This is a genomic window from Streptomyces sparsogenes, assembly GCF_001704635.1.
Classification (GTDB): domain Bacteria; phylum Actinomycetota; class Actinomycetes; order Streptomycetales; family Streptomycetaceae; genus Streptomyces; species Streptomyces sparsogenes.
In genome coordinates, this window is the sequence record NZ_MAXF01000095.1 from 55770 (window position 1) to 169930 (window position 114161).

Annotated in this window: 102 protein-coding genes, 2 tRNA genes, 3 pseudogenes and 1 riboswitch (2 of these 108 cut by a window edge); of the genes and pseudogenes, 57 read left to right on the plus strand and 50 right to left on the minus strand. The window is 72.4% G+C overall.

What is annotated here, in order from left to right; all coding sequences use genetic code 11:
* Positions 1-314: the final stretch of an SDR family oxidoreductase gene (locus BBH68_RS19380; RefSeq protein ID WP_065964168.1), read on the plus strand. 658 nt of this gene lie to the left of the window's left edge; the window shows 314 of its 972 coding nt (coding positions 659-972); the start codon falls outside the window, past its left edge; its stop codon occupies positions 312-314.
* A 153-nt stretch (positions 315-467) separates the two neighbouring features.
* Positions 468-1646, plus strand: coding sequence for an adenylyltransferase/sulfurtransferase MoeZ (gene moeZ, locus BBH68_RS19385; protein WP_065964170.1), 1179 nt, complete (start codon positions 468-470; stop codon positions 1644-1646).
* 100 nt (positions 1647-1746) lie between these two features.
* On the opposite strand, the gene BBH68_RS19390 is transcribed toward moeZ, so the two are convergent.
* The 3 genes from BBH68_RS19390 to BBH68_RS19400 form a co-directional block, all read right to left on the minus strand.
* A complete protein-coding gene (locus BBH68_RS19390; RefSeq protein WP_065964172.1) occupies positions 1747-3372 on the minus strand; it encodes an alpha/beta hydrolase in 1626 nt (541 codons plus the stop codon).
* Between the two features lie 121 nt (positions 3373-3493).
* On the minus strand, positions 3494-4999 hold the full coding sequence (locus BBH68_RS19395; RefSeq protein ID WP_065964174.1) for an alpha/beta hydrolase: 1506 nt from the start codon (positions 4997-4999) through the stop codon (positions 3494-3496).
* A 238-nt stretch (positions 5000-5237) separates the two neighbouring features.
* Positions 5238-8219 carry a lysylphosphatidylglycerol synthase transmembrane domain-containing protein gene (locus tag BBH68_RS19400; RefSeq protein WP_065964176.1) on the minus strand — a complete coding sequence of 994 codons (2982 nt, stop codon included), beginning with the start codon at positions 8217-8219 and terminating at the stop codon, positions 5238-5240.
* A 185-nt stretch (positions 8220-8404) separates the two neighbouring features.
* On the opposite strand from BBH68_RS19400, the gene BBH68_RS19405 reads away from it, so the two are divergent.
* The 5 genes and pseudogenes from BBH68_RS19405 to nudC all read left to right on the plus strand — a co-directional run bounded on the left by BBH68_RS19405 (position 8405) and on the right by nudC (position 19024).
* On the plus strand, positions 8405-8833 hold the full coding sequence (locus tag BBH68_RS19405) for an MGMT family protein (RefSeq protein WP_065964178.1): 429 nt from the start codon (positions 8405-8407) through the stop codon (positions 8831-8833).
* A 369-nt stretch (positions 8834-9202) separates the two neighbouring features.
* Positions 9203-12647, plus strand: a pseudogene (locus tag BBH68_RS44510) (ATP-dependent helicase).
* Positions 12648-12734: 87 nt separating this feature from the next.
* Positions 12735-16541 (plus strand): ATP-dependent helicase, encoded by a 3807-nt coding sequence (locus BBH68_RS19415; protein WP_065964180.1) that lies wholly within the window; start codon positions 12735-12737, stop codon positions 16539-16541.
* Between the two features lie 91 nt (positions 16542-16632).
* Positions 16633-18036 carry a dipeptidase gene (locus BBH68_RS19420; protein ID WP_065964183.1) on the plus strand — a complete coding sequence of 468 codons (1404 nt, stop codon included), beginning with the start codon at positions 16633-16635 and terminating at the stop codon, positions 18034-18036.
* Positions 18037-18088: 52 nt separating this feature from the next.
* Positions 18089-19024, plus strand: coding sequence for an NAD(+) diphosphatase (gene nudC / locus BBH68_RS19425; RefSeq protein WP_065964184.1), 936 nt, complete (start codon positions 18089-18091; stop codon positions 19022-19024).
* Positions 19025-19061: 37 nt separating this feature from the next.
* On the opposite strand, the gene BBH68_RS19430 is transcribed toward nudC, so the two are convergent.
* A complete protein-coding gene (locus tag BBH68_RS19430; RefSeq protein ID WP_065964186.1) occupies positions 19062-19304 on the minus strand; it encodes a mycoredoxin in 243 nt (80 codons plus the stop codon).
* Positions 19305-19511: 207 nt separating this feature from the next.
* On the opposite strand from BBH68_RS19430, the gene BBH68_RS19435 reads away from it, so the two are divergent.
* The 4 genes from BBH68_RS19435 (at position 19512) to BBH68_RS19450 (ending at position 22994) form a co-directional block, all read left to right on the plus strand.
* Positions 19512-21797: an ATP-dependent DNA helicase UvrD2 gene (locus BBH68_RS19435; RefSeq protein WP_065964192.1), complete on the plus strand. Its 2286-nt coding sequence runs from the start codon at positions 19512-19514 to the stop codon at positions 21795-21797.
* A gap of 141 nt (positions 21798-21938) precedes the next feature.
* The gene (locus BBH68_RS19440) at positions 21939-22208 is read left to right on the plus strand and encodes a hypothetical protein (RefSeq protein WP_065964193.1); all 270 of its coding nucleotides are present in this window, start codon (positions 21939-21941) and stop codon (positions 22206-22208) included.
* 115 nt (positions 22209-22323) lie between these two features.
* Positions 22324-22686: a WhiB family transcriptional regulator gene (locus BBH68_RS19445; protein WP_065964194.1), complete on the plus strand. Its 363-nt coding sequence runs from the start codon at positions 22324-22326 to the stop codon at positions 22684-22686.
* A complete protein-coding gene (locus tag BBH68_RS19450) occupies positions 22683-22994 on the plus strand; it encodes a hypothetical protein (RefSeq protein WP_065964195.1) in 312 nt (103 codons plus the stop codon). Before BBH68_RS19445 ends, BBH68_RS19450 begins: the two co-directional genes overlap by 4 nt.
* 164 nt (positions 22995-23158) lie before the next feature.
* Here the strand turns inward: BBH68_RS19450 and BBH68_RS19455 are convergent, their stop codons facing one another.
* Entirely contained in the window at positions 23159-24610 is a 1452-nt protein-coding gene (locus tag BBH68_RS19455; RefSeq protein WP_065964199.1) for an ABC1 kinase family protein, read from the minus strand.
* A gap of 75 nt (positions 24611-24685) precedes the next feature.
* The gene (locus tag BBH68_RS19460; protein WP_065964397.1) at positions 24686-25894 is read right to left on the minus strand and encodes a ThiF family adenylyltransferase; all 1209 of its coding nucleotides are present in this window, start codon (positions 25892-25894) and stop codon (positions 24686-24688) included.
* A 275-nt stretch (positions 25895-26169) separates the two neighbouring features.
* On the opposite strand from BBH68_RS19460, the gene BBH68_RS19465 reads away from it, so the two are divergent.
* The 4 genes from BBH68_RS19465 to BBH68_RS19480 all read left to right on the plus strand — a co-directional run bounded on the left by BBH68_RS19465 (position 26170) and on the right by BBH68_RS19480 (position 30153).
* Positions 26170-26808, plus strand: coding sequence for a M48 metallopeptidase family protein (locus BBH68_RS19465; RefSeq protein ID WP_065964200.1), 639 nt, complete (start codon positions 26170-26172; stop codon positions 26806-26808).
* Between the two features lie 195 nt (positions 26809-27003).
* Complete coding sequence (locus BBH68_RS19470) at positions 27004-28683, plus strand: TerD family protein (RefSeq protein ID WP_065964201.1); 1680 nt, start codon at positions 27004-27006, stop codon at positions 28681-28683.
* A 10-nt stretch (positions 28684-28693) separates the two neighbouring features.
* Entirely contained in the window at positions 28694-29377 is a 684-nt protein-coding gene (locus tag BBH68_RS19475) for an AIM24 family protein (protein WP_065964202.1), read from the plus strand.
* Between the two features lie 17 nt (positions 29378-29394).
* Complete coding sequence (locus BBH68_RS19480; RefSeq protein ID WP_065964206.1) at positions 29395-30153, plus strand: AIM24 family protein; 759 nt, start codon at positions 29395-29397, stop codon at positions 30151-30153.
* Positions 30154-30216: 63 nt separating this feature from the next.
* Here BBH68_RS19480 and BBH68_RS19485 read toward each other — a convergent pair whose 3' ends face one another.
* Both BBH68_RS19485 and BBH68_RS19490 read right to left on the minus strand, forming a co-directional pair.
* On the minus strand, positions 30217-30744 hold the full coding sequence (locus BBH68_RS19485; protein ID WP_065964208.1) for an NUDIX hydrolase: 528 nt from the start codon (positions 30742-30744) through the stop codon (positions 30217-30219).
* Positions 30741-32183 (minus strand): zinc-dependent metalloprotease, encoded by a 1443-nt coding sequence (locus BBH68_RS19490; RefSeq protein ID WP_065964210.1) that lies wholly within the window; start codon positions 32181-32183, stop codon positions 30741-30743. The genes BBH68_RS19485 and BBH68_RS19490 overlap by 4 nt, the downstream gene beginning before the upstream one ends.
* A gap of 191 nt (positions 32184-32374) precedes the next feature.
* On the opposite strand from BBH68_RS19490, the gene BBH68_RS19495 reads away from it, so the two are divergent.
* From BBH68_RS19495 to BBH68_RS19505, 4 genes are all read left to right on the plus strand, one after another.
* Entirely contained in the window at positions 32375-33484 is a 1110-nt protein-coding gene (locus BBH68_RS19495) for an SDR family oxidoreductase (protein WP_065964212.1), read from the plus strand.
* 64 nt (positions 33485-33548) lie between these two features.
* Positions 33549-34007, plus strand: coding sequence for a molybdenum cofactor biosynthesis protein MoaE (locus BBH68_RS19500; protein WP_065964214.1), 459 nt, complete (start codon positions 33549-33551; stop codon positions 34005-34007).
* 202 nt (positions 34008-34209) lie between these two features.
* Positions 34210-34380: a hypothetical protein gene (locus BBH68_RS42020; RefSeq protein ID WP_170066578.1), complete on the plus strand. Its 171-nt coding sequence runs from the start codon at positions 34210-34212 to the stop codon at positions 34378-34380.
* A 65-nt stretch (positions 34381-34445) separates the two neighbouring features.
* On the plus strand, positions 34446-35534 hold the full coding sequence (locus BBH68_RS19505; RefSeq protein WP_076970772.1) for a YlbL family protein: 1089 nt from the start codon (positions 34446-34448) through the stop codon (positions 35532-35534).
* 120 nt (positions 35535-35654) lie between these two features.
* Here BBH68_RS19505 and BBH68_RS19510 read toward each other — a convergent pair whose 3' ends face one another.
* A complete protein-coding gene (locus BBH68_RS19510; RefSeq protein WP_065964221.1) occupies positions 35655-36221 on the minus strand; it encodes a PPA1309 family protein in 567 nt (188 codons plus the stop codon).
* 134 nt (positions 36222-36355) lie between these two features.
* Here BBH68_RS19510 and BBH68_RS19515 point away from each other — a divergent pair, with 134 nt between their 5' ends.
* The 4 genes from BBH68_RS19515 (at position 36356) to BBH68_RS19525 (ending at position 41710) form a co-directional block, all read left to right on the plus strand.
* Positions 36356-39367 (plus strand): UPF0182 family membrane protein, encoded by a 3012-nt coding sequence (locus BBH68_RS19515; protein ID WP_245738139.1) that lies wholly within the window; start codon positions 36356-36358, stop codon positions 39365-39367.
* Between the two features lie 93 nt (positions 39368-39460).
* Positions 39461-39529: transfer RNA gene (locus BBH68_RS42025), tRNA-OTHER, on the plus strand.
* A 184-nt stretch (positions 39530-39713) separates the two neighbouring features.
* Complete coding sequence (locus tag BBH68_RS19520) at positions 39714-41504, plus strand: tetratricopeptide repeat protein (protein WP_079151086.1); 1791 nt, start codon at positions 39714-39716, stop codon at positions 41502-41504.
* Positions 41505-41633: 129 nt separating this feature from the next.
* Positions 41634-41710: transfer RNA gene (locus tag BBH68_RS19525), tRNA-Met, on the plus strand.
* 113 nt (positions 41711-41823) lie between these two features.
* On the opposite strand, the gene BBH68_RS19530 is transcribed toward BBH68_RS19525, so the two are convergent.
* The 3 genes from BBH68_RS19530 to hisN all read right to left on the minus strand — a co-directional run bounded on the left by BBH68_RS19530 (position 41824) and on the right by hisN (position 44015).
* Positions 41824-42240 (minus strand): Fur family transcriptional regulator, encoded by a 417-nt coding sequence (locus BBH68_RS19530; protein WP_065964225.1) that lies wholly within the window; start codon positions 42238-42240, stop codon positions 41824-41826.
* Between the two features lie 129 nt (positions 42241-42369).
* Positions 42370-42771 (minus strand): CBS domain-containing protein, encoded by a 402-nt coding sequence (locus BBH68_RS19535; protein WP_065964399.1) that lies wholly within the window; start codon positions 42769-42771, stop codon positions 42370-42372.
* Positions 42772-43220: 449 nt separating this feature from the next.
* The gene (hisN, locus tag BBH68_RS19540; RefSeq protein WP_065964226.1) at positions 43221-44015 is read right to left on the minus strand and encodes a histidinol-phosphatase; all 795 of its coding nucleotides are present in this window, start codon (positions 44013-44015) and stop codon (positions 43221-43223) included.
* A 156-nt stretch (positions 44016-44171) separates the two neighbouring features.
* On the opposite strand from hisN, the gene BBH68_RS19545 reads away from it, so the two are divergent.
* Positions 44172-44771: a TetR/AcrR family transcriptional regulator gene (locus tag BBH68_RS19545; RefSeq protein WP_065964401.1), complete on the plus strand. Its 600-nt coding sequence runs from the start codon at positions 44172-44174 to the stop codon at positions 44769-44771.
* A gap of 41 nt (positions 44772-44812) precedes the next feature.
* Here the strand turns inward: BBH68_RS19545 and BBH68_RS19550 are convergent, their stop codons facing one another.
* The 4 genes from BBH68_RS19550 to BBH68_RS19565 all read right to left on the minus strand — a co-directional run bounded on the left by BBH68_RS19550 (position 44813) and on the right by BBH68_RS19565 (position 48453).
* Positions 44813-45136 carry a DMT family transporter gene (locus BBH68_RS19550; RefSeq protein WP_065964228.1) on the minus strand — a complete coding sequence of 108 codons (324 nt, stop codon included), beginning with the start codon at positions 45134-45136 and terminating at the stop codon, positions 44813-44815.
* Between the two features lie 121 nt (positions 45137-45257).
* The gene (rsgA, locus tag BBH68_RS19555; RefSeq protein ID WP_065964230.1) at positions 45258-46265 is read right to left on the minus strand and encodes a ribosome small subunit-dependent GTPase A; all 1008 of its coding nucleotides are present in this window, start codon (positions 46263-46265) and stop codon (positions 45258-45260) included.
* A 12-nt stretch (positions 46266-46277) separates the two neighbouring features.
* On the minus strand, positions 46278-47663 hold the full coding sequence (gene aroA / locus BBH68_RS19560; protein ID WP_065964233.1) for a 3-phosphoshikimate 1-carboxyvinyltransferase: 1386 nt from the start codon (positions 47661-47663) through the stop codon (positions 46278-46280).
* Positions 47664-47739: 76 nt separating this feature from the next.
* On the minus strand, positions 47740-48453 hold the full coding sequence (locus tag BBH68_RS19565) for a M50 family metallopeptidase (RefSeq protein WP_065964235.1): 714 nt from the start codon (positions 48451-48453) through the stop codon (positions 47740-47742).
* 154 nt (positions 48454-48607) lie between these two features.
* On the opposite strand from BBH68_RS19565, the gene BBH68_RS19570 reads away from it, so the two are divergent.
* The 8 genes from BBH68_RS19570 to def all read left to right on the plus strand — a co-directional run bounded on the left by BBH68_RS19570 (position 48608) and on the right by def (position 57050).
* Positions 48608-49441: an SOS response-associated peptidase gene (locus tag BBH68_RS19570; RefSeq protein WP_065964237.1), complete on the plus strand. Its 834-nt coding sequence runs from the start codon at positions 48608-48610 to the stop codon at positions 49439-49441.
* 143 nt (positions 49442-49584) lie between these two features.
* Positions 49585-50208: an alpha/beta hydrolase family protein gene (locus BBH68_RS19575; protein ID WP_065964403.1), complete on the plus strand. Its 624-nt coding sequence runs from the start codon at positions 49585-49587 to the stop codon at positions 50206-50208.
* A gap of 305 nt (positions 50209-50513) precedes the next feature.
* Positions 50514-51203, plus strand: a complete 690-nt coding sequence (locus BBH68_RS19580; protein ID WP_065964238.1) for a sigma-70 family RNA polymerase sigma factor — start codon at positions 50514-50516, stop codon at positions 51201-51203.
* The gene (gene rsrA / locus BBH68_RS19585; RefSeq protein WP_065964240.1) at positions 51200-51520 is read left to right on the plus strand and encodes a mycothiol system anti-sigma-R factor; all 321 of its coding nucleotides are present in this window, start codon (positions 51200-51202) and stop codon (positions 51518-51520) included. Before BBH68_RS19580 ends, rsrA begins: the two co-directional genes overlap by 4 nt.
* A 221-nt stretch (positions 51521-51741) precedes the next feature.
* A complete protein-coding gene (locus BBH68_RS19590) occupies positions 51742-53343 on the plus strand; it encodes an HD-GYP domain-containing protein (RefSeq protein ID WP_065964241.1) in 1602 nt (533 codons plus the stop codon).
* Positions 53340-55055: an HD domain-containing protein gene (locus BBH68_RS44275; RefSeq protein ID WP_065964242.1), complete on the plus strand. Its 1716-nt coding sequence runs from the start codon at positions 53340-53342 to the stop codon at positions 55053-55055. Before BBH68_RS19590 ends, BBH68_RS44275 begins: the two co-directional genes overlap by 4 nt.
* Before the next feature lie 233 nt (positions 55056-55288).
* Complete coding sequence (locus tag BBH68_RS19600; RefSeq protein ID WP_065964243.1) at positions 55289-56275, plus strand: tetratricopeptide repeat protein; 987 nt, start codon at positions 55289-55291, stop codon at positions 56273-56275.
* Between the two features lie 145 nt (positions 56276-56420).
* Positions 56421-57050, plus strand: coding sequence for a peptide deformylase (gene def / locus BBH68_RS19605; protein ID WP_065964245.1), 630 nt, complete (start codon positions 56421-56423; stop codon positions 57048-57050).
* An 85-nt stretch (positions 57051-57135) separates the two neighbouring features.
* On the opposite strand, the gene BBH68_RS19610 is transcribed toward def, so the two are convergent.
* From BBH68_RS19610 to BBH68_RS19625, 4 genes and pseudogenes are all read right to left on the minus strand, one after another.
* The gene (locus BBH68_RS19610) at positions 57136-58158 is read right to left on the minus strand and encodes a ribonucleotide-diphosphate reductase subunit beta (protein WP_065964247.1); all 1023 of its coding nucleotides are present in this window, start codon (positions 58156-58158) and stop codon (positions 57136-57138) included.
* A complete protein-coding gene (locus tag BBH68_RS19615; RefSeq protein ID WP_065964249.1) occupies positions 58158-60551 on the minus strand; it encodes a ribonucleoside-diphosphate reductase subunit alpha in 2394 nt (797 codons plus the stop codon). Before BBH68_RS19615 ends, BBH68_RS19610 begins: the two co-directional genes overlap by 1 nt.
* Positions 60552-60674: 123 nt before the next feature.
* A riboswitch (cobalamin riboswitch) is annotated at positions 60675-60797 on the minus strand.
* A gap of 219 nt (positions 60798-61016) precedes the next feature.
* Positions 61017-62489, minus strand: a complete 1473-nt coding sequence (locus BBH68_RS19620) for an FGGY-family carbohydrate kinase (RefSeq protein ID WP_065964405.1) — start codon at positions 62487-62489, stop codon at positions 61017-61019.
* Between the two features lie 153 nt (positions 62490-62642).
* Positions 62643-63671 (minus strand): annotated as a pseudogene (locus BBH68_RS19625) (2-hydroxyacid dehydrogenase); the annotation flags it as partial.
* Positions 63672-63849: 178 nt separating this feature from the next.
* On the opposite strand from BBH68_RS19625, the gene BBH68_RS19630 reads away from it, so the two are divergent.
* From BBH68_RS19630 to BBH68_RS19645, 4 genes are all read left to right on the plus strand, one after another.
* Positions 63850-64524 (plus strand): histidine phosphatase family protein, encoded by a 675-nt coding sequence (locus BBH68_RS19630; RefSeq protein WP_065964251.1) that lies wholly within the window; start codon positions 63850-63852, stop codon positions 64522-64524.
* Positions 64521-65330: a DeoR/GlpR family DNA-binding transcription regulator gene (locus BBH68_RS19635; protein ID WP_065964253.1), complete on the plus strand. Its 810-nt coding sequence runs from the start codon at positions 64521-64523 to the stop codon at positions 65328-65330. The genes BBH68_RS19630 and BBH68_RS19635 overlap by 4 nt, the downstream gene beginning before the upstream one ends.
* Before the next feature lie 211 nt (positions 65331-65541).
* On the plus strand, positions 65542-67044 hold the full coding sequence (locus BBH68_RS19640) for an FGGY-family carbohydrate kinase (RefSeq protein ID WP_065964256.1): 1503 nt from the start codon (positions 65542-65544) through the stop codon (positions 67042-67044).
* A 171-nt stretch (positions 67045-67215) separates the two neighbouring features.
* A complete protein-coding gene (locus BBH68_RS19645) occupies positions 67216-68421 on the plus strand; it encodes an alginate lyase family protein (protein ID WP_065964258.1) in 1206 nt (401 codons plus the stop codon).
* A gap of 19 nt (positions 68422-68440) precedes the next feature.
* On the opposite strand, the gene BBH68_RS19650 is transcribed toward BBH68_RS19645, so the two are convergent.
* The 4 genes from BBH68_RS19650 to BBH68_RS19665 form a co-directional block, all read right to left on the minus strand.
* Positions 68441-69004, minus strand: a complete 564-nt coding sequence (locus BBH68_RS19650) for a hypothetical protein (protein WP_065964260.1) — start codon at positions 69002-69004, stop codon at positions 68441-68443.
* A gap of 98 nt (positions 69005-69102) precedes the next feature.
* Positions 69103-69672: a GNAT family N-acetyltransferase gene (locus tag BBH68_RS19655; RefSeq protein WP_079151088.1), complete on the minus strand. Its 570-nt coding sequence runs from the start codon at positions 69670-69672 to the stop codon at positions 69103-69105.
* A 35-nt stretch (positions 69673-69707) separates the two neighbouring features.
* Positions 69708-69908, minus strand: a complete 201-nt coding sequence (locus BBH68_RS19660) for a DUF397 domain-containing protein (protein WP_065964263.1) — start codon at positions 69906-69908, stop codon at positions 69708-69710.
* A gap of 10 nt (positions 69909-69918) precedes the next feature.
* Positions 69919-70770 (minus strand): helix-turn-helix domain-containing protein, encoded by an 852-nt coding sequence (locus BBH68_RS19665; protein WP_065964265.1) that lies wholly within the window; start codon positions 70768-70770, stop codon positions 69919-69921.
* Between the two features lie 150 nt (positions 70771-70920).
* Between BBH68_RS19665 and BBH68_RS19670 the strand changes: the two genes are divergently transcribed.
* Complete coding sequence (locus BBH68_RS19670) at positions 70921-71415, plus strand: ATP-binding protein (RefSeq protein WP_065964407.1); 495 nt, start codon at positions 70921-70923, stop codon at positions 71413-71415.
* An 11-nt stretch (positions 71416-71426) separates the two neighbouring features.
* Here BBH68_RS19670 and BBH68_RS19675 read toward each other — a convergent pair whose 3' ends face one another.
* Entirely contained in the window at positions 71427-72368 is a 942-nt protein-coding gene (locus tag BBH68_RS19675) for a sigma-70 family RNA polymerase sigma factor (protein WP_065964267.1), read from the minus strand.
* A 69-nt stretch (positions 72369-72437) separates the two neighbouring features.
* On the opposite strand from BBH68_RS19675, the gene BBH68_RS19680 reads away from it, so the two are divergent.
* Positions 72438-73109, plus strand: coding sequence for a nitroreductase (locus tag BBH68_RS19680; RefSeq protein WP_065964268.1), 672 nt, complete (start codon positions 72438-72440; stop codon positions 73107-73109).
* A gap of 10 nt (positions 73110-73119) precedes the next feature.
* On the opposite strand, the gene BBH68_RS19685 is transcribed toward BBH68_RS19680, so the two are convergent.
* A complete protein-coding gene (locus tag BBH68_RS19685; RefSeq protein ID WP_141713025.1) occupies positions 73120-73785 on the minus strand; it encodes a hypothetical protein in 666 nt (221 codons plus the stop codon).
* A gap of 224 nt (positions 73786-74009) precedes the next feature.
* Here BBH68_RS19685 and BBH68_RS19690 point away from each other — a divergent pair, with 224 nt between their 5' ends.
* The gene (locus tag BBH68_RS19690; RefSeq protein WP_065964274.1) at positions 74010-74660 is read left to right on the plus strand and encodes a hypothetical protein; all 651 of its coding nucleotides are present in this window, start codon (positions 74010-74012) and stop codon (positions 74658-74660) included.
* A gap of 107 nt (positions 74661-74767) precedes the next feature.
* Here the strand turns inward: BBH68_RS19690 and mctP are convergent, their stop codons facing one another.
* The 3 genes from mctP to BBH68_RS19705 form a co-directional block, all read right to left on the minus strand.
* On the minus strand, positions 74768-76396 hold the full coding sequence (gene mctP / locus BBH68_RS19695) for a monocarboxylate uptake permease MctP (RefSeq protein ID WP_065964275.1): 1629 nt from the start codon (positions 76394-76396) through the stop codon (positions 74768-74770).
* Positions 76396-76683, minus strand: coding sequence for a DUF3311 domain-containing protein (locus BBH68_RS19700; protein WP_065964276.1), 288 nt, complete (start codon positions 76681-76683; stop codon positions 76396-76398). The genes mctP and BBH68_RS19700 overlap by 1 nt, the downstream gene beginning before the upstream one ends.
* A gap of 215 nt (positions 76684-76898) precedes the next feature.
* Positions 76899-77687, minus strand: a complete 789-nt coding sequence (locus tag BBH68_RS19705; RefSeq protein WP_065964281.1) for a GntR family transcriptional regulator — start codon at positions 77685-77687, stop codon at positions 76899-76901.
* A gap of 242 nt (positions 77688-77929) precedes the next feature.
* On the opposite strand from BBH68_RS19705, the gene BBH68_RS19710 reads away from it, so the two are divergent.
* The 6 genes from BBH68_RS19710 (at position 77930) to BBH68_RS19735 (ending at position 85861) form a co-directional block, all read left to right on the plus strand.
* A complete protein-coding gene (locus tag BBH68_RS19710) occupies positions 77930-79201 on the plus strand; it encodes an extracellular solute-binding protein (protein ID WP_065964286.1) in 1272 nt (423 codons plus the stop codon).
* 4 nt (positions 79202-79205) lie between these two features.
* The gene (locus tag BBH68_RS19715) at positions 79206-80204 is read left to right on the plus strand and encodes a carbohydrate ABC transporter permease (RefSeq protein ID WP_065964288.1); all 999 of its coding nucleotides are present in this window, start codon (positions 79206-79208) and stop codon (positions 80202-80204) included.
* Positions 80201-81031 (plus strand): carbohydrate ABC transporter permease, encoded by an 831-nt coding sequence (locus tag BBH68_RS19720; protein ID WP_065964290.1) that lies wholly within the window; start codon positions 80201-80203, stop codon positions 81029-81031. Before BBH68_RS19715 ends, BBH68_RS19720 begins: the two co-directional genes overlap by 4 nt.
* Positions 81032-81041: 10 nt before the next feature.
* The gene (locus tag BBH68_RS19725) at positions 81042-82646 is read left to right on the plus strand and encodes a glycoside hydrolase family 3 protein (RefSeq protein WP_065964292.1); all 1605 of its coding nucleotides are present in this window, start codon (positions 81042-81044) and stop codon (positions 82644-82646) included.
* Positions 82647-82711: 65 nt separating this feature from the next.
* A complete protein-coding gene (locus BBH68_RS19730) occupies positions 82712-83782 on the plus strand; it encodes an SIS domain-containing protein (protein ID WP_065964294.1) in 1071 nt (356 codons plus the stop codon).
* A 606-nt stretch (positions 83783-84388) separates the two neighbouring features.
* Complete coding sequence (locus BBH68_RS19735; RefSeq protein ID WP_065964298.1) at positions 84389-85861, plus strand: PAS domain-containing sensor histidine kinase; 1473 nt, start codon at positions 84389-84391, stop codon at positions 85859-85861.
* Positions 85862-86176: 315 nt separating this feature from the next.
* Here the strand turns inward: BBH68_RS19735 and BBH68_RS19740 are convergent, their stop codons facing one another.
* Entirely contained in the window at positions 86177-86434 is a 258-nt protein-coding gene (locus BBH68_RS19740) for a WhiB family transcriptional regulator (protein WP_003953983.1), read from the minus strand.
* 318 nt (positions 86435-86752) lie between these two features.
* Entirely contained in the window at positions 86753-87721 is a 969-nt protein-coding gene (locus BBH68_RS19745) for a diacylglycerol/lipid kinase family protein (RefSeq protein WP_065964300.1), read from the minus strand.
* A 270-nt stretch (positions 87722-87991) separates the two neighbouring features.
* On the opposite strand from BBH68_RS19745, the gene BBH68_RS19750 reads away from it, so the two are divergent.
* On the plus strand, positions 87992-88462 hold the full coding sequence (locus BBH68_RS19750; protein ID WP_065964408.1) for a hypothetical protein: 471 nt from the start codon (positions 87992-87994) through the stop codon (positions 88460-88462).
* Positions 88463-88500: 38 nt separating this feature from the next.
* Here BBH68_RS19750 and BBH68_RS19755 read toward each other — a convergent pair whose 3' ends face one another.
* The 3 genes from BBH68_RS19755 to BBH68_RS19765 form a co-directional block, all read right to left on the minus strand.
* Complete coding sequence (locus BBH68_RS19755) at positions 88501-89409, minus strand: RNA polymerase sigma factor SigF (protein ID WP_076970766.1); 909 nt, start codon at positions 89407-89409, stop codon at positions 88501-88503.
* Positions 89410-89425: 16 nt separating this feature from the next.
* Positions 89426-89839: an ATP-binding protein gene (locus BBH68_RS19760; RefSeq protein WP_014176550.1), complete on the minus strand. Its 414-nt coding sequence runs from the start codon at positions 89837-89839 to the stop codon at positions 89426-89428.
* 383 nt (positions 89840-90222) lie between these two features.
* Positions 90223-90483: a UBP-type zinc finger domain-containing protein gene (locus BBH68_RS19765; protein ID WP_065964304.1), complete on the minus strand. Its 261-nt coding sequence runs from the start codon at positions 90481-90483 to the stop codon at positions 90223-90225.
* Positions 90484-90531: 48 nt separating this feature from the next.
* On the opposite strand from BBH68_RS19765, the gene BBH68_RS19770 reads away from it, so the two are divergent.
* A complete protein-coding gene (locus tag BBH68_RS19770) occupies positions 90532-92136 on the plus strand; it encodes a Na+/H+ antiporter (RefSeq protein ID WP_065964306.1) in 1605 nt (534 codons plus the stop codon).
* Between the two features lie 10 nt (positions 92137-92146).
* Here BBH68_RS19770 and BBH68_RS19775 read toward each other — a convergent pair whose 3' ends face one another.
* Positions 92147-92737, minus strand: a complete 591-nt coding sequence (locus tag BBH68_RS19775) for an N-acetylmuramoyl-L-alanine amidase (protein WP_174589055.1) — start codon at positions 92735-92737, stop codon at positions 92147-92149.
* Positions 92738-92903: 166 nt separating this feature from the next.
* Between BBH68_RS19775 and BBH68_RS19780 the strand changes: the two genes are divergently transcribed.
* The 3 genes from BBH68_RS19780 (at position 92904) to BBH68_RS19790 (ending at position 94931) form a co-directional block, all read left to right on the plus strand.
* Positions 92904-93815 (plus strand): glutaminase, encoded by a 912-nt coding sequence (locus BBH68_RS19780; protein WP_065964409.1) that lies wholly within the window; start codon positions 92904-92906, stop codon positions 93813-93815.
* 91 nt (positions 93816-93906) lie between these two features.
* Positions 93907-94131, plus strand: coding sequence for a hypothetical protein (locus BBH68_RS19785; RefSeq protein ID WP_065964411.1), 225 nt, complete (start codon positions 93907-93909; stop codon positions 94129-94131).
* Between the two features lie 5 nt (positions 94132-94136).
* Positions 94137-94931: a helix-turn-helix domain-containing protein gene (locus tag BBH68_RS19790; RefSeq protein ID WP_425428825.1), complete on the plus strand. Its 795-nt coding sequence runs from the start codon at positions 94137-94139 to the stop codon at positions 94929-94931.
* A gap of 59 nt (positions 94932-94990) precedes the next feature.
* Here BBH68_RS19790 and BBH68_RS19795 read toward each other — a convergent pair whose 3' ends face one another.
* Together BBH68_RS19795 and BBH68_RS19800 are read right to left on the minus strand one after the other, a co-directional pair.
* Positions 94991-95389: a VOC family protein gene (locus tag BBH68_RS19795; protein WP_065964311.1), complete on the minus strand. Its 399-nt coding sequence runs from the start codon at positions 95387-95389 to the stop codon at positions 94991-94993.
* Positions 95390-95533: 144 nt separating this feature from the next.
* Positions 95534-96490, minus strand: a complete 957-nt coding sequence (locus BBH68_RS19800) for a beta-ketoacyl-ACP synthase III (RefSeq protein WP_065964313.1) — start codon at positions 96488-96490, stop codon at positions 95534-95536.
* A gap of 343 nt (positions 96491-96833) precedes the next feature.
* Here BBH68_RS19800 and BBH68_RS19805 point away from each other — a divergent pair, with 343 nt between their 5' ends.
* Both BBH68_RS19805 and BBH68_RS19810 read left to right on the plus strand, forming a co-directional pair.
* Positions 96834-97226 carry an STAS domain-containing protein gene (locus BBH68_RS19805; RefSeq protein WP_065964316.1) on the plus strand — a complete coding sequence of 131 codons (393 nt, stop codon included), beginning with the start codon at positions 96834-96836 and terminating at the stop codon, positions 97224-97226.
* Positions 97227-97454: 228 nt separating this feature from the next.
* Positions 97455-97874, plus strand: a complete 420-nt coding sequence (locus BBH68_RS19810) for an anti-sigma factor antagonist (protein WP_079151089.1) — start codon at positions 97455-97457, stop codon at positions 97872-97874.
* Between the two features lie 78 nt (positions 97875-97952).
* Here the strand turns inward: BBH68_RS19810 and BBH68_RS19815 are convergent, their stop codons facing one another.
* Complete coding sequence (locus tag BBH68_RS19815; RefSeq protein ID WP_065964416.1) at positions 97953-98165, minus strand: hypothetical protein; 213 nt, start codon at positions 98163-98165, stop codon at positions 97953-97955.
* Between the two features lie 204 nt (positions 98166-98369).
* Positions 98370-99032 (minus strand): snapalysin, encoded by a 663-nt coding sequence (gene snpA / locus BBH68_RS19820; protein ID WP_065964318.1) that lies wholly within the window; start codon positions 99030-99032, stop codon positions 98370-98372.
* Positions 99033-99300: 268 nt separating this feature from the next.
* On the opposite strand from snpA, the gene BBH68_RS19825 reads away from it, so the two are divergent.
* A complete protein-coding gene (locus BBH68_RS19825; RefSeq protein WP_065964320.1) occupies positions 99301-100296 on the plus strand; it encodes a LysR family transcriptional regulator in 996 nt (331 codons plus the stop codon).
* 31 nt (positions 100297-100327) lie between these two features.
* Here the strand turns inward: BBH68_RS19825 and BBH68_RS19830 are convergent, their stop codons facing one another.
* Positions 100328-100525, minus strand: coding sequence for a DUF397 domain-containing protein (locus BBH68_RS19830; protein WP_065964322.1), 198 nt, complete (start codon positions 100523-100525; stop codon positions 100328-100330).
* Positions 100526-100539: 14 nt separating this feature from the next.
* Positions 100540-101427, minus strand: coding sequence for a helix-turn-helix domain-containing protein (locus BBH68_RS19835; RefSeq protein WP_065964323.1), 888 nt, complete (start codon positions 101425-101427; stop codon positions 100540-100542).
* 173 nt (positions 101428-101600) lie between these two features.
* Between BBH68_RS19835 and BBH68_RS19840 the strand changes: the two genes are divergently transcribed.
* Complete coding sequence (locus BBH68_RS19840) at positions 101601-102035, plus strand: ATP-binding protein (RefSeq protein ID WP_065964327.1); 435 nt, start codon at positions 101601-101603, stop codon at positions 102033-102035.
* A gap of 18 nt (positions 102036-102053) precedes the next feature.
* Here the strand turns inward: BBH68_RS19840 and BBH68_RS42030 are convergent, their stop codons facing one another.
* The 4 genes from BBH68_RS42030 to BBH68_RS19855 form a co-directional block, all read right to left on the minus strand.
* The gene (locus BBH68_RS42030) at positions 102054-102197 is read right to left on the minus strand and encodes a hypothetical protein (protein WP_158080300.1); all 144 of its coding nucleotides are present in this window, start codon (positions 102195-102197) and stop codon (positions 102054-102056) included.
* A gap of 195 nt (positions 102198-102392) precedes the next feature.
* Positions 102393-103592 (minus strand): ATP-grasp peptide maturase system methyltransferase, encoded by a 1200-nt coding sequence (tgmC, locus tag BBH68_RS19845; protein ID WP_065964329.1) that lies wholly within the window; start codon positions 103590-103592, stop codon positions 102393-102395.
* Positions 103570-104568: an ATP-grasp ribosomal peptide maturase gene (gene tgmB / locus BBH68_RS19850; protein WP_065964330.1), complete on the minus strand. Its 999-nt coding sequence runs from the start codon at positions 104566-104568 to the stop codon at positions 103570-103572. Before tgmB ends, tgmC begins: the two co-directional genes overlap by 23 nt.
* A gap of 3 nt (positions 104569-104571) precedes the next feature.
* The gene (locus BBH68_RS19855; protein ID WP_245738129.1) at positions 104572-104838 is read right to left on the minus strand and encodes a putative ATP-grasp-modified RiPP; all 267 of its coding nucleotides are present in this window, start codon (positions 104836-104838) and stop codon (positions 104572-104574) included.
* Between the two features lie 289 nt (positions 104839-105127).
* Between BBH68_RS19855 and BBH68_RS19860 the strand changes: the two genes are divergently transcribed.
* Positions 105128-105892: a GNAT family N-acetyltransferase gene (locus BBH68_RS19860; RefSeq protein WP_065964335.1), complete on the plus strand. Its 765-nt coding sequence runs from the start codon at positions 105128-105130 to the stop codon at positions 105890-105892.
* Positions 105893-105940: 48 nt separating this feature from the next.
* Here the strand turns inward: BBH68_RS19860 and BBH68_RS44515 are convergent.
* Positions 105941-106323, minus strand: a pseudogene (locus BBH68_RS44515) (transposase family protein); the annotation flags it as partial.
* Positions 106324-106403: 80 nt separating this feature from the next.
* Between BBH68_RS44515 and BBH68_RS44060 the strand changes: the two are divergent.
* Complete coding sequence (locus tag BBH68_RS44060; RefSeq protein ID WP_076970763.1) at positions 106404-106697, plus strand: DUF6087 family protein; 294 nt, start codon at positions 106404-106406, stop codon at positions 106695-106697.
* Positions 106698-106870: 173 nt separating this feature from the next.
* On the opposite strand, the gene BBH68_RS44065 is transcribed toward BBH68_RS44060, so the two are convergent.
* The 4 genes from BBH68_RS44065 to BBH68_RS19875 all read right to left on the minus strand — a co-directional run bounded on the left by BBH68_RS44065 (position 106871) and on the right by BBH68_RS19875 (position 113723).
* Positions 106871-107005 carry a hypothetical protein gene (locus BBH68_RS44065; RefSeq protein ID WP_281182486.1) on the minus strand — a complete coding sequence of 45 codons (135 nt, stop codon included), beginning with the start codon at positions 107003-107005 and terminating at the stop codon, positions 106871-106873.
* Positions 107006-107134: 129 nt separating this feature from the next.
* A complete protein-coding gene (locus BBH68_RS19865) occupies positions 107135-110227 on the minus strand; it encodes an AfsR/SARP family transcriptional regulator (RefSeq protein WP_065964340.1) in 3093 nt (1030 codons plus the stop codon).
* A 44-nt stretch (positions 110228-110271) separates the two neighbouring features.
* Positions 110272-110865: a hypothetical protein gene (locus BBH68_RS41525; RefSeq protein ID WP_141713027.1), complete on the minus strand. Its 594-nt coding sequence runs from the start codon at positions 110863-110865 to the stop codon at positions 110272-110274.
* 254 nt (positions 110866-111119) lie between these two features.
* Positions 111120-113723: a SpoIIE family protein phosphatase gene (locus BBH68_RS19875; RefSeq protein WP_079151090.1), complete on the minus strand. Its 2604-nt coding sequence runs from the start codon at positions 113721-113723 to the stop codon at positions 111120-111122.
* 232 nt (positions 113724-113955) lie between these two features.
* Here BBH68_RS19875 and BBH68_RS19880 point away from each other — a divergent pair, with 232 nt between their 5' ends.
* Positions 113956-114161: the 5' end (the start) of a pyridoxal phosphate-dependent decarboxylase family protein gene (locus BBH68_RS19880; protein WP_065964344.1), read on the plus strand. It continues 1186 nt past the right edge of the window; the window shows 206 of its 1392 coding nt (coding positions 1-206); it begins with the start codon at positions 113956-113958; its stop codon lies off the right edge, out of view.

The following is a 114161-nucleotide window of genomic DNA, read 5'->3' on the forward strand; positions in this document are numbered from 1 at the left end:
ACATCGGCAGCGGCCGCGCCGTACGGCTGCGCGACGCGGCCGCCGTGCTGGCCCGGGTGGCCGGTTTCGGCGGCACGCTGCACGAGGTGGACACCCCGCCGGGGCGCGGGCCGCACCACGCGGTGGTGCCGGGCCCGGCCGGGCCGCCGGTCGAGCACGTGGCCGGCGCCGCCGGGTATCCGTATCCGGACGGCTGCGGCAGCTGGCAGCAGGCGGATGTGCGGACCGCCCGGGACCGGCTCGGCTGGCGCTCCAGGATCGCGCTGGAGGAGTCGCTGGCCGACATCTGGATGGAGGCGGCGTGCCGTATCTGAGGAGCGGGCCGGCGGCGGGGCCGGGGGCCGGGGGCGCTGCCCGGGTGATGGGACGGTTCTGTCTCGCTGGCCGGACCGCCCGTCTCGGAATGAGATGGGCCATGGCAGTGTTACCAGGAGAAGAACCCTGCTCCCACCCACTACGGAGTCCCCGTGTCGCTGCCACCCCTGGTCGAGCCGGCCGCCGAGCTCACCGTCGACGAGGTCCGCAGGTATTCACGCCATCTGATCATCCCTGATGTGGGGATGGACGGCCAGAAGCGGCTGAAGAACGCCAAGGTGCTGTGCGTCGGCGCGGGCGGTCTCGGCTCGCCCGCGCTGATGTACCTCGCCGCGGCCGGTGTCGGCACCCTCGGCATCGTCGAGTTCGACGAGGTCGACGAGTCCAACCTGCAGCGCCAGATCATCCACAGCCAGTCGGACGTCGGCCGCTCCAAGGCGGAGTCCGCCCGCGACTCGGTGCTCGGCATCAACCCGTATGTCAACGTCGTGCTGCACGAGGAGCGCCTCGAAGCGGACAACGTGATGGAGATCTTCTCCCAGTACGACCTGATCGTGGACGGCACGGACAACTTCGCCACCCGCTATCTGGTCAACGACGCGTGCGTGCTGCTGAACAAGCCGTACGTGTGGGGGTCGATCTACCGCTTCGACGGCCAGGCCTCGGTCTTCTGGTCGGAGCACGGTCCCTGCTACCGCTGCCTGTACCCGGAGCCCCCGCCGCCCGGCATGGTCCCCTCCTGCGCCGAGGGCGGCGTGCTCGGCGTGCTGTGCGCCTCCATCGGGTCGATCCAGGTCACCGAGGCCATCAAGGTGCTCACCGGCACCGGCGAGCCGCTGGTCGGCCGCCTGATGATCTACGACGCCCTGGAGATGACCTACCGCCAGGTCAAGGTCCGCAAGGACCCCGACTGCGCGGTCTGCGGCGAGAACCCCACCGTCACCGAGCTGATCGACTACGAGGCCTTCTGCGGCGTCGTGTCGGAGGAGGCCCAGGAGGCGGCGGCCGGTTCGACGATCACTCCCAAGCAGCTCAAGGAGTGGATCGACGACGGCGAGAACATCGACATCATCGATGTCCGCGAGCCCAACGAGTACGAGATCGTCTCGATCCCGGGCGCCCGGCTGATCCCGAAGAACGAGTTCCTGATGGGCACCGCCCTCCAGGACCTTCCGCAGGACAAGAAGATCGTCTTGCATTGCAAGACGGGTGTCCGGTCCGCGGAAGTCCTCGCCGTCCTGAAGTCCGCGGGCTTCGCGGACGCGGTCCACGTGGGCGGCGGTGTCATCGGCTGGGTCAACCAGATCGAGCCGGAGAAGCCCGTCTACTGACGCGTTCCCCGGCGCTGACGCGGGAGCGTCGAGGGCCCCGGGACCGTTCCTCCGATCGGAGCGGTCCCGGGGCCCTCGCGCTATGCCGGGCGGGGGAGGGTTACGAGCAGACCTTGCCGTCCGCCGGCACCTTCCCCCTCAGCAGGTAGTCGTCCACGGTCTTCGTGGTGCAGTCGTTGCCGCCGTTGTACGCGCCGTGGCCCTCACCCTTGTTGGTGAGCTCCACCCCGACGCTCTTGCCCAGCGCCTTGACCATCTTCCGGGCGCCCTCGTACGGCGTGGCCGGGTCACCGGTGTTGCCCACGACCAGGATCGGCGCCGAGCCGGGGGCGCTGACCTCGGGGTGGTCGGTCCTGCCCGCCACCGGCCAGTCGGTGCACGCGAGCATGCCCCAGGCCAGGAACTCGCCGAAGACGGGGGACGCCTTGCGGTACTCGGGCAACTTCGCCTTCACGTCGGCGACCGTGTAGCGCTGCTTGTCGTCCACACAGTTGATCGCGACGCTGGCGGGTCCCTGGTTGCTGTAGTGGCCGTTCCGGTCGCGGCCGGACAAGGAGTCCGCCAGCAGGAGCAGCAGATTGCCGCGCCCCGCGTGCAGGGCCTCCGTCAGCCCCATCGTCAGGTACTGCCAGGTGTCCTTGCTGTACAGCGCGGCGGCGATGCCGCTGACGGCCTGGTCCTGGGTGAGTTCGCGGCCGCTCTTGGTGGGCAGCGGCTGCTTGTCGAGCTTCTTCAGCAGCGAGACGATCTTCTGTTCGGCCTTGTCGGGGTCGCTGCCGAGCGGGCAGGTCAGCGCGTTCGCGGTGCAGTCCTTGAGGTAGTTGTCGAGGGCGAGCTGGAAGCCCTTCGCCTGGCCGAGGTTGCCCCGCTCCGGGTCCTCGGTCGGGTCGACGACGGCGTCGAGCACGACGCGCCCCACGTTCTTGGGGTACAGGTGGGCGTAGACGCCGCCCAGTTCGGTGCCGTACGAGATGCCGAAGTAGTACAGCTTCTTGTCGCCGAGGACGCCGCGCATGAGATCCATGTCACGGGCGGCGCTGACGGTGTCCACGTGCGGGAGCACCTTGCCGGAGTTCTTCTCGCAGGCGGCGACGAAGTTCTTCTGGTCCGCCGTCGCGGCCGCGAGCTCGGCGGCGTCGTCGGGCGAGCCGTCCACGGAGTCGGACGCGTCGAGTTCCTTGTCGCTCTGGCACTTCACGCCCGCGCTCTCGCCGACCCCGCGCGGATCGAAGCTCACCAGGTCGTAGCGGGCGCGCAGCCGCTGGTAGTCCGAGCCGAAGGCGGGGAGGGTGGACACGCCGGAGCCGCCCGGGCCGCCGAAGTTGAAGATGAGCGAGCCGATCCGCTTGCTGGGCTCGGTGGCCTTGGAGCGGATCAGGGCGAGGTCGATCGTCTCGCCGTCCGGCTTGGCGTAGTCCAGCGGGACGCGCATCGTCGTGCACTGCCACGCGCTGCCCGGGGCCTTGCCGTCGCCGCCCTGCAGCGTGCTGGGCGCCGGGCAGGACTTCCAGCTCAGCTTCTGCCCGGTGAGCGAGCCGGGCAGGCCGGAGTCCGACGGCGCGCCGGAGTCCGACGGCGCGCCGGGGGCCGACGAGGAGGGGGACTCCTTGCCCTTGCCCTCCGAGCCGCCGTTGTCGTCGTTACAACCGGCGACGCCGGTGAGTGCGACCACGACGGCCGCGGAGACCAGCGCCCTGGCTCGTTTGGTGCGTATGGAGCTCGACATAGCCGGTGATCCTAAGTGCACGCTATGAGCGGGAACGTTCAGGACTCTTCTCAGTTCGGTCACAAATGTCGCAACGTGGACGGTGGGTTTCGTGCGGGAGGCTCCCCCTGGTCGCGGTTCGCTAGCCGCAGACCTTGCCCGACGCGGGCACCTTGCCCCGTAGCAGGTAGTCGTTGACCGTACGGCGCACACAGGCGTCCCCGCTGTCGTACGCGCCGTGCCCCTCGCCCTTGTACGTCAGCTCCACCCCGACGCCCGGGCCCAGCTCCTGCGCCATCTTCCGGGCGCCCGCGTACGGGGTGGCCGGGTCGCCGGTGTTGCCGACGACCAGGATCGGCGCGGCGCCCGGCGCGCTGACGTCCGGGGTGCGCCAGGCGCCGCCCACCGGCCAGTCGGTGCACTGGGTGAGGCTCCAGGCCAGCATGTCGCCGAAGACCGGGGACGCCTTGCGGAACTCGGGCAGCTTCTTCTCGATGTCGGGGACCGTGTAGCGCTGCTTGAAGTCGGCGCACGTGATGGCGGTGAGGGAGGCCTGGAGCGTGCTGTAGCGGCCGTCCGGGGCGCGGCCGTTCATGGCGTCGCCGAGGGCCAGGAGGATCTTCCCGTCGCCCTGTTGGGCGTCCGAGACGCCCTGGGTGAGGTACTGCCAGAAGTCCCGCGAGTACAGGGACTGCGCGATGCCCCCGCCGGCCAGCGACTCGGTCAGCCGGCGCGCGCCGATGCCGGGCAGCGGGCGCCGGTCGAGCTTCTTCAGCAGCGCGCGGATCTCCGCCTGGGTGGGGCAGCTGTAGCCGTTGCCGCCGCCGCACGCCTTCATGTAGTCGCCCAGCGCCAGCTGAAAGCCCTTCGCCTGGGCGAGGGCGCCCTGCTCCGGGTCCTGTGCCGGGTCGACGACGCCGTCGAAGAGCGCCCGTCCAACCTTCTGGGGGAACAGATGGGCGTAGACGCCGCCGAGTTCGGTGCCGTAGGAGACGCCGAAGTAGTGGAGCTTGTCGTCGCCGAGGACGCCGCGCATCAGATCCATGTCGCGGGCGGCGTTGGCGGTGCCGACATAGGGAAGTACCTTTCCGGAGTTCTTCTCACAGGCGGCGGCGTACTGCTTGACGCGGCCCACCAGGGCCTTCACTTCGGCGCTGTCGTCCGGGGTCGAGTCGGCCGCGTAGTAGGCGTCGAGCTGCTTGTCGCCCAGGCAGCGCACCCCGCTGCTGCGGCCGACCCCGCGCGGGTCGAAGCTGACCAGGTCGTAGCGGGTGCGCAGCTCCTTATAGCTGGCCGCGAGGGCGGGCAGGGTCGCCACGCCCGAGCCGCCGGGGCCGCCGAAGTTGAAGATGAGCGAGCCGATGCGGTGGCGCCGGTCGGTGGCCTTGGCGCGGATCATGGCGATGCCGAGGGTCTCCCCGTGCGGCCGGCGGTAGTCCAGCGGGACGTGGAGCGTCGCGCACTCCCACTGCTTGCCGGGGGCCGTGGTGGCCCCGTCCTGGCTGGCGTCGGGGGCGGGGCAGGCGGACCACTTCAGCTTCTGGTGGGCCGAGGTGTCCGGCCGCCCGCCGCCCCCGCCGCAGCCCACGGCGGCGGCCAGCAGCAGGGCGACGGCGGCCGACGCACCGGCGCGTACGGGTCGGGACACGGCGGCTCTCCGGGAGGTGGGGGCGTACTGCCATCCTGCGGGGCGCGCGGTCCCGGCGCGCGCGGTGCGGGCGTACGGGTGAGGCGAGCGCCAGGGCGTACGAAGGCGGACCGCGGGCGTACGAAGGTGAGCTCCGGGCGTACGGGTGAGGCGAGCGCCAGGGCGTACGAAGGCGGACCGCGGGCGTACGAAGGTGAGCTCCGGGCGTACGGGTGAGGCGAGCGCCTTACGGGCGCCCCTAAAGGGCCTCTTTGCGGGTGAGGTGGGTGAAGGCCAGCCAGCCCGGCAGCACCGGCAGCCAGAAGACCATCAGCCGGAAGAGGAGCACCGCGGGCGCCGCCGTCTCGTACGGCAGCCCGGCCAGCGTCAGACCCGCGATCAGCGCCGCCTCGACGGCTCCCACACCGCCGGGGGTGGGCGCCGCGGACCCCAGGGCGTTGCCCGCGAGGAAGACCACCGCGATGCTCGCGTAGCTCATGTCGCCGCCGAACGCCCGGATCGAGGAGTCGAGGCACAGCACGTTGGCGCCGGTCAGCAGCAGCATGCCGCCGATTCCGGCGAGCAGCTTCCTGGGCCGCTGCAACACGTCCAGCATGCGCGGGACGACGCCCGCGAACAGGGACCGCAGACGGGTGGACACGAACTTCCGCAGGGCGGGGATGGCGGCCACCACGAGCGCGAGCACCGCGGCCGTCAGCAGCCCGGCGATCACCGTGCGGGACGGCGAGAGCGTCGGGGTGCGCTCGGTCCCGGTGATGTAGCCGAAGGTCAGCAGCAGCAGGATGTGGCTGGCGAGGCCGAACAGCTGGGAGGCGCCCACGCTGGCCACCGCCAGGCCGGGCCGCACCCCCGCCCGCTGGAGGAAGCGGGCGTTGAGCGCGACCCCGCCGACCGCGGCCGGGGCCACCAGCTTCACGAACGACGCGGCGACCTGCGCCAGCACGGTCCGCCCGAACGGCACCTTCTCCGGCACGAAGCCGAGCAGGCTCAGCGCCGCCGCGACGTACGTCAGCGCCGAGAACAGCAGGGTGGCCACGACCCACAGCCAATTGGCCTCGCCGACCACCGTGCCCAGCTTGATGTGGGTGAACTGGGACAGCAGGAAGTACGCGGCGAAGGCGCCCGCGCAGAAGCTGACCAGGGTGCGCGGCTTGATGCGCTCCAGCCGCACCGGCTCTATCGGCGCCTGCGGCCGGATCAGCAGCACCTGCCGGCGGATCTGGGAGAGCAGGTCCTCCTCGCGGGCGTCCTCCAGGGCCTCGTCCATCGCCCGCTTCTCCGCCTGCTTCTCGGCCTTGAGCGCCTTGCGGTCGACCGCGGCCGCGTCCACCCGGCGCCGGCCGCCCGCCTTCTCCTCGGCCTCGGCCGCCTCCTCGGCGGCCTCTCCGGCCGCCTCGGCCTGCCGCGCCTCCTTCGCGGCGCGCGAGGCCTCCAGCACGGCTTCCCGCTGCCGCTGCGCGCGCTCTCGCGCGAGGGCGCGCAGCGTGGCGCGGGTGCCGCGGTTGAGGGCGAGGGGCTGCAGCAGCGGGAGGCTGTCGGCGACCGCGTCCGGGCCGAGCACCTCGACCGCGGCGGCGACGGACCGCTCCGCCCCGACCCGCAGGCCGAGCGTGGTCAGCAGTTGCGCGACGTCCATCCGCAGCACCACGTCGCCGGCCGCGATCTCGCCGCCGCGCAGATCGGTCAGCACGACCCGGCCGGAGCGGTCCACCAGCAGCGCGTCTCCGTCCAGCCGGCGGTGGGCGATCCGGCGCGACTGGAGCGCCTTGACCTGGCGCCAGGCGCTCGCCAGCAGTTCATCGGTGATCGCCTCGTCGGGCAGCGCGTTGAGCGGGCGGCCGCCGATGTGCTCGTAGACCAGCATCACGGCGTCCGGGCCGAGCTCGGAGGTCGCGATCAGCTTCGGCGCGCGGGCGCCGGCCGCGATGGCCGCGTAGGCCAGCAGCGCCTCCTGCTCCAGGGCCTGGCGCAGCGACTGGAGGCTGCGCGGCGGGGTGATGGTGCGCAGCGTCAGCCGCTGCCAGACGCGGTAGAAGAAGCCCTGGGCCTGCTGCTCGCGGTCCACGACGGTGACGTCCAGGGGCGGGCCGTCCTCGAGGGTGACCAGATAGCGGCGGCCTCTGTCGGACTGGCCGGTGTGGCCGGTGTGGCCGTTATGGCCCAGGTGGCCTTTGGGGCCGGGGTGGCCTTTGTGGCCCAGGTGGCCTTTGTGGCCGGTCCGGTCGGCCCGGGCTCCGGGCTCGCCGTCCGCGGAGTCCTCGTACCGGAGCGCGCTGACCGGCGCGAAGCCGACGTGGCGCAGCCCGGCGAGCAGGTGCTGGCCGGTCGGCCGCACGTTCGGGGAGCCGACGGCGTAGAGCGTGCCGTAGGCCACGGTCCAGCCGATCAGCACCGTGATGATGATCGAGAACGGTGTGGTGTAGCCGCCCACCAGCACCGCGAAGGCGTCGAGCAGCAGGACGAACCACATGGCCACCCGCCAGCGCGGGCGGCGGGCCATGCCGACGGCCGTCATATAGGCGATGACGGGGGCGAGATAGCCGTGGACGGGGTCGCTGAGGGTGCCGCCGGGCGCCGGCTGGGTGAGCGCCTCGCGGATCGATTCGGGGGCGCCGCGGGCCACCCACAGGTCGGTGGCCAGGGACACCCCGTGGGCGAGGACGGCGGCCAGCACGCCGTCCGCGATCCGCAGCCCGTCGCGTTTGATCAGCCGCTCGATGGCGAACGCCATGGGGAGCAGCAGCACCGCCACACCGGCCGCCAGGCCCGCGAAGTCGATCAGCAGCGGGGGCGCCTGGTCGGCGCCGTTGCCGATGTCCTTCTCCAGCCCGGCGGTGGTGCCGTGCGCGAAGGCCGCGATGGCCAGCACGGTGCCGATGCCGAGCATGCCCAGGAGCAGCCGGAGCAGGTCGAGGGGGCGGTGGACGCGGGCGGGCAGCAGCGGCTCGTCGCCGGACACCCGGTCGACGTGCGGCTGGGGGGCGTCGCAGTCGCGGGCCCCGGCGGCCCGGTCGTCGTCCGCGGGCTCAGGGGCTTCCTGCCGCGGGGTCTCGTGCTGCGGACCCTCGTGCTGCTGGGAGTCCTGCTGAGGCTCCTGGGGCGACCTGGGCTGGGACGGCTCGCGCTTCTGGGCGCCGGGCAGCGCTTTGGGGGAGCGGGCCTCCCCTTCCGGAGGCTGCGCACCCTGCTGCTCGGCCTTCTCTTCTTGATCTCGTATCACCAGTCACCGCCCGGAAGATGGTGGCATGCCCGGGCTGGGGAGGTGGGCATCAGGGTGCATTTCGGGGACGTGAAATTCGGATCGTACGTCGTGTACGGGTGCCGTGCACGCTCGGTGAGCGGATCGGGGGACGGCCTTGTGGATCGCCGGCCGGGCTGTCGGAGGGGTGCGGCAGGATGGGCGGGATGAGCCGGATTCCCGATCAGAGCGGTGCGCGTCCCGAGGGCGAGCGGCCGGGCGCCGTGGACCAGCTGCCCGAGTACGCGGAGCGAGTGCTGGAGGTCGCCGAGCTGATTCCGCCCGGCCGGGTGATGACCTACGGGGATGTTGCCGAATGGCTGGACGAGGGCGGCCCGCGTCAGGTGGGCCGCGTCATGGCGCTGTACGGGGGCGCGGTGCCCTGGTGGCGGGTGGTGCGCGCGGACGGGGTGCTGCTGCCGGGCCATGAGCTGCGGGCGCTCGACCACTACCGGGAGGAGGGCACGCCGCTGCGCGAGGCGGGGCGGTCGGCCGAGGGCCATCTGCCGCGGCTCGACATGGCCCGGGCCCGGTGGGACGGCCAGGACGGCGGGACCGGCGGGCCAGGCCAGGGCGGCGGGTCCGACGGGGGCTGACCACCGGGGAGCCGGTCCGCCGCACCCCGCGCGGCCGGGCCCGTGCCGAAGGGGGCCGCGCTGAAGGGGCTCATGCCGAAGGGGCTCATGCCGAAGGGGCTCATGCCGAAGGGGCTCATGCCGAGAGGGCCCGTCACGAGCGGGCCCATGCCCAGGCGGCGCGGCGCGCCCGCGGCCGTATCCACAGCCATTCGGGTGACGCCCCGCGTCACATGAGAGGCTGTGCCGCACCCAGCACACCCACCAGGACCGGCGATCCACGTGAGCTCCTCCTCCTCGTCCCTTCCGCGCCAGCGGCAGGCCCGGCAGCCGTTCACCCGGCAGCCGTCCCCGGGCCCGTACCGCCTGGTCCGCACCCGGCCGGACCCGGTGGCCGCTCCTGCCCTGGACGCGCGGCAGCGCGCCGTGGTCGACCACCCGGGCGGTCCGCTGCTGGTGCTCGCGGGACCGGGCACGGGCAAGACCACGACGCTCGTGGAGGCCGTGACCGAGCGGGTGCGGGGCGGTGCGGACCCCGAGCGGATCCTCGTGCTCACCTTCAGCCGCAAGGCGGCGGTCGAGCTGCGCGATCGGATGGCGGCACGCCTGGGGGGCGCCCGCGGCCCGCAGGCCACGACCTTCCACTCATTCTGTTATGCCCTGGTTCGCGCCCACCAGGACATGGACATTTTCGCCGATCCGCTGCGTTTGCTGTCGGGCCCCGAGCAGGACGTCGTGGTCCGTGAGCTGCTCGCCGGAGAGGCGGAGCTGGAGCGGGAGGGTCGCGCCGCGGTCCGCTGGCCGGACGAGCTGCGCGCCTGCCTGACCACCCGCGGCTTCGCCGACGAGGTGCGCGCCGTGCTCGCGCGCAGCCGGGAGCTGGGGCTCGACCCGCGGGCGCTGGGGGACTTCGCGGCGCGGCAGGGGCGGCCGGACTGGCGCGCGGCGGCGGCCTTCCTCGCCGAGTACCTGGACGTGCTGGACGCGCAGGGCGTGCTGGACTACGCGGAGCTGGTCCACCGGGCGGTGCTGCTCGCCGAGCGGCCGGAGGTGGCGGCGGAGCTGGCCGCGCGCTACGACGCCGTCTTCGTCGACGAGTACCAGGACACGGACGTGGCCCAGCTGCGGCTGCTGCGCGCGCTTGCGGGCGACGGCAGGACGCTGGTCGCCTTCGGCGACCCGGACCAGTCGATCTACGCCTTCCGCGGCGCCGACGTGGGCGGCATCCTCGAGTTCCCGCGCGCCTTCCGCCGGCGGGACGGCGCACCGGCGCCGGTCGAGGTCCTCACCACCTCCCGCCGCTCGGGCGCCGCCCTCCTCGCGGCCACCCGCCTGATCACCCATCGGATGCCGCTCACCCGCCTCCCGGCGGCCGCCGTGCGCGCCCACCGGGAGCTGTCGGCCGTCCGCGAGGGCGGGCGCGTGGAGGTGTACACGTACCCGACCGCGGGCTCCGAGCTCGACAACATCGCGGACGTCCTGCGCCGCGCCCATCTGGAGGACGGGGTGCCCTGGCGCGACATGGCCGTCCTGGTGCGCGCCGGCGGCCGCTCGCTCCCCGGCGTGCGCCGCGCGCTGACCTCGGCGGGCGTGCCCGTGGAGGTGGACGGGGACGACATCCCGCTGCGCCACGAGCCCGCCGTGGCGCCCCTCCTGACGGCCCTGCGCGCCGCCGCGACGGCCGCCCTGCGAGCGCCCTCCGGCCGGGAAGCCCCCGGCGCCGGGCCCATCGCCGAGCCCACGGCCGAGCGCCGAGCCCACGGCCGACCCCGCTGCCGAGCCCACGGCCGAGCCCACCGCCGGGCCCACGGCCGACCCCACCGCCGAGCCCGGCGCCGAGACCCCGGCCGGGCCCACCGCCGAGAACACAGACGAGACCTCGGCCGACCCCGCTGCCGCACCCACGGCCGAGCCCGGCGCCGACTCCGCCGCCGAACCGGCTGCCGCCGGCGGTGGGGCCGCCGGGCTCGACGTGGAGACCGCGCTGACCCTGCTCGCCTCGCCCCTCGGGGGCATGGACGCCGCCGATCTGCGGCGGCTCGGCCGGGCGCTGCGCGAGGAGGAGCGGGCGGCGGGGCGGGCCGTGCCGCGCCCCTCCGACGTACTGCTCGCCGAGGCGCTCGCCGAGCCCGAGCGGCTGGTCGCGCACGACCCGGCGTACGCGCGGGGCGCGCAGCGGCTCGGTCTGCTGCTGCGCAAGGCCCGCGAGCTGCTCGCGGGCGGCGGCACCGCCGAGCAGGCGCTGTGGGAGCTGTGGGACGGCACGTCCTGGCCACAGCGGCTGGAGCGGGCCGCCCGGCGCGGCGGGGCCGCCGGGCGCAACGCGGACCGCGACCTGGACGCGGTGTGCGCGCTGTTCGAGACCGCCGCGCGCGCCGAGGAGCGGGTCGGCGGCCGGGGCGCGCTCAACTTCCTCGACGAGATCGACGCGCAGGACATCGCGGCCGACACCCTCTCCCGCCGGGTGGTCAGGCCCGACGCCGTACGGCTGATGACCGCGCACCGCTCCAAGGGCCTGGAGTGGCGGCTGGTCGTGGTGGCGGGGGTGCAGGAGGGGCTGTGGCCGGATCTGCGGCGCCGCGGCTCGCTCCTGGAGGCGGACCGGATCGGCCGGGACGGACTGGCCGAGCCGCTGTCCCCGGGCGCGCTGCTGGCCGAGGAGCGGCGGCTGTTCTACGTCGCGACGACGCGCGCCAAGGAGCGGCTCGTGGTCACCGCCGTCAAGGCCGCGGCCGATGACGGGGACCAGCCCTCCCGCTTCCTGGGCGAGCTGGGCGTCGAGCCGGTGGACGTCACCCAGCGCCCGCGCCGCCCGCTGTCCGTCGCGGCGCTGGTCGCCGAGTTGCGCGCCACCACCGTCGACCCGGCGGCCTCCGAGGAGCTGCGGGACGCCGCCGCCCGCCGCCTGGCCCGGCTCGCCGCGCTGCGCGACGACGAGGGCCAGCCGCTGGTCCCGGCGGCGCATCCGTACCGCTGGTGGGGCCTGTACGAGCCGACCCACAGTGAGGTCCCGCTGCGCGACCGCGACCGCCCCGTGGCGCTGTCCGGAAGCGCCCTGGACCAGCTCGTCAACACCTGCTCGCTGCAGTGGTTCCTGGGCCGGGAGGTGAAGGCCGACACGCCGTCGACGGCCGCCCAGGGCTTCGGCAACGTGGTCCACGTCCTGGCCGACGAGGTGGCCTCCGGACGCACCCCGGCCGACCTCGCGGTCCTCATGGAGCGGCTGGACTCCGTATGGGACGCGCTGTCCTTCGACGCGCCCTGGAAGTCGCGGCAGGAGAAGGAGCACGCGCGGGCGGCGCTCGAGCGCTTCCTGCGCTGGCATGTGATGGAGCGCGGCGGCCGCACCCCGGTGGCCACCGAGCACGCCTTCGACGTCACCTTGGAGGCGGACGCCTACCAGGTGCGGATCCGGGGCAGCATGGACCGGGTCGAGGCCGACGGCGACGGCCGCGCCTATGTCGTCGACTTCAAGACCGGCAAGGGCACCGTGACCCGCGACGCCGTCGCCCACCACCCTCAGCTGGCCGTGTACCAGCTCGCGGTGCGCGAGGGCGCGGTGGACGACCTCTTCCCCGACGGCCGCCCCGAGCCGGGCGGCGCCGAGCTCGTACAGCTGCGCCAGGGCGCCGCCCGCAAGGACGGCGGGGACGCCGTCCCCAAGGTGCAGGCGCAGGAGCCGCTGGAGGGGGACTGGGTGGGCGAGCTGCTGGCCGATGCGGCCGGGCGTGTCCTCGACGAGCGCTTCTCGCCGAGCGCGGGCGCGCACTGCGACCGCTGCTCCTTCCGGGGCGCGTGCAGCGCCCGGGCCGAGGGGCGGCAGGTCGTCGAGTGACGCGGGCCGGGTGAGGTGGCGTTCGCGACACCGGCGCGGACCTCGGTGTTGACGCCGGTGTCAGCGGGCCCGGATAGCCTCACTGGAATGTCCGCCCGCATCACCGACCCCGAGCAGCTCAAGGAGCTCCTTGGCATTCCGTTCACCCCGGAGCAGCTCGCGTGCGTCACCGCGCCGCCCGCCCCGCAGGTGATCGTGGCCGGGGCGGGCTCGGGCAAGACCACGGTGATGGCGGCCCGCGTGGTGTGGCTGGTCGGCACCGGCCAGGTCGCCCCCGAGCAGGTGCTCGGGCTCACCTTCACCAACAAGGCGGCCGGGGAGCTGTCCGAGCGGGTCCGGAAGGCGCTCGTCAAGGCGGGGGTGACCGACCCCGACCCGGCGCCCCCCGCCCCGGCGGCGCCGGGGGCCGCCCCGACGGGCGGGGCCGTCGCGGACGGGGCCGTGCAGGGAGAGGCCGTGCCGGGCGAGGCCGTCGCCGGTGAGCCGCAGATCTCCACCTACCACGCCTTCGCCGGGCAGCTCCTCAAGGAGCACGGGCTGCGCATCGGCCTGGAGCCGGGCGCCCGGCTGCTCGCGGACGCCACCCGCTTCCAGCTCGCCGCGCGGGTGCTGCGCACCGCCCCCGGGCCCTTCCCGGCGCTCACCCGCCCCTTCGCGGACCTGGTCACCGACCTGCTCGCGCTCGACGCCGAGCTGGCCGAGCACCTGGTCCCCGCCGAGCGGCTGCGCGCGTACGACACCGAGCTGCTGCGCGCCCTGGAGGAGGTGAAGCTGACCAACGCCGAGCTGCGCAAGGTGCCCGAGGCCGCCCGCGCCCGGCTGGAGCTCCTGGGCCTCGTCGAGAGCTACCGCGCCGACAAGCGCGGCCGTGACCTGCTCGACTTCGGCGACCAGATCGCGCTCTCGGCCACCTTGGCCCGCACCCGCCCGGAGGTCGGCCGGATCCTGCGCGAGCAGTACGCGGTCGTCCTCCTGGACGAGTACCAGGACACCTCGGTCGCCCAGCGGCTGCTGCTCTCCGGCCTCTTCGGCGGCGGCACGGGCCATGCCGTCACCGCCGTCGGCGACCCCTGCCAGGCCATCTACGGCTGGCGCGGCGCCTCCGTCGCCAACCTGGACGACTTCCCCGAGCACTTCCCGCACGCCGACGGCAGCCCTGCGCGCCGCTTCGCGCTCAGCGAGAACCGGCGCAGCGGCGGCCGCCTCCTGGACCTCGCCAACGGGCTCGCCGCCCCCCTGCGCGCCATGCACGAGGGCGTCGAGGCGCTGCGCCCCGCCCCCGGCGCGGAGCGGGACGGCGTGGTGCGCTGCGCCCTGCTGCCCACCCACGCCGAGGAGCTGGCCTGGCTCGCCGACTCCATCGCCCACCTGGTGCGCACCGGCACCCCGCCCGGCGAGATCGCGGTGCTGTGCCGTACGGCCGGTGACTTCGCCCGGATCCAGGGCGCCCTGGTGGAGCGGGAGGTCCCGGTGGAGGTCGTCGGCCTCTCCGGGCTGCTGCACCTGCCGGAGGTCGCCGACCTGGTGGCCGTCTGCGAGGTGCTCCAGGACCCGGGCGCCAACGCGGCCCTGGTGCGCCTGCTGACCGGCCCCCGCTGGCGGATCGGCCCCCGCGACCTGGCGCTGCTCGGCCGCCGCGCCCGCGCCCTCGTACGCTCCTCGGCGGGGCCGGCGGCGGGCGAGGACCCCGACCGCCGTCTCGCCGAGGCCGTCGAGGGCGTGGACCCGGCCGAGGTCGTCTCGCTCGCCGACGCCCTGGACACCTTCCTCACCCCCGACGGCCCGGACGACGGGCTGCCGTTCTCGGCCGAGGCCCGGGTCCGCTTCGCCCGGCTCGCCGCCGAACTGCGCGACCTGCGCCGCTCGCTGGCCGACCCGCTCATGGACGTGCTCCACCGCGTGCTGACCACCACCGGCCTGGAAGTCGAGCTGTCCGCCTCGCCCCAGGCCCTCGCCGCCCGCCGCCGCGAGACCCTCGGCAACTTCCTCGACGTCGCCGCCGGCTTCGCGGCCCTGGACGGCGAGGCCACCCTGCTGGCGTTCCTCGGCTTCCTGCGCACGGCCGCGCAGTACGAGAAGGGGCTCGACAACTCCCTCCCCGGCGGGGAGAACACGGTCAAGGTGCTCACCGCCCACAAGTCCAAGGGTCTCGAGTGGGACGTGGTCGCGGTGCCCGGCCTCGTCGACAAGCAGTTCCCGAGCGACCAGGCCCGTGAGTCGTGGACGGCGAACGCCCGGGTGCTGCCGCACGCGCTGCGCGGCGACGCGGAGACCCTGCCGGAGATCGGCGACTGGAGCGCCAAGGGGCTGGCCGCCTTCAAGGAGGCCATGAAGGCCCATCAGCGGACCGAGGAACTGCGGCTCGGCTATGTGACCTTCACCCGCCCCCGCTCCCTGCTGCTCGGCTCGGGCCACTGGTGGGGGCCCACCCAGAAGAAGCCGCGCGGCCCTTCGGCCTTCCTGGAGGCCTTGCGCGAGCACTGTGAGGCGGGCCACGGCGAGGTGGAGGCGTGGGCCCCGCCGCCGGAGGAGGACGAGCGGAACCCGGCCCTGGAGGCCGCGGCCGCCGACCGCGCCTGGCCGCTGCCCCTGGACCCGGACGCCCTGGCCCGCCGCCGCCGCGCGGCGGACGTGGTACTCGCCCACCTGGACCGGCTGGAGGCGGCGGGCAGCGAGGCGCCCCCGCCCCCCGCGCCCGCCACACCTGACGCGCCCCCCGCGCGCACCATGCCCCCCGCGCCCGCCGCAGCGCGCCCGCGCGGCGGCCCCGCCGCGCACGACGAGGGCCATCCCTCGGCGGACGGGGCGCCCGAGGCCGGGACCGCCCCCGGGGACGACCCGCTCTGGCCCGAGCCGCCCGACGAGGCGTACGACGACCCGTACGCGGATCCGTACGGCGACCCGTCTGACGACCCGTACGCCGAGGACGCGTACGCCGACGACGCGCACGCGGACCCGTACGCGGACCCCTACGCCGATGAGACGCACCCCGAGGACCCGTACGCTGAGCAGCCGTACGCCGACGACCCCGCCGGGCCCGAGCCGCCGGAAACCCGCGAGGGCCCCGCCGGCGAGGCCCTCGCGCCCGAGGAGGCGCGGCTGGTCGCCTCCTGGGACCGGGACCTGGACGCGCTCGCCGGAGAGCTGCGGCGCGCCCGCGCCACGGTCCACGACGTGCCGATGCCGTACACCCTCACCGCCTCGCAGCTGATGCGCCTCGCCGCCGACCCCGAGGGCTTCGCGCGGGAGCTGGCCCGCCCCATGCCGCGCCCGCCGCGCCCCGCCGCGCGCCGCGGCACCCGCTTCCACGCCTGGGTCGAGTCGCGCTTCGAGGCGCTGCCGCTCCCGTTCCTGGGCCCGGACGAGCTGCCGGGCGGCGAGGACGACGAGGCGGAGATCGCGGACGAGCGGGACCTGGCGGAGCTCAAGGAGGCGTTCGCGCGCACCCCGTACGCGCATCGCACCCCCTACCGCGTCGAAGCGCCGTTCCAGCTGGCCCTGGCGGGCCGGACGATCCGGGGCCGGATCGACGCGGTGTACCGCGAGGAGCGGGCCGAGGGGGTCGGGGAGGGCGTGCGGTACGAGATCGTCGACTGGAAGACCGGCCGGTCGCAGGACGCCGATCCGCTACAGCTGGCGATCTACCGCCTGGCCTGGGCGGAACAGCGCGGTCTGCCCCTGTCGGCCGTCTCGGCGGCCTTCCTCTATGTGCGCAGCGGCGAGGTCGTCCGCCCGGCCGGCCTGCCGGGCCGGGCCGAACTCGAGCGCATCCTGCTCGGCGAGCCCGATCGGGACCCCGCCGATGCGGAGCCCGCCGATGCGGAGTCGGCTGGCCCGGACCCCGCCGATCCAGAGCCCGCTGGTGATCACACCCGGACACGGAGCGGACCCTGAGCGAAAACACCGTGACCGAGAACACACAACAGCGGTGGGCGCCCGCGGACCCCGGCCCTGGCACCCTTCCGGGCCGGATAGGCTCAAGTCCATGAGCAACACCCCGGACCCGGACATCGCCGTCCGCGCCTATGTGGACGGTCACCGCGCCGCGTTCCTCGACGACCTCGCCGAGTGGCTGCGCATCCCGTCCGTGTCTGCCGACCCCGCCCGCGCCGACGACGTCCGGCGCAGCGCGGAGTGGCTGGCGGCGAGCCTGACCGCCACGGGCTTCCCGGTGGTCGAGGTCTGGCCGACGGCCGGGGCGCCGGCCGTCTTCGCCGAGTGGCCGTCCGGGGACCCGGACGCCGCGACGGTGCTGGTCTACGGGCACCACGACGTCCAGCCCGCCGCCCGCGAGGACGGCTGGCACACCGACCCCTTCGAGCCGACGATCAAGGACGGCAGGCTGTACGCGCGCGGCGCGGCCGACGACAAGGGGCAGGTGTTCTTCCACACCCTGGGCGTCCGGGCCCACCTCGCGGCGACCGGCCGTGCCGCTCCCGCGGTCAATCTGAAGCTGATCGTCGAGGGCGAGGAGGAGTCCGGCTCACCGCACTTCACCGAGCTGATCCGGGCCCACGCCGACCGGCTGGCCTGCGACACCGTGATCGTCTCCGACACCGGGATGTGGTCCGAGGACACCCCGACGGTCTGCACCGGCATGCGCGGGCTCGCGGAGTGCCAGATCGACCTCTACGGGCCGGACCAGGACATCCACTCCGGCTCCTTCGGCGGCGCGGTCCCCAACCCGGCCACCGAGGCCGCCCGGCTGGCCGCCGCCCTGCACGACGCCGACCGCCGCGTCGCGATCCCCGGCTTCTACGACGGCGTCGTGGAGCTGACCGACCGCGACCGCGAGCTGTTCGCCGAGCTGCCCTTCGACGAGGACGCCTGGCTGCGCTCCGCGCACTCGCACGCCGCGCTCGGCGAGGCGGGCTTCACCACCCTGGAGCGGATCTGGGCCCGCCCGACCGCGGAGGTCAACGGGATCGGCGGGGGCTACCAGGGGCCGGGCGGCAAGACGATCGTGCCGTCGTACGCCCAGCTGAAGCTCTCCTTCCGGCTGGTGGCGGGCCAGGACGCGGACCGGGTCCAGTCGGCGGTGCGGGAGTGGGTCGCGGCCCGGCTCCCGGCCGGCATCCGCCACGAGATCACCTTCAGTGGCGCGACCCGCCCCTGTCTGACCCCCCTCGACCACCCCGCGCTCCAGTCGCTGGCGCGGGCCATGGAGCGGGCGTTCGGCACGAAGATCCGCTTCACCCGGGAGGGCGGCTCGGGCCCGGCCGCCGACCTCCAGGACGTGCTCGGCGTGCCGGTGCTCTTCCTGGGCATCTCGGTGCCCTCCGACGGCTGGCACGCGCCGAACGAGAAGGTCGAGCTCGACCTCCTCCTCAAGGGCGCCGAGACGGCCGCCTACCTGTGGGGCGATCTCGCGGAGCAGCGGCCCGTATAGCGCGCACGATGTATGTAAACCACCCGTTTCCCAGGGGGAGTTGGAAGCTGCCGTGACCACCCGGACCGATCGCACCGCCGCCCAGCCGATCACGCTCAGCGGCGCGAGCGGCATCGACCGCGCCGCGCACCACCGCTTGGACGAGGCGTGGCTGGCCGCGGCGTGGAGCCACCCGACGACGCGGGTCTTCGTGGTCTCCGGCGGCCAGGCCCTGGTCGACGACACGCCGGACGGGCGCACCGAACTCGTCATGACCCCGTCCTTCGAGGCCCCGCCCACCGAGACCCACCGCTACTTCCTGGGCATAGACGCGGACGGGGTCCGCTACTTCGCGCTGCAGAAGGACGCGCTCCCGGGCCGGATCGACCAGTCGGCCCGCCCGGCGGGGCTGCGGGAGGCGGGCGCGCTGCTGTCGGCGCGGGACGCCGGACTGCTGGTCCACGCGGTGGCGCTGGAGAACTGGCAGCGGCTGCACCGGTTCTGCTCGCGCTGCGGCGAGCGCACGGTGATCGCGGCGGCGGGGCACATCCGCCGCTGCCCGGCCTGCGGGGCCGAGCACTACCCGCGGACCGACCCGGCCGTGATCATGCTGGTGACCGACGACCAGGACCGGGCTCTGCTGGGCCGCCAGATGCACTGGCCCGAGGGGCGTTTCTCGACGCTCGCGGGCTTCGTCGAGCCGGGCGAGTCGATCGAGCAGGCCGTGGTCCGCGAGGTGGCGGAGGAGGCGGGCGTCACGGTCGGGGAGGTCGAGTACGTGGCCAGCCAGCCCTGGCCGTTCCCCTCCAGCCTGATGCTGGGCTTCATGGCGCGCGCCATCTCCTCCCACATCCAGGTGGACGGGGAGGAGATCCACGAGGCGCGCTGGTTCTCGCGGGAAGACCTGCGGGCCGCGTTCAAGTCCGGGGAGGTGCTCCCTCCCTCCGGCATCTCGATCGCGGCCCGGCTCATAGAGCTCTGGTACGGCGAACCGCTGCCCCGCTCCTGAGCCCGGGGGCGACGCCGGCCCGGGCGGGAGCTCGGGCTCAGGCGCCGATCTTCGCCTTGACCTGGGCGAGGGAGGGGTTGGTCAGGGTCGAGCCGTCGGGGAAGAGCACGGTCGGCACGGTCTGGTTGCCCCCGTTCGCCTTCTCGACGAAGGCGGCCGACTCCGGGTCCTGCTCGATGTTGACCTCGGTGTACGCGATTCCCTCGCGGTCCATCTGGCTCTTCAGGCGGCGGCAGTAGCCGCACCAGGTGGTGCTGTACATCGTCACAGTGCCGGACATCGGTCTTACGCTCCTTGAGGCTCGGCGTACGGGCAGTGGTGGAACATCTGCCCGCTCCGGCGCATTCCCGCTTCCCGCGCCGGCAGGCCGATGAGAGCCGAGGAGAAGGAGCCGGATGAGAAGTCCGACAATCGGATGGGATGACCGCACGGGCGCGGCTGTGGACAACCGCCCCGGCCGTCTCAGCGGACCTGGCAGCATGGCGGGGTGACAGCAGCAACGCCCTTCCCTCTCTTCCCGCGGGTCTCCACACCGGCCGAGTACGCGGCGGTCCCGCGCGACGCCGACGCGGTGCTCGAAGGGCTCGACCCCGAGCAGCGCGAGGTGGCCACGGTCCTCCACGGCCCGGTGTGCGTGCTGGCCGGAGCCGGGACCGGCAAGACCCGCGCCATCACCCACCGGATCGCCTACGGGGTGCGCGCGGGGGTCTTCCAGCCCGCGAGTGTGCTCGCCGTCACCTTCACCAACCGCGCGGCGGGGGAGATGCGCGGGCGGCTGCGGCAGCTGGGCGCGGGCGGGGTGCAGGCGCGCACCTTCCACTCGGCCGCGCTGCGCCAGTTGCAGTACTTCTGGCCCAAGGCGGTGGGCGGCGAGGTGCCGCGCCTGGTCGAGCGCAAGGCGCAGCTGGTCGCCGAGGCCGCGGCGCGCTGCCGGGTCCGGCTGGACCGCAATGAGCTGCGCGATGTGACGGGTGAGATCGAGTGGTCGAAGGTCACCCAGACCGTGCCCGAGGACTATCCGGCCGCGGCCGCCAAGTCCGGCCGGGAGGCCCCGCGGGACGCCGCCGAGATCGCCCGGATCTACGCCGGGTACGAGCAGCTCAAGCGTGAGCGTGGAGTGATCGACTTCGAGGATGTGCTGCTGCTGACGGTCGGGGTGCTCGAAGAGCGGCATGACATCGCCGACCAGGTGCGCCGGCAGTACCAGCACTTCGTGGTCGACGAGTACCAGGACGTCAGCCCGCTGCAGCAGCGGCTGCTCGAGCTGTGGCTCGGCGACCGGGAGAGCCTGTGCGTGGTCGGCGACGCCAGCCAGACCATCTACTCCTTCACCGGAGCCACCCCGGACCACCTGCTGAACTTCCGCACCCGGCACCCGGGAGCCACGGTCGTCAAGCTGGTCCGCGACTACCGCTCCACCCCCCAGGTCGTGCACCTGGCCAACGGGGTGCTGGCCCAGGCCCGCGGCCGGGCGGCCGAGCACCGCCTGGAGCTGGTCTCGCAGCGCGAACCGGGCCCCGACCCGGTCTACGCGGCATACGCGGACGAGCCGGCCGAGGCGGAGGGCGTGGCCCGCCGGATCCGCGAGCTGATCACCCCCGTGGAGCAGGGCGGCGGGGGGGTCCCGCCGAGCGAGGTCGCGATCCTCTACCGGATCAACGCGCAGTCGGAGGTCTATGAGCAGGCGCTGGCCGACGCACAGGTGCCCTATCAGCTGCGCGGCGCCGAGCGGTTCTTCGAGCGCCCCGAGGTGCGCGAGGCGGGGCTGCTGCTGCGCGGCGCGGCCCGCGCCGGAAGCGCCGACCCCGCGCTGGCGGACGCGGACGTCCCCGCCCAGGTGCGGGCCGTGCTCTCCACCCGCGGCTGGACGCCCGAGCCCCCGGCGGGGTCGGGGGCGGTGCGCGACCGCTGGGAATCCCTCACGGCGCTGGTGCGGCTCGCCGAGCAGTTCTGCGCGGGCCGGCTCGCGGCGGGCCGGCAGGTCACCCTCGCGGATCTGGTGGCGGAGCTCGACGAGCGGGCGGCGGCCCAGCACGCCCCGACCGTCGAGGGTGTGACGCTCGCCTCGCTGCACGCCGCCAAGGGCCTGGAGTGGGACGCGGTCTTCCTGGTCGGGCTCACCGAGGGCATGGTGCCCATCACCTACGCCAAGACCGACCCCCAGGTGGAGGAGGAGCGCCGGCTGCTCTATGTGGGGGTGACCCGCGCCCGCCGCCATCTGTCCCTCTCCTGGGCGCTCTCGCGCTCTCCCGGAGGCCGGCCGAACCGCCGCCCCAGCCGCTTTCTGAACGGGCTGCGTCCCGGCTCCGCGGCCTCCGTCGTCCGCACGCCGGGCGGGGGCGGCGGCATCGAGCGCGGCGGCGCGAGTGGCCCGGTCCGCAAGCGGCGTGGCCCGGTCCACTGCCGGGTGTGCGGCAGGACGCTGACCGACGCGGGCGAGATGAAGCTGATGCGCTGCGAGGACTGCCCCTCGGAGCTGGACGAGGCGCTGTACGAGCGGCTGCGGGAGTGGCGGGCCGAGCAGGCCGGGCAGCTCGGCCAGCCGGCCTACTGCGTCTTCACCGACAAGACGCTGCTGGCGATCGCCGAGGCCGTGCCGGGAACCGAAGGGGAGCTGGCGGGCATCCCTGGAGTGGGGAGGCGGAAGCTCGACAAGTTCGGTGCCGACGTCCTCGCGCTCTGCTCCGGGCGGGAACTCACCCGTACGGAGGGCGCCGATCAGGACGGTGGAAGCGGTCCTGAAGAACCCGCGCGAAACTCGACGGAAAAATAGTTTGCGCGCGCGGAGCGCATACCCATAGCCTTCCGAGCACGGAGACAACGGCCCTTCCGGGATCCGAGGAATCCGTGTTGTACTAACTAGCCCGGACCGGTTTCGACCGGCCCCCTGAGACGCCGAGAGGAGGCGAACCCAATGATCAGCTTCATGAACACCATCAAAATGACCGATCGTTCGGTCCTCGCCACCTGCCCGCTCGGCTTCGAGCTGCGTGGCACCGGTGTGTCCACCGGCGCCAATGAGGCGCGTCTCAGCGAGCGACCGATCCAGGCACCTGCGGTAGCAGCGACCGCGCGGGCGATTGCCTATGCGTTTGCGGCCAATGGTGCCGGATCCCGGACGACGCAGCAGTACCACCAGAAGTGGGCCCTCCGCGGGCTTGGACCCTGGAGTTATCCAGCCTGATCCAGGATCAGGTCGGCACCCTCCAGGGCCGCGGAACCCACATCGGGATCCGCGGCCCTTTTGATTTGCCAGCGCCCGGCCACCGCCGGACCGAAAAGACGAGGAACAGACGACCGTGCAACTCAAGGCACACACCCCGTCCGTAGCCACCGACCTGATCCCCCCGCCTGACCCCTCGGAGGACTCCTTGAGCCCGCTCACCGCCCTCACCGAACTGGATGAGGCCATCGACAACCTCGGTGTGGCCGTGCCGTGCCGCTCCTACGACCCGGAGGTCTTCTTCGCCGAGTCGCCGGCCGACGTCGAGTACGCCAAGTCGCTCTGCCAGACCTGCCCGCTGCGCGAGGCCTGTCTCGCCGGGGCCAAGGACCGCCGTGAGCCCTGGGGCGTCTGGGGTGGCGAGCTCTTCATCCAGGGTGTGGTCGTCGCCCGGAAGCGGCCGCGTGGTCGCCCGCGCAAGAACCCGGTTGTGGCATGAACACCCCCGGAACGATCGATCGCCCAGCGACGCACGACCCGATGAAGCAGGTCCCGACGATGACCCCATCCGTCTCCGAGAACCCAGCCCGCGACACCTCCGGTGCGACCGAGTCGCGCCAGAACAGGACCCGTGAAATGCAACTCATCCCAGAAGCCCTGGCCCGTGCGCATATGCACGAACGACTCCACGAGGCCGAGTCTCAACGCAGGGCCCTCCGGCTGGCCGCCGCCCGGCGGATGCAGCGCCGCGCGGAGCGCGCCTCGCTCCGCGCCCGCCGCGCCCTGGCCATGGCGGTCATGCAGTGACAGCCGTCACGTGGTGACGGTGGCCCCGCGATGACGGCGGTCGCGGGGTGACAGCCGTCACGCCGTGACAGTCGTCACGCGGTAAAGGGGGGCAAGAGGGAATCACCGGGGGCCGGTCCGAAGGGGCCGGCCCCCTTCGGCTGTCCGCCGCGGGAGGCCGCCCGTCAGGCAGATGCTTCGGCCGCCTTCTCGGGCTTCCCATCGGCCGCCTCCACCGCCGCCTCTTCCGCCTCTACCGCTGCCTCTTCCGCCTCGTCCACCTCTGCTGCCTCATCTTCCGGCTCGAGGAAGCCGGGCACCCAGTCCTCGAGTTCATCGCGCAGCCGCACCTCCGCGCCCAACTGGCACAGCACCCCTATCGTGCTCAGGCACACGCGGTGGATGAGCAGATAGGCGGGCGGCAGATTGAGCTGATTGCCCAGCTCGTAGACCGGCGAGCGGCGATCCGCCACCCGCGCCGCCTGGCGCCGCAGCCACTGCCGGTCGAACGTGAACTCCTCCACCTGGGCCGGCTCCAGCATCGGCAGCAGGAAGTCCAGCAGCGCTTCCGGATCGAGCTCGATGGTCGGCTTCACGAACCCCTCGCCGCGCAACAGCTCATAGACCCCCTCGGCGTCCCCAGCCAGCGCCATCCGCAGCGCGATGCCGATGGGCTCGGGGAGCCCGTCCGGGAGGCGGTCCACCGAACCGAAGTCCAGGACCCCCAGCTTCCACTTCTCCGGCGGCCCGTCCGGGGCGTCGCCGGTCAGCAGCCGGAAGTTGCCCGGGTGCGGGTCGGCGTGCAGCAGCCCGGTGCGGGAGGCGCCCGAGAACAGGAAGCGCGCGAGCAGCTGTCCGGCCCGGTCCCGCTGCTCGGGTCCGCCCTCGGCTATCACCTCGGAGAGCGGTATCCCGTCCAGCCATTCCGTGATCAGCACCTGATCGCTCTGGTGCACCACCTGCGGGACCACCACATCCGGATCGTTGGCGTACTCCTCCGCGTGGATGCGCTGGGCCTCGGCCTCCAGCTCGTAGTCCAGCTCCTCCGACACCCGGTCGCGCAGCTCGGCGATCAGCGGCTTGACGTCAAGGCCCGGCACCAGCGGCCCCAAAACCCGGGCAAACCGACTCAATTGGTTCAGGTCGGAGATCAGTGCCTCGCCCGCGCCCGGGTACTGCACCTTGACGGCGACACCGCGCCCGTCGTGCCACACCGCCCGGTGCACCTGCCCGATCGAGGCGGACGCCGCGGGCTTGTCGTCGAACTCGACGAACAGCTCCCGCCAGTCCGCCCCCAGCCGCTGCTCCAGCGCCGCGTGCACCGTGCGGGTCGGCATGGGCGGCGCCGCTTCCTGGAGCTTGGTCAGCGCCGCCCGATACGGTTTGGCGATCTCTTCCGGCAGCGCCGACTCGAAGACCGACATGGCCTGTCCGAGCTTCATCGCCCCGCCCTTGAGCTCGCCGAGCACCTTGAACATCTGCTCGGCGGTGCGCTGCTGCACCTCACGCGCGACGATCTCGGCCGGTCGCCCCCCTATCCGCTTCCCGAGCCCCCAGGTGGCGCGCCCGGCGAATCCCAAGGGCAGCGTCGCCAGCTTGGCGGTACGGGTGATCGCCTTGCGCGGCAGATCGGACATGCGCCCCTCCAACTACAGCTGAGCCATTCCCGGGGGTGACCCCCGGACCCCCGTCGCCCACTTGGCGGACGTCGGTCACCCGGCCATTGTGGCGTGCGGCGCTTCGACAACCGAGGCATATACCGCATCAGTCCGCCCGGCCGCCCCGCAGCGGCATGCCGGATGGGGCTCGATCCGCCGCGTCTCCCAGGCGAGAGACGGCAGCGCCGCCTCCAGCCGGGCTCCGGCGCTGGGCGGCAGCCGCCCGTCCAGATATCCCAGCGCATGCGCGGCCGTGACCCCCGCGACCACCGTGGCCAAGGCGGCGTCGCAGGCCCAGCCGGCCCGGCGGCGGCCGGACCGCCACTGCGCGAGCATCCTGGGCCAGGTCGGCTCCCGCTCGGCGCGCCCCGCGGCGGCGCATCCCGCGCACGGGGTGATCCCCGGCAGCACCAGCGGACCCAGCACGCCCGTGGCCTCCAGGACCCCCGCGTACAGATGAGGCGTGCCCGAGGCCAGCAGCGGCTCGGCCTCCTCCGGGTCCGGCGCGTATGCCGCGAGTCCGTCGCGCGGGGCGATCACCACCAGGGTCAGCCCCGGCTCCCCGGAGGACCCCGAACCGGACCGCGCGGACCCCGACACGAACCCCGCGGACGGCGCGGACCCCGAACCGGACCCCGCGGCCTCCGCCGCCGGCCGGCGCGGCCGCGGGCCCGGCGCGGACCGCCGCACCAGCCCGCGCGCCGCCGCGTCCCGACGCTCCCCGATCCGCTCGGCCGGCAGCCCGCCCGGCATCACATCCCACGGCTCGACACGGCCGCCGTCCACCACATCGACCTGACCTACCCCCGAGGCCGACAACAGCGCCGCCACCGCCGCCCCGACCCGGCCCGCGCCCCTCACCTGCACGCGCATCGCGCCGCGCGTCGCCAACAGCCGCGCCGCGGCCCCCGGCTCGGGACACAGCACCGACAGCGCCGCCAGATCGGGCCGCAGCCGGTCGAGGGCCGCACCACGGCCCCAGGCGGCGGCCGCCCGCTCGGCGCCCTCCACCGGGTCGTCGAGCAGCCCGGCCGCCGTCAGCCGGTCCACCAGAGCGTCGGCCCGCCCCTCGGGCAATCCCAGGGCCCTGGCCTCCTGGCGGAGCAGCGGCATACCGCGCGTGCCGTCCAGCAGCTCCAGAAAGCTGCCCGTCGCCGTGTCCACCGGCCCCAGCACCACCGCATGGGCCCGGGCCACCCCGAACTGCACGGTGTCCCGGCTCCGCCAGCCGCGCCGCAGCGCGGGCTTGAGCATCGGATGCATCACCACCCCCGTCATCGAGCCACCCCGTCATGGATCCCCCTGTCCCCATCCCGGCGCCCTGCCGGTCCCGGGCGCGCCGGTCCGATCCCGGTCCCGGCGCCCTGGCCGGTCCCAGCGCCGAACTGACCCCAGCATGCGCGCCCCGCCCCGCCGCCGCCGAAAGTTGTCCACAGGCGACGGCGATAGTCGTACAAGCGGCGACTACCGGGGCGTGTTCGCCCCGTGCCCCGGTGCGCGGCAGGACTTCCCCGGGTGCGAGCGGGTAACGTCAAGGCGTGTCCGCCGACCGTTCCGCCAGCCTCGCCGGGGAGACCCCGCCCCACAGCGCCGCCAGGCCCCCGCACGGCGCCGCCAGACCCCCGCGCGGCGTCCCGGGCCCGCTGGGCCGGGGCCCGGGCGCGGTCGAGGTCCGCCGGAGCACGCGGCGCCGCAGGACGGTCTCGGCCTACCGCGAGGGGGACCGCACCATCGTCCTGATCCCCGCCCGGATGTCCGAGGCGGAGGAGCAGCGCTGGGTGCGGGTCATGCTCGACAAGCTCGCCGCGCAGGAGAGCAAGCGGATGCTCGGCGACGCGGAGCTCGCGGCCCGCGCCGAGTGGCTGTCCGAGCAGTACCTGGGCGGCCGGGCCCGCCCCGTCAGCGTTCGCTGGGTCACCAACCAGAACACCCGCTGGGGGTCGTGCACCCCGTCCGAGGGCAGCATCCGGCTCTCGCACCGGCTGCAGGGGATGCCGGAGTACGTGGTGGACTACGTCCTCGTCCACGAGCTCGCCCATCTGCTGGTGCCCGGTCACGGCCCGCGCTTCTGGCGGCTCCTCGAGTCGTATCCGCGGACCGAGCGGGCCCGGGGGTACCTGGAGGGCGTGGTGGCCGCCGCACGGCTGCCGCACCTCTCCCCGGCCCCGGCCGAGTAGACACCGGCCGAGTGGACACCGGCCGAGTGGACACCGGCCGAGCAGGCCCGGCCGAGCAGACACCGGCCGAGCAGGCCCGGCCGAGCAGACACCGGAACCACACCCCGCTCCCCGGCGTCGCTCCTTCTCAGCGGCAGCGGTTAGCCTGGCGCGCAATGCATTCTCCGCTATCGGGATGGGGGACGGTCGTTACGTATGGCCAGGGAATTCCAACGCGGCCACAAGGCCAAGCTCAGTGATCTGACGGCGGGGAGGGACCTGTACGTCGGCGTGCAGATCGCCGGGCCCGGGCTGACCTTCGACATCAGCTGCTTCGGCCTCGACGCGGACGAGCGGCTCTCCGACGACCGCTATTTCATCTTCTTCAACCAGCCCAAGTCCCCCGAGGAAGCGATCCAGCAGCTCGGCCCGCAGGCCGGGGACACCGAGTCGTTCCGCGTCACCCTCGACCGCATCCCGTCCCACATCCACAAGCTCTCCTTCACGGCCACCCTCGACGGCGCGGGCCAGATGTCCCAGGTCGGCCCCGGCTACATCCGGGTCGTCGCGGGCGGCGAGGAGGTCGTCCGGTACTCCTTCACCGGGGCGGAGTTCAGCACCGAGCGCGCCGTGATGCTCGGCGACTTCTACCTCAAGGACGTGTGGCGGTTCGCCGCGGTCGGCCAGGGTTTCGACGGCGGCCTGGAGGCGCTGCTCAGGAACTTCGGTGGGGAGGTCGCGGAGGAGGAGCCCGCCCCGGCCCCGGCCCAGGGCGCTGCCCCCGGTTTCGCGCCCCCCGGCCAGGCCGCCGCCGCGCCGGGCTTCGCGCCTCCGGCGGGCGCGGCCCCGGCCCCCGCCGCGCCGCAGGCCCCGCAGCCCGCGCCCGCGCAGGGCTTCGCGCCGCCGCCCGGCAGCACGCCCCCGCCTTCGGCCCCCGCCGCGCCGCAGGTGCACGGGGCGCCGACGATCGCCGCGCCGATCGCGCCCCCCGGCCAGGTGCCGCCGCCCGGTCAGCCGGGCCAGCCGGGTCAGTTCCCCGGCCAGCAGCCGCAGTTCGGCCGGCCACCGGCCCAGACGCCCCCCGCCCCCGCCCCGTACGGCCAGACGCCCCCCGCCCCGTACGGACAGCCCGCCCCGGCCCCCTACGGTCAGCCCGGCCAGCCGCCAGCCAGCCCGTACGGCCAGCCGCCCGCGAGCCCGTACGGTCAACCAGGCCAGCCGCAGGGCGGCGCCGCCCCCGGCGTCCAGGCCGCGCTCGCCAAGTACCGGGAGGCGCCCACCGGCCAGCGCTGGACGCCGCAGAACCCCCGGCTCATCCGGGCCGACCTCGGCGTCGGCGGTCAGCCGTTCCTCGCCCGCCAGGGCTCGATGGTGCTCTACCAGGGCAAGGTCGACTTCAGCTACAAGGGCGCGGGCTTCCGCGGCCGGATCGTGGGCAACGCCACCGGCCAGGAGATGCAGCTGATGCGCTGCTCCGGCCAGGGCCAGGTCTTCCTCGCGGAGAACGCCGCCGAACTTCACCCGATCGAGCTACAGGGCGACGCGATCTGCGTGTCCGCCGAGAGCGTGCTGGCCTTCGACGAGGGGCTGCACCACGAGGTGCGCCGGATCGAGGGCCACGGGATCCCCGGCGGCGCGCTGTTCACCATGCAGTTCCAGGGCACCGGCACGGTCGTCGTGAAGACCCACGGGACGCCCGTCGTGCTGCCGGTCACCCCGACGACCTTCGCCGACTCCAACGCCATCGTCGCCTGGTCCGCCGCCTCGCAGGTGATCATCTCCAGCCAGGTGCGGCTGCGCCGCAACGCCTACCCCGGCCACAGCGGGGAGACCGTGAACCTCCAGTTCCGCGGTGCGCCCGGCAACTTCATCGTCGTCCAGCCCTACGAGGTCTAAAGGGACCGCCATGGACCAGCAACTGATCACCGGTTACGCGCCGGCCCCGGTCTCCGCCCGGATGGAGAACCACGGCAGCAGCATGCTCAAGGTCGCCATGCAAAGCGGCCAGGACCTCTTCGCCCGCACCGGCTCGATGGTCGCCTACGAGGGCTTCGTCCAGTACGAGCCCAACCCGCCCGCGGTGCGCCAGATGGCCTCCCAGTGGCTCACCGGCGAGGGCGCCCCGCTCATGCGGTGCAGCGGCGACGGCCTGCTCTACCTCGCCGACTACGGCGCGGACGTGGTGTGCGTCAACCTGAACGGCGACTCCCTGTCGGTCAACGGGACCAATCTGCTCGCCTTCGACGCCCACCTCCAGTGGGGCGTGGAGCGGGTCAAGGGCATCGCCAAGTTCGCCGGGCAGGGCCTGTTCAACGTGGGCGTCTCCGGCACCGGCTGGGTCGCCCTGACCTCCCGCGGCACCCCGATCGTCGTCGACTGCGGCCGCGGCGAGGACGAGACCTATGTCGACCCCGACGCGCTCGTCGCCTGGTCCACCAACCTCAAGGTCAAGGGGAAGCGCAGCTTCAAGGCGTCGTCCCTGATCGGCCGGGGCAGCGGCGAGGCCTACCAGCTCGGCTTCTCCGGGCAGGGCTTCGTGGTCGTCCAGCCCAGCGAGGACAGCACTGACCGGCTCCGGGCCCGGGGCTGAGGGGGAGCGAAGACATCATGCAGAGCCCGCTTTTCGGCTTCACCGAGACCCAGACCCAGGACCGCTACGCGCTCCAGAACCCGCAGCTGCTGCGGGTCGCCCTCGAAGGCCACCAGGACGTGCTCGCCCGCAAGGGCAGCATGGTCGCCTACCAGGGGCTGATCGAGTTCGACGGCGAGTACCAGACGCAGGGGCAGCAGCGCGCCCGCGCCCGCACCGGCGAGGCGCTCGACCTGATGCGCTGCTCCGGCCAGGGCACGGTCTACCTGGCCAACCTGGCCCAGCACGTGCACATCGTGGACGTGGACCACGACGGGCTGACCGTCGACAGCGCCTATGTGCTCGCCCTCGACTCCACCCTGCACTGGGAGTCGATCGCGGTCGACAGCCAGTACGGCATCTCCGGCTCCGGGAAGTACAACCTCAACATCTCGGGCCACGGCAAGGTCGCCCTGATGACCTCGGGACAGCCGCTGATGCTCCAGGTCACTCCCGACAAGTACGTCAACGTGGACGCGGACGCCATCGTCGCCTGGTCCACCTCGCTGCGGGTCCAGATGCAGGCCCAGACGCACTCCAGCGGCGTGTGGCGGCGCCGCGGCAACACGGGGGAGGGCTGGGAGCTCAGCTTCCTCGGCCAGGGCTACGCGCTGGTGCAGCCCAGCGAGCTGCTGCCGCCGCAGAACGCGGTGATCGGCGGCGGGGCGGCCGCACAGTTCGGCATGGGCCAGCAGGGCGCCCGCGGGCAGAACCAGGGCAACATCTTCAGCAACTGAGCCCGGCCGACGGCCGCTGCCGCCCACCCTGCCGGCCGGGTCTGCCGTACCCGCGCGCCTCCCTCACACCAGCGCGCGGGTACGGGTCACCAGGCGGGCGACCGAGCCGTCGGCCACGCCCGCCACCTCGTCGTAGCCGAACCAGCGCAGGTCCAGCGACTCCTCGCTGATCGCCGCCACCGCGTCCCGCGGGGCCAGCGCCGCGTACTGCACATCCAGATGCCAGGCGCACGGCGTCAGATGGCGGTCGAGGCGCACCGGGCCGGCCGGCAGCAGCGTCAGCCCCTCGATGCCGGACTCCTCCGTGGCCTCGCGCAGCGCCGCGTCCGCCAAGGTGGCGTCCTCGGGCTCGCAGTGGCCGCCCATCTGGAGCCACATCTTCAACTTGCGGTGGAGTGTGAGCAGCACGCGGCCCCGGGACGGGTCGATCACCAGCGCGCTGGCCGTGATGTGCCCGTCCCGGCACGCCTTCCACACGCCGTCCGGGTACGTGGCCAGGTGGTCGCCGTACTCCAGCCGCAGCCGGTCCTGGGCGGCGTCCGGCGCGGGCCACTCGCGCAGCACCCGCGCCGCGTCCTCGTGGAGACTCACCGGCCGGTCTCGCCCTTGCCGCCGTCTTCCTCGCCGCCCTTGTCACGGCCCTTGTCGCCGCCCTTCTCACCCTCCGCGGCTTCTCCGCCCGCGGCCTCGCCGAGCATCTTGTCCAGCTCGGAGAAGTCCAGCTGCTCGCGGTGGACGAAGCCGTCGGGGTCGTCGAGGTCGTCGGCGGTCGGCAGCATGTCGGGGTGCGCCCACAGCCCATCGCGCCCGTCCAGGCCGCGCGCGTCGGTCAGCGAGGCCCACAGCCGCGCGGCGTCGCGCAGCCGCCGCGGCCGCAGCTCCAGGCCGATCAGCGTGGCGAAGGTCTGCTCGGCGGGGCCACCGCTCGCCCGGCGCCGCCGCAGCGTCTCGCGCAGGGCGTCGGCGGACGGCAGGTGGGGCGCGGCGGCGGCGTGCACCACGGCGTCCACCCAGCCCTCGACGAGCGCCAGAGCGGTCTCCAGACGGGCCAGCGCGGCCTTCTGGGCCGGGGTGTCCTCCGGCTGGAACATGCCCTGCTGCAGGGCCTCCTGAAGCTGCTCGGGGTGGGTCGGGTCCAGCTGGCCGACCGCGTCCTCCAGCTTCGCCGTGTCGACCTTGATCCCCCGGGCGTACCCCTCGACCGCGCCGAACAGGTGCGAGCGCAGCCACGGCACATGCGCGAACAGCCGCTGATGGGCGGCCTCGCGCAGCGCCAGGTACAGCCGGACCTCCTCCTCGGGGACGCCGAGGCCGGAGCCGAACGCCGCGATGTTGACCGGGAGCAGGGCCGCCTTGCCGGCGGGGCCCAGCGGCAGCCCGATGTCCGTGGAGCCCACGACCTCGCCGGCCAGCACGCCCACCGCCTGCCCGATCTGGGTGCCGAACATCGCGCCGCCCATGGAGCGCATCATCCCGAGCAGCGGGCCGGCCATGGCCTGCATCTCCTCGGGGAGCACATCGCCCATGGCGGCGCCGACCCGCTCGGCGACCGGGTCCACCAGGTCCTTCCACACCGGCAGCGTCGCCTCGACCCACTCGGCGCGGCTCCAGGCCACCGCCGTGCCCGAGCCCGAGGGCAGCGAGGTGACGCCGTCCAGCCACAGGTCGGCGAGGCGGAGCGCCTCCTGGACCGCGGCGCGCTCGGCGGGGCCGACGCTCGCGTCCTTGGTGCCGTCGGCGGTGCCGCGCGCGACCGTCTGCCGGGCGATGTCCTTGGCCATGTCCCAGTTCACCGGGCCGCCCTCATAGGAGAGCATCTGGCCCAGCTGCTGGAAGGCCGCGCCCAGGTCGCTCGGGTTCAGCGACCCGAACATCGCCGCGAACGGGTTCTCCCCGCCCGGGCCGCCCGCGCCGAACCCGAACGGATTCGCGGGGCCCTGACTGCCGCCGTGGCCGCCCTTCTTCTTGCCGTCGTCGCCGTCGTCCGGCTCCTCCGGCGGGAGGCCGAATCCGAATGGGGTGTCACTCACGGGTTCCCTCGGCTCGTAGGGCCGCCGGCCCGGGCCGGCGGCGAATGCCCTTGCATCACCACCCAGCCTAGACACCTCGCCGGTTTGCGGGCTCGGTGCTTCGCTGATAGCGGGCCTGCGGCAGGATGGACGTCACCTGGTACGTATGCGTCAGTGCGCTGCGTACTGAAGACAACCGCTGGAGACGCCCGGTGAGTTCCCCAGACCGAGAAGTTCGCGCAGCGCGAAACGATACGCCGCGCACCGCACGACGCCCTGTCGTCGCGGTCACCGGCGCCGCGTCGGGCGCCGGAGCCCTGCTCACGCAGCGGCTCGCCGAATCCGACGAGATCAAGCACGTCCTGGCCATCGACGAGCGCCGCGGCGATGTGACCGAGGCGCAATGGCACGTCCTGGACGTGCGCGATCCGGCCATCGCGGAGAAGCTGCGCGGCGCCGACGTCGTCGTCCACCTGGCCGTCGACCTCGACCTGGGCACCGACCCGGCCGCCCGTACGGCCTACAACGTGCGCGGCACCCAGACCGTCCTGACCGCCGCCGCGGCCGCCGGGGTGCGCCGCGTGGTGCTGTGCACCTCCGCGATGGTCTACGGGGCGCTGCCCGACAACGACGTGCCGCTCGCCGAGGACGCCGAGCTGCGCGCCACGGCGGAGGCCACCGGCGTGGGGGACCTGCTGGAGATCGAGCGGCTCGCCGAGCGGGCGCCCCGGGCCCACCCCGGCCTGAACGTCACCGTCGTACGCCCCGCCATCCTGGTCGGCGGCACCGACACCGCGCTCACCCGCTACTTCGAGTCACCGCGCCTCCTGGTGGTCGCCGGCTCCCGGCCCACCTGGCAGTTCTGCCATGTCGAGGACCTGGTCAGCGCGCTGGAGTACGCCGCCCTGGAGAAGGCCGAGGGCGAGCTGGCGGTCGGCTGCGACGGCTGGCTGGAGCAGGAGGAGGTCGAGGAGCTGTCGGGCATCCGGCGCATGGAGCTGCCCTCGGCGGTCGCGCTGGGCGCGGCCTCCCGGCTGCACCGGCTGGGCCTCACCCCGTCCCCGGCGGGCGACCTGGCGTACACCATGCACCCCTGGGCGGTCAGCGGCAGCAGGCTGCACGAGGCGGGCTGGCGGCCGCGGTGGACGAACGAGGAGGTCCTCGCCGAGCTGCTGGAGGAGGTCTCCGGCCGCCACACGCTCGCCGGGCGGCGGCTCGGCCGCAAGGACGCCACCACGCTGGGCGCCGCCGGCGCCACGGTGGCCCTGGTGGGCACCGCGGCGATCGTCCGCCGCGCCCGTAAGGCGCGCCGCAGGGCCTGAGCGGAAGCCGCGTTCCGCGATCCGGTATTCCGCGGAGGGAGCGCGGTGGGGCACGATGGGGCGCATGGGACGTACGCACGACCATCCGGGTGAGCTCGCGGCCGCCGATCCGATCCGCCTGCTCGCGATCCGTGACACCCCCCTGTCCGTCGACGAGGTGTTCGGGGCGGTCGGCGACGCCTCGGCCGGGGGCACCGCGCTGTTCGTCGGCACGGTGCGCGACCACGACGGAGGCGCCGACGTGGGCGCCCTCGGCTACTCCGCCCACCCCACCGCCGAGGCGGAGCTGCGCCGGGTCGCGGAGAAGGTCGCGGCGGACTTCCCGGTGCGGGCGCTCGCCGCGGTGCACCGGGTGGGGGACCTCGCGGTGGGGGACCTGGCGGTGGTCGTGGCGGTGTCCTGCCCCCACCGCGCCGAGGCCTTCGAGGCGTGCCGCCGCCTGATCGACGACCTCAAGAGCGAGGTCCCCATCTGGAAGCACCAGACCTTCACGGACGGTACGGAGGAATGGGTGGGCGCGTAGCGCCGCGTTGAGGGGTGGTGGTCGGGCGACGGGAGGGCGGGTGGGGGTTTAGGCAAGGGGCGGGCGGGCGCGTAGCGCCGCAGGTAACCCGGAAGGGTGTCCTCCGATTGCGTAACCCGTACCCTGCCCGGAGCGTTGACCTGGCGGAGGATTAATCTGCTCATCTGTCAGTCGCGGTTGTGTCAGGGGATGGGAGGCCGCCGTGGGTGTGCTTCTGTGGTTGCTCATTCCGGTTCTCGCCGCGTTGGCCGCCGTGCTCTATTCGGGCTGGGCCCTGCGCACCCGCAAGACCGGGGACGTCGCCGAACTCGCCGGGTACGCGCGGTTCCGTGAGGCGATGGAGCGCGCGCATTCCGATTCGGATGCGGCCTAGGCGTCGCCGGCTCGGACGGGCGGCCCGGGCGGTGGACTGACACACGCGTCCCGTACTGTCGTTCCATGCCACGCCGCACTGCGACGATGCTCGCCTCCCTCCTGATGCTGATCGCGCTGCTCTGCGCAGGGGCGCTCATGCCGGTGCCGTACGCGGAGATGTCGCCGGGGCCGAGCTACAACACGCTGGGTACCCACCAGGGCGAGTGCGTGCTGCAGATCTCCGGTCAGAAGGGCTGCGAGGGCACCGGCGGGCATCTGAACATGACGACGGTGCGCGTCACCGGCTCCGAGTACAAGATGAACCTCGTCGAGGCGGTCTACGGCTGGCTGGCCCACGACGACGTGGTGGTGCCGCACAGCACCCTCTACCCGGACGACAAGACGCCGGACGAGGTGAGCCAGGAGAACGCCGAGGAGTTCACCCAGTCCCAGGAGAGCGCCAAGGTGGCGGCGCTCAGGGCGCTGGGCAAGAAGGTCACGTCCCATGTGATCGTGGCCGTGGTGCAGCGGGACAAGCCCGCCCAGGGCCGGCTGCACGCGGGCGATGTGATCAAGGCGGTGGACGGCACGGCGGTGCGCGGGCCCGAGGACGTGGCCAAGCTGATCACCAAGCACAAGCCGGGGGAGAAGGTCTCCTTCTCGCTCGTCCCGGCCAAGGAGGCGGCCGCGGCCGAGCGGAAGAACCAGGAGCCCACGCGGCAGAAGACGGTCACCGTCACCACCGCGAAGGCGGAGGACGGCCGGGCGATCGTCGGCATCCAGGCCGGGGTCGACTACACCTTCCCGCTGAAGATCGACATCAAGCTGGCGGACGTGGGCGGGCCGAGCGCCGGGCTGATGTTCGCGCTGGGGATCGTGGACCGGTTGTCGCCGGGCGACCTGACCGGCGGGAAGTTCATCGCGGGCACGGGCACGATCGACGAGAAGGGTCTCGTCGGCCCGATCGGCGGGATCCAGATGAAGACCATCGGCGCGCGGAAGGAGGGCGCGCGGTACTTCCTCACACCGCAGGAGAACTGCAAGGCGGCCGCCGCGGATGTGCCCGACGGCCTCACGCTGGTCAAGGTGCACACCCTCGACGGGGCGCTGAAGGCGCTGAAGCAGATCCGCGCCGGGGACACCGCGGCCCTGCCCAAGTGCGCCAAGGGCTGAGCGGCGGCTCCCGGCGGCCCGGCGGCCCGGCGGCCCGGGGCGGGTTTCCCGGGCTCTGCCTCCCCGGGTCCGGCCTCCCGGGTCCGGTGAGCGCGGGGCGGTCACACCGCCCCGCCGCGGTCACTCGGCGAAGGTGGCGGACAGCGCCTCCGCCAGCCCCGGCACCAGGCCGGCGCCGGTGAGCACCTCGGTGGGCGAGTCCTTCTCGCGCAGCCGCACCGCCGCCTCCCGCGACCCGTCCCGCAGCACCGCGACCGTCATGCGGACCTCCTGGCGCTCCGGGTGCTTCGCGACCCACGCGGCGAGCTGCTTCTCGTCCAGGCCGTCGGGCACGGAGCCCTCGGCGGACGGCGGCAGCATCAGGCGCTCGACGGTCAGCGCGCAGCCGGTGACCGCGTCGGGCCAGGCGATGGTGGCCAGGAACTCGTCCAGGGGGGTGCCGGCGGGCAGCTCGTCCTGCTCGATGGGGGTGAGCGAGGCCGCGGCGGTGGCGTCGGCCTCCTCGTCGAGCCCGAGCTGGGCGGCGAGGCCCGGCTCCTGCTCGCGCAGGCGCGCGGTGTCGACGAGGGCGAAGAGGCGGGCCGGGCGGTCCCAGCCGAGCCCCGAGGCGTACTCGTCGATCTCGAGCACGGCGCGGGTCAGCGGATTGGCGGCCAGGGGCCCGGAGGGCGGGGGAACGTTCGACATGGGTCATATCGTGCCCTGATCGGACCCGGAAACGGGAACTGAGTAAAGCCTGAGTAAGTTGCTCCATTGGGTCCTACTGCCCGGACCCGCTCTAGTCGACAGCGAACTTCGAGGTGCGCACCTTGGCTTTCCAGATGCCGGACCGCGGCGGAGGCCCGACGGGGCCGCGGATCAGAGTCGGCCGACCGTCCCGGCGAGCCCGGACCCTGCTCATGACCCTGGGTGTGCTGGCCGTGCTGGCCATGCTCTTCGTCATGTTCGCGGGGTACTGGACCGACTGGCTCTGGTACCGCTCGGTCCACTACTCCTCGGTCTTCACCACCACCCTGTGGACCAAGATCGGACTGTTCTTCGTCTTCGGCTTCCTGATGGCCCTGGCCGTGGGGATCAACATCTGGCTGGCGCACCGGCTGCGGCCGCCGCTGAGCGCGATGTCGCTGGAGCAGCAGAGCCTGGACCGCTACCGCATGGGCATCGCGCCCTACAAGAAGTGGGTGCTGCTGGCGGTCACCGTCCTGGTCGGGCTGATCGCGGGCGCGTCCGCGTCCGGCCAGTGGCGCACCTGGCTGCTGTGGGTCAACGGGGTGCCGTTCCACCAGCAGGATCCGCAGTTCCACAAGGACGTGTCGTTCTACGCGTTCGATCTGCCCTGGTACCGCTTCCTGCTGAGCTTCGGCTTCGCGGCGACGGTGCTGTCGCTGGTCGCCGCCGCCCTGGTGCACTACCTGTACGGGGGGCTGCGCGTCACCAGCCCGGGCGCCCGCGCGACCGGCGCCGCCACCGGCCATCTGTCGGTGCTGATGGGCGTTTTCGTCGCCCTCAAGGCCGTGGCGTACTGGCTCGACCGGTACGGCCTGGCGGTGAAGTCGAGCGACTTCAAGGCGACGAGCAGCTGGACGGGTCTGCGCTATGTGGACGCCCACGCCTATCTGCCCGCGAAGACGATCCTGTTCTGCATCGCGGTGATCTGCGCCGTGCTGTTCTTCGCCACGCTGTGGCGGCGCACCTGGCAGCTGCCCGTCATCGGCTTCGGCCTGATGGTGCTGTCGGCGATCCTGATCGGCGGGCTCTACCCGGCGATCGTGCAGAAGTTCCAGGTCCAGCCCAACGAGCAGGCCAAGGAAGCGCCGTACATCGAGAAGAACATCGAGGCCACGCGCAAGGCGTACGGCCTCGACGACTCCGAGGTGACGGACTACAAGGGCGAGGCGCCCAAGGACGCGGACCGCAAGAAGCTGCGCGCCGAGGCCGAGACCACGGCGAGCCTGCGCCTGCTCGACCCGAACGTGGTCTCACCGACCTTCCAGCAGCTTCAGAAGGTCAAGGACTACTACGGCTTCCCCCACACCTTGGACGTGGACCGCTACAAGACCAAGGACGGCAAGGAGCAGGACACCGTCATCGGCCTGCGCGAGCTGAACGCCAGCGGCATCCCCGAGCACAACTGGATCAACGACCACTTCAAGTACACCCATGGGTACGGCGTGGTCGCGGCCAAGGGCACCACGACCTCCAAGACCCGGCGCGGCGCGCCGGACTTCATAGAGGAGGACCTGCCCGCCAAGGGCCAGCTCCCGCCGTACGAGCAGCGGATCTACTACGGCGAGAAGACCACCCAGTACTCGATCGTCGGCGGACCGCAGAAGGAGCTCGACCGCTCCACCGACAAGGGTGAGAAGACCTACCGCTACCAGGGCGACAGCGGCGTCAAGCTGTCCAACCCGATCACCCGCGCCGCCTACGCGCTCACCTTCAGCGAGCCCCAGATCCTGTACTCCGGGGCCATAGGGGACGGTTCGCGGATCCTGTACAACCGCACGCCCAAGGAGCGCGTCGAGGCGGTCGCGCCGTGGCTGACCATCGACGGCGACGCCTACCCCGCGGTGGTCGACGGCCGGATCAAGTGGATAATCGACGCCTACACGACGACGGACGGCTATCCGTACGCGTCCCGGACGACGTTGGGCGACACGACGGCCGACTCGCTCAACGACAGCGACGGCGAGCGGTCGGTGGTCGCGCAGCAGAACAAGGTCAACTACATCCGGAACTCGGTGAAGGCGACCGTCGACGCCTACGACGGCAAGGTCACGCTCTACGAGTGGGACACCAAGGACCCGGTGCTGAAGACCTGGAAGAAGGCGTTCCCGGGCACGGTCAAGCCGAAGAGCGCGATCAGCGACGACCTGATGCAGCACCTGCGCTACCCGCAGGACCTGTTCAAGGTGCAGCGCGAGCTGCTCACCCGCTACCACGTCACCAATCCGGTGACGTTCTACAGCGGCAGTGAGGTGTGGCAGGTCCCGGACGACCCGACCAACAAGGGCAACTCCGTGCCGCCGTACTACCTGAGCATGCGGATGCCGGACCAGAAGGAGCAGACCTTCTCGCTGACGACCACGCTCACCCCCAAGGGCCGGGACAACCTCGGCGCGTTCGTGGCGGTGGACGCGGACTCGGAGAGCAGCAGCTACGGCAAGATCAGAATCCTCAAACTGCCGTCCGACACCGGTGTGCCAGGCCCTCAGTTGGTGCAGGCCAACTTCAACTCCGATGACCAGATCGCCGGAAAGCTCAACATCCTCAAGAGAGGCGATTCGGAGATCGAGTACGGCAATCTGCTCACCGTCCCGCTCGGGGACGGCCTGCTGTACGTCGAACCGGTCTATCTGCGCGGCGCCAGTACCGACCTTCCGCTGCTGCGGCAGGTGCTGGTCAGCTACGGGAACAAGACCGCCTTCGAGAGCTCGCTCAGCAAGGCGTTGGACGTGGTCTTCGGCCAGAGCGAGCCATCGGACGCCCCGAGTGACGGCCAGGACGGCGGGCAGGACAACGGCGGCCAGGACAACGGCGGCGGTGGCGGCGGTGGTGACACGGCCAAGCCGCCGGCCGGTGACTCGACCGTGGAGCAGGCCCTGAAGGACGCCGAGAAGGCGTACGAGGACGCCCAGGACGCGCTCAAGAAGGACCCGCAGGACTGGGAGGCCTACGGCAAGGCCCAGCAGGCCCTCAAGGACGCCCTGGACCGGGCCGCCAAGGCCCAGGAGAACGGCGCCGGGAAGAAGGGCCAGAGCCAGGACGGCAAGCAGCCGGACCAGAAGCAGGACCAGGCCCCGGACGACAAGGCCCGGCGAGAAGGCAGCTGAGGCACGGCCCGGGCGGCCCAGGCCGCCCGGGTCGCTCGGGCGAACGCCTGAGCGGCCACCACTCCGCGCCGTGGTAACGTAGAGGCACAACGGCGCGGGGTGGAGCAGCTCGGTAGTGGGCTCATAACCCAGAGGTCGCAGGTTCAAATCCTGTCCCCGCTACTGACAGACAAGGCCCGGATCCGCAAGGATCCGGGCCTTGTCGTGTGTCCACCGGGGACGTCCACCCAAGGAATCGAGATACAAGCGTTTGGGTTGTCTCTCTGTGGGCATGTCGACAAAACGCTGAAGTGACCTCATCGGCTGGGGTATACCAAGGTGTACCCGGGTTGCAGGTGATGCCACGATGGAATTTATGGGGGACAGGGTCAGTCTGTTGGAGACAGGGCGTTTTGCGCAGTCGCACGACGATGCCGAGGAAGAGACCCGGCACCGCCGGGCCGCCGAGTCCGGCGACATCGCGTCGATGAGCGCCCTGGGCGCGCTGCTGCTGCGCCGCGGCGACCTCGACGGCGCCGAGCCCCATCTGCGCGCCGCCACCGCGGCCGGCGACCGCGCCGCGGCCAACAACCTCGGCGTCCTCCTCCACCAGCGCGGCTACGCCGAGGAGGCGGCCGGCTGGTGGCGCGTCGCCGCCGTCGCCGGCTCCGCCGCCGCGGCCCACGCCCTCGGCCGTCACCACCGCGAGCGCGGGGACGAGCCCGCCGCCGAGTACTGGCTGCGCCAGTCCGCCGAGTCCGGCCACACCCTGGGCGCGTACGCCCTCGGCGACCTGCTGGAGCACCGCAGCGACATCGGCGCCGAGCGCTGGTTCCGGGCCGCCGCCGAGCGCGGCCACCGAGAGGCCTCGTACCGTCTCGCCCGCATCCTGGACAAGCGCGAGGGCGAGGCCGCCCGAGGCCGGGCCGGTCCCGGCGCCGAGTCGGAGGCCGAGAAGTGGTACCGCCAGGCCGCCGCGCGCGGCCACCGGCGCGCCGCCCTGCACCTCGGCACGCTCCTGGAGAAGCGCGGCGAGACCCAGGAGGCGGGCCGCTGGTACCTGACGTCCGCCAAGGACGGCGAGCCCCGCGCGGCCTGCGCGCTCGGCTTCCTGCTGCGCGACGCGGGCGACACCGACAGCGCCGCCGTCTGGTGGCACCGCGCCGCCCAGGAGGGCGACGGCAACGCGGCCAACGCGCTGGGCGCGCTGCACGCCGACCGCGGCGAGACCCAGACCGCCGAGCGCTGGTACCGCACCGCCCTGGACGCCGGGGACATCAACGGCGCGTACAACCTGGGGCTGCTCTGCGCCGAGCAGGGCCGCACCGCGCAGGCCGAGCAGTGGTACCGCCGCGCCGCCTACGCCGGCCACCGCGAGGCCGCCAACGCCGTGGCCGTCATGCTGCTGCAGCGCGGCGACGCGGCCGGCGCCGAGCCGTGGTTCTCCAAGGCCGCCGAGGCCGGAAGCGTGGACGCAGCGTTCAACCTGGGCATCCTGCACGCCGGGCGGGGCGAGGAGCGGGCCGCGCAGCAGTGGTACGAGCGGGCCGCCGCCGCCGGGCACACCGAGGCCGCGCTTCAGGTCGGCATCGCCCTGCTGCGCGAGGGCGACGACCGCGAGGCCGAGCGCCACCTGCGCTGCGCGGCGGGGGGCGGCAGCGCGGAGGCCGCCTTCCGGCTGGGCGCGCTGCTGGACCGGCCCTCCGCCGACGGGGCCTCCCCGCGCGGCTCCCTCGGGCGCGCCGAGATGGAGCCGGTCGTACCGGAGTACGAGGAGTGGTACGAGCGCGCCGCCCGGCAGGGCCACCGGCGCGCCCAGGTGCGCATGGGGATGCTCGCGGCGGGCCGGGGCGATGTGGTGGAGGCCGCGCGCTGGTACCGCGAGGCAGCCGAGGCCGGCAGCAGCAACGGCGCCTTCAACCTGGGCCTGCTGCTCGCCCGCGAGGGCAGCGAGCCGGAGGCCGCCCTGTGGTGGACCCGCGCGGCCGAGGCGGGCCACGGCCGGGCCGCCCTGCGGCTGGCGCTGCTCGCGGCCCGCCGGGGCGCGCTCTCCGAGGGCCAGCGCTGGTGCGCCCGGGCCGTCGAGCTGGGCCCGGCGGAGGTCGCCGAGCGCGCGGCGCGGCTGCGGGACGCCCTCCAGCAGGAGCTCACGGCCTGAGCCGCGCCCCCGCCCGCGCGCCCTGCGCCCCGGGCTCAGCGCCCCGGCCCCAGCGCCCCGGGCTCAGCGGGCCCTGTTCTCGCGATTTGCCCCAGCCGTCGACGTGTGGTTACTATTGCGTCACATCGACGCGGGGTGGAGCAGCTCGGTAGCTCGCTGGGCTCATAACCCAGAGGTCGCAGGTTCAAATCCTGTCCCCGCTACCAAGGCGAAGGGCCCGGATCCTCCAGGATCCGGGCCCTTCGTGCAGCCTCAGAGCCTTGGGCGTGGCACCCGGGCCTTTCCGGCGGTGTGATCAGCGCCCTTCGGGGCGGTGTGCTCAGGCGCTCGCGCAGGCCGGGCAGAGCCCGCGGTAGGTGACCTGGACCGTGGAGACCGCGAAGCCGAAGCGCTCCTCCGCCGGAAGGTCGGCCAGCGGGTCGCCGGAGGGGTGGACGTCGCGGATGGTGCCGCACGAGGCGCACACCAGGTGCTGGTGCGCGTGGTGGGCGTTGGGGTCGTACCGCTTGGCCCGCCCGTCCGTGCTGACCTCGATCACCTCGCCGAGCGAGACCAGCTCGCCGAGGGTGTTGTACACGGTCGCGCGGGAGATCTCCGGCAGGCGCTCGGTCGCCAGGGCGTGTACCTCGTCGGCGGTGTAGTGCACGTGGTCCCCGTCGAGGACCTCGGCGACGACACGCCGCTGGGCCGTCAGCCGCCAGCCGCGTCCCCGGAGTCGTTCGAGAAGGTCGCTCATGCCAATTCACCTATCAGTCAGATAAGGCAAGGGTAGCAGTGGGCCGGTCCATGATCAGAACCGGTATCACTCTCCATGCCTTCTTGACTTAGACGACGTCCAAACCCCTCGCACGCCCGGGCGCCGGGTTCACCCCGCGAGCGCCGGCGCGGGCCGCCGCGCGCCGGTCCAGCAGCGGATGATGTCGCGCACCGACACCACGCCCACGGGGTCGCCCGCGTCGAGGACTATCAGGTGCCGGAAGCCGCCCCGGGCCATCGCGTGCGCCGCCTCGTCGAGCGTCCACTGCGGGGCGGCGAAGACGACGTCGGAGGTGGTGTGGGCGTGGGCCCGCTCGCGGTCCGGGTCCTCGCCCGCGCCCAGTGAGTTGAGGACGTCGCGCTCGGTCAGGATGCCGAGCCCGCTGGTATCCGGGTCCAGCACGATCGCCGAGCCGACCCGCCGGGCGGACATCAACCGGGCGGCCTGACGCAGCGTATGGGCGGGGCCGATGGTGAGGACGACCGAGCTCATGGCGTCGCGGACGAACATGGGCGGGGACAGGGTCATGAGCCCTCCTTGGTGAATCCTTACTGCGACGGTGGGTCCTTGCTGCGACTCCTCATGGCGCAGACGCGCTGCTGGGATGCACAAGTTCACAAGCGCGCGGATTCACATGCTCACATGAGGGCGTGGACGCTCACAAGGGGCGCGCGGAAGCCGATCCGCCGCATGCCGCGCCCCCGTGCCCCGGACCGCACGAGCCGGTCCCCGCCCAGAGCGGGCCCTAGGGGGTGTCTTGTGGATCATGCTGTGCTCCCGACGCCTGGCACGCCCGCCCCCAGCTACCGCTGGGAGGTGCCCCCGGCTGCGTTGTCGTCGTCGCACGCAGCGCCGCTGCGCTCTCCTCCTCCGCCTTGCGGCTGGACGCTCCCCCAGCTACCGCTGGGCGGTGCCCCCTGACGCCGCTCGCTGATCCAGCCTGATCCACAAGACACCCCCTAACCGCCCAGGTGGCTCAGCAGTTCGTCGTGCAGCAGGCCGTTCGAGGCCGCCGCGTCACCGCTGAGCGGCCCCGGTACCCCGTCGAGCCCCGTGAAGCGGCCGCCCGCCTCCTGCACGATGATCGCGTTCGCCGCCATGTCCCACAGCGACAACTCCGGCTCGGCGCAGATGTCCACCGACCCCTCGGCGACCATCATGTACGGCCAGAAGTCGCCGTAGCCGCGCGTCCGCCAGCAGGCCCTCGTCAGCTCCAGGAAGCCGTTCAGCCTGCCGCGCTCCTCCCAGCCGCTCAGCGAGGAGTACGCGAACGACGCGTCCTCCAGCCGCGCCACCCGCGACACCGCCAGCCGGGTCGCGGAGGACAGGCTCCGGCCGGTGTACGCCCCCAGGCCCTCGGCCGCCCACCAGCGGCGGCCGAGCGCCGGCGCCGACACCACCCCGACCACCGGCCGGTCGCCGCCCTCGCCGCGCTCCATGAGCGCGATCAGCGTGGCCCATACCGGCACCCCGCGCACATAGTTCTTGGTGCCGTCGATCGGGTCCACGACCCAGCGGCGCGGCCCGCTGCCCTCGCTGCCGAACTCCTCGCCCAGCACCGCGTCCCGCGGCCGGGCGCGCTGGAGCGAGGTGCGGATCAGTTCCTCGGCGGCCTTGTCGGCCTCGCTCACCGGCGTCATATCGGGTTTCGTCTCGACCTTGAGGTCGAGCGCCTTGAATCGCTCCATGGTGGCGGCGTCGGCGGTATCGGCGAGTACGTGGGCGAGCCGCAGGTCATCGTGGTAGTCGGGCATGGCCGAACAGTATCGACACGGAATCGGCCGATCCACACGACCGCGGCCGGACGGGGGCGCCCGGGGCGCACGCCGGAGCTATTGACACCACCTGGCGGTGCGTCAATTCTGTCCGCACGTGCCGCCCAAGACGGACGCATGGCCTGGGAGGCGACGATGCCCGCAGCACGTGAATCCTTGCTCGACGCGGCCTTCACCGCGCTCGCCGAGCGCCCGTGGGCGGGGGTCCGGATGGTCGATGTGGCCATGGCGGCCGGGGTCTCGCGGCAGACGCTCTACAACGAGTTCGGCAGCAAGGACGGCCTCGCGCGCGCTCTGGTGCGCCGCGAGGCCGAGGCGTATCTGACCGGCGTCGAACGGGCCCTGTCCGGGGCCTCCGGCGCCGTCGCCCCGAACGAGCGGCTGGCGGCCGCGGCGGGCTGGACCGTACGGGCCGCGGCCGCCAACCCCCTGGTGCGGGCGGTGCTCACCGGCTGCTGGAACGAGCGGCTCCCCTCGCCCGTACGCGCCGCGGCCCGCCCGCCCCGGCGCGGGGGCGGCCCCGACCCACTGCCCTCGCCCGTCGAACTCCTGGGGCAGGTCAGGGACCGCGCGGTGCGCCTGCTGGCGGGCGACTGGCCGCAGGACGGGGCGGCGGAACTCGGCCGGGCCTGCGAGACGGCCGCGCGCCTGGCGCTGTCGTACGTGGTCGCGCCGGTGGCGGAGGAGCGGGGGGAGAGCGAGGTGGAGAGCCTGGTGCGCGGGGCGCTGGCCTAGTGCGCAGAGTGAGCCCGGCGCGCCCAGTGCGCCCAGTGCGACTAGTGCGCCGAGCCGGAGAGCTGGAGCCCGATCACGCCGACGATCACCAGCGTGATGGAGACGATCTTGAGCGTGGAGACCAGGTCGCCCAGGAAGACCATGCCGTAGATGGCGGTCCCGGCCGCCCCGATACCCGTCCACACCGCATACGCCGGACCCACGTCCAGCTTCTTCAGAGAGAGCGTCAGCAGGCCGAAGCTGCCCAGCGCGAAGGCGCAGAAGGCGATCGTCGGCCAGAGTCTGGTGAAGCCGTGCGAGAGCTTGAGACAGACGGCGAAGCCCGTTTCGAGTAGCCCGGCGACCACGACCAGCAGCCACGCCATACAAGTCCTCCCGCGCCGGTGTCGGCTGCTTCCGCCTCGATCGTGTGATTATCCATTTACCGCCCGCGGTGGGTGGCAAACGTCACCGTCCTTCGGCGGGTCGGACAGGGGCAGCCGCGGATCAGTCGCCCTCGCGCCGCTCGCGCGTCGCCAGCAGCCGCCGCAGCGAGTAGAGCCGGGCCGGGTCGGCGTGGCCGTCGGCGACCCACTGGTCGAGCGCGCAGTCCGGCTCGTCGTGGCTGCAGGCGCGCGGGCAGCCCTCGGTGCCCGGCTCCAGGTCCGGGAAGGCGTGGATGACCCGCGCGGGGTCCACGTGGTGCAGCCCGAAGGACCGTACGCCCGGGGTGTCGATGACCCAGCCGTCGCCGTCGGGCAGCGGCAGCGCGAGCGCGGAGGTGGTGGTGTGCCGGCCGCGGCCGGTGACCGTGTTGACCCGGCCGGTGGCCCGCTTGCGGTCCGGCACCAGGGCGTTGACCAGAGTCGTCTTGCCGACACCCGAATGCCCGACGAAGACCGTCATCTTGTCCGTGAGCCGCTCGCGCACCCGGTCGGCCACGGCGCCGTCGGCGAGTTCCTCGCGGTTGGTGACGACATAGGGGACGCCGAGCGGCCCGTAGGACTCCAGGAGGGATTCCGCCGGGGCGAGGTCGGACTTGGTGAGGACCAGCAGCGGGGAAAGACCGGCGTCGAAGGCGGCGACCAGACAGCGGTCGATCAGCCGCGGGCGCGGCTCCGGATCGGCGAGCGCGGTGACGATGGCCAGTTGGTCGGCGTTGGCCACGACGACCCGCTCGAAGGGGTCGTCGTCATCGGCGGTACGGCGCAGCACCGACGAGCGCTCCTCGACGCGGACGATCCGCGCGAGGGTGTCCTTGGCGCCCGACAGGTCCCCGACGACCGCCACCCGGTCCCCGACCACCACGCCCTTGCGGCCCAGCTCGCGGGCCTTCATGGCGGTGATCGTGCGGTCCTCGACCAGGACGGTCAGCCGGCCGCGGTCGACGGTCACCACGAAGCCCTCGGCGGCGTCCTCGTGCTTGGGGCGGATGCTGGTGCGCGGGCGGTTGCCCCGGCGGTTGGGGCGGACCCGGACGTCGTCCTCGTCGGTGTGCTTGCCGTAGCGGCGCATGGCGGCGGCGCCTCAGGCTCTCCGCGCGGGGGCCGTCGCCGCGTCGAGCATGCCGGTCCACAGCCCGGGGAAGTCGGGCAGGGTCTTGGCCGTGGTGGCCACGTTCTCCACCTGGACGCCCTCGACGACCAGGCCGATGACGGCGGCGGCCGTGGCCAGCCGGTGGTCCTCGTAGGTGTGGAAGACCCCGCCGTGCAGCGGGCGCGGGCGGATCCGCAGCCCGTCGGCGGTCTCGGTGACATCGCCGCCCAGCTCGTTGATCTCCTTGGCGAGGGCCGCCAGCCGGTCGGTCTCGTGCAGCCGCAGATGCGCGATGCCGTGCAGCGAGGACTCGGAGTCGGCCAGGGCCGCCACCGCCGCGATCACCGGGGTCAGCTCGCCCACCTCGTGCAGATCGGCGTCGATGCCGGTGATCCGGCCGGTGCCGGTGAAGGTCAGGCCGGCGTCGGTGAGCTCGCAGGAGCCGCCCATGTCGGTGAAGATCCGGCGCAGCGCGTCGCCGGGCTGGGTGGTGCGCTCCGGCCAGTCGGGGATAGTCACCCGGCCGCCGGTGACCAGGGCGGCCGCCAGGAACGGCGCCGCGTTGGACAGGTCGGGCTCGACCACCAGGTCGCGGCCCAGCAGGGCGCTGGGCGCCACCCGCCACACGTTCGGCTCGCCGCCCGCCTCCGGGGCGTCCACGGCGGCGCCCGCGGCCCGCAGCATGTCGACGGTCATCCGGATGTGGGGCAGCGAGGGCAGCGCGGCGCCCACGTGGCGCAGCTCCACGCCCTGGTTGAACCGCGGCGCGGACAGCAGCAGGGCGCTGACGAACTGTGAGGAGGAGGAGGCGTCGACCTCCACCGGGCCGCCGTCCAGCGCGCCGCCGCCGTGCACGGTCATCGGCAGCGCGCCGCGCCCGTCGTCGTCGATCCGGGCGCCGAGCGCGCGCAGCGCGTCGATCACGCCGTGCAGCGGGCGCTCGTGGGAGCGCGGGTCGCCGTCGAACCGGACCGGGCCGTCGGCCAGCGCCGCGACCGGCGGCAGGAAGCGCATCACCGTGCCCGCGTTGCCGACGTCCACGGTGGCGGGGCCGTGCAGGCCGGCCGGGATGACCCGCCAGGCCTCGCCGCTGCCCGCGGAGCCCGGGGCGCCCAGGGCGCCGGGGGAGCGGTCGGGCACCGTCTCCTCGATGCCCACGCCGAGGGCGCGCAGCGCCTCGGCCATCAGCAGGGTGTCGCGGGAGCGCAGCGGGCGGCGCAGCCAGCCGGGCTCGGCGGCGAGCGCGGCCAGGATCAGGCCGCGGTTGGTGACCGACTTGGATCCGGGCACGGTGACGGTCGCGTCGACCGCTCCGTCGGCGAGCGGAGCGGGCCAGAGGGCGGTGTGCGCGCCCGAGGAGGTCTCAATGCCGGTCATGGCTCTCACTTTAGTGGCTCGCCGAGAGTGGGATTCTCGATCAAAAACGGCGAAACCCGATCGAAACGCTTCCCGGTCACACCCCCAGCAGCCAGCGGCCGCCGCCGATCAGCGAACTCACCGAGACGACGTGGAAGAGCAGCAGCCAGACCGCGGCCGGGACGTTGGTCAGCCGGGCCAGCTGGTCGGGGTCGGAGTCGTACGCCCCCGAGTAGCGGCGCTTGCGCTGGAGCTCGAACGGCGGGCGGACGCCGCCCAGCAGCAGGAACCACACCACGACGTACGCGAAGGCCGCCTGGACGTCCGGCTCGGTCAGCCAGGACACCAGGAAGAAGGCGCCCCCGGAGACGACGACGGTCAGCACGCCGTACGCGTTGCGGATCATGATGAGCATCGCGGCGAGCAGGGCCGTGGTCCCCCACAGCAGCGCGGTGATGTGGCCCGCCGCCAGCAGCCACGCCCCGGCGAGCCCCAGCAGTGACGGCGCGGTGTACCCGGCGGCCGCGGTGAGGATCATGCCGAGGCCGGTGGGCTTGCCGCGCGAGACGGTCAGCCCCGAGGTGTCCGAGTGCAGCCGTATGCCGTCCAGCCGCCGGCCGCTGAGCAGCGCCACCAGGCCGTGGCCGCCCTCGTGGGCGATGGTGATGGCGTTGCGGGCTATCCGCCAGGCGGTCTGCGACACCACGACGGAGAGCGCGACGAGCCCGGTGGCGGCGACCAGCCAGGTGGTGGGGTCCGGCTGGGTGCCGACGACGCGGTCCCACAGATCGGCGGCGTTCGTGCTGTCCATGTGCGGGAGGCTCCTCGCGTCCGTCTCGGGGCTCGTTCTCTTCCGTACGGCGGTCCGTGCGTCGGTCCGTACGTTGTTCAGTACGTTCTTCTCCGCCGCTCGGTTTCCTCGGCCCGGCGTCACCGGGCCTGGGCGTCGTGGCAGTGTGGCACCTATGTGCGGTCGATACGCAGCGAGCCGGAAGCCCGAGGACCTCGTCGGCCTCTTCGGGGTGCGGAAGTGGGAGCCGGAGGAGACGCTGGCCCAGGACTGGAACGTCGCGCCCACCAAGGACGTGTACGCGGTGCTCGAGCGCCCCCTCAAGGACGCCGAGGACCCGAGCCCGGTTCGCCAGTTGAGGGCGCTGAAGTGGGGGCTGGTCCCGTCCTGGGCCAAGACACCGGACACCGGCGTGAAGATGATCAACGCGCGGGCGGAGACGGTGCACGAGAAGCCCTCGTACCGCCGCCCCTTCGCCTCACGGCGCTGTCTGCTGCCCGCCGACGGCTACTACGAGTGGGTCACCGCCTCGGGGGAGCGGCAGCTGGAGGAGCAGGGGAAGCGCAAGCGGCCGCGCAAGCAGCCGTACTTCGTGACCCCGGTCGACGGCTCCGTCATGGCCATGGCCGGGCTGTACGAGTTCTGGCGGGACCGGACGCTGCCGGACGACCATCCGCGGGCCTGGTGGGTGACCTGCACGGTCATCACCACAGAGGCGGAGAAGGAGCCGTTTCCCCAGCCGGCCGGGGGCGCGGAGGAGGGCGGCGCGGGGCCGCGGTCGCTGGCCGAGATCCACCCCCGGATGCCGCTGGTGCTCACCGAGGACCGCTGGGCGGACTGGCTGGACCCCTCCCGCACCGACCCCGAGGACCTGCGCCCCCTCCTCGCCCCGCCGCCCACCGGGCTGCTGCGCGCCTACCCGGTCGCCACGGCCGTCAGTGACGTACGCAACAACGGCCCGGAGCTGGTGACCGAGCTGGAGGCCCCCGAGGTGGGCACGCTCTTCTGAGCCGCCTCCCCCGTCCCGGCGCCGCCACGAGGCAGGATGGGCCCGTGAGTGCCCAGCGGACCCAGCAGCCCCAGCAGAGCAACCAGCCCCGGCAGGCCAACCAGGCCCAGCAGACCGAGCAGGCCCGGCGGACCAGCGAGATCGTGCCGACGCCCGTCGGCGACGCCCGCGTCACCTGGCACCGCGCCGCCGACGCCCGCACCGTGCTGGCCGTCGGCCACGGCGCCGGGGGCGGCATCGAGGCGCGCGACCTCGCGGCGCTGGCCGCCGCGCTGCCGTCCCAGGGCGTCAGCGTGGCGCTGGTCGAGCAGCCGTGGCGGGTGGCGGGCAAGAAGGTCGCGCCCGCGCCGAAGACGCTGGACCTCGCATGGCGCGCGCTGTGGCCCGCCCTGGAGAAGCCCGGGCTGCCGGTCGTCGCGGGCGGCCGCAGCGCCGGGGCCCGGGTGGCCTGCCGTACGGCGCGCGAGCTGGGCGCCGGCGCCGTGCTCGCGCTGTCCTTCCCGCTGCACCCGCCGGGCAAGCCGGAGCGGTCCCGGGCCGGGGAACTGCTCGGCGCCGGCCTGCCCACCCTCGTCGTCCAAGGCGGCCGCGACCCCTTCGGCCGCCCCGAGGAGTTCCCCGAGCTGCCCGCCGGCATCGAGCTGGTCGCCGTCCCGCACGGCGACCACGGCTTCGCCGTGCCCAAGAAGGCGGACATCGGCCAGGAGGAGGCGCTGGCGCGGATCACCGGCGCCGTCGTCGACTGGCTGGCCCGCGTACCGCGCTGACCAGCGCGGACGTACGGCATCGAGAGAGAAAACGGGCCGGGAATGCGCTGCGGAGGCCGTGTGTTGTACCCGGCGTCGATATGAAACAGGACACGGCACAGGCTCAGGTACACGCACCAGAAGAAGGGGTTCCCAGTATGGGTTCGCTCGCTTGCCCGGCCCGCCCACGCGCCGCCGACCTGGACTGGTCGCAGCCGCAGTCGGGGTGGACCGCCCGGAACGAGGCGGCGGGCGGACCGGATCGTCGTCTATTCTCCGATTCGAGCGGGTCCGCATTCGGCGAGCCCGTCACGAAGGCGGAGGAGGTGGGTCAGGTCACTGGCACCGACGCGGGGACCGACGGCGTGACCGAGGGCCGGCCGGACGGGCAGCCGCAGGAGACGGACATCGAGCGCAACGCGCGCTTCGAGCGGGACGCCCTCACCTTCCTCGACCAGATGTATTCAGCCGCATTGCGTATGACGCGCAATCCGGCCGACGCCGAGGACCTCGTCCAGGAGACGTACGCGAAGGCCTACGGATCCTTCCACCAGTTCCGCGAGGGCACGAACCTCAAGGCGTGGCTGTACCGGATCCTGACCAACACCTTCATCAACTCCTACCGCAAGAAGCAGCGGGAGCCCCAGCGCAGCGCGGCCGAGGAGATCGAGGACTGGCAGCTCGCGCGCGCCGAGTCGCACATGTCGACCGGTCTGCGCTCCGCCGAGTCGCAGGCGCTCGACCATCTCCCCGACTCCGACGTCAAGGAGGCGCTCCAGGCGATTCCCGAGGAGTTCCGGATAGCGGTCTATCTCGCGGACGTCGAGGGGTTTGCCTACAAGGAGATCGCGGACATCATGGGGACACCCATCGGTACCGTGATGTCGCGGCTGCACCGTGGGCGCCGCCAGCTGCGCGGTCTGCTGGAGGACTACGCCCGTGGACGCGGGCTGGTCCCGGCGGGCGCGCCCGCGGCGGCGGACGAGTCGCACGATCGGAAAGGCGCGGACTCATGAGCTGCGGAGAGCCGCACGAGACGGATTGCTCCGAGGTCCTCGACCACCTCTACGAGTTCCTCGATCGCGAGATGCCCGACGTCGACCGCGCCAAGCTGGAGGTGCACTTCCACGAGTGCTCCCCCTGCCTGGAGAAGTACGGTCTTGAGCAGGCCGTGAAGAAGCTGGTCAAGCGGTGCTGCGGCCATGACGACGTGCCCAGCGACCTGCGCTCGAAGGTCATGAGCCGCATCGAGCTGATCCGCTCCGGCGAAGGTGTGCCCGAGCGGGAGGTCACGACGGCGGAGGCGAACGCGCCGACGCCCGCGCAGGACTAGCCTCACCCACCTGGGCAGTCCCCTCCCGGCCGGAACCGGCAGCCGGCCGCGCCCCGCCCCCACGCGGAGTGTCACCTGCTCGTACGGCTTGCCGCCCGATCATCACCCGAAGGTGTGCAATCGGGCGGGCCATACGGACCAACCCCGCGTGTCCGGCTCTATCCTCCCCAATCTGATCCGACGGCCCGACCGGGGCCGCCGACGGACGGGGAGGAGGGGGCATGCGGGCGGTCCCTCTGACGGCGCGCGTCTACATCCTGGGTGCCGCGCTCCTGTCCGCGCTCTGCGCCGCCCCGGCCCTGAGCCCCGCGGCCGACGTGCCCTGGCCCACGGTCGGGCTCCTCGCCGCGTTGGCTGTGGTGTGGGGCTCGGCTCTTCCCCGGCTACCGCTGGGCCGGGCCGCGGCCGGGCCGGACGGGTGTGGCCCCGTGCTCCTGGCCGGGGCCTTTCTGCTGCCCGCGCCCGCCGCCGCGCTCGTCGCGGTGCCCGCGGCGCTGCTCGGGCCCGTCGAGCGGCGGCCCGCCGGCGTGCGGCGGCTGTGGCGGGTGGCCCGGTCGGCCCTCGCCGCGTACGCCGCCTCGTACGCCTTCGGGCTCGGCGGCGGCCGGGACGCCCTCGCGACCTCCCATGTCCCCGCCGTGTCCGGCTGTCCCGGCTTCCCCCACGCCCTGGCGCCCGCGGTCGGCGCCGCGCTCGTCCTGGGCCTGACCTCCGCCGCCCTGGAAGGCGGCGTGCTGGTCACCGCCGAGGGCCGCTCGCCCCGCCTCGCCTGGCGCGGGCGGACGCTGTGCTCGCTCGTCCCCCATCTGGCGCACGGCCTGTCCGGGCTGACCATGGCCGTCCTGTGGCGCAGCCCGTACGGCCCGACCGCGGCGCTCCTCGCGCTGCCGCCGATGTACGTCTGCGCCCGCGTCTTCGCCCTCTGCCACCAGGAGCGGGCCGCCCACCAGGCCACGGTCCGCGCCCTCGTCCAGGCCGTCGACATCAAGGACCGCTATACGCGCGGCCACAGCGAGCGGGTCGGCCGCGCCTCCGTCATGATCGCCCGCGAGCTGGGGATGGGCGGGGACCGGATCGAGGCGCTGCGCGTCGCGGGCGTCCTGCACGACCTGGGCAAGCTCGGCGTCCCGACCCGTGTGCTGCGCAAAAACGGTCCGCTGACCCCCGAGGAGCGCCGCGTCATCGAGCTCCACCCCGAGTACGGGCACGAGATGGTGCGCGGCATCGGCTTCCTGGGGGAGGCGCGGGACGCCATCCTGCACCACCACGAGCGGCTGGACGGGAGCGGCTACCCCCACGGGCTCGCGGGCGCGGACATTCCGGAGGCTGCGCGGGTGGTGGCGGTCGCGGACGCCTTCGACGCGATGACCTCCACCCGCGCGTACCGGCGGGCGCGGCCGGTGCCCGCGGCGGTGGAGGAACTCAGGCGGTGCGCGGGGGCGCAGTTCGACCCGCGCATGGTGGACGCCCTGACCCGCGCCCTCGACCGCCACGGATGGCACACCTCCGCCCCGCCGGAGCCCCGCCCCCTCACCCCAGTGGGCCGCCGGCGCACGGCGGACCCCGTGCGGGGCGAGGCGCGGGAGCGCAAGCCGGACCGCCCGCCGGAGCGCGCGCGGGGCCAGGCGCGGGGCCGCGCGCCGGACCGCGCGCAGGGCCAGGTGCCGGACCGCGCGCCGGATCAGCGCGGAAACGTCCCGCCTGCGCCCCCTCCCGCGCCCCCGCCCACGAGCCCTCCCGAGACCGTGTCGGTGCCGGACGCGGTGCCGAAGGCGGGCCAGGGGCCGAGCCCCTGGCGGCCCGGACCGGGCGGCGGCGCATGACCCCGTGGCGCCGCACCGCCCGGGATCCCGGCCCCGGCGGGCGGGGAGCGCTCACCGCCGCCGTGGTCTACGGCGCGGCCGGGGCCCTGGCCATAGCCGCCTTCGCATGGACCCAATGGCGAGGCGTGCGCGACCCGGAGACGGCGCTCGCCTTCGGCGCGCTGATCGCCCTGGGAGAGACCCTCGCCTGGGACGGGTCCCAGACCCCGCGCGCGGACGAGGACGAGGATGAGGCGAGGCGAGGGGGCGCCGCCGAGGCCGGACACGCGGGCGAGGACGCGGGCCACGGCGAGCTCAGGTACGCGGGCTCGGGCGACGCCGGGTGCGCGGGCGACGCCGAGAGCGTGCACGCGGACGCAGGCGAGGTCGGCTGCGGGGGCCAGGGTGCGGGCGAGGACGACCCCCGGCGCGCGGGCGAGGGCTACACCTGGGGCACGGGCGGCTCCGACGCCAGGCGCGCGGGCGACGCCGGGGGCGTGCACGCGGAGGCGGGCGGGGGTGGACGCGAGGGCGCGGGGGGCCGCGAGGGCGGGGGTGGACGCGCGGGCGCGGGCGGCCGCGAGGGCGGGGCGGTGGGGGAGGCGTACGAGGGGCCGTACGAGCCGGGGGGCCGGGCGTGCGAGCCGGCGCCCGTCGCCGCCGCCGGTGCGCTCGGGTACGCCGTGGTGCTGCGGGTGGGAGGCGAGCCGGCCACGCACGGCGTCCTTCAGGCCGTCGCCGTGGTCGCGGCTGCTTCCCTGATGGTGCTGGTGCCCCGCGCCGTGTCGGGCCGCCCGGTCGGCCCTGATCGCGCCGCCCGCCGGGTGCTCATCGTCGCCCTCGCCGCGCTCTGCTGCCAACCGCTCCGCTCGGTCAGCGTCGGCGACGGCCCCTTCCTCGTCGCATATCTGCTCCTCGCCTGCGCGTCGGCCGCGCTCGCCGACGCCGCCCTGGCCTCGGCCCTGACCCGGGCCCGCGAAGAGCCGGGCGAAAAGCCGGGCGAAGAGCCGCGCGCGGCGACCGCCATGGAGGTCGCCGTGAGGGTCGCGGTCTGCGTGACGGCGGCGGCGACCGGGCCGGCGGTGGCCGTGGCCGGGGCGTGGGCGCTGCCGGTGGTCTGCGCGCCGCTGCTGCTGGTCCAGCTCTCGTTCCGCCGCTGTGCGGGGATACGGGCCGCCCGCCGCCAGACCGTCGCCTCGCTGGCCAGGACGACGGAGATCGCCGGTCACACCCCCGCCGGCCACGCCCGCCAGGTCGCCCGGCTCAGCCGCGCCGTGGGCCGGGAGCTGCGGCTTCCGGGGCCGTCGCTGTCCGTGCTGGAGTACGCGGGGCTGATGCACGACCTCGGGCAGCTGTCTCTCGTGGACCCGGTGCCGGCGGGGGCCACCGAGCCGCTGCCCGAGGCGGAGCGGCGGCGGATAGCGCGGCTGGGCGGCGCGGTCGTGCGGCGGACGGGGGTGCCGGAGGAGGTCGCGGAGGTCGTGGAGCGGCAGGCGGACCCGTACCGGGAGCAGCCACTCCCGGCCCGTATCGTGCGTGCCGTGAACGCGTACGTCGAACTGGTCGGAGGTTCTTCGGCCGGTTCGGGGGGAAGCCCTCAGGAAGACCGCGCGGCGGCCGCGCCGCGCGCCCTGGCGCGGCTGCGGCGCTCCACCTCCCGCGACTTCGACCCGGCGGTGGTGGAGGCCCTGGCCAGGGTGGTGTCGCGCCCGGTGCGAGGCCGCCCGAGGTGAGAACTCGCGGGTAATGAGCGGCTGCCCCGAGAGGCATGGTTGGATGCGAAGAGAGGGGGTGTCGGGCCTATGGCCGGCGGCAAGGAGGTGTGGTGGGCATCGTCCCCGGGCCGAACCATGAGGGGCCGGGCTGAGATGTCCGCGAATGTGTGGCAGGTTGTCGTCGAGGGAGGGCCAAGCCGTCCGCGAAGGCATCTGGTGCGGTACTACTTCGATACCGGCAGGCGGGAATCGTGAAGATCTTCGGCAAGGTGCGGCACCGGCCGTCCGCCTCATGGCGGCAGGCCACGGACCGCGCGTTCACGCTCATCGGCGACGGCCGGTACGAGGACGCGGGGGCGCTGCTGACTCGCGCCGCCGACCTGGAGCCGTGGCTGTCGGAGTCCTGGTTCAACCTGGCGCTGCTGCACAAGTTCCGGCACGACTGGGAGCAGGCGCGCGCGGCGGGGCTGCGCGCGGTCGCGCTGCTGGACCGCGAGACCGGCGCCCCTGACTGGTGGAACGTGGGGATCGCCGCGACCGCGTTGCAGGACTGGCCGCTGGCGCGCCGGGCCTGGCAGGCGTACGGCCTGAAGGTGCCCGGCGAGGCGTCCGCGTCCGGTGAGCCGCTCGGCATGGAGCTGGGCAGCGCGGCGGTGCGGCTGTCGCCGGAGGGCGAGTCGGAGGTCGTGTGGGGCCGCCGGCTGGACCCGGCCCGGCTCGAGGTGCTGTCGATCCCGCTGCCGTCCTCCGGGCGGCGCTGGGGTGAGGTGGTGCTGCACGACGGCGTGCCGCACGGCGAGCGCGTCACCTCCGCGGGCGCCGCGTATCCGGTCTTCGACGAGATCGAGCTGTGGGCGCCGTCCCCGGTGCCGACCTGGGTGGTGCTGCTGGAGGCCGCGACGGAGGCCGACCGGGACGCGCTGGAGCGGCTCGCGGCGGACGCCGGCTTCGCCGCCGAGGACTGGTCGTCCTCGGTGCGGCTGCTGTGCCGCTCGTGTTCGGAGAGCCGGATGCCCAGTGACGAGGGCGAGGGCGAGCACCTGGACCCGCACGACCACAGCGAGCCCGGTCAGCCCGGCCCGCTGGGCCATCGCATGGCGGGCTCCGGCTCGCTGTGGGTGGCGGAGCGGGAGTGCGGGATCGCCGCGCCCAGCGGGCTGGTGCGCGGGCTGCTGGACGGCTGGGTCGCGGACAGCCCGGACACCCGGGAGTGGCGGGACCTGGAAGAGGTCTGCTGAGGGCCGGCGCCCGGCGGTCGCAGCCGCCGGTCTTCCCCTGCCCTCCCTTGCCCCCTGATATCCCTGCTGAAATCCCCGCCGGTCCGGCGCGGGCCTTACCCTGTAGGGCGACGAGCCCGGTTTTGAGGAAGGCGTGCGGCGGACGATGGCGCAGCAAGGGACTGACCAGCAGGTGGACGACGAGTTCATCGTGGACACGGAGGACTGTGAGGAGCGCGAGCGCGCGTATCGCGAGCGCGGCACGGCCCGTCCGATCACGGTCGTCGGCAATCCGGTGCTGCACAAGGAGTGCCGGGAGGTCACGGAGTTCGACGACAAGCTCGCCGCGCTGATCGACGACATGTTCGCCAGCCAGAAGGCGGCGGAGGGCGTGGGCCTGGCCGCGAACCAGATCGGCGTGGACCTCAAGGTCTTCGTCTACGACTGCCCGGACGACGACGGCGTCCGCCACGTCGGGGTGGTCTGCAACCCGGTGCTGGAGGAGCTGCCGGCGGACCGCCGGGTGCTGGACGACTCCAACGAGGGCTGCCTGTCGGTGCCCACCGCCTACGCCCCGCTGGCCCGCCCCGACTACGCGGTGGTGCGCGGCCAGGACGCCCAGGGCAAGCCGATCGCGGTGCGCGGCACCGGCTACTTCGCGCGCTGCCTGCAGCACGAGACCGACCACCTCTACGGCCGGCTCTACATCGACCGCCTCTCCAAGCGCGACCGCAAGGACGTGCTGCGGCAGATGGCCGAGGGCACGCCGCGCTACGAGACGGTGCCCAACGACTGACCACTGACACGCCACGGCATACGGCGCGGCGCCCCCGGGAAGTCCCGGGGGCGCCGCGCCGTATCGGGTTTGGATCAGAAATGGCTCAGAAGTCGTCGTCGAAGGAGACCGAGCCCTCGACCGCCACCTGGTACGCGGAGGCGCGGCGCTCGAAGAAGTTGGTCAGCTCCTGGACGTTCTGCAGCTCCATGAAGGAGAACGGGTTCTCCGAGCCGTAGACCGGGGCGAAGCCGAGGCGGGCGAGCCGCTGGTCGGCCACGCACTCCAGGTACTCGCGCATCGACTCGGTGTTCATGCCCGGCAGCCCCTCGCCGCACAGGTCGCGGGCGAACTGCAGCTCGGCCTCGACGGCCTCCCGCAGCATGTCGGTGACCTGCTGCTGGAGTTCGTCGTCGAAGAGGTCGGGCTCCTCCTCGCGGACCGTGTCCACCACCTGGAACGCGAAGTTCATGTGCATGGTCTCGTCGCGGAACACCCAGTTGGTGCCCGTCGCCAGGCCGTGCAGCAGGCCGCGGGAGCGGAACCAGTAGACGTAGGCGAAGGCGCCGTAGAAGAACAGGCCCTCGATGCACGCCGCGAAGCAGATCAGGTTGAGGAGGAAGCGGCGGCGCTCCTCCCTGGTCTCCAGCCGGTCGATCTTGTCGACCGAGTCGATCCAGCGGAAGCAGAATTCCGCCTTCTCCCTGATGGAGGGGATGTTCTCCACCGCGGCGAACGCGGCGGCCCGGTCGTCCGGGTCGGGGAGGTAGGTGTCCAGCAGCGTCAGATAGAACTGGACGTGCACGGCCTCCTCGAAGAGCTGCCGGGACAGATACAGCCGCGCCTCGGGCGAGTTGATGTGCTTGTAGAGGGTGAGCACCAGGTTGTTCGCGACGATCGAGTCACCGGTCGCGAAGAAGGCGACCAGGCGGCCGATCAGGTGCTGCTCGCCCGGGGAGAGCTTGGCCAGGTCGGCGACGTCGGAGTGGAGGTCCACCTCCTCCACGGTCCAGGTGTTCTTGATCGCGTCGCGGTAGCGGTCGTAGAAGTCCGGGTACCGCATGGGCCGCAGGGTGAGCTCGAACCCGGGATCCAGGAGGTTCTTGGGACGTTCGGGTGCGGTGGTCATTACTGGCAGGCCTCGCAGGACTCGGGGTTTTCCAGGGAGCAGGCGATGACCTCGGGGTCGGTGGCCGCCTGCTGGACGGGGACGGTGGCGGGCGCGGCGGCGCGAGCCGACTGTGCGATCCGGGTCGCCGGGCGCGAGCGCAGGTAGTACGTGGTCTTGATGCCGCGCTTCCAGGCGTACGCGTACATCGAGCTGAGCTTGCCGATGGTGGGCGATGCCATGAAGAGGTTCAGCGACTGGCTCTGGTCCAGGTACGGGGTGCGGGCGGCGGCCATGTCGATCAGGGCGCGCTGCGGGATCTCCCACGCCGTCCGGTAGAGCCGCCGCACGTCCTCGGGCACCCAGGAGAAGTCCTGCACCGAGCCGTTGGACTCGCGCAGCGCCTCACGGCTCTGGGCGTCCCACACGCCGAGCTTCTTCAGGTCGTCGACCAGGTAGGAGTTGACCTGGAGGAACTCCCCGCTGAGCGTCTCGCGCTTGAACAGGTTGGAGACCTGCGGCTCGATGCACTCGTACACGCCCGCGATCGAGGCGATGGTCGCGGTCGGGGCGATGGCCAGCAGCAGCGAGTTGCGCATGCCGGACTTCGCCATCCGCTCGCGCAGCGCCTGCCACCGCTCGGGCCAGGTCGCCACCGCGTCCGTGTAGTGGTCCGGGTGCAGCACGCCGCGCGCGGTGCGGGTGGCGGACCAGGCCGGGTGGGGGCCGTGGCGCTCGGCGAGCGCGCAGGACGCCTCGTACGCCGCGAGCATGATGCGCTCGGAGATCTGGGTGGACAGCCGCTCGGCCTCGGGCGAGTCGAAGGGCAGCCGCAGCCGGAAGAAGACGTCCTGGAGGCCCATCAGGCCGAGCCCCACCGGCCGCCAGCGGGAGTTCGACGCCCCGGCCTCCTGGGTCGGGTAGAAGTTGATGTCCACCACGCGGTCGAGGAAGGTGACGGCGGTACGGACGGTCGCGTCCAGCTTCTCCCAGTCCATCCGGCCGTCCTCGCCCAGGTGCGCGGCCAGGTTGACCGAACCCAGGTTGCACACGGCCGTCTCACCGTCGTCCGTGACCTCCAGGATCTCGGTGCACAGGTTGGAGGAGTGCACGACCCGGCCGGGCTCGGCGGTCTGGTTGGCGGTGCGGTTGGCGGCGTCCTTGAAGGTCATCCAGCCGTTGCCGGTCTGCGCCAGGGTGCGCATCATCCGGGCGTAGAGCTGGCGGGCCGGGACGGTCTTGACGGCCAGGCCGTCGGCCTCGGCCTTCCGGTACGCGGCGTCGAACTCCTCGCCCCACAGGTCCACCAGCTTGGGCGCGTCGACCGGCGAGAACAGCGACCAGTCGGCGTCGGCCTCGACCCGGCGCATGAACTCGTCCGGGATCCAGTGCGCGATGTTGAGGTTGTGGGTGCGGCGGGCCTCCTCGCCCGTGTTGTCCCGCAGCTCCAGGAACTCCTCGATGTCCGCGTGCCAGGTCTCCAGGTAGACGCAGGCCGCGCCCTTGCGCCGGCCGCCCTGGTTGACGGCGGCGACGGAGGCGTCGAGGGTGCGCAGGAACGGCACGATGCCGTTGGAGTGGCCGTTGGTGCCGCGGATCAGCGAACCGCGGGCGCGGATGCGCGAGTACGAGAGGCCGATGCCGCCCGCGTGCTTGGAGAGCCGCGCGACCTGGTGGTAGCGGTTGTAGATCGAGTCCAGCTCGTCCAGCGGCGAGTCCAGCAGATAGCAGGACGACATCTGCGGGTGGCGGGTGCCGGAGTTGAACAGGGTGGGGGAGCTGGGCAGGTAGGACAGCGTGCTGGTGAGCCGGTACAGCTCGGCCACGTCGTCCAGCGCGCGCGTCGAGTGGTCCTCGGCGAGCCCGCAGGCCACCCGCAGCAGGAAGTGCTGCGGGGTCTCGATCACCTGGCGGGTGAGGGGGTGGCGGAGCAGGTAGCGGCTGTGGAGCGTACGCAGCCCGAAGTAGCCGAAGCGGTCGTCGGCGCCGTCGGCCAGCGCCTGCTCGACCAGGGCGTCCAGGCGGGCGGCGTGGGTGGTCACGAACTCGGCCGTGCCGTCCGCGATCAGGCCCTCGCGGTGCCCCACGGCCACCGAGGCGGAGAAGGAGACCGCTCCCTGCCCGGCCGCCTCCTCCCGGATGGCGAGGGTGAGCAGCCGCGCGGCCAGCTTCGAGTACTGCGGCTCCTCGGCGATCAGGCCGGCCGCCGCCTCGGTCGCGAGGGTGCGCAACTCCGCCTCGTCCGAGCCGGGATGGCGGCCGCGCAGGGCGGCGGCCGCGACCTTGCCGGGGTCGGTGGCGGGCAGGTCGGCGGTGAGCGTGGTCAGGGTCCGCAGCAGGGCGGTCCCGGGCGCGTCCTCCGCTGCCTGTGCAGCCGCTGCCTCTGAAACCGGATCGGCGGGCGCGATGGTCACTGAAGTGCTCTCCCTCGCTCGGCTTGGGCCGGGCGGGAGGTACGCGATGGGCGCGTACGGGCATGCCGAAACCGCGAACGGCATACCGCGCAGCGTCCACCGGCCCAACCCGCGAGGCCCGGACGTATGAGACGGCCGTCGGCAGGTCCTCGGACTCGCGGGTACGCAAAAGCGTACGCGTACACCGTTGCGGGACAGTTCCGGATTCGCACCGGATTCCCCTGCGGCGACAGCGAGCATGAGCATACATCTTGTGGTGGCGGGCGCACCTGCCCCCACATGTTGTGTCGTGAGGTGGAGTGTTTCGTACGAATGTGCTATTCAGTGCCGGACTTGGCGCGGTCTACGCGCGCTCGGCGCGCGGTCTGCAGGCGGCCTCGGCACGCCCGTGGCGCGGCCGTCTGGCGGCCCGGCGCGGGCGCCTGGCGGCCTGGCGCGGGCGCTTGGCGCGGTGCCGGGGGTGCCTCAAGCGGGCGTCGTCGCCCGCCACTCGGTGAGGGCGCGGGCCAGCCGGGCCCGGTAGTCGGCGTAGCCGCGCTCATAGGTCTCGGCACGCTCCGGGTCCGGTACGACAGTACGCGAATCGGCTCGCCATTGTGCCGCGTCCACGGGGTCACCGAGAGCGCGCCAGGCGACCGCGACCGCGCCGCGCGCCCCCACCTCGGGCTCGTCGGGAAGGCGCACGGGCCGCCCGAGGACGTCCGCGAACAGCTGGGTCCAGGCGGCGGACCGGGTGCCGCCCCCGCAGGCCGCGAGGCTCGCGCTCAGCCCCGCCGCCTCCAGGCAGTGGCGGGCGGCGTACGCGACGGCCTCGCAGGCGGCCCGTACGGCGTCCGCGCGGGTCGCGGCGAGGGTCAGGCCGTCCAGCCGGCCCCGGGCCGCCGGTTCGACGAACGGGGCCCGCTCGCCCGCGTCGGAGAGGAAGGGCAGGGCGGTCACCCCGCGCGCCCCCGGCGGGCTCCCGGCGAGCAGCGCGTCCAGGTCCGCGGTGGTGGCGCCGGTGAACTCCAGGACCCACTCCAGGGCCGCCGTGCCCACCATCGCGGGCATGCCGCGCAGCCAGCGGTCCCGGTCGGGCGTGCACAGCCACATGCCCGCCGGGTCGGCGGCCGGGTCGATCACGGCGCTGCCGGTGAGGACCTGGCTGGCGAGGGTCGTGCCGACGATCAGCAGGCCGTCCCCGACCTCCTCGACCCCGCTGCCGATCGCGCAGGCCGGAAGGTCGTACGGGCCCGCCGTGACGGGCAGTCCGGCCGGCAGCCCGAGCAGTTCCGCGCCCGCCTCGTCCAGCGCCAGGACGGTGCCGGGCGCGGCGGGCGGCGGCAACAACCGGGCGTGTTCGGCGATTCCGCACGCTTCCAGGGCCTTCGGGACGTAGTGGCGGGTGGTCACGTCCATGAAGGGCATGGAGGCGTCCGAGGCGTCCACGCCGATCACGCCGGTGAGCCGCTGGGCCACCGCGTCCACGCAGTAGCCCGCGACCTCGGCGCGCGCCAGCGCCTCCGGTTCGTGGTCCGCCAGCCAGCGCAGCAGGGGCGCGTGGCAGCCGGGGAACACCCCGGAGCCGGTGAGCCGGTACAGCTCGCGGATCGTGCCGTCCTCGCCCCAGCGGGCCACGGTGTCGCCCGCCCGCCCGTCCATCCAGGAGATCGGCGGGCGCACGGCGCGGCCCGCCGCGTCGCGCAGCCACAGCCCGTCGCCCTGCCCGGTGAGCGCGAGCGCGACCGGGGCCGCGTGGCCCGCCCCGGCCAGGGCGGCGGTCACCTCGCGGACCACCTCGGCGACCGTGCGCAGCACGTCCTCCAGGTCCTGCTCGACCCGCCCGCCGGGCAGGCGGGTGAGCCGACTGCGGCGGCTCGCGGCCGCCAGTGACCTGCCGTCCCGGCCGAAAGCCACGGCCTTGGTGACGGAGGTGCCAACATCGACTCCGAGGACGATGCTCGTGACTCCGCTCCCTCCCGAGAGAGGGGGCTTCTCACTTGGCCGCCGTGACGGCCTCGTGACGGTCAAGCCCTGACCGGCGCCTGATGGCGCGACACGTACTGTAGCGGCTCGGTTGCGCTCCGCGCCACCAGCTCCGGGAGCCGGCTGGTTCGCCGGGTGCGCGAGCTTCTCGCCGCGCGCGTAGCGGCCGACCTCGGCGGCGGTGATGGTGGCCGCGCGGTGAGCGGTCTGCCGGGTGGCGCCGGCGAGGTGCGGGGTGGTGACGACATTGGGCGCGGAGTGCAGCGGCCAGTCGGCGGGCGGCGGTTCGATGTCGTACACGTCGAGGGCGAGGGCCCCCAGGCGGCCGCTGCGCAGCGCGTCCGGCAGCGGGGCGTAGTCCAGCAGGCCGCCGCGCGCGGTGTTCACCAGGACCGCGCCGGGGCGCATCAGGGCGAGCCGGTCGGCGTTGATCAGCCCCTTGGTCTCGGGGGTGAGCCGGGCGTGCAGGCTCACCACGGAGGAGCGGGTGAGGAGTTCGTCGAGGCCGACCGGCTCGACGCCGTCCGCGCGGGCGGCCTCGGGGTCGGTGTACGGGTCGGCGATCAGCACGTGGGCGCCGAAGGCGCGCAGCACGCGGGCGACGATCCGGCCGATCGCCCCGTAGCCGACCAGGCCGACGGTCGCGCCGTCCAGCTCGATGCCGCTCTCCTCGTACGCGAAGAAGTCCCCGCGCCAGCGGCCGGCGCGCAGCTCCGCGTCGGCAGTGGGGATGCGGCGCATCGCGGCGAGCATCATGCCGACGGCGAACTCGGCGGCGGCGGTGGCGTTGCGGCCGGGCGCGAAGCTGACGGCGACGCCCGCGCGGGTGGCCGCCGCCAGGTCGACGTTGACCGGGCCGCCGCGCGAGACCGCGACCATCCGCAGCTCGGGGCGGGCGGCGAAGACCTCGGCGGTGAACGGCGCCATCTGCGTCACGCACACCTCCGCCCCCGCCAGCGCCTCGATCAGCTGCTCCTCGGTGCCGCTGGCCTCGTTCACCCGGCTCGCCGGGCCGCCCACCGGCCCGAAGGGCTCGTGTGGCCACGGCAGCGTCAGCTCGGCGACATCGACGTCCGCGAGCCCCGGCTCGTCGCGGAGCGCGGCGATGATGAGGTCGGGGCGTACGAAGTGGTCTCCGGCGGCGAGGACGCGCATGGGTGGCCTTTCTTCGGCGTTACGAGGTCGGCGGAGTTCGGCGATCGGCGTTCCATCACAGAGGCGACGCTAGATTTAACATCGTTGACGTGACAAAGCAATGGCGCGTGCGTCGGTTCGCGCGCTATTGCGGCTCGAAGGCACGGCCCGAGGCACGGTCCGAGGAGAGGAACTTCCTGTGACGGCTCGTCTACTGCTCGTCCGCCACGGCGAGACGGTGTGGCACGCGGAGAACCGGTACGCCGGCATCTCGGACGTCCCCCTGACGGAACGGGGATTCCGGCAGGCGGAAGCGCTCGCCCATTGGGTGACGAAACGCGGAGTGGACGCGGTCGCCTGCTCCCCGCTGAGCCGCGCCCGGCTGACCGCGCGCCCCGCCGCCGACGCGCTCGGCCTCGTCCCCGAAGTCGTCGAGGACCTGCGCGAGGTCGACTTCGGCTGGGGCGAGGGCCGCACCATCGCCGAGATGGAGGCGGAGGACCCGGAGGCCGTACGGGCCTTCAGGGCGGACGCGGAGGCGGGCGCGTTCCCCGGCTCGGAGCCGCCCGGCGCCGCGGCGGCGCGCGCCGCGGCCGCGCTGCGCGGCCTGGCCGCCGCGCACCCGGACCGCACGGTGCTGGTCGTGGCGCACAACTCCCTGCTGCGGATGGCGCTGTGCGCCCTCCTGGGCATCCCCGTCGGCCGCTACCGGCACGTCTTCCCGCGCCTGGACAACGCGGCGGTGAGTGAGATCCAGGTGGCCGGGGAGCGGACGGCGCTGCGGTCGCTGAACGTGCCCACGGGGGACCTGTCCGAGGGGGGCGCGGGTACGCGGGACGGTGGCGCCGCTCGTGGGGGAGAATCCGCCCCATGACCACGACCGGCGCGTCCGACGTCCCGCCCCGCTCCCAGGCCGCCCGCAGGCAGACCATCACCGAGTACGTGCTCGAACACTCCACCGCCACCGCGGCCGAGCTGGCCGAGCTGACCGGCGTCAGCCTCATGACCGTGCACCGGGACCTGGACGAGCTGGCCAGGCTCGGCGTGCTGCGGAAGTTCCGGGGCGGGGTCTCGGCGCTGCCGTCGTCGGTCTTCGAGTCCAGTCTGGACTACCGGATGGGCGTGAACCGGGCCGAGAAGGAGGCGGTGGCCGCGGCCGCCGCGGAGCTGGTCGAGCCCGGCATGTCGATCATCCTGGACGACTCCACGACCGCCCTCGCCCTGGCCCGGCTGCTGGTCGACGCCGCGCCGCTGACCGTGGTGACCAACGCCCGGCGGGTGGAGGAGGTCTTCGCGGGGGTGCCGCAGACCCGGCTGATCGGCCTGGGCGGGGAGTACTCGCACACCCACGACTCCTTCCTCGGTGTGCCCTGTGTGGCCGCGATCGAGGCGCTGTCGGTGGACATGGTGCTGGTCTCCACCTCGGCGGTGGACGCGCACACCACCTACCACCAGGAGCAGGACGTGGTGCTGGTGAAGCGGGCGATGCTCGCAGCAGGAAGCCGCAAGGTCCTCCTCATGGACGCGTCGAAGACCCGGCGCACGGCCCTGCACCGGCTCTGCCCCGTGGAGGAGTTCGACCACCTGGTGGTGGACGACGGGGTGGACCGGCGGCTGCTGGCGGAGCTGCGGGAGCGCACGGACGTGAGGGTGGCGAAGACGGCGGGGGCGCGCTCTTAACGTCTCGCGTGTTAACTTCACTTCGCACATGGGGCCGGTGGGTCTTGGGCGCACCGGGGAGCTCCAAGACCCACCGTTGTGCTGCCCGGCCGGCCCGGTTGGCGCAGCCCTACCCAGTCAGCCCAGTCAGCCCAGCCAGCCCTGTCCGTCCCGCCTGCCGCTGAGCCGCCCCCGGGGTACGGGCGCGCCGCGACCGAAGGAGCCGATCGCCATGAGCACCGCGTCCCCTTCCCCCGAGGCCGTGGAGGGTTCCCCTCAGGTCGTGGCGGGTTCCCCCGAGGTCGTGGTGGGGATCGACATCGCCACGGCGGCGGTCCGCGCGGTGTGCGTCGACGCGCGGGGCCGGGTCCTCGCGGAGGGCCGCGTCCCGCTGCCGGCTCCCCGGCGCGGCGCCGGCGGGCGCAGCGAGCAGGACGCGCGGGCCTGGTGGCCCGCCGTCGCCGCCGCTCTGCGGGAGGCGACCGCGGCGCTCCCGGCGGGCGGCCGGGAGGTGGTGGCCGTCGCCACCTCCGCGACCTCCGGCACGGTCGTCCTGGCGGACGGCACGGGCGAGCCGGTCGGCCCCGCCCTCATGTACGACGACCGCCGCGCGGCCGGACTCAACGCCCGCGCCCAGCGGCTCGGCGCCCCCCGCTGGCAGGCCCTCGGCCTCGCGGTCGGCCCGACGGCGGCCCTCGGCCGCCTCGCCTGGCTGGCAGGGGAGGAGGGCCCCGCCGGTGGCCCCCGCCACCTCCTCCACACCCCCGACCTCATCGGATGGCGGCTCACCGGCGGCCCGGTCGCCACCGACTGGAGCCACGCCCTCAAGACCGGATACGACGCGCGCCTCGGCGAGTGGCCCGACGAGGTCCTGGACGCCCTGGGCGTACCGACCGCCTGGCTGCCGCCGGTCCAGGCGCCCGCGACCGAGGCCGGCACGGTGTGCGCCGCCGCCGCGAGCGAGACCGGGCTGCCGGTCGGCTGCCCGGTGCGCCTGGGCATGACGGACGGCTGCGCCGGGCAGATCGCCACCGGGGCCGTCCGCCCCGGCCAGTTCGTCGGGGTCCTCGGTACCACGTACGTTCTCAAGGGCGTCACCCGCGAGCTGGTCACCGACCCGAGCGGCGCGCTCTACAGCCATCGCCACCCCGACGGCTGGTGGCTGCCGGGCGGCGCCTCCAACACCGGCGGCGAGGCCCTCGCGCACGTCCCCGCCGACCGGCTCCCCGCCCTCGACCGCGCCGCCGCCGCCCGGGGCCCCGCCTCCGTCGTCGCGTACCCGCTGCGCCGCGAGGGCGAGCGCTTCCCCTTCGTCAGTGGCGAGGCCCGCGGCTTCCTCCTCGGCACCCCGGCCGACGAGGCCGACCGCCACCGCGCCGAGCTGGAGGGCGTCGCCTTCCTGGAACGCCTCGCGATCGAGCGCGTCCGGGAGCTGGGAGTGCCCGTCGAGGGCCCCCTGTGGGCGGCGGGCGGCGGCAGCCGCAGCCCCCTGTGGACCCGGATCCGCGCCACCGCCCTCGGCATGCCGCTGCGCGTCGCCGACCGCGCCGAGACCGCCTTCGGCGCCGCGCTCCTCGCCGCCTCCGGCACCCTCCACCCCGACCTCGCGGCGGCCGCCACCGCCATGGTCCGCACCGGCCGGGACATCGAGCCGGACGAGACGGAGCGCGCGGCGCTCGACGAGTCGTACGCCGCCTTCACCGCCGCCCTGCGCGAGCGCGGCTGGATCGCGTAGGGCGCCCCGGAACCACCCGGCTCGGCCCTTCCCTCTGGCCGGATCCCTTCCCCGCTCAAGTTCTGACGGGGTCTCTTGACGGCGAGTTGGTCCATACCTAACGTCTCATCAGCCGTTCCGTCATCACATATGTGACTGACGTCCGGGTCCACAAACAGATGGGAACCGCCGATGTCCCAGCGAAGGATCCTCCCGCTCACCGCCGCCGCCCTGTCCGCCGCCTGCCTGGCCGGAGCCCTCGTCGGCCCGGCCCAGGCGCAGCCGCACTCCGGAACCACGGCCACCGCTCCCGCCGCCTTCACCCACCCCGGGGTCCTGGTCGGCCGCTCCCAACTGGACTTCATCCGGGGCAAGGTGCAGGCGGGCGCGGCGCCCTGGAAGGGCGCGTACGACGCGATGATGGCGAGCAAGTACGGCTCGCTCTCCTACACCCCCAAGCCGTGGGCCGTGGTGGAGTGCGGCTCGTACTCCGACCCCAACAAGGGCTGCACCGACGAGCGGCAGGACGCCATCGCCGCCTACACCCACGCCCTGGCCTGGTACATCACCCGCGACGACCGCTACGCGAAGAAGGCGATCCAGATCATGGACGCCTGGTCGGCCACGATCACCGACCACACCAACAGCAACGCGCCTCTCCAGACCGGCTGGGCCGGCTCCGTGTGGCCACGGGCGGCCGAGATCATCCGCTACACCTACACCGGCTGGCCGAACGTGAACCGCTTCGCGACCATGCTGCGCAACGTCTACCTCCCGAAGGTGATCAACGGCTCCCACAGCAACGGCAACTGGGAGCTGTCCATGATGGAGGCCGCCGTCGGCATCTCCGTCTTCCTCGACGACCGCACCAGCTACGACAAGGCGGTCGCCCGCTATCTGAACCGGACCCAGGCCTACGTCTACCTCGAGTCCGACGGCGCCCTCCCCAAGACCGTCCCGGGCAGCGGCCTGGACACCAAGGACGAGATCGTCAAGTACTGGCAGGGCCAGTCCACATTCGTGACCGGCCTGACCCAGGAGACCTGCCGGGACTTCACCCACACCGGCTACGGCATCTCCTCGATCTCACACATCGCGGAGACCTCCCGCATCCAGGGCGAGGACCTCTACCCGAAGGTCGGCGAACGCCTCCGCCAGGCGCTGGGCTTCCAGGCCAAGTACGAACTCGGCACCGCCGTGCCCTCCTGGCTGTGCGGCGGTACGGTGAAGCGCGGCCTGGGCCCGGTCACCGAGGTCGGCTTCAACGCCCTGCACAACCGCCTCGGCTACCCCATGGACAACACCCAGAAGCTCACCGAACAGCAGCGCCCCGCCGGCACGAACAACCTCTTCGTCGCCTGGGAGACCCTCACCCACGCCGACAACCCGGCCTCCTGAGGCTGCTTGGCTCCTCGGCTCAGGACGCGGGGGTCTTGTCCGCCGCGCTGATCTGGCAGGTGATGGACGTCCGCTTGGTGTAGCTGGTGGTGTCCGTCATGGTGATCTTCTTGGTGGAGTTCGCGAGCACCGTCACGTACTTGTGGCGGTATCCGATGAGGCCGCCGGACGGATCGTTCCAGCTCACCGCGATGCTGTAGCTGTAGTTCCGCGCCGTGTCGTCGTTGGTGACGGTGACGCCGTACGAGAGCTGACCGGCCGACGGGTCGAAGTAGCAGTTGCTCCCGTCGACCTCATCAAGCCCTTCCGGGTCGTAGGGGCCCAGCGTGGTGGGGGAGGACGACGGGGTCCCGTACGACGGGGCGCCCGAGGGGGCGCCCGACGGCAGGTCCGTGGGGAGACCGCTGGGCATACCCGAGGGCAGGTCGGTCGGCACCCCGCTGGCCCCGGACGGCACACCGCCACCGAGGCCACCGGAGACAAAGCCACCCCCGTCGCTGTGCCTGCCCTTCTTCCCGCAGCCGGTCAGGGCCAACAGTCCGACCGCGGCGACGGCGACGAGGCGCACGGAGTGGCGATGCATGGATTACCCCCGTGGGAAAGGCAGATTCAAGCCGAACTGGCTTTGATGAGTACGCGCCACCCTAAGGGGCTTCTGACCTCGAAGTCACCTCGGGGATGTCACCGATCGGTGACACCGCCGGTGCCGCCTTCGTCGCTGTTGGCGGGGGAGGTGCGGGAGGCCGGCGCTCCCAGCTCCACGCGGAACGCCCACAGTGTGATCCCCGGTACCGGCTCCCAGTCCCGCTCGGGGGCCCGTACGAACCCCAGCCGCCGGTACAGCCGGTGGGCGGCGGCCATCTGCTGCTGGCTGGATATGACGATCCGCGCGAGCCCCAGCTGCCGCCCCCGCTCCAGACACGCCCGCACCAGCGCCTCCGCCACCCCCCGCCGCCGCGCCTCGGGCCGCACGGCGAGCATCCGGAACTCCCCCTCCCCCTCCCGCGCCAGCTCCGCGTACGCCCCACCGTGCACCGCGAACGCCACCGCCCCCAGCACCTCGTCACTCCCGGCGTCGGCCGCGACCAGCACCTCCGCCAGCTCGGCCCGCCGCCGGGCGTCGCGCAGCTCGGCCAGATACGCGTCGCTGTCCTTGAAGGTCAGCAGCCCGTCCCCGAGGTACGCCTGCGCGGTCAGCTCCCCGACACTGTCCAGCTCCTCGCCCCGCGCCCGCCTGATGATGATGTCCATATCGGCAGTGTGCCGCACGCGGGTGACAGCCTCGCTCAGCCCTCGGCGAGGTGGTCGAGGTGGCCTGCTTTGGCGCTGCGTATGAAGGTGCGGAGGGTGGTGGGGGTGGTGGTGAGGATGGTGTCGGGGTCGTCGCTCTCGCGGAGTCGGACGGTGGCGTCGTCGGTGGAGGAGACGTAGAGGCAGTTGGCCCCTTGGGAGCTGTACGACGACTTCCGCCAGCGGAGTGTGGGCATGAATTCCCTCTCAGGCGTCCTGTGCGATGCCATGAATCAGATCGCGTGACTTCGCGGGGTCCAGGGCGCAGCTCTCCATCCGCTCCAGCACGGAGCGATACATCACCAACTTGGCCTCCGCGTCGATGAACTCGCACCCGTGGTCCGTGTCCAACTGAACGGTGTCGAGCTGTGGCACCGGGCCGTGAGCATAGACGATGGGCTGCCCGGAGCCGGGGAAAGTGCCGCCTCCGAAAGGAATCACCAGGATGGTGATGTGCTCGTGTTCGCTCATCTCGACGAGGTGCTCAAGCTGGCCGCGCATGATTTCCGGTCCGCCGAAACCCATCCGCAGGGCGGCCTCGTGGAGGATCGCGGTCAGCGGGGTCGGCTGGTCGCCGTAGAGGATGGCCTGCCGCTTGATGCGGAACGAGACCCGGTGCTCCACCTCGTACCCGGCGAGGGGTGGAATCGCCTCGCTGAAGATGGTGCGCGCGTGTTGCGTCGTCTGGAGCACACCAGGCATGTGGACCACCGACGCGATGCGCAGTGCCGTGGCGTGATGTTCGAGTTCGGCGAGGTCGAGCAAGCCGGGAACGAGGATGTCCCGGTACTCCTCCCACCAGCCACGAGTGCGACCTCCGGTCATGCCCGCCAACGCCTCGACAAGTCTCCCGTCGGCGCAGGTGTAGTTGCGCGCCATGGTGCGGACGCGATCGGCGCCCACGGCGTACCGCCCGGCCTCGATGTTGCTGATGCGGGACTGGTTGACGCCGAGAAGTGAGGCGGCCGCAGTGGTCGACAGCCCTGCGCGCTCCCGCAGTTTGCGCAGCTCAGCGCCCAGTCGTTGCTGACGCAGGGTCGGGGTGTTGCTCGACGGCATGTATTCCTCCCGGTCGGCACACAGTGTGCACGCGTCACCCACACAGGGCAACTTGGCCCTTATTTCTGCGAGCTAATGGAATATAGGCCATCGGGGGGTCGTACGGTTGGAGACGCGAACCCCACCCCAAGACGGGAGCCTTCCGTGTCCATCGCGTCCGAGGAAAGCCTGGAAAACCCCTGGTCGTACTCGCTCCGCCTGCCCCACGACCCCCGTGCCGCCGCCATCGCCCGCACCACCCTGCGGGCCGTCCTCGCCCGCCACGGCATGGGCGAACTCACCGACCCCGCCACCCTCGTGGCCAGCGAGATGGTCACCAACGCCTACCGCCACACCACCGGCCCGGCGGAAATGCGCATCCGTGCCATCGAAGAGGGCCGTCTCCGCATCAGCGTCTGGGACAACAACCCGGACATCCCGCCACCCTTCGACAAGCCCCCGGCCCTCTTCGACCGCTCGGCCGCCCTCGCCGAGGCGTCCGCGAACACCGAGGCCACGTACGGGCGCGGGCTGCTCATCGTGCGGATCTGCGCGGACAACTGGGGCGGCTACACCCTCGCGGACGGGCTCTTCGGGATCAGCGGCAAGCTGCTCTGGTTCGAGCTCGCGCCGCCGCCCTGTGCCGCCCACGAGATCGCCGCCTGACCGGCTGCCGATCAACCGCCGAGGGGGAGCACCGCGTCGAGGACCGCCAGGTCGAGCCGATGAAGCCGGGCCGGATCGGCGATGAGCTCGTACGCGGTGATCCGCTCGCCGACGACGGTGACGGCAACCACGAGCCGCAGTCGGCCCTGTGGCGCGACGACGATCCCCACGCGGCCGCCCACCAGCGCCGGCTCCGCGAAGCGGGAGTTCCGGCCGAAGGCGGCGATCTCCTCCGCCACGGCCCGCGCGCCACGGATCTCGCCGGGCCGGTCCGGGGGAACGGCGGCCCGGTCGGCGCGGCGTACGACATCGGGGGCCAGGACCGCGAGGACGCCGTCGATGTCGCCGGCGCGCGAAGCGGTCAGGAACGCCTCGACCACGCGCCGCTGCCGGGCGAGCTCCGTGCCGGGGAGGGTGGGAGCGGCCCCCCGCACTTTCTGGCGGGCGCGGCTGGCGAGCTTCTTGGTGGTGGCGGGGGAGCGGTCGACGATGGGCGCGATCTCGTCGAACGGCACGGCGAACATGTCGTGCAGCACGAAAGCGGCCCGCTCCGCGGGGCCCAGTCTGTCCAGTACGACCAGCAGGGCGCGGCCGACCGAGTCGACCAGCAGAGCCTCTTGCTCCGGGTCGCCGCCCCGGTCCGGGTCCGGGGTCTCGTCAGGCACCGGGTGGCCGGCGAGGTCCTCCCGCCGCGAGGCCCGGGAGCGCAGCATGTCGAGGCAGATCCGGGACACGACGGTCGTCAGCCAGCCGCCCAGGTTCTCCACGTCGTCGGTGCCGCCACGGGTCAGCCGCAGCCACGCTTCCTGAACAGCGTCCTCCGCCTCGCTGAACGATCCGAGCATGCGATGGGCGACCGATCGCAGACGGTCGCGATGCGCCTCGAATCGGTCGGCGAGTCCGAGCGCGAGTTCGTCCGCGGGTCCGTCCGCGGGTTCGTCCTGCGCGTGCACCGGTCACCTTTCCCCGTCCTCGTCCGTCAACACAGTAGAGGAGCCCCACGACATGGGAGGACATCGCTGGTGGACGTCTACGAGGCGGTCGCGAGCCGACGGGCGGTACGCGGGTTCACGGACGAGCCCGTACCGAGGGAGGTGCTCGAACGCGTACTGCACGCCGCTGCCCGATCACCGTCCGGAGGGAATCTGCAGCCGTGGAACACGTACGTACTGACCGGCGCGCCCCTGGCCGGGCTCAAGAAGCGTGTCGCCGAGCGCGTGGCCTCGGGCGATCCCGGGGACGAGCGCGAATACGCCATGTACCCGCCCGAGCTGGAGAGCCCGTACCGCGAGCGTCGGGCCGCCGCCGCCGAGCAGCGCTACGCCGCGCTCGGCGTGTCCCGGGGGGACGAGCGGGCCCGCGCGCGGGCCGTCGCCGCGAACTGGGACTGTTTCGGCGCACCGGCTCTCCTGCTCTGCTACCTCGACCGCCGGATGGGCCGGGCGCAGTGGGCCGACGCCGGCATGTATCTGCAGACCGTGATGCTGCTCCTGCGGGCGGAAGGGCTGCACAGCTGCGCGCAGATGGCGTGGTCGGTGTACCGGGCGACCGTCGCGGGGGTCGTGTCGCCCCCGGAAGGGCTCATCCTGTTCTGCGGCATGTCGATCGGATTCGAGGACGCCACCGCGCCCCTCGCCCGTACGCACCGGGCTCCGCTCGCCGAGACGGTCACCTTCCTGACCGGCCACCTGTGACGTGCCGGTGTCAGGCCGGGGTGAGCGCCGGGGGGAAGTTCAGGGTCGGCCCGTCGTACGAGCCGCTGTACCCGTCTTCCCGCTCCTGTTCCCACTTCTTCTCCGGCCAGCCGGGGTCCATCGCACAGGACGCGCTGACGAAGCCGGAAAGCCGCTGGAATTCCGCTTCCCAGGTGACGTGGATCGTGTAGCCGCCGTCGCGCTCCGCTCGTACGCTCCACTCCTCGGTCTGCTTGTTCTCGCCGTACTCCGTGACGCGCCATCCCTTGGCCTTGAGGCGGTCGCGCACTCCGCGCAGGGCGGGAAGCGCGTCCGGCTTGCGCACCTTGCTCAGGGTCCACTCCTGGTACAGCCGGTACGCGCCGTCCACGGGCGGGTCGGCGAAGCTGAACAGGCCGTCCGGGTAGCAGTCATTGGACCCGAAGGTGTTGTGGGTGAAGGCGTCGACGTAGCGGCCTTCGAGGGTGCGGTCGATGCCGAGTGCGGCATAGGCGTCCTGGGAGTAGCCGGAGAGCCGGCGCGCCGTCTTCTCCGGGTCGACGTCGGGATAGGTCGAATCCGTGCTCGCGTACGCGAGCACGCCCATGGCCACGGTCAGCAGCAGACCCAGCACACCTGCACACCCGACTCCCCACCGGCCGCGGTTCTTTCCGGCGGAAACCTCGCTCTCGGTCATGCAAGGGACAGTAGGTCGCGGTTCCGGCGGGCCGGATCCGCGCTGTCGCCCATCACGGCATAGGTATCCGTACTCACCCGGACGGGGCTCACCTGGGCGGGGGCGCGGCCATTTGTCCCCTGCCACCACCGCATTAGCCGCCCGTTAGCAGAACGCCAATCCGATCTTCGAAGCTGATGTTGTCCGGGAGCGAGACACGAGAACAGAACAACAGGAGCAACACCATGAACACCGCCACCACCACCAAGCGCTTCCGCGGCCGCGCCGGCCGCCGCATCGCCGCCGCCCTCGTCGCCGCCGCGGCGCTGGGGCTGGGGGCCACGGCCTGCGGTCCCGAGGACTCGAAGTCCGCCGGTTCCCCGGCCTCCTCCGCCGCGCAGGACGCCTCGCAGGACACCTCACAGGACACCTCGGCCTCGGGCGGGTCCACGGACCAGTCCACGGGCGGCTCGGCCAAGGGGGGTTCCTCCACGGGAGGTTCCTCCTCGAACGGCTCCGGCTCGCAGAGCCAGAAGGGCGGCGGCACCGATGGCGGGTCCGCCTCCACCGGCGGTGGCGTCGCCAACGCGGGCAACCACCGCACGTTCGTCGGCAAGCTGCAGTACCTCGCGCCCGGCAAGCTGATCGTCCACCCCGAGGACGGCAGCACCGACCAGGCATTCTTCGTCTCCAACGCCACGCAGATCCGCGGCGCGGCCGCGATCTGCGCCGACGACCCCGGCAGGGTGTCCCTCGGCGAGGACGGCTACGGCACCGCGAAGTGCACCGTGGACGACGTGGAGAAGGCCGCGAAGACCGGCAGCGTGACCGTCCGCGTCACCTTGAGCACCAAGTCCGCCGGTGCCGAGAGGATCGAGGAGAAGTACCACCCGTAAGCCCCCGCACCCCGCGGCCGGCACCCCCGCGTACCGCGACCACACGAACGGGCCGCCGACCCCCGATGAGGGGGACGACGGCCCGTCGCGGTGCGGAAGCCGGGGGGTCAGTGGCCGCCGGGGGCACCCGCCGTGGCCGGGGGCAGCTCGACCTGGACGCCCGGGTCGCCCGCGTCCGCCTTGTAGTCGGCCGGCGAGGTCTCGTCGATGCCGGCCGGGGCCTTGACGGCCCGCAGGACGAGGGTGAGGACGACCACCACGACGACGTTCAGCACGAAGGCGGTGAAGCCGATGTAGCCGATCTCGCCGATGCCGGGAATGTTCGCGAGGTTGCCGAAGTGCTTCTGGGTGGCGCTCGGGGTGTCGTACGCCTTCCAGGTGCCGTAGACCATGCCGACGGCCCAGCCGGCCAGCAGCGCCCAGCGGTGGAACCAGCGGGTGAACAGGCCGCCCACCAGGGCCGGGAAGGTCTGGAGGATCCAGACGCCGCCCAGCAGCTGGAAGTTGATGGCGACCGACTTGTCCATGCCGAGGACGAAGATCAGCGCGCCGACCTTGACCAGCAGCGAGACCAGCTTGGAGACCTTGGTCTCCTGCTCGGGCGTGGCGTCGGGCTTCAGGAAGTCCTTGTAGATGTTGCGGGTGAAGAGGTTCGCCGCGGCGATGGACATGATGGCCGCGGGGACCAGCGCGCCGATGCCGATGGCCGCGAAGGCCACGCCGGTGAACCAGTCCGGGAACATGTTCTCGAACAGCTGCGGAATGGCGAGCTGCCCGTTCTGCACCTTCACCCCCGCCGCGATGGCCATGAAGCCGAGCAGCGCCAGCAGGCCCAGCATCAGGGAGTAGAGCGGCAGGATCGTGGTGTTGCGGCGGATCACCTCGCGGCTGCGGCTGGAGAGCGTCGCGGTGATCGAGTGCGGGTACATGAACAGCGCGAAAGCCGAGCCGAGGGCGAGCGTGGCGTACGCCCACTGGGCCTTCTCCCCGCTGGCCAGCGCGCCGCGCGGCGCCCCGGTCTTCGGGTTCTCGCCGGAGAGCCAGTCGCCGGCCTTGGCGAAGATGTCGTCGAAGCCGCCCAGCTTGATCGGGATGTAGATGATCGCCACCGCGATGACGATGTAGATCAGCGCGTCCTTGACGAAGGCGATGAGCGCGGGGGCGCGCAGACCCGAGGAGTAGGTGTACGCGGCGAGCACGCCGAAGGCGATCAGCAGCGGCAGGTCCTTGATGAACCAGTTGGTGTTCTCGCCGCCGCCCACGCCCATCACGTCCAGGACGGCCTGGATGCCGACGAGCTGGAGGGCGATGTACGGCATGGTGGCGAGGATGCCGGTGATCGCGACGGCCAGGGACAGGCCCTTGGAGCCGAATCGGCCGCGGACGAAGTCCGAGGTGGTGACGTACCCGTGCTTGTGCGACACCGACCAGAGCCGGGGCAGGAAGAGGAAGATCAGCGGGTAGACCAGGATGGTGTACGGGACGGCGAAGAAGCCGGAGGCGCCCGCCGCGTAGATGGCCGCCGGGACGGCGACGAAGGTGTACGCGGTGTAGAGGTCGCCGCCGAGCAGGAACCAGGTGATCCAGGTGCCGAAGCTGCGGCCGCCCAGGCCCCACTCGTCGAGGTTGTTGGCGTTCTCGGCCGCCCGCCAGCGCGCGGCCATGAAGCCCATGACCGTGACGGCCAGGAAGAAGAAGATGAAAACGCCGAGTGCGACGCCGTTCACGCCGTCCATTACGCCGCACCTCCGTTGTCGGCCGCGCCCGCCCGCTCCGCCGCGCTCAGGGCCCGCTTCTCACGCCGGACCAGGATGTACGCGACCGTCGTCAGCAGCGCTGATACGGGCACCCAGAGCATCTGGTACCAGTAGAAGAACGGGATGCCGATGAAGGTGGGCTCGATCTTGGCGTACGAGCCGACCCACAGCATCGCCACAAAGGGGGCGATCAGGCACAGAGCGGCCACGACGCGCGAGGGCGTGACGACCGGTCTCCTGCCTTGCGTACCGGATGTTTCTGACATGGGCTCTGCTCCGTCCCCGCGGCTGAGCACCTGCGAGCGAGACTGATCGTTTGCTTAATGCGCAGGAAATCTAAGCCAGAGGTCCGGCGGACGTCACTACCCGTCCGTATATCGGTATGGGAAAGATAAGGCCACCGTGCGTGAGGCCACCGGGCGTCCACCGGGCGTGAGGCCGCCGGGCGTGAGCCACCGGGCGTGACCGGGGTGGTGCGGCCTCAGTCGTTCGGCCGCTTCAGCCGGGCCACGAACTTGTAGCGGTCCCCGCGGTAGACCGAGCGCACCCACTCCACCGGCTCGCCGGCCGCGTCCAGCGAGTGGCGCGAGAGCATCAGCATCGGCAGCCCCACGTCCGTGCCCAGCAGCCCCGCCTCGCGCGGGGTGGCCAGCGAGGTCTCGATGGTCTCCTCGGCCTCCGCGAGGTGGACGCCGTACACCTCGGCCAGGGCGGTGTAGAGGGAGGAGTACTTGACCAGGCTGCGGCGCAGCGCGGGGAAGCGCTTGGCCGACAGGTGGGTGGTCTCGATGGCCATCGGCTCGCCGCTGGCCAGCCGCAGCCGCTCGATGCGCAGCACCCGGCCGCCGGCCGCGATGTCCAGGAGCCCGGCGAGCCGGTCGTCGGCGGTGACGTAGCCGATGTCGAGGAGCTGGGAGGTGGGTTCCAGGCCCTGGGCCTTCATGTCCTCGGTGTAGGAGGTGAGCTGGAGGGCCTGGGCGACCTTGGGCTTGGCCACGAAGGTGCCCTTGCCCTGGATCCGCTCCAGCCGTCCCTCGACGACCAGTTCCTGGAGCGCCTGGCGCACGGTGGTCCGGGAGGTGTCGAACTCGGAGGCGAGGGTGCGTTCGGGGGGGACCGGGGTGCCGGGGGGCAGGGTCTCGGTGATTTCCAGCAAGTGCCGCTTCAGGCGGTAGTACTTGGGCACGCGCGCGGTGCGCGTGGCGCCGGAGCTGTTGCCGCCCTCGGCCGCCGTCGTGGCCACGGCCGCCGTTGCCCCCTCGGTCTCCATCGCGCGCCCTTCCGACTCCTGGTCTGCTGCCGTCACCGGCTCCTCCGTTTTCAGCGGCTCACATCGTGGCACGGCCCTGGCCCCGGGCGGCTGCTCGGCCCGGATGTCGTCAGGTGTCGGTCCGGTAACGGAGCCGACGGGAGCTTCGCGGACACCCTTGACACCCCCAAAGGTCTAGGCCAAGCTGCGGGCACTGGTCTAAACCATTAAACCTCTCTTCCGGTCCTTTGAGGAGTGTGCTGGTGAAGCGTGGGCTGTTAGCGGCGACGGGTGTCGCGGCGATGCTGGTGACCGTTGCGGCCTGCGGGTCCGGCGACGACGACGAGAAGGCCGGAGCGGACGGCTTCAAGGGCGAGACGCTGACCGTCTGGGCGATGGACGGGTCCACCCCCGACGGCTGGACGAAGGACGTCAAGGCGGCCTTCGAGAAGAAGACGGGTGCCAAGCTGAAGCTGGAGATCCAGCAGTGGAACGGCATCCAGCAGAAGGTGACCACCGCACTCTCCGAGTCCGACCCGCCGGACGTCATCGAGATCGGCAACACCCAGACCCCCGCGTACGCCCAGACCGGCGGCCTGGCCGAGCTGACCGACCTCAAGGAGTCGATCGGCGCCGACTGGGCCGACTCGCTCAACAAGTCCGCGGTCTACGAGGGCAAGCAGTACGCCGCCCCCTGGTACGCGGTCAACCGGGTGGTGCTCTACAACAAGAAGATCTGGGCCAAGGCCGGGATCAAGGGCACTCCCAAGACCCGGGCCGAGTTCTTCCAGGACCTCGAGACCATCCGGAAGAAGACGGACGCCGAGCCGCTCTACCTGCCCGGCCAGAACTGGTACTTCTTCGACGGGCTGGCCATCGGCACCGGCGCCGAGCTGGTCAAGAAGGACGGCGACAAGTGGGTCTCCAACCTCGCCGACGCCAAGGTCGCCAAGGCCATGGACATCTACAAGCAGTACCAGTCCTTCAGCAAGGCCCCCAAGGACAAGGACGAGGCCACCCCGCAGCAGGCCGATGTCTTCGCCAAGGGCAAGACCGGCGCCTTCATCGGGATGGGCTATGAGGCGGCCGTGGCCGTCAAGGCCAACCCGGAGATCGAGAAGGACATCGGCTACTTCACCATCCCGGGGGAGACCGCGGACAAGCCGGAAGGCGTCTTCCTCGGCGGCTCCAACCTCGCGGTTGCGGCGGGCAGCAAGAAGCAGGAGCTGGCGAAGGAGTTCCTGAAGATCGCGCTGTCGGACACCTACGAGGGGCAGCTCGCCAAGGAGGGCGGCGTGATCCCCAACAAGGAGTCGCTCCAGTCCCAGCTCAAGGGCAACGCCTCGGCCGAGGCCGCCGCACCCGCCGTCGCGGGCGGCGGCACCACCCCGCTGATCCCCGAGTGGGCCCCGGTGGAGAACGCCCCGAACCCGATCAAGACCTATATGACCGCCGTATTGAAGGGCAAGTCACCGACGGAGGCGGCCAAGTCCGTCGAGGACGAGATGAACAAGCGCCTCAGCCAGGAGCAGTAGCGGCATGGCGGTAGCGACCACACGCAAGGACCCCGGCCGCCCGGCGGCGGCCGGGGTCCCCGGCCGCGCGGCGCCCCCGACCCGTACCGGACGGGGGGCGGCCCCGGGGCGCGGCCGGCTCACCGGCGCCGCGCCCTATCTGCTGCTCCTGCCCGCGCTGGCGTTCACCGCGGTGCTGCTGGGCTGGCCGCTGGTGAAGGACGGCATGCTGTCGTTCCAGAACCTCAACATGCGCCAGCTGATCCAGCACCTCACCGAGTGGAACGGCGTCGAGAACTACCGCGAGGTACTGACCAGCGAGGACTTCTGGCGGGTCACGGTCAGATCGGTGGTCTTCACGGCCGTCAACGTCGCCCTGATCATGGTGCTGGGGACCCTGATCGGGCTGCTGCTGGCGCGGCTCGGAAAGAAGATGCGGCTGCTGCTGTCGACCGGGCTGGTGCTGGCCTGGGCCATGCCGGTCATCGCGGTCACCACCGTCTTCCAGTGGCTCTTCGCCTCCCGCTTCGGGGTGGTCAACTGGGTCCTGGACAAGCTCGGCTGGCACTCGATGGCCGACTACAACTGGACCGGCGGCCAGTTCTCGACCTTCTTCGTCATCACCGTACTGATCGTCTGGCAGTCGATCCCCTTCGTGGCGATCAACCTCTACGCGGCCACCACCACGATCCCCGCCGAGCTGTACGAGGCGGCGGCCCTGGACGGCGCGGGCGGCTGGCGCCGCTTCACCTCGGTGACCCTGCCCTTCCTCAAGCCGTTCCTGCTCGCGACCGTCTTCCTCGAGGTGATCTGGGTCTTCCGGGCCTTCCCCCAGGTCTTCGTGATCAACGAGGGCGGCCCCGACCGGCTCACCGAGACCCTCCCCGTCTATGCCTTCGTCGAGGGCGTGGGCAACCAGCACTACGGCATGGGCGCGGCGATCTCGCTGCTGACCATCGTGATCCTGCTGGCCCTGACCTCCTACTACCTTCGGATCGTGCTCAAGCATGAGGAGGACGAGTGAAACGCTCCGCGGCCGGACGGCTGTGGCCGGGCGCGACGGCGGTCATCCTCTTCGTCGTCTTCGCCTTCCCCGTCTACTGGATGTTCAGCACGGCCTTCAAGCCGACGTCGGACATCGTCTCCGAGGACCCGGTCTGGTTCCCGACCGACGCCACCTGGGAGCACTTCCGGACGGCCATGGACGCCGCCAACTTCTGGACCCTGGTGGGGAACTCCTTCACCGTGACCGTCTCGGCGGTGGCGCTCTCGCTGGCGATCGCGCTCCTCGCGTCCTTCGCCCTCGCCCGGATGCGGTTCAAGGGGCGCCGCGGCTTCGTGGTGGTCTTCATGATCGCCCAGATGGCGCCCTGGGAGGTCATGACGATCGCGATCTACATGATCGTCCGCGATGGGGAGATGCTGAACAGCCTGGTCCCGATGACCCTCTTCTACACGGTCATGGTGCTGCCGTTCACCGTCCTCACCCTCCGCTCCTTCGTGGCCGCCGTGCCCAGGGAACTGGAGGAGTCGGCGATGGTCGACGGCTGCACCCGGCCGCAGGCGTTCCTGAAGGTGATCTTCCCGCTGCTGGCGCCCGGGCTGATGGCCACCTCGCTGTTCGGCTTCATCACCGCCTGGAACGAATTCCCGCTCGTCCTCATTCTGAACAAGGACGCCGAGGCCCAGACGCTCCCGCTGTGGCTGTCCAGCTTCCAGACGGTCTTCGGCGACGACTGGGGCGCCACCATGGCGGCCGCCTCGCTCTTCGCCGTCCCCATCCTGCTCCTCTTCCTGTTCCTGCAACGCAAGGCGGTCGGCGGTCTCACTTCCGGCGCTGTGAAGGGATGATCCTTTTCCCATGACGACCCTCGCACGCGGCTCGGACACCCTCACCAGGGACGCCCTGGCCGTTCTGCAGCCCGGCTTCACCGGCACCACCGCCCCCGACTGGCTGCTGCGGCGGCTCGGCGAGGGGCTCACCTCCGTCGGCCTCTTCGGCCGCAACATCACCTCACCCGAGCAGCTCGCCGCCCTCACCGCCCAGCTGCGGGCCGAGCGCGCCGACGTCCTCGTCGCCATCGACGAGGAGGGCGGCGACGTCACCCGGATGGAGGTGCGCACCGGCTCCTCCTTCCCCGGCAACCTGGCGCTCGGCGCCGTCGACGACACCGCTCTCACCCAGACCGTCGCCCGCGAACTGGGTCGCCGGCTCGCCGAATGCGGGGTCAACCTCAACTGGGCCCCGTCCGCCGACGTCAACTCCAACCCCGACAACCCGGTCATCGGCGTACGCTCCTTCGGCGCCGACCCGCACCTCGTGGCCCGCCACACCGCCGCGTACGTCCGGGGCCTCCAGGCCGCCGGGGTCGCCGCCTGCACCAAGCACTTCCCCGGCCATGGCGACACCGCCGTCGACTCCCACCACGCCCTGCCCCGCATCGACGCCGACCTCGCCACCCTCACCACCCGTGAACTGGTCCCCTTCCGGGCCGCCGTGGCCGCCGGCACCAAGGCCGTGATGAGCGCCCACATCCTGCTGCCCGCCCTCGACCCCGCCCGGCCCGCCACCCTCAGCCCCGCCGCCCTCCACGGCCTGCTGCGCGCCCCCGTCAGCGAAGGCGGCCTCGGCTTCGAAGGGCTCGTCGTCACCGACGGCATGGAGATGCGGGCCATCTCCGCCGCGTACGGCATCGAGCGCGGCAGCGTGCTCGCCATCGCCGCCGGCGCCGACGCCATCTGCGTCGGCGGCGGACTCGCCGACGAGGACACCGTGCTGCGGCTGCGCGACGCGCTGGTCGCCGCCGTGCGGGCCGGCGAACTCCCCGAGGCCCGGCTCGCCGACGCCGCGGCACGGGTGCGCGCCCTGGGCGACTGGGCGCGCCACGCCGGGGGGCCGGGTGCGGCGGAGGGGATCGCACCCGCCCCCGAGGCGGGGCTGCGCGCCGCCCGCCGCGCGCTGCGGATCACCGTCGGCGCCCAGCCCTACGAGCCGCCCACCGGGCCCGCGTTCGTCGCCGCCTTCACCCCCGTCGCCAACATCGCCGTCGGTGACGAGACCCCCTGGGGCGTCGCCGCCGAACTCGCCCGGCTGCTCCCGGGCACCGCCACCGCCACGTACGGCAGCGAGGACATGCGGGGTGACGGGGGTACGTCCGGCGATGGGGGTGCGCCCGCTGACGGGGGTGCGCCCGGAGCCGGGGGTGCGCCCGCAATGATCGCAAATGTACTCGCGGACGCGGCGGACCGTAGGATCGTCGCAGTGGTACGCGACGTCCACCGCCACGCCTGGATGGCCGATGCCCTGGACGCCCTGCTCGCCGCGCGGCCGGACACGGTCGTCGTCGAGATGGGCGTACCCCAGGCACCGCCGAGCGGAGCGCTGCACATCGCGACTCACGGCGCCGCCCGGGTCTGCGGGCTGGCCGCCGCGGAGGTCATCACCGGCGGCGTGGCCGGGGGATGACGCCACCGCCCAGCTCGTCCCGCACCGCGGGCCCAGCACAGCACAGCCAACTGGAGGCACCCAGCATGTCCGCCACGACTCCGGCCCAGCACAGCGACCAGCCGGGCCGGATCATGTCCGGGGAGATGGCCGAGCAGCCCGCGGTGCTGCGCCGGATCCTCGACGAGGGCGCGCCCCGGATCCGCGAGACCGCCGAGCGGATCGCCGCCCGCAACCCGCGCTTCGTGCTCCTCACCGCCCGGGGCACGTCCGACAACGCGGCGCTGTACGCCAAGTACCTGCTCGAGGTGGTGCTGGGCAAGCCGTGCGGCCTCACCTCCATGTCCACCACCACCGCGTACGGGGCGAAGCAGGACCTGACCGACGTCCTCGTGATCACGGTCAGCCAGTCCGGCGGCTCCCCGGACCTGGTCGCCTCCACCCAGGCCGCCCGCGAGGCCGGCGCGATCACCCTCGCGGTCACCAACAACCCCGGCTCCCCGCTCGCCGCCGTCTCCGAGTTCCACATCGACGTGCTGGCCGGCCCGGAGAACGCGCTCCCCGCGACCAAGACCTACACCGCCGAGCTGCTCGCCCTCTACCTCTTCGTCGAGGGCCTCCGCGGCGGCGACGGCGCGGCCGCCAAGGCCCTCCCCGAGCTGGCCCAGCAGATCCTGGACCGCCAGGACGAGGTCAAGCAGCTCGCCGGCCGCTACCGCTTCGCCGAGCGCATGGTCATCACCTCGCGCGGCTACGGCTACCCGACGGCCAAGGAGGCGGCGCTGAAGCTGATGGAGACCAGCTACATCCCCGCCCTGTCCTACTCCGGCGCCGACCTGCTGCACGGCCCGCTCGCCATGGTCGACAACATCTCCCCGGTCATCGCGATCGTCACCGAGGGCAAGGGCGGCGAGGCGCTCCAGCCGGTCCTGGAGCGGCTGCGCGGCCGCGGCGCGGACCTGGTCGTCATCGGCACCCAGGCCGAGGTCGACAAGGCCTCGGCGGGCTTCGCGCTCCCCACGGACGGCGTGGCCGAGGAGGTCCAGCCGATCCTGGAGATCCTCCCGCTCCAGATGCTCGCCTACGAGGTGACCATCGCCCGCGGCCAGGACCCGGATGCCCCGAGGGCGCTGGCGAAGGTCACCGAGACCCGCTGAACGACGGCGCCGGCCGGAGGCCGACCGGCCGCCCGAAGCTTGGGAGGCCCCCCGGGGTTGAGCAATGCGAGGGCGGCCATCTGGGCTTGGTCGCCCCCAGGGCGCTGGCGAAGGTGACCGAGACCAGGTGACCTCTGCCTTACGGGCCGCCACCCCCCACGGGCTCCCGCGCTTCCGCGTGAAGCGCGGGAGCCTTCTGCTCGGAGATGCCGGGAGCTGCGGCGCCGAGAGCTGGCGGGAGAGAGCTGCTCGGGGGAGAGGGCGCCGGTCGGAGGCCGGCCGGCCGCCCGAAGCCTGGGAGGCCCCCCGGGGCCGAGCAGTGCGAGGGCGGCGAAGAAAACAGGCACCCGCGGGCCGCGGCGCCAGGGCGGGACCCTCAACCCACCCGGCACCGCAGCCCGGAGTTGCATCGGCCGCTGTCGGCCGACCTGAGGCCCCCGTCGCGGTCAGGGCAGAGCGCGCCGTGTGCCTCGATCCACCCTCCTGTGCGGGGAGAGCGGAAGATCGCAGTGCGCCCCATTCTGGACTAGACCAGTATCGGCTGTCCACGGATCCGTGGGGAAAGGCTGAAAACCCCCGTCCGGGTAGGCTCACAACGTGCCCTCCATGAACGACCTCGTACGCCAGCACACCGCGCTCAGCGACTCCGACCTCGAGTGGCTCCACCTGCTGGTGTCGGAGTGGCAGCTGCTCTCCGACCTGTCCTTCGCCGACCTCGTCCTGTGGGTCCCCACCCGCGACGGCACCCGCTATGTGTCGGTGGCCCAGATGCGCCCCAACACCGGCCCCACCTCCTACCAGGACGACATGGTCGGCCATCTCGCCCCGCGCGGCCGCCGCCCGATGCTCGACGCCGCCCTCGACGAGGGCCGGATCGTCCGCGAGGGGGACCCCGAGTGGCGGGAGGAGGTCCCGGTCCGGGTGGAGTCCATCCCGGTCCGGCGCGAGGGCCGGGTGCTGGGCGTGATCGCCCGCAACACCAACCTGCTGACCGTACGGACCCCCAGCCGGCTGGAGCTCACCTACCTCCAGTCCGCCTCCGACCTCGCCCAGATGATCGCTGCCGGATCGTTTCCCTTCCCCGAGCAGCAGGTCGACATGGACGCCTCGCCCCGCGCGGGCGACGGCCTGATCCGGCTCGACGCGGACGGCGTCGTCCAGTACGCCAGCCCCAACGCCCTGTCCGCCTACCACCGACTCGGCCTGGCCGCCGACCTGGTCGGCTGCCACCTCGGCCAGACCACCGCCGAACTCGCCCCCGTGCGCGGGCCGGTGGACGAGGCGCTGGTCAAGCTGGCGAGTGGCTGGGCGCCCCGGGAGTTCGAGGTGGAGGGCAACGAGGGGGTCATCCAGCTCCGGGCCATCCCGCTCAAGCCCAAGGGCACCCACATCGGTTCGCTGGTCCTCCTGCGGGACGTCACCGAGCTGCGGCGCCGCGAGCGGGAGCTGATCACCAAGGACGCCACCATCCGGGAGATCCACCACCGGGTGAAGAACAACCTCCAGACCGTGGCCGCCCTGCTGCGCCTCCAGGCCCGCCGGATGGATTCCGACCAGGGGAGGGAGGCGCTCAACGAGGCGGTGCGCAGGGTCGGCTCGATCGCGATCGTGCACGAGACCCTGTCCCAGAACCTGGACGAGCGGGTCGAGTTCGACGACATAGCTGACCGGGTCCTGGCCATGGTCGCCGAGATATCCCCGGGCAAGGTCACCGGCCGGCGCACCGGCCGCTTCGGGATCCTGGAGGCCGAGGTGGCCACCCCGCTGTCCATGGTGCTGACCGAGGTGTTGCAGAACGCCCTGGAACACGGCTTCGGGCCGGGGGAGATGGGCACCGTCGAGGTGGCGGCCGTGCGCAGCGGCACCGGCGCGGACGGGCGGCTGCTGGTCACCGTCCAGGACGACGGGCGCGGGCTGCCGGAGGGGTTCGACCCGCAGCGAGCGGGCAACCTCGGGCTGCAGATCGTGCGCACGCTGGTGGAGGGGGAGCTGGGCGGGAGGTTCGACATGGTGCCCGCGCCCGAGCGCGGCACCCGTGTCGTCCTGGACATCCCCGTACGGGCCGAGAAGAAGCACTGACCCGGGCCGCCGAAACCCCGGGAATCCCGGGAATGCCGGGGTGAGACCTTGAGCACACCGCTCACATACTGAGCACCGTCTCACATACCGAACAGGCGCTCCTACGGCCAACGCCCCTACGAGCAGACGCACATACAAGCGGATTCGCCTAGGAGCAGGCTCACACTCCGCGCACCATTCACACACCGTGCACAGTTCACGCGCCGCGCACAGCACTGAGCCCCGGACCGTTTCCGGTCCGGGGCTCAAAGCTCACGTTGCTGTGCGCATCGGGGTTACTGCGCGCTGCGGCTCGGGGGCCACGGGGTGGGGGCGTCAGGCGCTGGCGTTGCGTGCCCGGTTGCGAGCGGCACGGCGCTTCATGGCGCGGCGCTCGTCCTCGCTGAGTCCACCCCAGACGCCGGAGTCCTGGCCGGACTCGAGCGCCCACTGCAGGCACTGCTCCATCACGGGGCAGCGGCGGCAGACGGCCTTGGCTTCCTCGATCTGCAGCAGCGCAGGACCGGTGTTGCCGATGGGGAAGAACAGCTCGGGGTCTTCCTCGCGGCAAACGGCGTTGTGACGCCAGTCCATGGCTGCTCCATCTCCTCGTGTTGCGGAAAGGTTGCTTGTGAATGTGAACGCTTTCACGAACCCCCCGACAGCAGTAGGGACGTCGACCAGTTGGGGCTGGTTGGTCCCATGGAATGAGGAGGGGGATTCGGGCTCTCAAGGGGGCCCTTCTGGGGGCCGTCCCGATCGCCAAGAAGAGACTCGCAAACCTCGGCGGCGGATACAACCCCTTCCGGAAAGTTTTTTTTGATTCCTTGGTGTCGGCTCTGTCACAGCCCTACTTCCGTTGGGTGGAAGCCAGGCTAAACGTTCGACTGGAAGGACTTTTTGCGGTCTCACTCACACAATCACACGCAGTGCACGGCGTACGCCTGTGAACGTCACGCTCGTACGCAGTCCCAGGTGGTCACCGTCCATCTGAAACGGCAGTGGCGCCTGCGATTGCAAGGTGAAGTCCGTCAGGTCGTGCAGGGAGACGGCGTGCTTGCCGCGGGGCCCCCGTTCGGGGCTGGACGTCAGCAGCTGGGACACGTAGCGGGTGGCCGCCGAGGTGGACAGTTTGGAGAGTCCCAGCACGTCAAGGGCGGTGTCGAAGGACGCGTCCGGCAGGGCGTAGATCGGGCGGTTGCCCAGATACGTCCACGGGGCGGTGTTGCAGACGATGGACACCACGAGCCGTTCGACGTGGTCCTCGCCGGGGCGCTGGAGGGTGATGGTCCCGTCCCTGCGGTGCGGATCGCCGAGGAACTGGCGCATCACCTGGCGTATATAAAGCGCGTGAGTCGAACGCTTGCCGCGTTCGCGCTGTTGTTCGACTCGACCGATGACGCCCGCGTCGAAGCCGAAGCCCGCGCAGAAGGTGAACCAGCGGGGGGGAACCGACTCGTCCGCGGTGCCCGGGGTGCCCGCCGCGATCCCGAGGCCCACGGTGCGCTCGGTGCCGTCCCGCAGCGCGTCCAGCAGGGCGCCGGTGGCCTCCACCACATCGTTGGGCAGGCCCAGGGCGCGGGCGAAGACATTGGTGGAACCGCCCGGGACGACGGCCAGGCGGGGGAGCGCGTCCGGATCGGGGCCGTGGTGCAGCAGCCCGTTGACCACCTCGTTGACCGTGCCGTCCCCGCCGAGGGCGACGACCAGCTCGTGTGTGCCCCCCTCCGCGGCCCGCCGGGCCAGGTCGCGGGCGTGCCCCCGGTACTCCGTGGTCGCCACGTCCAGCTTCAGATCGCTGGCGAGGGCGTGGATCAGGACGTCGCGGGTGCGGGCACTGGTGGTGGTTGCTGCCGGATTGACCACGATGAGCGCGCGCATGCGAAGCAGCCTACCCACTCGTAGTGAACCGCCCACAATCCCGGCCCCCGGCCCCGGCCCGGCCCCGCTCCGGTCCTGTCCGGCCGCGACCCTGCCCGGGATCGAGTCGGCTGCGGCTAGGCTGCTGGGGTGAGCAGTAAGAAGTCCGCCCCCGCCAAGAAGGCACGGCCCGCGCAGGCCGCGAAGACGGCCGCCCAGGGAAAGCCGGCCGCCAAGGCGAAGCCGACTCCCCGGACCGCTCCCAAGGCGACGACGGGCAAGACGACGGCCATGGCAACGGGCAAGACGACGGGCAAGGCGGCGCAGGCCAAGGCGGCCTCGCAGGCCGCCGCCGACGCCGTCCCGGCCGGCCCCCGGCCGACCCGGCTGACCGCGGCCGCGGTGCTCGCCGCCGTGGAGGCCGCGGTGCTGGTCGGCATGGGGGTGTATGTGCTGATCATGGGGCTGACCGGGGACCCGGACAGCCCGCGGCAGGCCGAGATGCTCGGGGTGACCGTGCTGGCGCTGGCAGCCCTGCCGCTGGCCGCGGCGCGCGGGCTGTGGCTGCGCCGGCGGTGGAGCCGCGGGCCCGCGATGATCACTCAGCTCATGGCGCTGCCCGTGGCCTGGACCCTGGTGAGCAACGGCGGCGGGCTGATCGCCGTCGGGGTGGCCACCGCCGTGGCGGCCCTCGCCGTCCTGGCGCTGCTGATCAACCCGACGGCGACGGAGGCGCTGGGCATCGGCCCGCGCGACGCCTGACCCCCCTACTCCGTTACTCCTGGCGGCTACCCCTTCTCCTACTCCTCCACCAGCAGCCGCTCCCGCAGCTGCGCGAGGGTACGGGCCAGCAGCCGCGAGACGTGCATCTGAGAGATGCCGACCTCCTGCGCGATCTGCGACTGGGTCATATTGCCGAAGAAGCGCAGCAGCAGGATCTTCTTCTCACGCGGCGGCAGATCCTCCAGCAGCGGTTTGAGCGACTCCCGGTACTCGACGCCCTCCAGGGCCTCGTCCTCCGCGCCGAGCGTGTCCGCGACCGCCGGGGACTCGTCGTCCGTGTCCGGCACGTCCAGGGACAGCGTGGAGTACGCGTTGGCCGACTCCAGGCCCTCCAGCACCTCCTCCTCGGAGATGGACAGATGCTCGGCCAGCTCGTGGACCGTGGGGGCGCGGCCGTGCCGCTGGGACAGCTCGGCGGTGGCCGTGGTCAGCGAGAGCCGCAGCTCCTGCAGCCGCCGCGGGACCCGCACCGCCCATCCCTTGTCACGGAAGTGCCGCTTGATCTCGCCGACGACCGTCGGCGTCGCATACGTCGAGAACTCCACACCGCGGTCCGGGTCGAACCGATCCACGGACTTGATCAACCCGATGGTGGCGACCTGGGTGAGGTCGTCCAGCGGCTCGCCGCGGTTGCGGAAGCGCCGCGCCAGGTGCTCCACCAGCGGCAGATGCATCCGCACGAGGTTGTTGCGCAGCTCGGCGCGCTCCGCGGAGCCCTCCGGCAGCCGCCGCAGCTCGACGAACATCGCCCGCGCTCCGCTGCGGTCGTGCGGATCGAGCCGCTCGTGCCGCTCGTGCTGATGCTGATCCATGTGGTCCGCCCGCTCTGATCGGTCTCCTGCCGGCTCCGGGTCCGCGGGATGCGGTCGGGCCTGCGGGTGCGGGATGGCCGGGGTACGCACTCCCCGCGATGATGCGGTGCTCACGGAGCCCCCCTTTCCGTCACGGCTGTCCGGGGCCGGCGCCGCGCTCCTTGTACAGGCTGATACTGACCGCGCGGTCCTCGGCGACGGTCGAGTCGACCTTGCCGGCGAGCGCGGAGAGCACTGTCCAGGCGAAGGTGTCGCGCTCGGGGGCGCGTCCGTCGGTGGTCGGAGCCGAGACGGTCACCTGCAGTGCGTCGTCGATCAGGCGGAAGACGCAGCTCAGCACACTGCCGGGCACGGCTTGCTGCAGCAGGATCGCGCACGCCTCGTCGACCGCGATGCGCAGATCCTCGATCTCGTCGAGGGTGAAGTCCAAGCGGGCTGCGAGGCCGGCCGTGGCCGTCCGCAGCACCGACAGGTAGGCACCCTCAGCGGGCAGCCGGACTTCTACGAAGTCCTGGGTCCCGGGCTCGCCTGCGATCTGGGACACCCTCACCTCCAAGGTGACACAAGCTGATTGAGCTGAGCTGATTGGAGCGCCGGTCGCGAGCCCTTATGGTGGAGGGGGTAACGGACCGGCGCGGCACGTGGTTCGGCTGCGACGCTATCGCGATCTGCGGTTCGGTGTCGCCCGGACGAAGCACGGCCCCCGTCATGGGTGAACGCCGACCCGAAGGTCCGCGATATCACTCAGTGTAAGCACATGAGTACGCACAGTGGCTAGAGGTTTGCGGTCTCAATTCGAAAGAGATGTCGCTTCGTTGCGAGAACCGCTGGTGACATGGCTCCTCTCCGCCTCTCTTCCCGCTTGTGGCGGCGCTTCTCGGATCACTTGCTGAAGGCTAGCGGGCCGCACCCACCGTGCGGCAGTTCTTATACGATCATCTGGTCCACATAGCACCAGCGCCAGGCCTCCCCCGGCTCGAAGCTGCGCATCACGGGGTGTCCGGTCTCCTTGAAGTGCTCGGTGGCGTGCTGGAACGGCGAAGAGTCGCAACAGCCGATGTGGCCGCAGGACAGACACAGCCGCAACTGCACCGGATGGCTGTCGGCGGAAAGGCACTCCGGGCAGGTGTCGTACCGCGGCTCCGGCTCGGGCACCGGCAGCTCGGGAACATGCGGACACTCGTTCATGATTGCCAGACTAAACCGACGAGACGCTATCGGGGACGGGCCGGGCTCATGGACGTATTGCCACTGTTGGTGCTGGTCGCGGGCAGCGCGGCCGTCGCGGGCGCGGCCCGCCGCACACCGGTGCCCGCCCCGCTGCTGCTGGTCGCCGCCGGGCTGGTCGCCTCGTACGTGCCCGGGGTGCCCGAGTACACGCTCGACCCGCACATCGTGCTGCCACTCGTACTGCCGCCCCTGCTGCACACGGCCGCGCTGGAGAGCTCGTACCTGGACCTGCGCGCCAACCTCCGCCCCGTCGCCCTGCTGTCGATCGGGTATGTGCTCTTCGCGACGCTCGCCGTCGGCTGGATCGCCTATCTGCTGATCCCGGGCCTCCCGCTGACCGCCGCGCTCGTCCTCGGCGCGGTCATCGCCCCGCCGGACGCGGTGGCGGCCACGGCCATCGCCCGGCGGGTCGGCCTGCCCTCCCGGCTGACCACCGTGCTCCAGGGCGAGTCCCTGGTCAACGACGCCACCGCGATCACCGCCTACAAGGTGGCGCTCGCCGCGGCGGTGGGCGCCGCGGCGACCTGGACCGGAGGCCTGCGGGAGTTCGCCATCGCCGCCATCGGCGGCGTCGGTGTCGGCCTCGTCCTCATGGTGCCGCTGCACTGGCTGCGCACCCACCTGCGCGACCCCCTGCTCCAGAACACCCTCTCGCTGCTCATCCCCTTCGTCGCCTACGGGGCGGCCGAGCAGGTCCACGCCTCGGGCGTGCTGGCGGTCGTCGTCGTCGGCCTCTACCTCGGGCACCACTCCTGGCAGGTCGACTTCGCCACCAGGCTCCAGGAGTCGGCGGTGTGGAAGATGATCGCCTTCGTGCTGGAGTCCGCGGTGTTCGCGCTGATCGGACTGCAGCTGCCGGTCGTGCTGCGGGGCCTGGGGGAGTACGGGGCCGGCGAGGCGGCCTGGTACGCGGTCATGCTCTTCCTCGTCGTGGTCGGCGTGCGTTTCCTCTGGGTCTTCCCCGCGACCTTCCTGCCCCGGGCGCTGTCCCGCCGGGTCCGCGAGCGGGAACCGGAGACCGACTGGACGGCGCCGGTCGTCGTCGGCTGGGCCGGGATGCGCGGCGTGGTCTCGCTGGCCATCGCCTTCTCCATCCCGGCGACCGTCCACGGCGGACACCCCTTCCCCTCCCGCAACCTCGTCCTCTTCCTGACCTTCACCACCGTCATCGGCACCCTCGTCATCCAAGGGCTCACCCTGCCCCCGCTGATCCGCCGGCTGCCGCTGCCCGGCCGGGACGCCCAGGCCGAGACCCTGGTGGAGGCGCAGGCGCAGAACGAGGCGTCGCGAGCCGCCGAGTCCCGGCTCGAAGAACTCCTCGCCGACGAGCGCAACACCCTGCCCCAGCCGCTCGCCGACCGGCTGCGCACGGTCCTGGAGCGCCGGCGCAACGCGGTGTGGGAGCGGCTGGGCGGGGTGAGCGAGGCGACGGGGGAGTCGGCCGACGACATCTACCGCAGACTGGCCCGCGAGGTGATCAGCGCCGAGCGGGAGGTGTTCGTGAGGCTGCGCGACGCCCGGCGGATCGACGACGAGATGCTGCGGACGCTGCTGCGCAGGCTGGACCTGGAGGAGGCGGCGGCCTACCGCGAGGAGAGCGCGGACGGATAAGGGCCGTCGGTCACTTCAGCCGCTCGTGGATACGGGAGCGCATGGAGGCCATGGTGAAGCCGCGCGGGTCCGTCTTGCCCGGCTGCCATTCGAGATGGCCGATCACCGAGCGCTCGGTCCAGCCGTGATGGCGGCAGATCGCCGCCGCGGCCCGCTCGACCGCCTCCAGCTGGGCCGCCGGCCAGGGGTCCTGCCCGTCCCCGAGGTTTTCGCACTCGAAGCCGTAGAAATGGCGATTGCCGTCGGTGTTCGCCTCGTTGGCCGGCGGCAGGGCCTTCTCCGCGATCACGGCGCGCAGCACGTCGTCGTCGCCGAGCCCCGCGTGGTTGGCCCGGCCGTACCCGACCAGGTGGACACCGCCGTCCTTGGCGATCACGCCGTGGCACAGCGGGCCGGGCAGCCCCTCGAAGCCGTCCCGGCAGATCTGCACGGTCAGATCGGTGCCGGAGGTGACCGTGTGGTGGATCATCACGCCGTGCACCTCGCCCCAGGGACCCTTGTGGTTCCTGTTGTGGTGCCGCCAGTCCCCGACCTCCACCACCCGCAGGCCCTCCCGCCGCAGGGCCGCCAGAAAGTCCTCCGCGGACATGGGTGACGCCATGGCCGCCTCCGTTCGCGTCGTGCGGGGCCGCCCACCGCGGCCCGACTGTCACCCCCTGCATACCCATCAGAACAGTCGGTGATGAATCCCTGGTGCAAGCGTTATGACCCGCTCCGGTTATGGTGCGTTCGATCCGCTCGACGACGCGCAGGAGAAGCACGGCACCATGGACTACCAGTCTTTGCTGGAGGAGGTCGCGGCCCACGTCGCACCACAGATCGGACAGGGTGAGCCGGCCCAGTACATCCCCGCGCTGGCCTCGGTGGACCCGCGCCGGTTCGGCATCGCCCTCGCCGACGTGGACGGCACGGTGACCGGCGTCGGCGACTGGGAGGTCCCGTTCTCCGTGCAGAGCATCTCCAAGGCGTTCAGCCTCGCGCTCGTCCTCGAACAGGACGGCGAGCGGATCTGGCGGCGGGTCGGCCGGGAGCCCTCGGGCAACCCGTTCAACTCCCTGGTGCAGCTGGAGTACGAGAACGGCATCCCCCGCAACCCGTTCATCAACGCCGGTGCCCTGGTCGTCACCGACCGCCTGCAGACCCTGACCGGCGATGCCAGCACCACCATGCTGGAGTTCCTGCGCGCCGAGAGCGGCAACCCCGATGTCGCCTTCGACCAGGTCGTCGCCGCCTCCGAGGCCGAGCACGGCGACCGCAACGCCGCCCTCGCGCACTTCATGGCGAGCTACGGCAACCTCGACAACCCCGTCCCCACCGTCCTGGAGCACTACTTCTGGCAGTGCTCGATCGAGATGAGCTGCCGCGACCTGGCCCTGGCCGGCGGCTTCCTGGCCCGCCACGGGCTGCGCGCGGACGGCTCCCGGCTGCTGTCCCCGCGCCAGGCCAAGCGGATCAACGCCGTCATGCTCACCTGCGGTACGTACGACGCCGCGGGCGACTTCGCCTACCGCGTCGGCCTGCCCGGCAAGAGCGGCGTCGGCGGCGGCATCGTCGCGGTGATACCGGGCCGCTGCACGCTGTGCGTCTGGAGCCCGGGGCTCGACGCACGCGGCAACTCGGTCGCCGGGCTGGCGGCCCTGGACCACTTCACGACGCTGACCGGCTGGTCGGTGTTCTAGCCGCGCCCCGCCTCCGGCGACTCACGGACCCGGGCCCCGGTGGCGCCCGGTCGGGGCGGGCGGGACCATGGAGGAGCAGGAGGTGTACGGCATGCAGCACGAGATGCGCGCCGAGTACGAGGAGGGCAGCTCGGGGCGGGTGGCGGGCGCGCCGGTCAAGATCTGGCACATGGTCCGCGGCAGCGGAACGACCGCGATGTGCGGGCGCGAGCTGGACCCGGACGCGGAGACGCGGTCGGCGGAGATCTGGGCCACGGACGACTCGGTGCCCTTCTGCCATTCCTGTGGCGCGATGTATCTGCGCGAGGTGCCCTGAACGAGGTGCTGTACCAGGAGTGGGGATCGCGGCCGCTGGGCGGCCGGGCGGTGGTGTGGACCCGTACCGCCGGGGCCGGGCCGCAGCGGGTGCTGCCGGACGGCTGCACCGATGTGATCTGGAGCGACGCGGGGAGCGACGGCGGCGCGGCCGGAGCGCTGTTCGTGGCCGGGCCCGACACCCGGGCCCATCTCGCGCAGGGCCCGCCGGGCACCCGCTGGATCGGGCTGCGGTTCGCCCCCGGCACCGGCCCGGCGGTGCTCGGTGTGCCCGCGTACGAACTGCGGGACCAGCGGGTGCCCCTGGCCGCGCTGTGGCCGGGCGCGGAGGTGCGGCGGCTCGCCGAGCGGCTGGCGGAGGAGGCCGCCCGGCGCCCTGACCCGGGCCGGGACGCCGGCCCGGGCGAGGGCGCTGTCCCGGGCCGGGGCGGTGGCGGGCGCTCGGGCGGCCCGGGCCGGGCGCTGGAGGCCGTCGCGCTGGAGCGGCTGCGCCGCGCGGAGCCGCCCGACCCGGCGGTCGGTGCGGTCCTCGCGGGGCTCACCCGTGGCCGGAGCGTGGCGGAGGTCGCCGCGGCGGTGGGCCTCGGGCAGCGGCAGCTGCACCGGCGGTCGCTCGCCGCGTTCGGCTACGGCCCCAAGACGCTGGCCCGGGTCCTGCGGCTGAACCGCGCGCTGGACGCGGCGCGGGCGGGGACCGCCTTCGCCGAGGTCGCGGCCTTGGCCGGGTACGCCGACCAGGCCCACCTGGCGCGCGAGGTCAAGGCGCTGACCGGGGTGCCGCTGGGCCGGCTGCTGGCGTAGCGGCCGCGTTCAGCCCGTCGCCCCGTCAGCCCGGTCGGCCCGTCAGCCCGGTCAACCGGTCAGTCCGGCAGGGGCGCGAACAGGTCGACGCCGTTGCCGTCCGGGTCGAGGAGGGTGGCATAGCGGTGCCCCCAGAACGCGTCCCAGGGCTCCTTGTAGCCGCGCGCGCCGGACCGTACGAGTTCGGCGTACGTCTTGTCCACGTCCGCCGGGCTGTCGCACGCGAAGGCCAGCCCGATGCGCCCGGACCCGCCCGTCGCCGGTGTCCAGTCCGGATCGAAGGAGCGGACGGTCTCGATGGGGTCCCACATCAGGCGCAGCCCGCCCGGCAGGGTCGCTTCGACATGCGGCTGGGTGTCGGCGTCGGCGGGGATGTCCACACCGAGCCGGCGGTAGAAGGCGAGTGAGGCGGCCAGGTCGGTCACGACCAGGCCGATCGCGTCGAATCGTGCTGTCATGCGGGCAGCGTAGGCAGGCGGGGCCCCGAGGGTCTTGAACGAATCGGACGCGACACGCCCTTCGTACGCGGGTGGGACCAGCGGGCTCAGGGGCAGGGGCTTCAGGGCAGGGCTTCGGGGGCTCAGGGGCAGGGGCTCGGGGGCTCAGGGGCAGCGGACGACCTGCCCCGCGTACGACAGGTTGCCGCCGAAGGCGAAGAGCAGCACCGGCTCGCCCGGAGCGATCTCCCCCCGCTCGACCAGCTTGGACAGCGCGAGGGGCACGCTGGCCGCCGAGGTGTTGCCGGATTCGACGACATCGCGCGCGATGACCGCGTTCGTCGCGCCGAGCTTGCGCGCGACCGGCTCGATGATCCGCAGGTTCGCCTGGTGCAGCACCACCCCGGCCAGCTCCTCGGGCGCGATCCCGGCCCGCGCGCACACGTCGCGCGCGATGGGTGGCAGCTGGGTGGTGGCCCAGCGGTAGACGGTCTGGCCCTCCTGCGCGAAGCGGGGCGGGGTGCCCTCGATCCGCACCGCGTGGCCCATCTCGGGCACCGAGCCCCAGACCACCGGCCCGATGCCCGGGACGCGCTCCGCGTCCGGCTGCTCGTCGGCCACCACGACGGCGGCGCCCGCGCCGTCGCCGAGCAGGACGCAGGTGGAGCGGTCGGTCCAGTCGGCCGTGTCGGTGAACTTGTCGGCCCCGATGACCAGGGCGGCGGTGGCCGACCCGGCCCGGATGGTGTGGTCGGCGGTGGCCAGGGCGTGGGTGAAGCCGGCGCACACCACGTTGACGTCCATGGTGACGGGGGAGCCGAGGCCGAGCCGGGCGGCGACGCGGGCCGCCATGTTGGGGCTGCGGTCGATGGCCGTGGAGGTGGCGACGAGCACGAGGTCGATGTCGGCGGGGGTGAGGCCGCTGGCGGCGAGCGCCTTGCCGGCCGCCGCGGCGGCCATCTCGTCCACCGTCTCGTCGGCGCGGGCGATGCGCCGGGTGCGGATCCCGACCCGGGTGCGGATCCATTCGTCGCTGGTGTCGACGACGGCCGCCAGGTCGTCGTTGGTGAGCACCCTCGCGGGCTGGTAGTGACCGACGGCCGCTATGCGTGAACCCGTCATGCTGTCTGCCCCTTCGCGCGGGTGTCCCCACGGCCGCTGCCCGGGTGTGCGGGCGAGGCGGGCGGCCGGTCGGGGGTACGTCACCCCCAGTCTTGTGGGGGCGCACGGGCGCCGGGCACGCCGGTAGATGCCAATCTTGCGCCCCGAGATCTGGAGCTTTCGACCTTTCCAGCCGCGCGGCCGGATCCCTAGAGGGTGTCCGGCCCCGACGGGGGTTGTTCACACAGTCGGGGTAAATACGCCAACGACACTTGCCCGCGCGTTCGTTGACTGGTGAGCGGATAGATGGGTATGTCATGTACTGACAGGGTCGCGCCTCCCTCAGCCCAAGGGGGCTTCTCTCATGTTTGACGATCGGCCCGCATTCGGTGTCCGGGTGCGCGTGCTCGGCGGTGTCACGGTGGCGGAGATCACGGGCGAGCTGGACATCCTGGCCGCGGCGAGGATCTCCGCCCGTCTCGACTCCCTCGCCCGCCCCGTGCGCCCGAACCTGGTTCTGGACCTGCGGATGGTGACCTTCCTGGACTGTTCCGGGGTGTCGTTGCTGTGCCGGTTGCGCAATCGCGTGCTGGAGCGGGGCGGGCGGCTGCGGCTGGTGATCGTCGACCCGCGGTTCCTCCGGCTGCTGCGGATGGTCCGGCTCGAGGACGCCTTCGAGGTCGTGGACGACCTGGCCCTGGCGGTCGCGCGGTCGGGAGAGGTGAGCGCCGGAGGGGGCAACGGCGCCCTCGCGTGAAGCGCATCCCTAACAGGTGTCAATAGGAAGAACAGAAATTCACTCGCACGAGCGCATTTACACCGGGAAAAATCGGGTCCCGACCTCCGTAACCGGCGGTCACCCCTCTACGCTCGCGGCACGTCACCCAGGACCCCGGTGGTATCCGTCCCGATGCCGACGCTGCCCGCTTCCGGGACCCTAACGATGGTGAAAGGGGGCAGTGTGCCGTTCCGAGGTGATTTCCCGATGACGCAGCAAGGCGCTCCCCGCCGGGAGGCGCCCCCGCTTGCCGCCATCGCCCCCGAGGGCGTCCGCGCGGACCGGGGCACGGCGCCCCGCGCCTTCACGTACGGCGTCGGCGGGTACACCGTCGTGGAGCTCCATGGCGAGATCGACATCGTCGGGCGGGAGTCCATCGGGCTGGAGCTGGACCGGGTCACCTCCCCGCCGGCCCCCGCCGTCGTCATCGACCTGACCCCGACCCGTTTCTTCGACTGCTCCGGGCTCGAGCTGGTGTGCCGCGCCTACCGCCGGGTGCGGGACCGCGGCGGCCGGCTGTGGGTGGTCTGCGACAGCCCCCTGATCCTGCGCACGCTGCGGGTGGGCGGGCTCCTCGACGTACTGTGCCCGGTGCCGACGCTGGCCGACGCGCTGCGCGAGGACTGACGCGACGCCCGGGGGCCGCGGCCGCCGCTTCCCGCTGGGTCGCCCGCCTCAGTTCCGGCCCGCCTCAGCTCCGCCGCGTCAGCCCCGCCGCCCCCGGCCCGGGTGCGCCCGGCGCCCGGGCCGCCAGCGGGCGAGGGTGCGGTGGTGGCGCAGGGGGCGCTGTCCGGGCGGAGTGTCGCCGTAACGGAGAGCGGAGACCCGATTGCCGTGCTGGGCGTTGAGCCGGTGGATCACCAGGACGCCCACGGCGATCAGCGCGGCGATCACGGCCACGGTGACGACGGTCTCCATGGTGATCACTCCCACGGGGCCGGATCCCAGCCCGGGGGGAATCCGGCCGGTATGCGGCGAAATGCTCTCGTGGCCTTTACGGTACTCCCGGCGGACACCGGACCGCACCCGGCATGGAGCGGGGCGCCGGGTGCGGTACGGGTCGCTGGGCGAGGTGGGGCGAGGTGCTGGACGAGTCGGTGGTTGAGTCGGTGGGCGCGGGGCCTACCGGGCGTTCACCTCGAGCGTCTCGCCGAGGCCGGCGAGGCCGTTGGCCCACAGCTGGTTCACCCTGCTGATCTCGGCCGCGTTGGGCTGGGCGTTCTTGCAGGACGTCCCCGGCCCGCCGCCCGACATCAGCTCGCTGCACGGACCCGAGTAGTGGTCCGGCAGCCCGAGCACATGGCCCGTCTCGTGCGCGGTGACGCGGGTGGAGTCGTACTGCTTGTTCTGCGCGTAGTCCAGGAAGATGTAGCCGTTGCCGTGGCCGTCCGTGCTCGCGTACGAGCCGCTGGGGTCGTTGCCCTCGCGGTACTCGAAGTCCGCGTTGCTGCCCTCCCGCAGTTGCACGTTGCGCACCGAGGAGTTCCATATCTGGGTGGAGCGGGCTATCTGGGACTTGAAGGTCGGCGCCTTGCTCGTGCTGTAGGTGACGGTGACGGCCTGCGCGCCGGGCACCACGCCGCGCTTGGCCAGCACCGACTTGACCACTGCCTTCAGGAAGGCGTCGGTGTCGCCGCGGCTTTCGCCGCTGGAGACGTACGCGGACGTGGCGGTGTGGCCGACGGCGCCGCTGTCGGGCGCGGCGGCGGAGGCGGGGACGGCGGACAGGGTCGAGGCCAGGCCGAGGCCCAGCGTCGCCACGAGCGCCGACGTGGAGAATCTCATGTGGGGGGCTCCTCATCGTCCGTCAGGCCCCGGCCGCCGCCGGTGGGGTGGCGGACCGAGGCCGTGGAATGAACGCTTGGTGCCCCGAAGTCTTGGCGAGATCCGGCGCCACGCGGAGATATCAACTGGCGATAGCACCATCACATAACCCCCGAACAACCGTGCCTTTCCGGCCGTCCCCCGCGACGCCAATTGGGCGCCCGGGATGTGTGGTTCGTGGGTGTTGCGTGTCTGGTGTGACCTCCTGACCCGCCGTTATGCTCACGCCGTGGAGCTCGAGGTCAGGCACCTTCGCGCACTGTGCGCCATCGCCGACACCGGCAGCTTACGGAAGGCCGCACGCCAGCTGGGCATGAGCCAGCCCTCCTTGACCACCCAGCTCAGGCGCATCGAGAACGCCATCGGCGGCCGGCTGTTCTGGCGGGAGCTCACCGGCAGCCGACCGACCCCCCTGGGGCACTCCGTCCTGTGCCGGGCCCGCCCCATCGTGGCCGAAATGAACGCCCTTGTCACCGAGGCCAGACAGGAAGCCGGCCGGACCACGGGCACTCGGCTGCGCGTCGGCAGCACCGGCAGCCAGGCCATGGCCGGATGGCTGCGCAGACTCCGCGCCCGCTTCCCCGACGCGGACCCCACCATCCACATAGACGTCCGGGCCGACTCGCTGCTCCGGATGGTCTCCGACGGCCACCTGGACGTCGCCTTCCTCCACGAGCCCGAAGACGCCCCGCCGCGCGTCCCCGACGGCGTCCACAGACGGATCCTCGTCGCCCGCGAGCCCCAGTTCGTCGCCCTCCCCGCCACCCACCCCGCCGCCGCCCGCCCCGTCGTCCCCCTCACCGACCTCGCCGCCGACCAGTGGATGGTCGACCCCGCCCTCGACGGCCAGGAAGCCGCCCTCCGCCGCGCCTTCACCACGGCGGGCCACACCCCCCGGATCGTCTACGGCGACTACCCCACCGCCGCCGACCTCGTCGCCTCCGCCGAACTCGTCACCCCCTGCCGCCCCACCGCCGCCCCCCGCCCGGGCCTCGCCATCCGCCCCCTCCTCGACGACCCCCTCACCCTCCGCCTCTCCCTGGCCTCCCGGGCCGACCCAGCCACCACGGACGCCCTCTTCCGCGACCTCAGGGACTCCTACGTCGAGGCGGCCTGGTCGAGCACGGCATACCGCCAGTGGCTCCTCCACAACGACAGCCCGCTCCTGCCCACCCGCGACGCCGCGCCCTCCGCTCCGCCCCCGGTCCGTGAGGCCTCGGCGTGAACGCGCGGCCCGGGGCCGTTGTCCGGGTCGGCTACTGGACGAGCCGGTCGAAGTCGCCCCGCTTGACGCCTCGTATGAAGGCGGCCCACCGCGCCGGAACGGTGGTGATGACGGCGGTCGGTTCGTCGCTCTCGCGCAGGAGTATGAGGTCTCCGCTCGACGCCGCGACCTCGACGCAGTCGGAACTGGGTTGCCCACTGCTGAAGCTTGATTTCCGCCACGAAGGCATGAACGAGGTTCCCTTCACAGTACGTACAGCAAGTGCTGGATGAGCTGGAGCGAGTCTCTCTTCGTATAGCACTCGTGCTCGCCCCTCCTGGCAATCGGCGACAGCGCTACCGCGCTGAGATGCTCGAAGGCGGCGTTGTACTGGGCAAGATGCTCGCGGTCGCCGAGGAAGACGGACGAGACCGGATGCTCCACGTGGACCGTACTCAGCTCTGGGACCCGGCTGTCCAAGATGCTGAACGGGGCGCCGGGAGTAGCGGCCGAATCGAGGTCCGCCTTGAACGGCAACAACTGAATGCGCACGTGAGGGAGCTCGGCCGCCTTGACAAGATGCTCGATCTGGCGGCGCATCACGTCCGCAGGAACGAACTGCATGAGCAGAGCGGCCTCATGGATGACCGCATGGAACCGCTGCGAGCCTTCGAGGAGTACTTGCTGCCGTCGCCGCCGGAACTCCACCGCGCTGTCGACTACGTCAGGACTGTTCGGCTGACTTCCCTCGAAGAGGCAACGCATGTAGTCGGTGGTCTGGAGCAGACCGGGCACGTACATCCACTGGAACGAGCGGTGTGCTGCGGCACCCGCCTCCAACTCCGCGAGGTCGAAGGCCCGGGCGTCATGGGTTGCCTTGTAGGCCGACCACCATCCCCGGCCTGTGGCACGGCCCATCTCGCACAGCCCATCAATCAAGGTATGGCTTGTGCAACCGTATACGTCTGCGAGTGCGCGTAGTTTCTCCTCGGGGATGGCCGTCCGGCCCGTCTCGATGTGACTCATGTGTGCTCGCCCCAGCCCCACGTGGGCACCCGCTTCCGTCGCGGACAACCCACTCGCCTCGCGCAGCTTTCGTAGCTCTTCGCCCAGCCGTCGTTGCCGTTGGGTCGGGTTGGCCCGCAGCCCCATCGCGCGACTCCCTTCGTGGATCAGGCGCAGTCTGCCCGCCTCTGGGGCGATGGGTCCACTCGGGAGGGTTAATTCCCGCGATTAAGTTGTGCTAGCTAAACCATCAACTCTACCGTCGAAGACCAATCGCCCAACCGGCGCACGCCATCCGGCCGTTGGCCGAAGGAGGCATCATGCCCACGAGCCCCGAGCACCCCCGTGCCGACTTCTCCCTCGTCTTCCCGCCCGACCCGAGCTGGGTCCGCACCGCTCGCGAAGCCGTACGCACCGCCCTGCACACCGCCGATCGCCCCGACCTCGCCGACACGGCCCTCCTCCTCACCTCGGAGGCCGTCACCAACGCCGTCACCGCCTGTCGGCGCAGCGGTTGCGCGGCGCCCGTCACCCTCTACGCCGAGTGGGGCGCCCTCGGCACCCTCCGCGTCCTCGTCAGCGACGACGCCCCCGGCATGCCGTCGCCGCGCGCCCTTACCAGGGCGGAAGCAGAGGCGGAAAACGGGCGAGGACTCTTTCTCATCGACAACTGCGCCACCGAGTGGGGCGTCTGCCACCACGGGCCCGGCCCGGGGAAGGCGGTCTGGTTCCAGGTCGGCGGCGCGGGCTCATGACCAGCGCATCTTCTTCCATCACCAATGGGTGAGGTCCATCACGCACGAGCAGTGCGGGTCAGTGGCGTCCGTCGTCATGCGCTCCTCCTCGGTGATCAAGGACGGCAGGGCTGCGAGCAAGGCGGTAATGGCGCCGGATGGGCGCACGTCAGCGGCGATCACCCCAGGGGGTGTCCTCCGTGTCGAGGTAGAGACGCAGCCGGTCCTGATTCAGGAAGCGAAGCTCGGCACGTTCGACGACATGACACGGCCGACAGGCTCCGCCAGGTTCACCAGCTCCTTCACCGTCACGACAGCCCTGCGCCGCCAGCCCGGACGGCAACGAGCTGACGAGGGACCTGGAACGCTGCGGCCTGCCTAAGGCATCGGCAGAGGGAGGCCGGGCATGTGCGGGTGACGCAGGTGCTGTCCGCCGTCGTGGACGTGCAGCCGAAACGTCTCCGGCCCCGGCCGCCCCGCCGCATCGTAGGCGCTCAGGACCGTCTCAATGCGGTCCCATAGCTTGACGGGGCCGCTTTGTCGCACCTGCCACGTACCGTCGCCTGGGGTGAGGGTAGCGGCGGATCCGGTGATGACGTCGGCGAGGAGTATCGCCTCGCCGACCGTGGTCATCTGTGCGTCCGGCACGGCGCTTTGGGCGAGGAATCTCAGGTGGAAGGCTTCCTCAGTGACGGCGGTGATCCGCTCGGGGCTGTGCTTCGCCTTGCGGCCCGTCTTGGGAAGACCAGCCGCCCAGTGGGCGGGGTTCCCGAACGCGGGGGCGGCGTGCGTTCGGGCGGACATGAAGGAGACGGTTCCGCTGAGCAACTGGCCTTCGGCGGTGTGGTCGTCCTCGACAGTCAGCAGGACACGCGCGTATCCGTAGAGCCAGCCGCTGAGGGTGAGCAGGATCTTCCCTCCCGGCCGGGTCTGGGAGATAAGGGCCGGAGGGACGGCGCGGAAAGAGCATGCGGCAATGATCCGGTCGAAGGGTGCCTCGGGCCAGTAGCCGTAGAGCCCGTCGGCGACCGCGAGGGTGGGGGTATAGCCCAGGCCGAACAGTGCGTTCGCCGCCGTCTCCAGGCGGTGCGGGTCCACCTCGATGCTGGTGAGGTTGGCGGAACCAAGGCGTTCGCACGCGAGCGCGGTGGAGTAGCCGGTCCCGGTGCCGATCTCCAGCACCGTGTGATCCTCGGAGACATCCGCGTCCGCCCACATCCGCAGCACGAGCGACGGCAGGGTGGAAGACGAGGTCGGGGCCCCGCCGTGCCGGACGGTCGGTTGTTTCCAGTTCACTTCGGCGCCGTCGAGCTGTGTGATCAGTGTGGTGTCGGAGTATGCGGCGGCCAGCCACCGGCCGGAGTCGAGCTCGGCGGTAACCGGCTCCCACACCGTCATTCCTTGCCTGTCGCGCTCGTCGGCGGGCAGGTAGAAGCCGGGCACGAACCGGTGGCGGGGCACCGTCGCGGTCGCGTGATGCCACGCGGGATCGGCGAGAACGCCATCCGTGGTGAGAGTCTTGGTCATGGCCTCGCGCAGGCGGGCCGCGTCGGTCTCAATGTTGGCGGGCGTGGTCATGGGCCGTCGCCTCCTTTCCGCTCAGGATGTCGGCGAACGCCTCGGTGATGGCCGGAGCTTCGGGCAGCCAGCCCCATTGCCCGTTCGGATTGCACTCAAGGGCTGTCCAGGATTCGGGCAGGTGTTCGTCGCCAGTGAGGGCGAAGTCGAAACAACCGAAGGCCAGGCCAAACGAGGCCAGGTAGTTGTGCAGCGCAGCCTCGATCGCGGCGGGGACGCCGATGGGTGTGTGGATGAGGTCGTTCCAGTCGCCTCGGCGCCAGTCCAGGGCGCCGTCCGGTGCCTCGATCCGGCTGGCGAACACCTGCCGCCCGACCACGGTGACCCGCGCGTCGCCGTTCTTGGGGATCTCGGCCTGGAACAAGTGCGGCATTACGGTGAGCGAGTCGTCGAAGGTGCCCGGATCGACGCGCTGGGCCCAGATCGCTCCAGCGTGCCCGTCCTCACTCACGGGCAGCCCGCGGAACGGCTTGTAGATGATGAGCTCGTGCTCAGCGGCGAACTTTCGCGCCTGCTCAGCATCGTTGGTGACCAGCGTCGCCGGGATGGTGAGCCCGAGTTCGGCGAAGCGTTGCAGTTGGGCGGGCTTGAAGTCCGCACGGCTGACAGCGGCCGGGTGGTTCACATACCGCGCGCCGCGCAGGTTGTGCAGGATGCCGCCGAGGCCGTGCCGGGTCTCGGCGGTGGCGAAGTCGCGTTGCCGGGCTGGAAGGTGGGCGAAGCGGGCGGAGTACGGGGTGGGGCGGCGGTAGTACACCGCCGCCACATCCCCCAGCTCCACCTCGCGGCTTGCCGTACGCAGCCGCCCGCCCCATACCGGTGCTCCGGCGCCGATGTGGGCGCCGAACGTCAGGTCGGATCCGATATCGGCCGGATCGATGCGGGCGACGGGCACCTCGCGCCCGTTCAACGCGGTGATGACGAGGTCGGCGGTGACGTCCTCCAGGGACGTGACGACCAGAACGAGGGGAGCCACTGATCAGTCCGACTCGTAGTCGGTGGTGTTGTCGTCCTGGGTCTGCGGCTGCGGGGTCTGCCCGTCGCCGCCGCCGGACACCGAGGCAGTGCCCTTGGTCTTGTTGGTGCCATGCTTGCCCATCTCCACCACTTGGCCGGCGGCGTCGGTGTAGCGGGCGGTCTGCGTGGCCTCGTCCAGCGTCACTGTCGCGTACGCCGGCGGGGCCGCCGGCAGCCGGTCGGTGACCAGCCGCATCGCCCACGGAGCCTCGGGTGCAAGCGTCTCCATACGGAATCCCCTTCCCTCACATCCGGCGGGTAGCCAGGCGGCCCCGCCTGATCAGAATCTGCCCACCGCACAGGCCTGACCAGTAGCGCAGGTGTCGCATATCGTGGCATAAAAGTTACACTGGGTGACGCCGCGTTGGAAGGGCGAGCATCGCTGGCTGGGGCGTGTATCGAAAGTGCTGGTCACCGGCGTGGCACCGCCTAAAATGACATGCGCTCTATGTCCGGTCGTGCTGGGATCAATCGCTATGGATGATCATTCCTTTGATGAAGCCGACTTGACGGACAGGATGGAGCGGAACCTGGCGGAACACGCCTGTCATCTGCACCGGAGTATGTCTGGCGCGACCGTCACAGAGGCTGGTGACCTCCTGGTCGTGGACAGTGGCCTGGACGACGACACGTTCAACATCGTTGCCTCGGCCCGCTTCACCGCCGCCAGCGCCGCGGCCCGCATCACCGAGACCGCTGGGACACTGGCCGGCACCGGCCGCCGTTTCTCCTGGTGGGTGGGGCCGGCCTCGACACCGCTGGACCTCACCGCCCGCCTGACGGCGGCCGGTCTGCCGGTGTCTGAACGCGAGACGGCGATGTGGGCCGAACTGGACGACACCCTGCCTCCTCCCGCCGTCCCGGGACTGGACATCCGGATCGTGACCACGCCCGAGCAGCTCGCCGACTACGCCACGGTCCTCGCCGCGAACTGGAACCCGCCCGCCGAAACCGTCCGCGGCTTCTTCGCTCGAGCCGCCCCGCAGGCACTGGCCGCGACCTGCCCGGCCCGGTACCTGGTGGGCTACGTGGAAAACCGTCCGGTCTGCTCCGCCGAGGTGTTCCACCACGCGGGAGTCGCCGGCATCTACAACATCTCCACCCTGGCCGCCCACCGCCGGCGCGGCTACGGCGGTGCCATCACGCTCGCGGCCCTCCGCACGGCCCGCGAGCGAGACCACCGCATCGCGGTCCTACAGGCGTCGGCCGACGGCGAGCCCGTCTACCGCCGCCTGGGGTTCCGCGCCTGCGGCCAGTTCGTCGAACATGCCATCACCCCCTGACCGCCAAGACTCCACGGGCTGTCCGTTCGCCATCCCTGAATGGGCCGGTCACAGCCACTCATTGATGGCCGCTACGAGGACAGTGGCCTCGTAGCGGCCCGCGAGCTTGTCGTATCTCGTGGCCACAGCTCGGTTCCTTTTGAGGCGGTTGATGCCGCACTCGACGGCATGCCGGGCCTTGTGGTCCTCGGCGTTGAACTTGGGCGGCCGACCACCGCGGGAGCCGCGCTTCTTGCGGTTGCGCGCCTGGTCGGCCTTGTCCGGGATGGTGCAGCGGATGCTATGGACATGGGGTTTTGGCCCTGCTCGTCCGCCAGGTGCAGCTTGGTGGTGAACCCGCCCCGCAAGCGTCCCAGTCCGTGATCACCAGGCTCGGTGAACATGCCGCCCGGCGGTTCTTTCTGTAGTTCACCCTGCCGACGAGCTCCGGCGGTCGAAGAGGTCCGGGGACGTGCGAAGGACCTCGCCGGTGCCAGGCCGACGACCGTCGCGGCCTGAGACCATCGGAACCATGGGCAAGCACCGCCGACCCGGGCCACCGAACCAGCCATCCCTTACCACCGCACGTCTCGACCCCGACGACCCGCTCGCTGCATACGTCAAGAGACGACGTGCGCCCATGGACCAGTACCGGCGCCACCGCCCGCTGCACGGTGGCGCCGGCCACCTCCACCCCAGCGAAACGAGGGTTCTGGAAGAGTGGAGCGGTTTCGGGTACGAACCGGTCGGTACCGCTCCCGATCTCGCTGCGGCGCAGGCGTGGGTGCGTGATCTCGATCCCGGCACAGCGGATGGTGAAGAGTAGAGGCAGCACCCGCCGTTGCACGGCGGGGCGGCCTTTTGCTCCTTCGCCTCCCGCCGACCCGCATCGCCATTCCTGACCGGCTGGGCGAGAGACGTGAGTAAACGTTCCGGCACTGGCAGGGAAGCCTGGTCGGGAGGCGAGGCGGGTCATCGGCGGACACACGAACTGACAGGTTAAATGATTGAATTATGGACGACGGCGGCCTGTGCGGCGCGCGGCGGAGCGGACGGTATGCAGATTGCCGTCACAAGAAAAACCGCGGTCGCGGTCAGCAGAGCGGCTGCGGGCTTCATGATCGCTTGCTTCATGCGGAGGAGTGAACACCATGGTCGTCCAGTTGCCAAAATGGATCACTCGTAGGTGTGAAACTTGCTGGTGGCGCGGCGGTTGAGCGCCGTGGTGAGGTAAGATCCACTGGCCTTCGGGATCACAAATGCTTACTTCCCGCTGGCCGTCGCGCGGTCACGCATGCTGAGCTGCAAGCGGATGTCGGTCAGGGTGTCGAGCGCGCGCCGCTGCTCCTCGGGGAAGCGGAGTCGCCGGGCGAGGTCGAGGGCTGCTTCGAGATGGTCTGACGCGGATTGCAGGTCCCCCAGCCGGAGTTCGGTCAACCCGAGGCAGCGCAACGCCTGGGTCTCTTCGAGCGCCGCTCCTATGCTCTTCGCCAAAGCGAGCGCGCTTCTGTGGTGTACTGCCGCTTCGTGGTCTCTTCCTGCCGCATGGAATGCGGATCCTATGCTGTTCAGGGCGATGGATTCATTCCGTCTGTCACCTAACTGCCGGAACGAGAAGAGGGCTTGCCTATACAGGTCCAGAGCCGCTTCAAGGTCTTCCGGAAGGTTGAGGATATTGGCCAGGTTGCATTGGGCAACCGCCTGATCCGAGCGGCTTCCGGTCGCCGTGCTGATCCGGAGTGAGTTCTCCAATGCCTGGCGAGCGGATTCCCGGTCTCCGGTGCTCAGAAAAAGATCCGACATGTTGTTCAGTACGTGCGATTCCTCTCGGTGGTCGCCGACCTCCCGGAATCCTTTGAGTGCGGCTTCGAAAGAATCCTTGGCGGACAGGTGGCTGGCCAGGTGCAAGAGGGTGATGCCCAGATTGTTCTGCGACCGAGCAACTTGCCACTGATCGCCTGAGCGCGAACGGATTTCCAGAGCCTCCCGCTGAAAGGTGAGGGCCTCGTCCAGGCGGCCTAGATGCCAGTGCAGGACTCCCAAGAGGTGGACCGCTTCGGCCTCCGCTGTTGGGTCATGGAGGTTCTGCGCGAGTGTCAGCGCCCGACGGGCGCAGTCCACTGCCTGTGGATAGCGCGCGGAGTGGGCCAGGGTGGCGCTGAGGTCGATCAGGGCGCGGGCCTCCGCGCGGGGGTTGTTGGTGGTGCGCCAGTGGGTGGCCGCGTGGTCGTGCATGCGCTGGGCTTCGGCCCAGTAGCCCTCGGCGTCCAGGAAACCGGCCAGGACGTGGGCGAATTGGGCGGCCTGGGCGGGGTGGTGGTGGGTGCGGGCGTGGCGTTCGGCGGCGACGAGGGCGGTGCGTTCGGCGGTGAGCCAGCGCTTGGCGTCCTGGGCGTCGGGCCAGGTGGGGAGGGGGCAGGGGGAGGGGGCGAGGTGGAGGTCGAGGCGGGCTCGGCGGGGGTAGATCATGCGGTCCGCCTGGGCGGCGGCGTTGAGGTGGAAATCGATGAGCCGCTGGACCGCCCGATCGCGGTCCTCTTCGGTGTCCTCGGCGACCGTGAGGGTGAGGGCGTATTCGCCCAGAAGATCGTGGAAGCGGTAGCGGTCGGGCGCGGGTTCGGAGAGAAGGTGCGCGTCCAGGAGTGATTCGATGATCCGCTCGGTCTCTTCCAGGGGCAGGCCGGTGAGCGCGGCGGCGGAGTGGGGGCCGAATTCGGGGGCGAGGTGGAGGCCGAGGAGGCGGAAGACGGTTTGCTGCTCGGCCGTGAGGGTGTTGTACGACATCTCGAACACGCGGGCGATGTCGGTGTATACGTCGCGGATTTCGTTGAGCCGGCCGTGGGCCCGGGACAGGCGTTGAATGAGGTGGGAGGTCGTCCAGGAGGGACGGGAGACCATGCGGCCCGCGGCGAGTTCGAGGGCGAGTGGCAAATGGCCGCACAGCCGGGCGATATTCGCCACGTCGTTCGCGTCCTGGCTGCGTTCGGGCCCCACCAGCCGCCGGAAGAGGGCGGTCGCGTCGTCCGTCGGCAGCACGTCGAGGAAGAGCGGGCGGACGCCGGGGAGGCCGGCCAGGCGACGGCGGCTGGTGATGATGATCAGCGAGGAGGAGCTGCCGGGGAGCAGCGGACGTACCTGCTCGGGGCCGGCGGCGTCGTCCAGCACGATCACGGCGCGGCGGGAGGCCAGCATGGTGCGCCACAGGGACGTCAGCTCGTCCAGGTCGTGCGGGACGGCGGTGGCGGGGACGCCGAGGAGGCGCAGCAGGGTGGTGAGGGCCGCCTCGGGAGTCAGCGGGTGGCGGCCGGCGGAGTGGGCCTGGAGGTCGATGTAGAGCTGACCTGCGGGGAAGCGCTTGGCGAGGCGGCGGGCGGCGTGCAGGGCCAGCAGGCTCTTGCCGACGCCGCCCATGCCGGTGATGGTCTGGAGCGCGATCACCGCGCCCCCGTCTTCGGGCGCCTGGAGCACGGCCTGCAGCGTGCCCATCTCCTCGTGGCGGCCGACGAGTTCGGCGTGGCCCGGCAGGTTGTTCGGGGCGGCGGTGGCAGCCCCGGTGGAGGTGGCGGTGGCGTTCGGGGCGTGGTCGGTGAGCAGCTCGCTCACCGGGGCCCGGTTCAGGATGAGCCGGTGCGCGCGGGACAGGGCCTCGCCCGGGTCGGCGCCCAGCTCCTCCTTGAGGCGGCGCCGCGCGAGATCGTACGTGCGCAGCGCGTCGGCCTGCCGGCCGCTGCCGTACCCCGCCACCATGAGATGGCGGATCAGGGTCTCGTCGGTGGGGTACCGGGCGACCAGCGCCGACAGCTCGCCCACCAGCTCCGCGAAGCACCCCCGGCGGAACTCGATGGCGATCCGGGTGAGGGTCGCGGCCAGCCGGCCCTCCAGCAGGGTCGCGCGGACGTTCTCCGCCCACAGGCCGCCGAGCCCGGCCAGCGGCTCGCCGCGCCACAGGCCCTCCGCCTGCCGCAGCAGTGCCAGGGCCTGGGCGTCGTCGCCGCTGTCGGCAAGCGACCGGGCCTGGGCGACCAGCCGGTTGAAGCGGTGCCAGTCGACGGCCTCCGGATCCACGGCCAGGGTGTACGTGTGGGCCCGCTGCACCAGCAGCGACGGGCTGCCCGGCGCGTCGGCCTGCGGCAGCCGCCGGCGGATCTTGGCCGCGCAGGAGTGCAGGCTGGCCCGTGGCTTGCCGGGCGGATCGCCGTCCCACAGCTGCTCGATCAGGGTGTCCAGGGCGACCGGTTTGCCCACGTCGAGGGCCAGGGCGGCGAGCATCAGGGCGATCTTGGCGGATCCGAGCGGGTCGGGGCGGCCCTCCGTACGCAGTTCTACGGGCCCCAGGATCGAGATCTCGAAGTCCACCAGCGCTCCCCTATATCGCCGGTCCGCAACGCTCCGTAAGGGCATCATGACATCGGGACAACTTTGGTCACCAGATGGCCTTCGCGGCGAGCGGGGGCAGGAGGGGCAGGAGGGGCAGGGGAGGCAAGGGGGGACAAGGGAGACAAGGGGGACAGCGCGACGCCGGCCCAACGCGCGCCCTGTGCGCCGGGCGCCTCGCCCGCCGGCTCGCGACCGGGCCACGGGAAGGCCCACTCCGCCCCGGCCAGCGCCGGGAGCGGCAGCCCCGCCTCCACCCACGCGTGCAGCACCGAGGCGATCAGCGCGTGCTCCCGCCCGGAGACCGGGGGCCCGCCGGCCGCCGTCACCGCGACCGGCGCGCCGCCCCCGCGCGCCAGGGCGACACACCGGCCGCCGCCGTCCGCGCCGTCCGCGTCCCGGACCGTGGCGAGCAGGCATCCGGGGTACCGGCGCAGGACGCGGGCCGCGTGCCTGGGGTCGCCCACGCTGCCGTACAGCACATCGGCGCACGTCAGCGTTGTCGCGTCCGCGGCGCCGCCGAGGTCGACCCGCAGATGGCCGTCGGCCGGCGGGTAACCCGCCGGGCTCTCGGTGATCAGCGCCAGGTACGGGCCGAGAGCGGACCGTACGACGACCATCGCCGCGCCGCCGCCAACCGGCCCCGTTGCGTGTACGGGCTTCGGCCCGGGCGCCCCGAACCCGTCGGCTGGGCTTTCCATCACGGACATGCCGTCCCCCCGTCTCTCGCGGTCGTATGTCTCGCGGTCCGCTACGGAGCGGTCCGCTACGCGAGGGGCATGCCCGGCCGCGCGGGCGAAAGCCTTGGCGGACCCTTGCCGAAACCTTGCGGCGCTTGGAAGGAACGCCCGGAAGGCCCGGCGGCGAGGGGCGGTCAGGCAGGCGACGGCGGGGGGAGGGCCTGTTCGGCCCAGATCGTCTTGCCGGTGGCCGAGTGGCGGCTGCCCCAGCGGCGGCTGAGCTGGGCGACCAGGAGCAGTCCGCGGCCGCCCTCGTCGAAGACGCGGGCGCGGCGCAGATGGGGCGCGGTGTTGCTGCCGTCGGAGACCTCGCAGATGAGCGTCCGGTCGTGGATCAGGCGTAGCTGGATGGGTGCGGTGGCGTGCCGCATGGCATTGGTGACCAGCTCGCTGACGATCAGTTCGGTGGTGAAGACGGCCTCGTCGAGCCCCCAGGCGAGCAGCCGCTCCGTGACGTCCCGGCGGGCGCGGGCGACGAGGGCGGGGTCGTCGGGGATGTCCCAGGTCGCCACGCGCGAGGAGTCGAGGCCGCGGGTGCGGGCCAGGAGGAGGGCAACGTCGTCGGGCGCGCCCTGCTCGGGGAGCAGCGCCCGCAGCACGCATTCGCACCGCGCGTCCAGCGAGGGGGCGGGGCGGGCCAGCGCCTCGGTGAGGGTGCTGAGCCCGGCGTCCAGGTCCCGGCCCCGGCCGCCGATCAGACCGTCGGTGTAGAGGGCGAGCACCGTGTCCTCGGGCAGGTCGAGCTCGATCGCCTCGAAGGGGAGCCCGCCGACGCCGAGCGGCGGGCCGGCCGGCACATGGACGGGGCTCACGGTGCCGTCGGGGTCCAGCAGGACCGGCGGCGGATGGCCCGCCCGGGCCACGGAGCAGCGGTGGGCGACCGGGTCGTAGACCGCGTACAGGCAGGTGGCGCCGACGTCCCCGGTGGGCGCGCCCGCGCCGCCCTCGGCGGAGAGGTGGATGACGAGGTCGTCGAGGTGGGTGAGCAGCTCGTCGGGCGGCAGATCGACGTCGGCGAGCGTGCGTACCGCCGTACGCAGCCGGCCCATCGTGGCCGAGGCCTGGATGCCGTGGCCGACCACATCGCCGACGACCAGCGCGATCCGCGCCCCGGAGAGCGGGATGACGTCGAACCAGTCGCCGCCCACCCCCGCGTACGGCCCGGCGGGCTGGTAGCGGAAGGCGACCTCCACCGCGGTGGGTCCGGCCAGCGCCTGGGGCAGCAGGCTGCGCTGCAGGGCCAGGGCGGTGTCGCGCTCCCGGGTGAAGCGGCGCGCGTTGTCCAGGCAGACGGCCGCCCTGGTGGTGATCTCCTCCGCGAGCAGGATGTCGTCCTGGGTGAACGGGTCGGGCCGGGTGTGGCGGGAGAAGACGGCCACGCCCAGGGTGACCCCGCGGGCCCGGATGGGCACGGACATGATCGAGTGGAAGCCGTGGACGCGCAGTGTGGTGGCGCGGGCGGCGCTCTCGGACGCCCAGCGACTCATGGCGGGGTCCGTCGTCGGGATGATGACGGGGTGGCCCGCCGTCAGGGACACGGTCTGCGGGGAGTACGACGGATACGTGTCCACCTGCCCCAGCTTGACCACGGCCTCCGGGGCGCCGGGGAGGACGGACTGATGGGCGGCGCGGCGCAGCACCACCGGGCCGGTGAGCGGGCCGGGCGGCGGCTCGCCGAACGGCTCGTCCTGGTCCAGGCGCTCCAGCAGGTCGACGCTGACGAAGTCGGCCAGGCCCGGGATGCCGACGTCGGCCAGCTCCTGGGCGGTCCGCGTGACGTCGAGCGTGGTGCCGATACGGACGCTGGCCTCGCTGAGCAGCAGCAGCCGCTGCCGGGCCAGGTACTGCTCGGTGATGTCGTGGGCGGCCAGGCAGACGCCGTGCACCTCGCCGTCGGGGGTCTTGAGCGGGGCGAGGCGGGCGGACCAGGCGTGGGCGTGGGCCTCGCCGCCGACGCGGCGGTGTGTCTCCACCACGCGCCGCTCGCCGGTGCGCAGCACCTCGGCCATGTGGCGTTCGAGCTCTTCGCTCTCCAGCCGCCCGCCGATCTCCGACAGCCGCAGGCCGCGGATCTCCTTCTCTGGCAGGCCGATGACCTGGGCCATCTGGTCGTTGATCTTGCGCAGCCGCAGCAGGTCGTCGTAGATCGCCACCGGGCAGGGGGACTGCTGGGACGCCAGCGCCTGCAGGGCCTCGTCCTCCGCCTGCTCGATGACGTCCTGGATGTTCCTGGTCGGCTCGGCGGCCCCGGTGGCCTTGGGGTTCCCGGTGGGCTCGTCAGGGCCCGGGAGCGGGGAGACCAGCAGCCAGTCGCCCGGCCCGTCCGCGCTCGGCGCGCCGCGGTGGGCCAGCAGCCGGACGCGTACGGGGTGGCCGTCGCGGTGCCGCAGGGTCAGCGTGCCGTTCCAGCGGGGGAGGGCCGCCGCGGCCTGTACGGCGTCGGGGGAGACCTCCTCGGCGAGCAGGGCGGCGGCGTCCCGGCCCACCACCTCCGCGGGAAGGTGGCCGAGCAGCCGCCGGGCGCCCTCGTTCCAGCTGGTCACGACGGCGTCAGCGTTGATCGTGGCCCTGGCCGTGACCGCCTCGTCGAACGGGTCGTGCCCTCGGCCGCCGAACCCGCCGCCGGAACCGCCGCCGGGTCCGTCGTCGAATCCGCTGGATCCGCTGGATCCGCCGGGTCCGCCTGGCCCGCCGCCGGGTCCGCCGTCGAAGGGAGGGGCGCTGTCGTGGCCTGTCATCGTCGTCTGTCCCACTTCACCACCGCCTGGCCCCGGTTTCCGGGGAGTAGCCGGTCGCAAGGGCCCGCAGAACCAGCGTCGTGCACATCCCGCACCACATCAACCGGGGTGCGCGGCAGGTCCGTGTCGCCCACGGGCGGGTCCAGTTTTTCGGGATTGGCCCGAGCTTCTTGATCGCCCGCGCGCCTACTCTCGGCCCGAGCCCCCCACCGAGACCGGGAACGGAACCCACATGGACCCTCGACTCGCCCACGACCTGGCCGACCTGCCCGACGCCCTGGACGCCACCCGGCTGCTCGCCACGGGCCTGCTCGACGAGCTGGCGGAGCGGCCGGTCATCCCCTCCGTACGGCCGCCCGAGCCCGAACCGCTGCCGGGCGAGGGAGCCGGACTGCGGGCCGCGCTGGAGGAGTTCGCCGAACGCTGGGAGCCTGCCTT

Coding starts and splice junctions, on each gene's coding strand:
- BBH68_RS19390 (WP_065964172.1), bottom strand. CDS start 3,372: ATGTCGAGCTCCATACGCACCAAACGAGCCAGGGCGCTGGTCTCCGCG.
- BBH68_RS19405 (WP_065964178.1), top strand. CDS start 8,405: ATGAGCCGGATTCCCGATCAGAGCGGTGCGCGTCCCGAGGGCGAGCGG.
- BBH68_RS19415 (WP_065964180.1), top strand. CDS start 12,735: ATGTCCGCCCGCATCACCGACCCCGAGCAGCTCAAGGAGCTCCTTGGC.
- BBH68_RS19420 (WP_065964183.1), top strand. CDS start 16,633: ATGAGCAACACCCCGGACCCGGACATCGCCGTCCGCGCCTATGTGGAC.
- BBH68_RS19430 (WP_065964186.1), bottom strand. CDS start 19,304: ATGTCCGGCACTGTGACGATGTACAGCACCACCTGGTGCGGCTACTGC.
- BBH68_RS19440 (WP_065964193.1), top strand. CDS start 21,939: ATGATCAGCTTCATGAACACCATCAAAATGACCGATCGTTCGGTCCTC.
- BBH68_RS19450 (WP_065964195.1), top strand. CDS start 22,683: ATGAACACCCCCGGAACGATCGATCGCCCAGCGACGCACGACCCGATG.
- BBH68_RS19455 (WP_065964199.1), bottom strand. CDS start 24,610: ATGTCCGATCTGCCGCGCAAGGCGATCACCCGTACCGCCAAGCTGGCG.
- BBH68_RS19460 (WP_065964397.1), bottom strand. CDS start 25,894: ATGCATCCGATGCTCAAGCCCGCGCTGCGGCGCGGCTGGCGGAGCCGG.
- BBH68_RS19470 (WP_065964201.1), top strand. CDS start 27,004: ATGGCCAGGGAATTCCAACGCGGCCACAAGGCCAAGCTCAGTGATCTG.
- BBH68_RS19475 (WP_065964202.1), top strand. CDS start 28,694: ATGGACCAGCAACTGATCACCGGTTACGCGCCGGCCCCGGTCTCCGCC.
- BBH68_RS19480 (WP_065964206.1), top strand. CDS start 29,395: ATGCAGAGCCCGCTTTTCGGCTTCACCGAGACCCAGACCCAGGACCGC.
- BBH68_RS19500 (WP_065964214.1), top strand. CDS start 33,549: ATGGGACGTACGCACGACCATCCGGGTGAGCTCGCGGCCGCCGATCCG.
- BBH68_RS19505 (WP_076970772.1), top strand. CDS start 34,446: ATGCCACGCCGCACTGCGACGATGCTCGCCTCCCTCCTGATGCTGATC.
- BBH68_RS19510 (WP_065964221.1), bottom strand. CDS start 36,221: ATGTCGAACGTTCCCCCGCCCTCCGGGCCCCTGGCCGCCAATCCGCTG.
- BBH68_RS19515 (WP_245738139.1), top strand. CDS start 36,356: ATGCCGGACCGCGGCGGAGGCCCGACGGGGCCGCGGATCAGAGTCGGC.
- BBH68_RS19520 (WP_079151086.1), top strand. CDS start 39,714: ATGGAATTTATGGGGGACAGGGTCAGTCTGTTGGAGACAGGGCGTTTT.
- BBH68_RS19530 (WP_065964225.1), bottom strand. CDS start 42,240: ATGAGCGACCTTCTCGAACGACTCCGGGGACGCGGCTGGCGGCTGACG.
- BBH68_RS19535 (WP_065964399.1), bottom strand. CDS start 42,771: ATGTTCGTCCGCGACGCCATGAGCTCGGTCGTCCTCACCATCGGCCCC.
- hisN (WP_065964226.1), bottom strand. CDS start 44,015: ATGCCCGACTACCACGATGACCTGCGGCTCGCCCACGTACTCGCCGAT.
- BBH68_RS19545 (WP_065964401.1), top strand. CDS start 44,172: ATGCCCGCAGCACGTGAATCCTTGCTCGACGCGGCCTTCACCGCGCTC.
- BBH68_RS19550 (WP_065964228.1), bottom strand. CDS start 45,136: ATGGCGTGGCTGCTGGTCGTGGTCGCCGGGCTACTCGAAACGGGCTTC.
- rsgA (WP_065964230.1), bottom strand. CDS start 46,265: ATGCGCCGCTACGGCAAGCACACCGACGAGGACGACGTCCGGGTCCGC.
- aroA (WP_065964233.1), bottom strand. CDS start 47,663: ATGACCGGCATTGAGACCTCCTCGGGCGCGCACACCGCCCTCTGGCCC.
- BBH68_RS19565 (WP_065964235.1), bottom strand. CDS start 48,453: ATGGACAGCACGAACGCCGCCGATCTGTGGGACCGCGTCGTCGGCACC.
- BBH68_RS19570 (WP_065964237.1), top strand. CDS start 48,608: ATGTGCGGTCGATACGCAGCGAGCCGGAAGCCCGAGGACCTCGTCGGC.
- rsrA (WP_065964240.1), top strand. CDS start 51,200: ATGAGCTGCGGAGAGCCGCACGAGACGGATTGCTCCGAGGTCCTCGAC.
- BBH68_RS19590 (WP_065964241.1), top strand. CDS start 51,742: ATGCGGGCGGTCCCTCTGACGGCGCGCGTCTACATCCTGGGTGCCGCG.
- BBH68_RS44275 (WP_065964242.1), top strand. CDS start 53,340: ATGACCCCGTGGCGCCGCACCGCCCGGGATCCCGGCCCCGGCGGGCGG.
- def (WP_065964245.1), top strand. CDS start 56,421: ATGGCGCAGCAAGGGACTGACCAGCAGGTGGACGACGAGTTCATCGTG.
- BBH68_RS19610 (WP_065964247.1), bottom strand. CDS start 58,158: ATGACCACCGCACCCGAACGTCCCAAGAACCTCCTGGATCCCGGGTTC.
- BBH68_RS19635 (WP_065964253.1), top strand. CDS start 64,521: ATGACCACGACCGGCGCGTCCGACGTCCCGCCCCGCTCCCAGGCCGCC.
- BBH68_RS19640 (WP_065964256.1), top strand. CDS start 65,542: ATGAGCACCGCGTCCCCTTCCCCCGAGGCCGTGGAGGGTTCCCCTCAG.
- BBH68_RS19645 (WP_065964258.1), top strand. CDS start 67,216: ATGTCCCAGCGAAGGATCCTCCCGCTCACCGCCGCCGCCCTGTCCGCC.
- BBH68_RS19650 (WP_065964260.1), bottom strand. CDS start 69,004: ATGCATCGCCACTCCGTGCGCCTCGTCGCCGTCGCCGCGGTCGGACTG.
- BBH68_RS19655 (WP_079151088.1), bottom strand. CDS start 69,672: ATGGACATCATCATCAGGCGGGCGCGGGGCGAGGAGCTGGACAGTGTC.
- BBH68_RS19660 (WP_065964263.1), bottom strand. CDS start 69,908: ATGCCCACACTCCGCTGGCGGAAGTCGTCGTACAGCTCCCAAGGGGCC.
- BBH68_RS19665 (WP_065964265.1), bottom strand. CDS start 70,770: ATGCCGTCGAGCAACACCCCGACCCTGCGTCAGCAACGACTGGGCGCT.
- BBH68_RS19685 (WP_141713025.1), bottom strand. CDS start 73,785: ATGACCGAGAGCGAGGTTTCCGCCGGAAAGAACCGCGGCCGGTGGGGA.
- BBH68_RS19690 (WP_065964274.1), top strand. CDS start 74,010: ATGAACACCGCCACCACCACCAAGCGCTTCCGCGGCCGCGCCGGCCGC.
- mctP (WP_065964275.1), bottom strand. CDS start 76,396: ATGGACGGCGTGAACGGCGTCGCACTCGGCGTTTTCATCTTCTTCTTC.
- BBH68_RS19700 (WP_065964276.1), bottom strand. CDS start 76,683: ATGTCAGAAACATCCGGTACGCAAGGCAGGAGACCGGTCGTCACGCCC.
- BBH68_RS19705 (WP_065964281.1), bottom strand. CDS start 77,687: ATGGAGACCGAGGGGGCAACGGCGGCCGTGGCCACGACGGCGGCCGAG.
- BBH68_RS19715 (WP_065964288.1), top strand. CDS start 79,206: ATGGCGGTAGCGACCACACGCAAGGACCCCGGCCGCCCGGCGGCGGCC.
- BBH68_RS19725 (WP_065964292.1), top strand. CDS start 81,042: ATGACGACCCTCGCACGCGGCTCGGACACCCTCACCAGGGACGCCCTG.
- BBH68_RS19730 (WP_065964294.1), top strand. CDS start 82,712: ATGTCCGCCACGACTCCGGCCCAGCACAGCGACCAGCCGGGCCGGATC.
- BBH68_RS19735 (WP_065964298.1), top strand. CDS start 84,389: ATGAACGACCTCGTACGCCAGCACACCGCGCTCAGCGACTCCGACCTC.
- BBH68_RS19740 (WP_003953983.1), bottom strand. CDS start 86,434: ATGGACTGGCGTCACAACGCCGTTTGCCGCGAGGAAGACCCCGAGCTG.
- BBH68_RS19745 (WP_065964300.1), bottom strand. CDS start 87,721: ATGCGCGCGCTCATCGTGGTCAATCCGGCAGCAACCACCACCAGTGCC.
- BBH68_RS19750 (WP_065964408.1), top strand. CDS start 87,992: ATGGCAACGGGCAAGACGACGGGCAAGGCGGCGCAGGCCAAGGCGGCC.
- BBH68_RS19765 (WP_065964304.1), bottom strand. CDS start 90,483: ATGAACGAGTGTCCGCATGTTCCCGAGCTGCCGGTGCCCGAGCCGGAG.
- BBH68_RS19770 (WP_065964306.1), top strand. CDS start 90,532: ATGGACGTATTGCCACTGTTGGTGCTGGTCGCGGGCAGCGCGGCCGTC.
- BBH68_RS19775 (WP_174589055.1), bottom strand. CDS start 92,737: ATGGCGTCACCCATGTCCGCGGAGGACTTTCTGGCGGCCCTGCGGCGG.
- BBH68_RS19780 (WP_065964409.1), top strand. CDS start 92,904: ATGGACTACCAGTCTTTGCTGGAGGAGGTCGCGGCCCACGTCGCACCA.
- BBH68_RS19785 (WP_065964411.1), top strand. CDS start 93,907: ATGCAGCACGAGATGCGCGCCGAGTACGAGGAGGGCAGCTCGGGGCGG.
- BBH68_RS19795 (WP_065964311.1), bottom strand. CDS start 95,389: ATGACAGCACGATTCGACGCGATCGGCCTGGTCGTGACCGACCTGGCC.
- BBH68_RS19800 (WP_065964313.1), bottom strand. CDS start 96,490: ATGACGGGTTCACGCATAGCGGCCGTCGGTCACTACCAGCCCGCGAGG.
- BBH68_RS19805 (WP_065964316.1), top strand. CDS start 96,834: ATGTTTGACGATCGGCCCGCATTCGGTGTCCGGGTGCGCGTGCTCGGC.
- BBH68_RS19810 (WP_079151089.1), top strand. CDS start 97,455: ATGACGCAGCAAGGCGCTCCCCGCCGGGAGGCGCCCCCGCTTGCCGCC.
- BBH68_RS19815 (WP_065964416.1), bottom strand. CDS start 98,165: ATGGAGACCGTCGTCACCGTGGCCGTGATCGCCGCGCTGATCGCCGTG.
- snpA (WP_065964318.1), bottom strand. CDS start 99,032: ATGAGATTCTCCACGTCGGCGCTCGTGGCGACGCTGGGCCTCGGCCTG.
- BBH68_RS19830 (WP_065964322.1), bottom strand. CDS start 100,525: ATGCCTTCGTGGCGGAAATCAAGCTTCAGCAGTGGGCAACCCAGTTCC.
- BBH68_RS19835 (WP_065964323.1), bottom strand. CDS start 101,427: ATGGGGCTGCGGGCCAACCCGACCCAACGGCAACGACGGCTGGGCGAA.
- BBH68_RS19840 (WP_065964327.1), top strand. CDS start 101,601: ATGCCCACGAGCCCCGAGCACCCCCGTGCCGACTTCTCCCTCGTCTTC.
- tgmC (WP_065964329.1), bottom strand. CDS start 103,592: ATGACCACGCCCGCCAACATTGAGACCGACGCGGCCCGCCTGCGCGAG.
- BBH68_RS19855 (WP_245738129.1), bottom strand. CDS start 104,838: ATGGAGACGCTTGCACCCGAGGCTCCGTGGGCGATGCGGCTGGTCACC.
- BBH68_RS19860 (WP_065964335.1), top strand. CDS start 105,128: ATGGAGCGGAACCTGGCGGAACACGCCTGTCATCTGCACCGGAGTATG.
- BBH68_RS44060 (WP_076970763.1), top strand. CDS start 106,404: ATGGGCAAGCACCGCCGACCCGGGCCACCGAACCAGCCATCCCTTACC.
- BBH68_RS44065 (WP_281182486.1), bottom strand. CDS start 107,005: ATGAAGCAAGCGATCATGAAGCCCGCAGCCGCTCTGCTGACCGCGACC.
- BBH68_RS41525 (WP_141713027.1), bottom strand. CDS start 110,865: ATGGTCGTCGTACGGTCCGCTCTCGGCCCGTACCTGGCGCTGATCACC.
- BBH68_RS19875 (WP_079151090.1), bottom strand. CDS start 113,723: ATGACAGGCCACGACAGCGCCCCTCCCTTCGACGGCGGACCCGGCGGC.